Annotated in this window: 92 protein-coding genes, 4 tRNA genes and 1 pseudogene (2 of these 97 only partly in view); 51 read left to right on the top strand and 46 right to left on the bottom strand. The window is 69.7% G+C overall.

Annotation, left to right across the window (positions count from 1 at the left end):
- The 5 genes from ACQPYK_RS46560 to ACQPYK_RS46540 form a co-directional block, all read left to right on the top strand.
- Positions 1-1,870: the 3' portion of an FtsX-like permease family protein gene (locus ACQPYK_RS46560; protein ID WP_433247174.1), read on the top strand. Its footprint begins 1,424 nt before the window's first position; the window shows 1,870 of its 3,294 coding nt (coding positions 1,425-3,294); its start codon lies off the left edge, out of view; its stop codon occupies positions 1,868-1,870.
- Positions 1,867-4,503, top strand: a complete 2,637-nt coding sequence (locus ACQPYK_RS46555; RefSeq protein WP_433247171.1) for an FtsX-like permease family protein — start codon at positions 1,867-1,869, stop codon at positions 4,501-4,503. The genes ACQPYK_RS46560 and ACQPYK_RS46555 overlap by 4 nt, the downstream gene beginning before the upstream one ends.
- 1 nt (position 4,504) lies before the next feature.
- Entirely contained in the window at positions 4,505-5,449 is a 945-nt protein-coding gene (locus ACQPYK_RS46550) for an ABC transporter ATP-binding protein (RefSeq protein WP_433247168.1), read from the top strand.
- Positions 5,442-6,140 (top strand): ABC transporter ATP-binding protein, encoded by a 699-nt coding sequence (locus ACQPYK_RS46545; protein WP_433247165.1) that lies wholly within the window; start codon positions 5,442-5,444, stop codon positions 6,138-6,140. The genes ACQPYK_RS46550 and ACQPYK_RS46545 overlap by 8 nt, the downstream gene beginning before the upstream one ends.
- Positions 6,141-6,383: 243 nt before the next feature.
- Entirely contained in the window at positions 6,384-7,181 is a 798-nt protein-coding gene (locus ACQPYK_RS46540) for a carboxymuconolactone decarboxylase family protein (RefSeq protein WP_433247162.1), read from the top strand.
- A 257-nt stretch (positions 7,182-7,438) separates the two neighbouring features.
- On the opposite strand, the gene ACQPYK_RS46535 is transcribed toward ACQPYK_RS46540, so the two are convergent.
- Positions 7,439-7,834, bottom strand: coding sequence for a nuclear transport factor 2 family protein (locus ACQPYK_RS46535; RefSeq protein ID WP_433247159.1), 396 nt, complete (start codon positions 7,832-7,834; stop codon positions 7,439-7,441).
- Positions 7,835-8,113: 279 nt separating this feature from the next.
- Between ACQPYK_RS46535 and ACQPYK_RS46530 the strand changes: the two genes are divergently transcribed.
- The 3 genes from ACQPYK_RS46530 to ACQPYK_RS46520 all read left to right on the top strand — a co-directional run bounded on the left by ACQPYK_RS46530 (position 8,114) and on the right by ACQPYK_RS46520 (position 11,285).
- Positions 8,114-8,674 (top strand): carboxymuconolactone decarboxylase family protein, encoded by a 561-nt coding sequence (locus tag ACQPYK_RS46530; protein ID WP_433247157.1) that lies wholly within the window; start codon positions 8,114-8,116, stop codon positions 8,672-8,674.
- A gap of 289 nt (positions 8,675-8,963) precedes the next feature.
- Positions 8,964-9,536 carry a hypothetical protein gene (locus ACQPYK_RS46525; RefSeq protein WP_433247154.1) on the top strand — a complete coding sequence of 191 codons (573 nt, stop codon included), beginning with the start codon at positions 8,964-8,966 and terminating at the stop codon, positions 9,534-9,536.
- A gap of 147 nt (positions 9,537-9,683) precedes the next feature.
- The gene (locus ACQPYK_RS46520) at positions 9,684-11,285 is read left to right on the top strand and encodes an NAD(P)-binding domain-containing protein (RefSeq protein WP_433247151.1); all 1,602 of its coding nucleotides are present in this window, start codon (positions 9,684-9,686) and stop codon (positions 11,283-11,285) included.
- Positions 11,286-11,288: 3 nt separating this feature from the next.
- On the opposite strand, the gene ACQPYK_RS46515 is transcribed toward ACQPYK_RS46520, so the two are convergent.
- Both ACQPYK_RS46515 and ACQPYK_RS46510 read right to left on the bottom strand, forming a co-directional pair.
- Entirely contained in the window at positions 11,289-11,993 is a 705-nt protein-coding gene (locus tag ACQPYK_RS46515; protein WP_433247148.1) for a response regulator, read from the bottom strand.
- Complete coding sequence (locus ACQPYK_RS46510) at positions 11,990-13,309, bottom strand: sensor histidine kinase (protein WP_433247145.1); 1,320 nt, start codon at positions 13,307-13,309, stop codon at positions 11,990-11,992. The genes ACQPYK_RS46515 and ACQPYK_RS46510 overlap by 4 nt, the downstream gene beginning before the upstream one ends.
- 135 nt (positions 13,310-13,444) lie before the next feature.
- Here ACQPYK_RS46510 and ACQPYK_RS46505 point away from each other — a divergent pair, with 135 nt between their 5' ends.
- Genes ACQPYK_RS46505 through ACQPYK_RS46495 form a run of 3 tightly spaced genes read left to right on the top strand, consistent with a single transcriptional unit; the run spans position 13,445 to position 16,718 of the window.
- Positions 13,445-14,377: an ATP-binding cassette domain-containing protein gene (locus tag ACQPYK_RS46505; protein WP_433247142.1), complete on the top strand. Its 933-nt coding sequence runs from the start codon at positions 13,445-13,447 to the stop codon at positions 14,375-14,377.
- Positions 14,374-15,945, top strand: a complete 1,572-nt coding sequence (locus tag ACQPYK_RS46500) for an ABC transporter permease subunit (protein WP_433247139.1) — start codon at positions 14,374-14,376, stop codon at positions 15,943-15,945. The genes ACQPYK_RS46505 and ACQPYK_RS46500 overlap by 4 nt, the downstream gene beginning before the upstream one ends.
- Complete coding sequence (locus tag ACQPYK_RS46495; protein ID WP_433247136.1) at positions 15,942-16,718, top strand: ABC transporter permease; 777 nt, start codon at positions 15,942-15,944, stop codon at positions 16,716-16,718. Before ACQPYK_RS46500 ends, ACQPYK_RS46495 begins: the two co-directional genes overlap by 4 nt.
- A 123-nt stretch (positions 16,719-16,841) precedes the next feature.
- On the opposite strand, the gene ACQPYK_RS46490 is transcribed toward ACQPYK_RS46495, so the two are convergent.
- From ACQPYK_RS46490 to ACQPYK_RS46480, 3 genes are all read right to left on the bottom strand, one after another.
- Positions 16,842-17,996 carry a carboxylate-amine ligase gene (locus tag ACQPYK_RS46490; RefSeq protein WP_433247133.1) on the bottom strand — a complete coding sequence of 385 codons (1,155 nt, stop codon included), beginning with the start codon at positions 17,994-17,996 and terminating at the stop codon, positions 16,842-16,844.
- Positions 17,997-18,149: 153 nt separating this feature from the next.
- Positions 18,150-19,712 (bottom strand): ABC transporter permease, encoded by a 1,563-nt coding sequence (locus ACQPYK_RS46485; RefSeq protein ID WP_433247130.1) that lies wholly within the window; start codon positions 19,710-19,712, stop codon positions 18,150-18,152.
- Entirely contained in the window at positions 19,712-20,596 is an 885-nt protein-coding gene (locus tag ACQPYK_RS46480; protein WP_433247127.1) for an ABC transporter ATP-binding protein, read from the bottom strand. Before ACQPYK_RS46480 ends, ACQPYK_RS46485 begins: the two co-directional genes overlap by 1 nt.
- Before the next feature lie 171 nt (positions 20,597-20,767).
- On the opposite strand from ACQPYK_RS46480, the gene ACQPYK_RS46475 reads away from it, so the two are divergent.
- Positions 20,768-22,438, top strand: a complete 1,671-nt coding sequence (locus tag ACQPYK_RS46475; RefSeq protein WP_433247124.1) for a histidine kinase — start codon at positions 20,768-20,770, stop codon at positions 22,436-22,438.
- On the opposite strand, the gene ACQPYK_RS46470 is transcribed toward ACQPYK_RS46475, so the two are convergent.
- Positions 22,433-23,044, bottom strand: coding sequence for a response regulator transcription factor (locus ACQPYK_RS46470; RefSeq protein WP_433247121.1), 612 nt, complete (start codon positions 23,042-23,044; stop codon positions 22,433-22,435). The genes ACQPYK_RS46475 and ACQPYK_RS46470 overlap by 6 nt on opposite strands.
- Positions 23,045-23,336: 292 nt before the next feature.
- On the opposite strand from ACQPYK_RS46470, the gene ACQPYK_RS46465 reads away from it, so the two are divergent.
- Positions 23,337-23,915 carry a hemerythrin domain-containing protein gene (locus ACQPYK_RS46465; RefSeq protein WP_433247118.1) on the top strand — a complete coding sequence of 193 codons (579 nt, stop codon included), beginning with the start codon at positions 23,337-23,339 and terminating at the stop codon, positions 23,913-23,915.
- Positions 23,916-23,939: 24 nt separating this feature from the next.
- Here ACQPYK_RS46465 and ACQPYK_RS46460 read toward each other — a convergent pair whose 3' ends face one another.
- Entirely contained in the window at positions 23,940-25,169 is a 1,230-nt protein-coding gene (locus tag ACQPYK_RS46460) for a PP2C family protein-serine/threonine phosphatase (protein WP_433247115.1), read from the bottom strand.
- Between the two features lie 269 nt (positions 25,170-25,438).
- Between ACQPYK_RS46460 and ACQPYK_RS46455 the strand changes: the two genes are divergently transcribed.
- Together ACQPYK_RS46455 and ACQPYK_RS46450 are read left to right on the top strand one after the other, a co-directional pair.
- A complete protein-coding gene (locus tag ACQPYK_RS46455) occupies positions 25,439-25,891 on the top strand; it encodes a DUF4383 domain-containing protein (RefSeq protein WP_433247112.1) in 453 nt (150 codons plus the stop codon).
- A gap of 81 nt (positions 25,892-25,972) precedes the next feature.
- Positions 25,973-26,194: a DUF2795 domain-containing protein gene (locus ACQPYK_RS46450; RefSeq protein ID WP_433247109.1), complete on the top strand. Its 222-nt coding sequence runs from the start codon at positions 25,973-25,975 to the stop codon at positions 26,192-26,194.
- 68 nt (positions 26,195-26,262) lie between these two features.
- On the opposite strand, the gene ACQPYK_RS46445 is transcribed toward ACQPYK_RS46450, so the two are convergent.
- On the bottom strand, positions 26,263-29,784 hold the full coding sequence (locus ACQPYK_RS46445; protein ID WP_433247106.1) for a BTAD domain-containing putative transcriptional regulator: 3,522 nt from the start codon (positions 29,782-29,784) through the stop codon (positions 26,263-26,265).
- A 297-nt stretch (positions 29,785-30,081) separates the two neighbouring features.
- Between ACQPYK_RS46445 and ACQPYK_RS46440 the strand changes: the two genes are divergently transcribed.
- Positions 30,082-30,843, top strand: coding sequence for an SDR family oxidoreductase (locus tag ACQPYK_RS46440; RefSeq protein ID WP_433247103.1), 762 nt, complete (start codon positions 30,082-30,084; stop codon positions 30,841-30,843).
- A gap of 69 nt (positions 30,844-30,912) precedes the next feature.
- Here the strand turns inward: ACQPYK_RS46440 and ACQPYK_RS46435 are convergent, their stop codons facing one another.
- The 5 genes from ACQPYK_RS46435 to ACQPYK_RS46415 all read right to left on the bottom strand — a co-directional run bounded on the left by ACQPYK_RS46435 (position 30,913) and on the right by ACQPYK_RS46415 (position 41,215).
- On the bottom strand, positions 30,913-32,220 hold the full coding sequence (locus ACQPYK_RS46435; RefSeq protein WP_433247100.1) for a proton-conducting transporter transmembrane domain-containing protein: 1,308 nt from the start codon (positions 32,218-32,220) through the stop codon (positions 30,913-30,915).
- Positions 32,217-33,728, bottom strand: a complete 1,512-nt coding sequence (locus ACQPYK_RS46430; RefSeq protein WP_433247097.1) for a proton-conducting transporter transmembrane domain-containing protein — start codon at positions 33,726-33,728, stop codon at positions 32,217-32,219. Before ACQPYK_RS46430 ends, ACQPYK_RS46435 begins: the two co-directional genes overlap by 4 nt.
- Positions 33,725-36,901, bottom strand: coding sequence for a YbcC family protein (locus tag ACQPYK_RS46425; RefSeq protein WP_433247094.1), 3,177 nt, complete (start codon positions 36,899-36,901; stop codon positions 33,725-33,727). Before ACQPYK_RS46425 ends, ACQPYK_RS46430 begins: the two co-directional genes overlap by 4 nt.
- 1,337 nt (positions 36,902-38,238) lie before the next feature.
- Positions 38,239-39,549: an endonuclease Q family protein gene (locus ACQPYK_RS46420; RefSeq protein ID WP_433247091.1), complete on the bottom strand. Its 1,311-nt coding sequence runs from the start codon at positions 39,547-39,549 to the stop codon at positions 38,239-38,241.
- 202 nt (positions 39,550-39,751) lie between these two features.
- Entirely contained in the window at positions 39,752-41,215 is a 1,464-nt protein-coding gene (locus ACQPYK_RS46415; protein WP_433247088.1) for an MFS transporter, read from the bottom strand.
- Between the two features lie 190 nt (positions 41,216-41,405).
- On the opposite strand from ACQPYK_RS46415, the gene ACQPYK_RS46410 reads away from it, so the two are divergent.
- Complete coding sequence (locus tag ACQPYK_RS46410; protein WP_433247085.1) at positions 41,406-44,894, top strand: BTAD domain-containing putative transcriptional regulator; 3,489 nt, start codon at positions 41,406-41,408, stop codon at positions 44,892-44,894.
- A gap of 32 nt (positions 44,895-44,926) precedes the next feature.
- On the opposite strand, the gene ACQPYK_RS46405 is transcribed toward ACQPYK_RS46410, so the two are convergent.
- Positions 44,927-48,016, bottom strand: a complete 3,090-nt coding sequence (locus ACQPYK_RS46405; protein ID WP_433247082.1) for an AfsR/SARP family transcriptional regulator — start codon at positions 48,014-48,016, stop codon at positions 44,927-44,929.
- 553 nt (positions 48,017-48,569) lie between these two features.
- On the opposite strand from ACQPYK_RS46405, the gene ACQPYK_RS46400 reads away from it, so the two are divergent.
- Together ACQPYK_RS46400 and ACQPYK_RS46395 are read left to right on the top strand one after the other, a co-directional pair.
- A complete protein-coding gene (locus ACQPYK_RS46400; protein WP_433247079.1) occupies positions 48,570-51,638 on the top strand; it encodes a DNRLRE domain-containing protein in 3,069 nt (1,022 codons plus the stop codon).
- 38 nt (positions 51,639-51,676) lie between these two features.
- On the top strand, positions 51,677-57,829 hold the full coding sequence (locus tag ACQPYK_RS46395; protein ID WP_433247076.1) for an RHS repeat domain-containing protein: 6,153 nt from the start codon (positions 51,677-51,679) through the stop codon (positions 57,827-57,829).
- A gap of 307 nt (positions 57,830-58,136) precedes the next feature.
- Here the strand turns inward: ACQPYK_RS46395 and ACQPYK_RS46390 are convergent, their stop codons facing one another.
- The 4 genes from ACQPYK_RS46390 to ACQPYK_RS46375 form a co-directional block, all read right to left on the bottom strand.
- The gene (locus tag ACQPYK_RS46390; protein ID WP_433247073.1) at positions 58,137-58,724 is read right to left on the bottom strand and encodes an EF-hand domain-containing protein; all 588 of its coding nucleotides are present in this window, start codon (positions 58,722-58,724) and stop codon (positions 58,137-58,139) included.
- Between the two features lie 304 nt (positions 58,725-59,028).
- On the bottom strand, positions 59,029-61,191 hold the full coding sequence (gene recD2 / locus ACQPYK_RS46385; RefSeq protein ID WP_433247070.1) for an SF1B family DNA helicase RecD2: 2,163 nt from the start codon (positions 61,189-61,191) through the stop codon (positions 59,029-59,031).
- A gap of 129 nt (positions 61,192-61,320) precedes the next feature.
- Positions 61,321-61,857, bottom strand: a complete 537-nt coding sequence (locus tag ACQPYK_RS46380) for an NUDIX hydrolase family protein (protein ID WP_433247067.1) — start codon at positions 61,855-61,857, stop codon at positions 61,321-61,323.
- Between the two features lie 227 nt (positions 61,858-62,084).
- Positions 62,085-62,879, bottom strand: a complete 795-nt coding sequence (locus ACQPYK_RS46375) for an alpha/beta fold hydrolase (RefSeq protein WP_433247064.1) — start codon at positions 62,877-62,879, stop codon at positions 62,085-62,087.
- 282 nt (positions 62,880-63,161) lie between these two features.
- Here ACQPYK_RS46375 and ACQPYK_RS46370 point away from each other — a divergent pair, with 282 nt between their 5' ends.
- Positions 63,162-63,866 carry a class I SAM-dependent methyltransferase gene (locus ACQPYK_RS46370; RefSeq protein WP_433247061.1) on the top strand — a complete coding sequence of 235 codons (705 nt, stop codon included), beginning with the start codon at positions 63,162-63,164 and terminating at the stop codon, positions 63,864-63,866.
- Positions 63,867-63,921: 55 nt separating this feature from the next.
- Here the strand turns inward: ACQPYK_RS46370 and ACQPYK_RS46365 are convergent, their stop codons facing one another.
- Positions 63,922-64,470 carry a Pycsar system effector family protein gene (locus ACQPYK_RS46365; protein ID WP_433247058.1) on the bottom strand — a complete coding sequence of 183 codons (549 nt, stop codon included), beginning with the start codon at positions 64,468-64,470 and terminating at the stop codon, positions 63,922-63,924.
- A 379-nt stretch (positions 64,471-64,849) separates the two neighbouring features.
- Between ACQPYK_RS46365 and ACQPYK_RS46360 the strand changes: the two genes are divergently transcribed.
- Positions 64,850-65,014: a sigma factor gene (locus ACQPYK_RS46360; RefSeq protein ID WP_433247055.1), complete on the top strand. Its 165-nt coding sequence runs from the start codon at positions 64,850-64,852 to the stop codon at positions 65,012-65,014.
- Positions 64,993-65,826, top strand: coding sequence for an endolytic transglycosylase MltG (gene mltG, locus ACQPYK_RS46355; RefSeq protein ID WP_433247052.1), 834 nt, complete (start codon positions 64,993-64,995; stop codon positions 65,824-65,826). The genes ACQPYK_RS46360 and mltG overlap by 22 nt, the downstream gene beginning before the upstream one ends.
- Before the next feature lie 315 nt (positions 65,827-66,141).
- Here mltG and ACQPYK_RS46350 read toward each other — a convergent pair whose 3' ends face one another.
- Positions 66,142-67,071 (bottom strand): LysR family transcriptional regulator, encoded by a 930-nt coding sequence (locus ACQPYK_RS46350; protein WP_433247049.1) that lies wholly within the window; start codon positions 67,069-67,071, stop codon positions 66,142-66,144.
- A gap of 106 nt (positions 67,072-67,177) precedes the next feature.
- On the opposite strand from ACQPYK_RS46350, the gene ACQPYK_RS46345 reads away from it, so the two are divergent.
- Complete coding sequence (locus ACQPYK_RS46345) at positions 67,178-68,044, top strand: oxidoreductase (RefSeq protein WP_433247046.1); 867 nt, start codon at positions 67,178-67,180, stop codon at positions 68,042-68,044.
- A 281-nt stretch (positions 68,045-68,325) separates the two neighbouring features.
- Here ACQPYK_RS46345 and ACQPYK_RS46340 read toward each other — a convergent pair whose 3' ends face one another.
- Positions 68,326-69,540 (bottom strand): cytochrome P450, encoded by a 1,215-nt coding sequence (locus tag ACQPYK_RS46340; protein ID WP_433247043.1) that lies wholly within the window; start codon positions 69,538-69,540, stop codon positions 68,326-68,328.
- Between the two features lie 332 nt (positions 69,541-69,872).
- Here ACQPYK_RS46340 and ACQPYK_RS46335 point away from each other — a divergent pair, with 332 nt between their 5' ends.
- From ACQPYK_RS46335 to ACQPYK_RS46325, 3 genes are all read left to right on the top strand, one after another.
- Entirely contained in the window at positions 69,873-70,193 is a 321-nt protein-coding gene (locus ACQPYK_RS46335) for a hypothetical protein (protein ID WP_433247040.1), read from the top strand.
- 769 nt (positions 70,194-70,962) lie between these two features.
- Complete coding sequence (locus ACQPYK_RS46330; RefSeq protein ID WP_433247037.1) at positions 70,963-71,496, top strand: RICIN domain-containing protein; 534 nt, start codon at positions 70,963-70,965, stop codon at positions 71,494-71,496.
- Between the two features lie 476 nt (positions 71,497-71,972).
- Positions 71,973-72,794 (top strand): isocitrate lyase/PEP mutase family protein, encoded by an 822-nt coding sequence (locus tag ACQPYK_RS46325; RefSeq protein ID WP_433247034.1) that lies wholly within the window; start codon positions 71,973-71,975, stop codon positions 72,792-72,794.
- A gap of 313 nt (positions 72,795-73,107) precedes the next feature.
- On the opposite strand, the gene ACQPYK_RS46320 is transcribed toward ACQPYK_RS46325, so the two are convergent.
- On the bottom strand, positions 73,108-73,851 hold the full coding sequence (locus ACQPYK_RS46320; RefSeq protein WP_433247031.1) for a hypothetical protein: 744 nt from the start codon (positions 73,849-73,851) through the stop codon (positions 73,108-73,110).
- Between the two features lie 399 nt (positions 73,852-74,250).
- Here ACQPYK_RS46320 and ACQPYK_RS46315 point away from each other — a divergent pair.
- Positions 74,251-74,613 (top strand): annotated as a pseudogene (locus tag ACQPYK_RS46315) (helix-turn-helix domain-containing protein); the annotation flags it as partial.
- 422 nt (positions 74,614-75,035) lie between these two features.
- On the opposite strand, the gene ACQPYK_RS46310 reads toward ACQPYK_RS46315, so the two are convergent.
- Complete coding sequence (locus ACQPYK_RS46310; RefSeq protein WP_433247028.1) at positions 75,036-75,701, bottom strand: Crp/Fnr family transcriptional regulator; 666 nt, start codon at positions 75,699-75,701, stop codon at positions 75,036-75,038.
- Between the two features lie 59 nt (positions 75,702-75,760).
- Between ACQPYK_RS46310 and ACQPYK_RS46305 the strand changes: the two genes are divergently transcribed.
- From ACQPYK_RS46305 to ACQPYK_RS46295, 3 genes are all read left to right on the top strand, one after another.
- A complete protein-coding gene (locus tag ACQPYK_RS46305) occupies positions 75,761-76,030 on the top strand; it encodes a YciI family protein (protein WP_433247025.1) in 270 nt (89 codons plus the stop codon).
- Between the two features lie 38 nt (positions 76,031-76,068).
- A complete protein-coding gene (locus ACQPYK_RS46300; protein ID WP_433247022.1) occupies positions 76,069-76,776 on the top strand; it encodes a sulfite exporter TauE/SafE family protein in 708 nt (235 codons plus the stop codon).
- 132 nt (positions 76,777-76,908) lie between these two features.
- Positions 76,909-77,751 (top strand): NAD(P)H-binding protein, encoded by an 843-nt coding sequence (locus ACQPYK_RS46295; RefSeq protein ID WP_433247019.1) that lies wholly within the window; start codon positions 76,909-76,911, stop codon positions 77,749-77,751.
- A gap of 430 nt (positions 77,752-78,181) precedes the next feature.
- Here the strand turns inward: ACQPYK_RS46295 and ACQPYK_RS46290 are convergent, their stop codons facing one another.
- The 3 genes from ACQPYK_RS46290 to ACQPYK_RS46280 form a co-directional block, all read right to left on the bottom strand.
- Positions 78,182-80,791 (bottom strand): CHAP domain-containing protein, encoded by a 2,610-nt coding sequence (locus tag ACQPYK_RS46290; protein WP_433247016.1) that lies wholly within the window; start codon positions 80,789-80,791, stop codon positions 78,182-78,184.
- A gap of 223 nt (positions 80,792-81,014) precedes the next feature.
- Complete coding sequence (locus ACQPYK_RS46285) at positions 81,015-82,040, bottom strand: helix-turn-helix domain-containing protein (protein WP_433247013.1); 1,026 nt, start codon at positions 82,038-82,040, stop codon at positions 81,015-81,017.
- A 718-nt stretch (positions 82,041-82,758) separates the two neighbouring features.
- Positions 82,759-82,834: transfer RNA gene (locus ACQPYK_RS46280), tRNA-Lys, on the bottom strand.
- Between the two features lie 157 nt (positions 82,835-82,991).
- Between ACQPYK_RS46280 and ACQPYK_RS46275 the strand changes: the two genes are divergently transcribed.
- The gene (locus ACQPYK_RS46275) at positions 82,992-83,576 is read left to right on the top strand and encodes a 3'-5' exonuclease (RefSeq protein WP_433247010.1); all 585 of its coding nucleotides are present in this window, start codon (positions 82,992-82,994) and stop codon (positions 83,574-83,576) included.
- Positions 83,577-83,672: 96 nt separating this feature from the next.
- Here the strand turns inward: ACQPYK_RS46275 and ACQPYK_RS46270 are convergent, their stop codons facing one another.
- A complete protein-coding gene (locus ACQPYK_RS46270; protein WP_433247007.1) occupies positions 83,673-84,830 on the bottom strand; it encodes an acyl-CoA dehydrogenase family protein in 1,158 nt (385 codons plus the stop codon).
- A gap of 121 nt (positions 84,831-84,951) precedes the next feature.
- Here ACQPYK_RS46270 and ACQPYK_RS46265 point away from each other — a divergent pair, with 121 nt between their 5' ends.
- A complete protein-coding gene (locus tag ACQPYK_RS46265) occupies positions 84,952-85,467 on the top strand; it encodes a PspC domain-containing protein (protein ID WP_433247004.1) in 516 nt (171 codons plus the stop codon).
- Position 85,468: 1 nt separating this feature from the next.
- Here ACQPYK_RS46265 and ACQPYK_RS46260 read toward each other — a convergent pair whose 3' ends face one another.
- Together ACQPYK_RS46260 and ACQPYK_RS46255 are read right to left on the bottom strand one after the other, a co-directional pair.
- Positions 85,469-86,764 carry an MFS transporter gene (locus tag ACQPYK_RS46260; RefSeq protein WP_433247001.1) on the bottom strand — a complete coding sequence of 432 codons (1,296 nt, stop codon included), beginning with the start codon at positions 86,762-86,764 and terminating at the stop codon, positions 85,469-85,471.
- Positions 86,765-86,933: 169 nt separating this feature from the next.
- A complete protein-coding gene (locus ACQPYK_RS46255; RefSeq protein WP_433246998.1) occupies positions 86,934-87,284 on the bottom strand; it encodes a metallopeptidase family protein in 351 nt (116 codons plus the stop codon).
- Between the two features lie 33 nt (positions 87,285-87,317).
- Here ACQPYK_RS46255 and ACQPYK_RS46250 point away from each other — a divergent pair, with 33 nt between their 5' ends.
- The 5 genes from ACQPYK_RS46250 to ACQPYK_RS46230 all read left to right on the top strand — a co-directional run bounded on the left by ACQPYK_RS46250 (position 87,318) and on the right by ACQPYK_RS46230 (position 90,022).
- Positions 87,318-88,817, top strand: a complete 1,500-nt coding sequence (locus tag ACQPYK_RS46250; protein WP_433246995.1) for a metallophosphoesterase family protein — start codon at positions 87,318-87,320, stop codon at positions 88,815-88,817.
- A gap of 93 nt (positions 88,818-88,910) precedes the next feature.
- Positions 88,911-88,983 (top strand) — tRNA-Glu (locus ACQPYK_RS46245).
- 106 nt (positions 88,984-89,089) lie between these two features.
- Positions 89,090-89,164, top strand: a tRNA-Asp gene (locus ACQPYK_RS46240).
- A gap of 28 nt (positions 89,165-89,192) precedes the next feature.
- Positions 89,193-89,266: transfer RNA gene (locus ACQPYK_RS46235), tRNA-Phe, on the top strand.
- Between the two features lie 537 nt (positions 89,267-89,803).
- Positions 89,804-90,022, top strand: a complete 219-nt coding sequence (locus tag ACQPYK_RS46230) for a hypothetical protein (protein ID WP_433246992.1) — start codon at positions 89,804-89,806, stop codon at positions 90,020-90,022.
- 21 nt (positions 90,023-90,043) lie between these two features.
- Here ACQPYK_RS46230 and ACQPYK_RS46225 read toward each other — a convergent pair whose 3' ends face one another.
- Positions 90,044-91,216: a hypothetical protein gene (locus tag ACQPYK_RS46225; RefSeq protein ID WP_433246989.1), complete on the bottom strand. Its 1,173-nt coding sequence runs from the start codon at positions 91,214-91,216 to the stop codon at positions 90,044-90,046.
- Between ACQPYK_RS46225 and ACQPYK_RS46220 the strand changes: the two genes are divergently transcribed.
- On the top strand, positions 91,215-91,772 hold the full coding sequence (locus ACQPYK_RS46220) for a TetR/AcrR family transcriptional regulator (protein WP_433246986.1): 558 nt from the start codon (positions 91,215-91,217) through the stop codon (positions 91,770-91,772). The genes ACQPYK_RS46225 and ACQPYK_RS46220 overlap by 2 nt on opposite strands.
- Here the strand turns inward: ACQPYK_RS46220 and ACQPYK_RS46215 are convergent, their stop codons facing one another.
- The gene (locus ACQPYK_RS46215; RefSeq protein ID WP_433246983.1) at positions 91,773-92,156 is read right to left on the bottom strand and encodes a VOC family protein; all 384 of its coding nucleotides are present in this window, start codon (positions 92,154-92,156) and stop codon (positions 91,773-91,775) included.
- Positions 92,157-92,270: 114 nt separating this feature from the next.
- On the opposite strand from ACQPYK_RS46215, the gene ACQPYK_RS46210 reads away from it, so the two are divergent.
- Both ACQPYK_RS46210 and ACQPYK_RS46205 read left to right on the top strand, forming a co-directional pair.
- On the top strand, positions 92,271-92,606 hold the full coding sequence (locus ACQPYK_RS46210; protein ID WP_433246981.1) for a helix-turn-helix domain-containing protein: 336 nt from the start codon (positions 92,271-92,273) through the stop codon (positions 92,604-92,606).
- A gap of 32 nt (positions 92,607-92,638) precedes the next feature.
- Entirely contained in the window at positions 92,639-93,499 is an 861-nt protein-coding gene (locus tag ACQPYK_RS46205) for a TIGR03619 family F420-dependent LLM class oxidoreductase (protein WP_433246978.1), read from the top strand.
- Positions 93,500-93,599: 100 nt separating this feature from the next.
- Here the strand turns inward: ACQPYK_RS46205 and ACQPYK_RS46200 are convergent, their stop codons facing one another.
- Positions 93,600-94,163, bottom strand: coding sequence for a dihydrofolate reductase family protein (locus ACQPYK_RS46200; RefSeq protein ID WP_433246975.1), 564 nt, complete (start codon positions 94,161-94,163; stop codon positions 93,600-93,602).
- A 263-nt stretch (positions 94,164-94,426) separates the two neighbouring features.
- Between ACQPYK_RS46200 and ACQPYK_RS46195 the strand changes: the two genes are divergently transcribed.
- The gene (locus ACQPYK_RS46195) at positions 94,427-95,110 is read left to right on the top strand and encodes a TetR/AcrR family transcriptional regulator (protein ID WP_433246972.1); all 684 of its coding nucleotides are present in this window, start codon (positions 94,427-94,429) and stop codon (positions 95,108-95,110) included.
- 40 nt (positions 95,111-95,150) lie between these two features.
- On the opposite strand, the gene ACQPYK_RS46190 is transcribed toward ACQPYK_RS46195, so the two are convergent.
- Complete coding sequence (locus tag ACQPYK_RS46190) at positions 95,151-95,618, bottom strand: pyridoxamine 5'-phosphate oxidase family protein (RefSeq protein ID WP_433246969.1); 468 nt, start codon at positions 95,616-95,618, stop codon at positions 95,151-95,153.
- A gap of 238 nt (positions 95,619-95,856) precedes the next feature.
- Positions 95,857-96,246 (bottom strand): VOC family protein, encoded by a 390-nt coding sequence (locus ACQPYK_RS46185; protein WP_433246966.1) that lies wholly within the window; start codon positions 96,244-96,246, stop codon positions 95,857-95,859.
- A gap of 114 nt (positions 96,247-96,360) precedes the next feature.
- On the opposite strand from ACQPYK_RS46185, the gene ACQPYK_RS46180 reads away from it, so the two are divergent.
- On the top strand, positions 96,361-97,215 hold the full coding sequence (locus ACQPYK_RS46180) for a TetR/AcrR family transcriptional regulator (RefSeq protein ID WP_433246964.1): 855 nt from the start codon (positions 96,361-96,363) through the stop codon (positions 97,213-97,215).
- A gap of 70 nt (positions 97,216-97,285) precedes the next feature.
- Here ACQPYK_RS46180 and ACQPYK_RS46175 read toward each other — a convergent pair whose 3' ends face one another.
- Both ACQPYK_RS46175 and ACQPYK_RS46170 read right to left on the bottom strand, forming a co-directional pair.
- Positions 97,286-97,930 carry a flavin reductase family protein gene (locus ACQPYK_RS46175; protein ID WP_433246961.1) on the bottom strand — a complete coding sequence of 215 codons (645 nt, stop codon included), beginning with the start codon at positions 97,928-97,930 and terminating at the stop codon, positions 97,286-97,288.
- Between the two features lie 280 nt (positions 97,931-98,210).
- Positions 98,211-99,188: an NADP-dependent oxidoreductase gene (locus ACQPYK_RS46170; protein ID WP_433246958.1), complete on the bottom strand. Its 978-nt coding sequence runs from the start codon at positions 99,186-99,188 to the stop codon at positions 98,211-98,213.
- A 362-nt stretch (positions 99,189-99,550) separates the two neighbouring features.
- On the opposite strand from ACQPYK_RS46170, the gene ACQPYK_RS46165 reads away from it, so the two are divergent.
- Positions 99,551-99,904: a hypothetical protein gene (locus ACQPYK_RS46165; RefSeq protein WP_433259113.1), complete on the top strand. Its 354-nt coding sequence runs from the start codon at positions 99,551-99,553 to the stop codon at positions 99,902-99,904.
- A 14-nt stretch (positions 99,905-99,918) separates the two neighbouring features.
- Positions 99,919-100,377, top strand: a complete 459-nt coding sequence (locus ACQPYK_RS46160) for a hypothetical protein (protein WP_433246955.1) — start codon at positions 99,919-99,921, stop codon at positions 100,375-100,377.
- Between the two features lie 79 nt (positions 100,378-100,456).
- Here ACQPYK_RS46160 and ACQPYK_RS46155 read toward each other — a convergent pair whose 3' ends face one another.
- Positions 100,457-101,245, bottom strand: a complete 789-nt coding sequence (locus tag ACQPYK_RS46155) for a maleylpyruvate isomerase family mycothiol-dependent enzyme (RefSeq protein ID WP_433246952.1) — start codon at positions 101,243-101,245, stop codon at positions 100,457-100,459.
- Positions 101,246-101,388: 143 nt separating this feature from the next.
- Complete coding sequence (locus ACQPYK_RS46150) at positions 101,389-102,039, bottom strand: VC0807 family protein (protein WP_433246949.1); 651 nt, start codon at positions 102,037-102,039, stop codon at positions 101,389-101,391.
- Between the two features lie 225 nt (positions 102,040-102,264).
- On the opposite strand from ACQPYK_RS46150, the gene ACQPYK_RS46145 reads away from it, so the two are divergent.
- Entirely contained in the window at positions 102,265-102,849 is a 585-nt protein-coding gene (locus tag ACQPYK_RS46145; protein WP_433246946.1) for a TetR-like C-terminal domain-containing protein, read from the top strand.
- A gap of 130 nt (positions 102,850-102,979) precedes the next feature.
- Here the strand turns inward: ACQPYK_RS46145 and ACQPYK_RS46140 are convergent, their stop codons facing one another.
- A complete protein-coding gene (locus ACQPYK_RS46140; protein WP_433246943.1) occupies positions 102,980-103,627 on the bottom strand; it encodes an O-methyltransferase in 648 nt (215 codons plus the stop codon).
- 549 nt (positions 103,628-104,176) lie between these two features.
- Here ACQPYK_RS46140 and ACQPYK_RS46135 point away from each other — a divergent pair.
- From ACQPYK_RS46135 to ACQPYK_RS46120, 4 genes are all read left to right on the top strand, one after another.
- The gene (locus ACQPYK_RS46135; RefSeq protein ID WP_433246941.1) at positions 104,177-106,252 is read left to right on the top strand and encodes a hypothetical protein; all 2,076 of its coding nucleotides are present in this window, start codon (positions 104,177-104,179) and stop codon (positions 106,250-106,252) included.
- On the top strand, positions 106,249-107,817 hold the full coding sequence (locus ACQPYK_RS46130) for an extracellular solute-binding protein (protein ID WP_433246938.1): 1,569 nt from the start codon (positions 106,249-106,251) through the stop codon (positions 107,815-107,817). The genes ACQPYK_RS46135 and ACQPYK_RS46130 overlap by 4 nt, the downstream gene beginning before the upstream one ends.
- Positions 107,818-107,928: 111 nt before the next feature.
- Entirely contained in the window at positions 107,929-108,303 is a 375-nt protein-coding gene (locus ACQPYK_RS46125; RefSeq protein ID WP_433246935.1) for a DUF2267 domain-containing protein, read from the top strand.
- 169 nt (positions 108,304-108,472) lie between these two features.
- Positions 108,473-110,377 (top strand): glycoside hydrolase family 15 protein, encoded by a 1,905-nt coding sequence (locus tag ACQPYK_RS46120; protein WP_433246932.1) that lies wholly within the window; start codon positions 108,473-108,475, stop codon positions 110,375-110,377.
- Here the strand turns inward: ACQPYK_RS46120 and ACQPYK_RS46115 are convergent.
- The 3 genes from ACQPYK_RS46115 to ACQPYK_RS46105 all read right to left on the bottom strand — a co-directional run bounded on the left by ACQPYK_RS46115 (position 110,310) and on the right by ACQPYK_RS46105 (position 112,584).
- Positions 110,310-111,179: a universal stress protein gene (locus ACQPYK_RS46115; protein WP_433246929.1), complete on the bottom strand. Its 870-nt coding sequence runs from the start codon at positions 111,177-111,179 to the stop codon at positions 110,310-110,312. The two genes, ACQPYK_RS46120 and ACQPYK_RS46115, sit on opposite strands and share 68 nt — an antisense overlap.
- 161 nt (positions 111,180-111,340) lie before the next feature.
- The gene (gene lepB / locus ACQPYK_RS46110) at positions 111,341-112,153 is read right to left on the bottom strand and encodes a signal peptidase I (RefSeq protein WP_433246926.1); all 813 of its coding nucleotides are present in this window, start codon (positions 112,151-112,153) and stop codon (positions 111,341-111,343) included.
- Positions 112,154-112,362: 209 nt separating this feature from the next.
- On the bottom strand, positions 112,363-112,584 hold the full coding sequence (locus ACQPYK_RS46105; protein ID WP_433246922.1) for a hypothetical protein: 222 nt from the start codon (positions 112,582-112,584) through the stop codon (positions 112,363-112,365).
- 424 nt (positions 112,585-113,008) lie between these two features.
- Between ACQPYK_RS46105 and ACQPYK_RS46100 the strand changes: the two genes are divergently transcribed.
- A complete protein-coding gene (locus tag ACQPYK_RS46100) occupies positions 113,009-113,140 on the top strand; it encodes a hypothetical protein (RefSeq protein WP_433246919.1) in 132 nt (43 codons plus the stop codon).
- On the opposite strand, the gene ACQPYK_RS46095 is transcribed toward ACQPYK_RS46100, so the two are convergent.
- The 3 genes from ACQPYK_RS46095 to ACQPYK_RS46085 form a co-directional block, all read right to left on the bottom strand.
- Positions 113,130-113,834 carry a phosphatase PAP2 family protein gene (locus tag ACQPYK_RS46095; protein WP_433246916.1) on the bottom strand — a complete coding sequence of 235 codons (705 nt, stop codon included), beginning with the start codon at positions 113,832-113,834 and terminating at the stop codon, positions 113,130-113,132. The genes ACQPYK_RS46100 and ACQPYK_RS46095 overlap by 11 nt on opposite strands.
- Positions 113,835-113,844: 10 nt before the next feature.
- Complete coding sequence (locus ACQPYK_RS46090; RefSeq protein WP_433246913.1) at positions 113,845-114,522, bottom strand: phosphatase PAP2 family protein; 678 nt, start codon at positions 114,520-114,522, stop codon at positions 113,845-113,847.
- Between the two features lie 153 nt (positions 114,523-114,675).
- Positions 114,676-115,059: a hypothetical protein gene (locus tag ACQPYK_RS46085; protein ID WP_433246910.1), complete on the bottom strand. Its 384-nt coding sequence runs from the start codon at positions 115,057-115,059 to the stop codon at positions 114,676-114,678.
- Positions 115,060-115,242: 183 nt separating this feature from the next.
- On the opposite strand from ACQPYK_RS46085, the gene ACQPYK_RS46080 reads away from it, so the two are divergent.
- Positions 115,243-115,343, top strand: partial view of a GAF domain-containing protein gene (locus tag ACQPYK_RS46080; protein WP_433246907.1) — the 5' end (the start) only. The gene runs 370 nt beyond the window's last position; only the first 101 of its 471 coding nucleotides appear in the window; the start codon lies at positions 115,243-115,245; the stop codon falls past the right edge of the window.

The raw sequence follows: 115,343 nt of genomic DNA, 5'->3' as shown, positions 1-115,343 counted from the left end.
GGCCGGTCCCGCGGTCGCCCTGCTCTGCGGAGGCCTGCTCGGACTGCGCGTGGTGCCCCTGGTCTCCAGGATCGCCGAGCGGATCACCGCCCGCCGTGCCGACCTGACGCCCGCGCTGGGCGCCTGGCAGGTGAGCCGCCGCCCGGGACGTTACTCGGGACCCGCGCTCCTGCTGACCATGGCGATCGCGATCGGTGTGGTCAGCATGGCGACCACCGCCACCTGGCGGGCCTCCCAGGACGACCAGGCCAGGCACCGGGCCGGGGCCGACTTGCGAGTGGCGTCGCCGCCGGAGAACGGGGAGCTCGGGCCGCTCGGGCGGGCCTCGGCCTACGCGGCGCTGCCCGGCGTGACCTCGCTCAGCCCGGCCTACCGGGCCGGAACCGAGCTGGCGTCCGAGGAGGTCAACCTCCTCGCCGTGGACGGGGCCGAGCTGCCCGGCATGCTGAAGCTCCGCCCCGACCTGTCGGAGGACTCGGCGGGCGTGCTCGCCGGCAGGCTCACCGCCGGGCGGCCGAAGCTGCCGGGTCTGCCGATCCCCGGCAGGCCCGCGCGACTGGCCGTGCGGACGCGGCTGACCGTGGACGACCCGGCCCGGGCCGAGCCGTACGAGCGGATCCCGCTGACGCTGGTGATCGAGGACGGCGAGGGCACGCGCCACCCGGTCACGGTCACCCCGGCTCTCGGCGAGGGCGAGCTGGAGGCCGACCTGACGGCGCTGCGCGGGCGGAGCGGGAAGCTGACCTATCCGCTGACCGTCGCCGCGATCACCGTGGACCTGCCGCTGCCCCCCGAGGGCAGCGGTCTGGAGCTGGCCGTGCTGCGAATCCGGACGGACGGGGGCGCCCAGGTGAAGCCGGCCCCGGGGACGCGACTGGCCCACGGGTCGGCGGCGGGTCACGCCGCCGAACGGCGCTACGACACCGGGCATGGGCTGTTCGCGATCGCGTTCGGGGCTCCACCGCCCCGCGACCCGTTCGACGCGCTCGCACCGCAACGGATCACGCTCGTGCCGGTCGCCGGCAAGGTGCCCGACCGGAGCGTCTTCGTCCCCGAGGGCGCGCCGCAGGGCACCTTCCTCGGCCCGCTGCCGGTGGTGGTCACCGCCGACCTGGCCGCCGGGCGCAAGCTCGCCGCCGGCGCCGAGGCCAAGATCAGCCTGGACCGCAGGGCCACCCTCATCCGGGTCGCCGGGATCGTGGACAAGCTTCCCGGGACGCCTCCGGACAAGCCCGCCGTGCTGCTCGACTGGCAGACCATGCAGGCGTGGGACCTGCTCGCCCACCACTCCCCGCGCCCACCCACCGAATGGTGGCTGGGAACGCGCGGGGCGGACACCACGGCCGCCGCCGCCGAGCTGATCCGCCATCCCGAGTGGGACGTGACCGTGGTGGACCTGTCCTCGCTGGCTCGCGGGCTGCGGGACGACCCGCTGGCCGGTGGCCTGCAGGGGGCGCTGGTCCTCGGCTTCCTCGCGGCCCTGGTCTTCGCCACGCTCGGCTTCGTGGTCAACGCCGCGGTGGCGGCCAGGGAGCGGATCGCCGAGTTCGCCGTCCTGCGGGCGCTCGGGGTGGGTTTCCGCCAGGTGTTCGGGCTGCTCGCGGTGGAGCAGGCCTTCCTGATCGGGCTGTCCCTGGCGGCCGGCACGGTGGTGGCCGTGGTGGTGGCCTCCCTGGTGGTCCCGCACCTCGTGCTGACCGGGCAGGCGGCCTCCGTCACCCCGCAGGTGCTGCTGGACATCCCCTGGATCCCCACACTGGCCCTGCTGGCCGCGGTGGCCGCGCTGCTGTTCGCGATCGTCGGGATGCTGGCCCGCACGCTGCGGCGGCAGGGCATGGGCCGGACCCTGCGGATCGGGGAGGACCGATGAACACCTGGCTGCTGGTCCGGGTCCACCGGGGCGCGTCCGCCGCGCTGGGAGCGCTGGTGCTCAGCGCCTGCCTGCTGGTCGCCGCGGTACCCAAGGTCATGCAGTCCTCCTACGACGAGGTCCTGCACGACGCCATCGCCACGAGCGCCGCGGGCCGCAGCGACCTGGTCGTGGTCAGCACCCGCCGGACCGGCCCCGACGGGCCGGTCACCCGCGAGTCCCTGCTGGCGATGGAGCGAGCCTTCCGCGGCGCCCTGCCCGCCGAACTCCTTCCCGTCGTGACCCCGCTCGGCTCCGGGACGAGCCACTACGGCCTGCACAAGCGAGAAAACCCCATCCGCTCCGTGGACGGCGAGCCCCGCGCCTACCGCTATCTCGACCTGAGCTGGCTGTCGGACGCCGGCGAGCGCGTCCGGTACGTCGCCGGCCGGCCGCCGGGGCCGCCCTCGCGCCTGGACGGCGGGCCGCTGCTGGAGGTGGCGCTGGCCCGCGAGGCGGCGGGGGAGATGCGGCTGAAGGTCGGCGCGACCGTGGTGCTCGGCGGGAGCGAGAAGCTGGCGGCTCGCGTCAGCGGCCTGTTCGAGCCGGTGTCCGCCGGGGACCGCTACTGGCAGCACAACGCCGCCGTCCGGCAGGTCATGAAGATCCGCAAGCCGGGAGCGGACACCGACGACTGGTACGCCACCGGGCTGGTGTCCGACGAGAGTCTGCCGGTGCTGGGCCCGCTGTACCGGGACATGACCTACCGGTGGGTGATGGGCGTGGACCGGCCGGCGGTGACGGCGCTCGGGGCGCCGGCGCTGATCGAGGCGGTGCGGGCCCTGCGGGGCGCCGTGCCGATCGTGATCGGCGGTTCCTCGCCGAACGCGCTGGAGACCGCCTTCGACGACCTGCTGGCCGACTACCTGGCCAGGCTGCGCGTCGTCGACTCCCTGCTCCTGCTCGTCCTCGGCGGGCTGCTCGCCGTGGCCGTGGGCGTGATCGCGCTGGCCGTACGGCTGCTGGCCGAGCGCACGCGCCAGGGCCTGGCCCTGATGCGCGCCCGGGGGGCCTCGCTGGCGCGGGTCGCCGGGACGGCCACCGCGGTGACCTCCGCGGTCACGGTGCCGAGCGCCCTGGCCGGGTACGCCCTGTCCTACGCGGTGCCGGGCCCGCTCACCGCGATCGTGCATCTCGGCCCGCTCGCCGTCACGGCCGCCGCGGCACTGCTCGCCGCCGGGCAGGCCGTCGCCGACCACCGATGGCCGTCGGGAGACCGGCGTGACGACGTCGCCGCCGCACGCCCCTCACCCCGGCGGATCACGGCGGAGGCGGTGATCGTCGTGATCGCCCTTCTCGGCGCCTACCTGCTGCGCTCGCGCGGGCTCGCCACCCAGGCGGGAGAGCGGGGCTCCGACCCCCTGCTGCTGCTGGCGCCCGCCGGGCTGACGCTGGCCGTGGCGCTGGTCGTGCTGCGCTGCTACCCCTTCCCCCTCCGCCTGGCCGTGCGGCTGGCGGCCAGGCTGCGGCCCGCCGTCGCCTTCCTCGGCCTCACCCTGGCGGCCAGGGCAAAGCCCGCGTCCGCGCTGCCCGCCCTGATCATGCTTCCCGCCCTCGCGGTCGCGGTGTTCGGCGCGGTGGTCTCCGGCGGCCTGGCCGTCACCCAGGAGGCGTCCGCCTGGCAGCAGGTGGGGGCACCCGTCCGGCTGGACAGCGATCTGCCCGTCACACCGGAGGGGATCGACCGGCTCAGGAGGACCCCGGGGGTGCGGAGAGTCGTCCCCGCGACGCGCACCGCCGCCACCATCACCGATGCCGCCACCGCCACCGATGCCGCCACCGCCGCCACCGCCGCCAGCACCGGCCCGCGGACGGTCACGGTGCTCGCGGTGGACGTCCGCGCCTACCGGGCCATCCTGCGCGACGGCCCGCTCGTCATGCCGGACGCGCCGGTGCTGGTCTCGCCCGACCTGCGGGACCTCGGCGCGGTCGAACTCGCCGGCACGCCCCCGCGCAGGCTGACCCCCGGCGGCGTCGTCACCGGCCTGTCCCGGGCCTACGGCACCGGCCCGCTGATCCTGGTCCCGCCGGACGGCGGGGCGCCCAACACGGTCCTCGTCGAGGGCGACGATCTGGACGGCGGGCGGCTCCTGGCGGCGGTCGGCCTGCCCGGGACCCGGGTGATGACCGTCGAAGGCCTGCTCGCGGAGATCACGCGGGCGCCGCTCACCGCGACGATCCGTCACACCTTCACCGTCGTCACGATCGCCCTGGCCGGCTACGCGCTGACCGCCGTGGTGATCGCCCTGGTGATCGGTGCGGCCGACCGCGACAGGGCGCTGTCCCGCCTGCGCACCCTTGGGCTGTCGCAGGCCCAGGCCCGCCGGCTGACCGTCCTGGAGGTCTCCCCGATGATCCTGCTCACCGCCGCGGCCGGACTGCTGCTCGGCCTCGGACTGCCCGCCGCGCTGGGACCGGGCATCGACCTCAGCGCCTATGCCGGAGACCTCGCCGTGGACGGTTATCCGGCCGATCTGACCATGCCGATCCTGCTGGCCGGGGGGCTGGCCGCGGTGGCCGTGCTCGGAGCCTTCCTGCACGCCTTCCTCGGCCACCGGCGCTCCCTCGGGTCCGCCCTTCGAACGGGGGATTGAGTTGAGCCGAACGAGCGAGCCCGCGCTGCCTGAGCTGCCCGCGCTGTCGGAGCTGGAGGCGCGAGCCGTACGGCACCGGCCGGCCTTCGGGGAGAACGCGCACGTCCTGTGCGACAACCTGGTGCGCATCTACAAGTCCGAGGGCGTCGAGGTGGTCGCCCTGCAGGGACTCGACCTGCTGATCGACGCCGGCGAGCTGGTCGCCATCGTGGGAGCCTCGGGCTCCGGCAAGTCCACCCTGCTCAACGTGCTGTCCGGGCTGGACGTGCCGACCGCCGGGGTCGCCAGGGTGGCGGGCGTGGACCTGCTGTCGATGACGGCGCGCGACCGGCTGAGGTACCGGCGCGAGGTGGTCGGCTTCGTCTGGCAGCAGACCTCGCGCAACCTCCTGCCCTACCTGACCGCGCGGGAGAACGCCGAGCTGCCCATGCGCCTGGCGGGCGGGCGGCGACGGGGCCGAGCCGACGAGCTGCTGGAGCTGATGGGCGTCGGATACTGCGCGGGGCGGCGGCCGGGCGAGATGTCCGGCGGCGAGCAGCAGCGGGTGGCCATCGCGGTCGCCCTCGCCAACTCGCCCAAGGTCGTCCTGGCCGACGAGCCGACGGGCGAGCTCGACAGCGAGACGGCGGAGGAGGTGTTCGCCGCTCTGCGCAGGGCCAACCGCGAGCTGGGCGTCACCGCGGTGATCGTCACCCACGACGCCCTCGTCTCCGGGCAGGTGGACCGTACCGTCGGCATCAGGGACGGGCGGACCAGCAGCGAGACGCTCCACAGGGCCTCCTCCGACGGGCGGATCGTCGCGGAGGAGTACGCGGTGCTCGACCGGGTGGGCCGTCTGCAGTTGCCCCGGGACTTCATGAACGAGCTGAACATGGAGCGCCGGGTCCGCCTGGCACTGGAACGCGACCACATCGGCGTCTGGCCGGAAGGGGCCGAGGATGAGTGAGCCGTTGGTCGCCGTCGAGGGCCTGCGCAGGGTCTACCGCAGTGGGCCCAAGGAGGTCGTCGCCCTGCGCGAGGTCTCCTTCCAGGCCGGTCGGGGAGAGCTGGTCGCGATCCGCGGCCGGTCGGGCTCCGGTAAGACCACCCTGCTCAACCTGGTCGGCGGCCTGGACCGGCCGGACGCGGGACGGGTGACGGTCACCGGACGGGAGGTCACCTCGCTGGCCGAGGACGGGCTGCTGTCCCTGCGCCGGGACGTGATCGGCTTCGTCTTCCAGTCGTTCGGGCTGATCCCGGTCCTGTCCGCGGCCGAGAACGTCGGCGTGCCGATGCGGCTCGCCCGGACCCCGGTGGCCGAGCGCGAGGAGCGCGTCCGTATGCTGCTCGCCCTCGTCGGCCTGGCCGACCACGCCAACCAGCGTCCCTACGAACTGTCCGGCGGCCAGCGGCAGCGGGTGGCCATCGCCCGCTCGCTGGCCAACCGTCCGCGACTGTTGATCGCCGACGAGCCGACCGGTCAGCTCGACTCGCAGACCGGCCGCCAGATCATGCAGCTGATCCGGGCCCTGGTCCGCAGCGAGGGGGTGACCGCGCTGGTCGCCACCCACGACCCCGGTCTGATCACGCTGGCCGACCGTGTCCTGGAGCTTCGCGACGGCGTGCTGCGCCCGGCCGACGCCCCGGCGCCGGCCTGACCATCCCACCTGGTCGTCTTTTGCCAGGCCGTCCTTACCGGGTCACCGGGCCGGGCCGTCCTTACGGGGTCACCGGGCCGGGTCGCCTACCGGGTCGCCTGGCCGGGTCACCGGGCCGGATCGGTGGGCCGGATGGACCCGGTGAATTCCAGGACACCGGTCATCGCCGTTCCGATGTGAGCCGGTTCCCTCCCGGCCATACTCCCGCCTCTCCGATTCCTTATTGGCAGGAAACGGCTATCGGTGGACAACTTGTTGACTTCGATCTGTCTGGTTGACGCGTCGCGGCGCGCGCAGAGTTGGTTGTGCGAGGACAAACGAACAACTCGGCGAAGGAGCCAGGAAATGACGAATACGATCGACTTCCCGGTCCACACGGATGTCGCCGAAAAACTGACGGACATCCTTTCTCCCGGTGTCGTTCCGTGCGATGCGGAATGCGCGGACCGCGCTGGATCGGACCAGTTAAACCACGAGGGATCGACCACTCCGTACATCGCTTTGAACTCCGACGAGCCTGGCATCCGTGGTCTGTTCAAATATCGTCCCGAGACGGCTTTCCCGTTGAACGGGCTGGTGGAGGTGCTGCTGTTCAGGGAGAATTCCCTGACGCGCGGGGAGCGGGAGTTGATCGCGACGTATGTGTCCGCGCTGAACGAGTGCCGGTTCTGTTTCTTCACACACGCGGCCATCGCCGCCGCGCACCTGCCGGAGGGGATGACGCTGGTGGAGCAGGTCCGCGCCGACCTGGAGGCGGCGCCGGTCTCGGACAAGCTCAGGGCGTTGCTGGCCATCGCGGCCGCGGTGCAGCAGAGCGGGAGAAGAGTCTCCAGACAGGACATCGCCGCTGCGCGGGCGGCGGGCGCGACGGACCTGGAGATCCACGACACGGTGCTGATCGCGGCGGCCTTCTGCATGTACAACCGCTACGTCGACGGTTTGGGCACGCTCGCCGCCAACGACCCCGAGCACTACGCCGCGCGCGCCGAGCGCACCGACGGATACCTCGCGGTGCTGGCCGACTCCCTGAGCCAGGGCTGACGGCGGTGCCGGCGGATGCGCCCGCACGCCCGGGGGAGAGCGGAGGAGGGCGGGGGAGGGTTCTGGGAGAGGGGGAGAGCCCTGGGACGGAACGCACGACGGACGTCGACCTGCGGCAGACCCGACCGCCGGGAGGTTTCCCTGCATGCCGCAAGGCGCGGGGAGAACAGCCGACTGGCGGTGGGGCCTGCTGTGACCGACCGATGACCGGTCAGCGCCGGAGAATCATCGAGGCAGGATGCGAACGGCCCGTTCGGTCAGGCGAAGAACTCGTCGGTGGTGTAAAGGTCTTCCGGGTAACTCCAGCGCTCGCTGATCTTCCCGTCGGTGATGCGGAACACGTGGACACCACGGTCGTCCAGGGTACGGCCGCCGCGCTCTCCTCGGACGCGGACCGTCACGACGGCCCGGTCCTCTCCGGGAAGGATGGAGTCCGGCTCGAACCGGACCGAGCCTTCGGTCAGTTCGGTGAACTGGCCGAGATAGCCCACAACCTGGTCCTTACCGCGATATTCGCCGGCCAGGGGACCACGGCCGGGAACGTGGAAAACCACCTCGTCGGCGAGCAGATTATCGCGAATGTGGGCCAGGTCTCCCTTGGCGAGAGCGTCGTAACTGTCCCGGGCAAGGGCACTGTTGGGGTGTTCGGACATTAATGACCTCCTTGCGGTATCTGATGGTGATTTGTGCGGCGTTGGCGACGCTACGCCTGATTAAGGGGTCGGACAAGGGAGTGAGGAGAGACTTACCGTGTGGCCATACGCCTATGACTGGACGCAATAATGGCCAGGATGAAACTTGAATGTTTCGGTCGCCTTAAAGGGGCCATTGACAGTTCTGGGGAAATGTGGTGATCATGAGCGTCTGTCGGATGAATTCATGCGCTGAGACGGCGTGAGAGACTCCTTGATCTCGCCGGTAAGGGAACATCTATGCCCCACATCACGCTCAACTCGAACGCGCCCGGAATCCGCGGCCTGTTCCAGTTCCGCCCGGAGACCGCCCGTCCGCTGAATGAGCTGGTGGAAGTGCTGCTGCGCGCGGAGAGCACGCTGTCGCGCGGCGAGCGGGAGTTGATCGCGGCCTACGTGTCGGCCCTGAACGAATGCCGCTACTGTTTCTCCTCCCACGCGGCCTACGCCGCCGCGCAGCTGCCGGAGGGGATGGCACTGGTGGAGCAGGTCCGCGCCGACCTGGGGGCGGCGCCGGTCTCGGACAAGCTCCGGGCGTTGCTGGCCATCGCGGCCGCGGTGCAGCAGAGCGGGCAGAAGGTCTCCGAGCAGGGGGTCGCCGCTGCTCGGGCGGCGGGCGCGACGGACTTGGAGATCCACGACACGGTGCTGATCGCGGCGGCCTTCTGCATGTACAACCGCTACGTCGACGGCCTGGCGACGATCGCCCCCGACGACCCGGCCTCCTACGCCGAACGGGCGCAGCGGATCGCCTCCGACGGTTACCTGGCGCTGCTGGCCGAATCACAACGCCAGGCCTGACCTCGGGCGACGGCGAACGCGCATCCGCGTTCCCCGACGAACGCCGAGAAACGCCCGCGCGAGGAGAGCCGAAGCTCCTGAAGAGGCACTGAAGTCCAGGGGTGCCGAAATTCAGGAATCACCGAAGTTCGGAGAGCACCGAAGTCCAGGGGTGCCGAAATTCAGGAATCACCGAAGCTCGGGAATCACCGAAGTTCAGGAACCGCCGAAGTTCAGAGAGCACCGAAGCTCGGGGGCACCGAGAAGAGAACACGCCGATCCGGCGGACCCGACCACCGTGGAGGACCTCATGGCGAGTCATTCAAGCGCGTTACCGGCCGGGCCGGGTCTCATCACCTCGCTGAACACCGACCACCACCGGATGGGGCTCAACCTCTTCCTGGTGATCGTGCTGGCGCACTGGGCCGAGCACGTGGCGCAGGCCGTACAGATCTACGTTCTCGGCTGGCCGCTCCCGGAGGCGCGCGGGGTGCTCGGGCGGCCGTTCCCGTGGCTGGTGACATCCGAGTGGATGCACTACGGCTACGCGCTGGTCATGCTCGTCGGTCTGATCCTGCTCCGGCGGGGCTTCACCGGCCGCGGCCGCACCTGGTGGAACATCTCCCTGGGCATCCAGGTCTGGCACCACCTGGAGCATCTGCTGCTGCTCGGCCAGGCGCTGACCGGACTCCACCTGCTGGGCAGGCCGGTGCCGACCAGCGTGATCCAGCTCCTGGTGCCCCGCGTCGAGCTGCACCTGTTCTACAACGCGATCGTGTTCGCGCCCATGGTGGTGGCCATGTGGCTGCACCGCAGGCCCAACCGGGCCGAGCGGACAGCCATGACCTGCCGTTGTGCCACAGCCACGGCAGGCGCGGTGTGATCTCCTGAGCGCCGACGTCCCCAACCGCACGAGGAGTGCCATGCCGTACCTCACCCCGCCCTTCGACGGTCCGGCCGCCCGCGTGGCCGGCCGGACCGTCACCACCGATCACGTGGACGCGCCGTCCGGAGCGGAGGGGTGGGACTGATGGCGACGACGGGATCCGGGCGGGTCCACCGATACCTGATCATCGGTGCCGGGCCCGGCGGGTTGCAGCTCAGCTATTTCCTGCAGCGCGCCGGCGCCGACTACCTCACCTTGGAGCGCGAGGACTCCCCGGGAGGGTTCTTCCGCCACTATCCGCGCCATCGCAGGCTGATCTCGCTGAACAAGGTCCACACCGGCGAGAAGGACCCGGAGATCAATCTGCGCTGGGACTGGAACTCCCTGCTCAACGACGCGCCCGGCCTGCTGTTCCCCCGCTACTCGCAGGAATACTTCCCGCGTGCGGACGACATGGTGCGCTACCTCGCCGACTTCCAGCGGGAGCACGCGCTCAACGTGCGCTTCTCCACCGCCGTCGACCGGGTCGAGAAGGTGGACGGGCTCTTCGTCGTGCACGCCGCGGACCAGGTCTTCCGCGCCGAGTGCCTGATCATGGCGGCCGGCTGGGGCGGGCCGCACATCCCCGACATCCCGGGGATCGAGCTGGCGGTGGGCTATGAGGACATGCCGATCGCCCCGGAGGACTTCACCGGCCGGCGGGTGCTGATCATCGGCAAGGGCAACTCGGCGTTCGAGACCGCCCAGGCCATCCTCGGCCACGCCGCCGTCGTCCACCTGGCCAGCCGGCATCCGGTCCGGTTCGCGTGGACGAGCAAGCACCCCGGTGACGTACGGGGCCAGTACGGCGCGCTGCTGGACAGCTACTGGTTCAAGACCCTGCACGGCGTGCTGGAGTGCGAGATCGACCGGATCTGGCGTGAGGGCGACCGGTTCAAAGCGGAGATCACCTACACCCTCGCCGACGGCGAGAAGGCGCTGCTGGAATACGACACGGTGCTGCGCTGCACCGGCTTCACCATGGACACCGCCCTCTTCGACGCCTCCTGCCGCCCCGAGCTCGCCCCCAACGGGCGGATGCCGGCGATCGGCCCCGACTTCCGGTCGGCCAACGTCGAGGGCCTGTACTTCGCCGGCACCCTCATGCAGGGCCGCGACTTCAAGGGCGCCTCTTCGGCCTTCATCGACGGGTTCCGCTACAACCTGCGCACCCTGGCCCGCCTGCTCGCAGAACGCTACGACCGGGTTCCGCTCGGCCACCGCCCGCTGCCGGCCGACCCCGACCAGCTGACCGCCGCCATGCTGGAGCGGGTGAACTACAGCTCGGCGCTGTGGACTCAGTTCGAATACCTGTGCGACGTGTACGTGGTCGACGAGACCACCGGGCAGGTCCGCCACTACGAGGACCTGCCGGAGGACTACGCGGTCGACCGGTTCGCCGAGCACGCCCTGTACTTCACCGTCACCCTGCGGTGGGGGCCCCGCGACCACGGCGACGTGTTCGCCATCCAGCGAAACCCGACCCCCGACCGGGCACACGAGAGCGCCTTCCTCCACCCCGTCGTCCGGGCCTGGCGTCATCGTGACATGCTCGGCGAGCAGCACCTGCTGGAAGACCTTCTGGCCGTGTGGCGAGACCCGATCCGGCACGTGCAGCCGCTGCGCGCGTTCCTGGCCTCGACCCTCGAAGAGCGAGGGCACGGCCTCGAAGAGCAGGGGCACGGCAACGACGCCGAAGGCGTGTGAGGGTCACCGCGGTTCGCGGGAGCGTGGCACGACCAGACCGGTTTCGTAGGCGGCGACGACCGCCTGCGTCCTGTCGCGCAGTCCCAGCTTGTTCAGCACCCGGCTGACGTGCGTCTTGACGGTCTCCTCGGTGACGGTCAACCGGCCCGCTATCTCCGGGTTGGACAGGCCCTCGGCGACCAGCCGCAGGACCTGCGTCTCACGAGGGGTGAGCGCGGCGAGCGCGGAGGCGGCGGAGGCGTCGGGGGCGGGGCTCAGGAGGGCGAACTCGCTGATGAGGCGGCGGGTGACCGCCGGGGCCAGGAGCGCCTCGCCGGCGGCGATGACGCGCACCGCGTCGAAGAGCCGCTCGGCGGTGACGTCCTTGAGCAGGAATCCGCTGGCTCCGGCGCGGAGCGCGTCGTAGACGTACTCGTCCAGGTCGAAGGTCGTCAGGATGAGGACGTGCGGTCCGGCGGCGGCGGAGCCGGCGAGTCGCCTGGTGGCCTCGATGCCGTCCATGCCCGGCATACGGACATCCATGAGGACGACGTCGGGGGACAGCTCCTGGCAGAGCCGCACCGCCTGCGCCCCGTCGCAGGCGGTCGCGACGACGTCGAAGTCCGGCTGGGTGCCGAGCAGTTCGGCGAACCCGGTGCGAACCACCGGGTGATCGTCGGCGACGACGATCCGGACCGCCGTCCGTGCCTCCGCAGACCACGCGCTCATCCGGCCGCCCCGCCCCTGCCCGGCAGGCGGGCCTCGACGAGGAATCCGCCGCCGGCGGCGGGGCCGGTGCGCAGCTCGCCCCCGACGGCCGCGGCGCGCTCCCGCATGCCGGACAGCCCGTGGCCGCCGGCGGGTGCCGCGGCGGAGGGGCCCGGACCGTTGTCGCGGACGAGCAGTCGCAGGGTGTCGCCGGTGTAGTGCAGCTCCACGTCGACGGCGGCGCCCGGCGCGTGCCGCCGGGCGTTGGTGAGGGCTTCCTGGATGATGCGGTGGGCCGCGAGCTCCACGCCCGGGTCGAGCGTGACCGGCGCGCCGCGCAGGATGAGGCGGGTGCCCGTTCCCGAGGCGTCCCGCGCCTCGTCGAGCAGGTCGTTGAGCTCCGGCAGGCGCAGGCCCGGCTGGGGCCGGCGGTCCCCCGTGTCCGGGCCCGCGTCCTCGCGCAGCACGCCGAGCAACCGCCTCATCTCGGTCAGCGCCGCCCGGGCGGTGTCGCCGATGGCCGACAGCCGCTCCGCGCCGGCGGCAGGCATCCCCGGGACGGTCAGCCGGGTCGTCTCCGCCTGCACGGCGACGATGGAGATGTGGTGGGCGACGACGTCGTGCAGCTCGCGCGCGATGCGTGCGCGTTCGCCACGCGCGGTGTGCTCCAGCAGGGTGTCGGCGATGACCTGCCGGGCGGCGCTGTCCCCCAGGGCCGCGCGGTGCGCCTGCCGCGCGATCCCGGCCAGGGCCGCCGCCGGGGCCAGGGAGGCCAGCAGCAGGGTGAGCACCCCTGTCTCGCCGCCTGCCGTACCGGCCAGCGCCGGCACCACGAACGGCGTCGCCAGGAGTACGGCCGGCAGCCACGAGCCGCTGCGGCCGAACCGGTAACCGGAGATCAGCTGTGCGGCCACCCCCGCCACGGTCAGCGTCTGGAAGGCCGTGAGCGACAGCATGACCGACGCGGAGACGATCACGGCGACCACGGCCGGCTGTCCCCACAGCAGCGCGAGCGGCAGCGTGGTGGCCAGGCCGAGCAGGCCGGCCACCACGAGGTACAGGGCGGTGCCGGCGCCTGCGACCGGAGGCGCGCTCCCGGCGTGCGCGACCATCTCGCTCACCGGCCCGCTCACGGTCTGCCCGAGCGAATACGCCGCCGGCATACCGCTGGTGTGCGCGAACGAATACGCCGCCGGCATACCGCGGGCGTGCGCGATCGACTCGGCCAGCGCGAGCAGCGCCAGCAACGTGCCGGCCACGGCGGGCGCATGGGGAGCCGAGGCGGCATGCCGCCACCTGGCGGCCCACCCGCCGCGCCGGTCGTACGCTCGGTCCACGACGACCATTGTCGCGGCCGGCCGGCGTGGCGGCATCCCTCACGTGAGGGATGGGGCGTCCCTCACGCCAGCGACGGCGAAGATGGCTCGATGGCGGGACGACCGGGCCCCCGCCCGCTGCCTAACCTGCCTGACATGCGAGCAACCATCGAAGTCGCCGGGCTGCGCAAGCGCTTCGGCCAGACCACGGCCCTGGACGGGATGTCCTTCACCGTGACGCCGGGGCAGGTCACCGGCTTCGTCGGCCCCAACGGCGCGGGAAAGTCCACCACGATGCGGGTGATCCTCGGCCTGGACGCGGCCGACGAGGGCAGCGCGCTGGTCGGCGGGCGGCCGTACCGGAGCCTGCGCGATCCCCTCAGCCATGTCGGGGCGCTGCTGGACGCCGCCGCGCTGCAGCCGAGCCGTACCGGCCGTAACCATCTGCTGTGGCTGGCCCACTCCCAGGGCCTGGGCGCCAGACGGGTCGATGAGGTGATCGAGCAGGTCGGCCTGGGGTCGGCGGCCCGGCGCAGGGCGGGTGGCTACTCCCTGGGCATGCGGCAGCGGCTCGGGATCGCCGCGGCGCTGCTCGGCGACCCGCCGGTGCTCATGCTCGACGAGCCGTCCAACGGCCTGGACCCCGAGGGCATCGTGTGGATGCGCGGCTTCCTGCGGGCGCTGGCCGCCGAGGGCCGGGCCGTCCTGGTGTCCAGCCACCTGATGAGTGAGCTCGAGGACACCGCCGGCCACCTCGTGGTGGTCGGCCGCGGCCGGGTTGTCGCGGACACCGGAGTGGCCGACCTGATCGCGGCCGCGTCCCGGGATCGGGTCACGGTGCGCACCTCGGCGCGGTCGGAGGCGATGACGGCGCTGGCGCACACCGGTGCGACCGTGTCCGTCACCGACCGAGACACGCTCACCGTCTCCGGACTGGCGGCCGAGCGCATCGTGGCGGTCCTCGGCCGGAACGCGGTGCCGTTCTCCGAGGTGGCGGCGCACCGCGCGACGCTGGAGGAGGCCTACATGGACCTCACCCGGGACGCGGTGGAGTTTCGCGCCGCCGCGAGCCGGGAGGCGGCACGATGACCACCGGCACCGCCACCCCGTACCGCTCGGGCCTGCGGGGCGGACGCGACGGCTTCGCGTGCCTGCTGCACGCGGAGTGGACCAAGTTCCGCACGGTCCGCGGCTGGATGATCGGCATGGTGGTCGCGGCGCTGGTCACCGTGCTGCTCGGGCTGCTCTCCGCGTCAGGAAGCCACTCCTCCTGCGGCGGTCCGAACGATGTCTGCCCCGCCGTTCCGGTGGGACCGGGCGGTGAGGCGGTGGACGACAAGTTCTACTTCGTACACCGGTCGCTGACCGGAGACGGCAGCATCACGGCTCGCGTGAACTCCATGACCGGCCGGATCCGCAAGCCCGACGTCACCCCGGGGGTCCGCGACGTCGTCAACGGAGTCGTGCCGTGGGCGAAGGCGGGGGTCATGGTCAAGGACGGCACCCGGCAGGGATCGGCCTACTCGGCGACGATGGTCACCGGCGGCCACGGGGTGCGGATGCAGTACAACTTCACCGGGGACGTGGCCGGCCGGCCGGGCGGCGTCTCGAAAGAGTCCCCGCGCTGGCTGCGGCTGACCCGCTCCGGTGAGGAGCTCACCGGCTACGAGTCGGCCGACGGCACGCACTGGACCAGGGTCGGCGTCGCCCGGCCGGCCGGGCTGCCGGTCACGGTGCAGGTCGGGCTCTTCGTCGCCTCTCCGGGCGATCTGACGGTGCGGCGGGCTGATTTCGGCGGGAGCATCGAGCAGAATCGCTTCGCCGAGGCCACCGCCGTCTTCGACCAGGTCAGCCTGCAGGGCAAGGTGTCCAGCGGCACGTGGAGCCGCGACGACATAGGGGTCACCGAATCGCCCGACGGGTCGCTTCACCATCCGGGAGGGTTCGAGGAGTCCGGCGGTAGGTACACCGTGACCGGGGTCGGTGACATCGCGCCGCTCGCGGACGGCCAGCGGATCGAGAACACCCTCTCCGGCGCGCTGACCGGGCTGATCGTGGTGATCGTGGTGGCGGTGATGTTCATCACCGCCGAATACGGGCGGGGCATGATCCGCACCAGCCTGCTCGCCAGCCCGCGGCGCGGCCGGGTGCCGGCGGCGAAGGCCGTCGTGGTCGGCGCGGTGACCTTCGTCGCGGGGCTGGCCGCCGCCGGCGTCGTGGTGCCGGTCGGCAAGCGGATCCTGCGCGCCAACGGCAACTACGTCCTTCCGGTGTCCCCGCTCACCGAGGTGCGCGTCGTGGTCGGCTTCGCGGCGCTGCTCGCCGTCGCCGCCGTCTTCGCCCTCGCCCTTGGCGCCCTGTTCCGGCACAGCGTCGCGGCGGTCACCGCCGCCATCGTGGTGATCGTCGTCCCCCACATCCTCGCCACCGCCTCAGTCCTGCCCGTGGGCGTGGCGCAGTGGCTGCTACGGCTCACGCCGGCCGCCGGATTCGCGATCCAGCAGAGCCTTCCGGAGTATCCGCAGGTGCTCGGCAACTACGCGCCGTCGGCCGGCTACTACCCGCTGGCGCCGTGGGCCGGACTCGCCGTGTTCTGCGGCTACGCCGCCCTCGCCCTCGGCCTGGCCGTCCTCCGGATCCGCCGGAGGGACGCGTGAGGCACCACCTGCACGCGGAGTGGACGAAACTGCGCACCGTGACGGGCACCGGCCGGCTGCTGTTCGCCGTCGTCGCGCTGACCGTCGCCATGAGCGCCGCGGCGGCCGCGACCGTGTTCTGCCCGTCGGCGGGATGTGGATACGACGTCCCCAAGCTCAGCCTCATCGGGGTCCAGGTGGGCCAGGCGGCCGTCGCCATCCTGGCCGTGCTGGCGATCAGCGGCGAGTACGGCACCGGCATGATCCGCACCACCCTGGCGGCGATGCCGCGCAGGGCCGCCGTCCTGGCCGCCAAGGCGGCCGTCCTCGCCGGCCTGACGCTGGCCGCGGGGACCGTCGCCGTGCTCGGGTCCGTGCTGACCGGGCGGCTCATCCTGCCCGGCAAGGGCTTCACCCCCGCGCACGGCCACCCGCTGCTGTCCCTGGCCGACGGACCGACACTCCGCGCGGCCGTCGGCTCGGTGCTCTACCTCGCGCTGATCGCCCTGCTCAGCCTCGGCGTCGCCACCGCCGTGCGGGACTCGGCGACGGCCATCGGGGTCGTGCTCGGCCTGCTCTACGTCCTCTCGATCCTCCCCTTGATGATCGCCGACCCGGGCTGGCAGCTGTTCCTCTGGCGGATCTCGCCGATGAACGCGGGGCTCGCCGTCCAGGCCACCACCCGTCTGTCCAGCCTGCCCCTCAGCCCATGGGCGGGCCTCGGCGTGCTCGCCGCCTGGGCCGCCGCGGCGCTCCTGGGCGGCGGATCGCTGCTGCGGCTGCGCGACACGTAAGTGACAGCGGCGGATCGCTGCGGCTGCGCGCCATGCGAGTGACACACGCCTGTTGCGGCTGCGCGACACGTGAGTGACACATGAGCGGCACCCCCGGCAGTGTCCGGCGGGTGTCGCTCACTCTCACACTTCCGGTTCGTCCCGCTCCATCAGCCGCTCCACCAGGTGGTCGACCACGTCGGCGAGCCGTCCTCGCCGATCGTGGGCGGCTCGCTGGCGCGCGGCCCCGGTGCCGGTGACGCGCAGCCGTTCCAGTCGCGCGGTCACCGTCTCCAGGTCGCCGGTCTGCTCCAGAGCGGGGCCGATGTGCCGCAGCAGCGCCGTACCCAGGTCGGCGGCGGGCGTCCGGCGGCCGGTGACCGGGTCGATGGCGTACCCGTCCAGGCCGTCGCGGGCCGCCTGCCAGTAGGCCGCCCGCAGCAGTTCGGCCGACAGGCGCGGTCCCGGGTCGCCGCCTTCCACCCGCTCCAGCGACACCAGCACCAGCGCCCGCACCACGGCGGCGAGCAGCGCGGACTCTCCTGCGGTGGCGGGCACGTCGGTCACCCGGACCTCCAGCGTGGGCAGCCGGGCCGACGGCCGGACGTCCCAGAAGATCGTTCCCGGATCCACCAGCACCCCGGCCTCGGTCAGGGTGCCGATCAGCTCGTCGAACTCGGCGAGCGAGGCGAAGTAGGGGGGCGGTCCGGCCACCGGCCATTTCGCCCAGCTCAGCGTCCGCCAGCTGGCGTATCCGGTGTCGCGGCCCGCCCAGAACGGGGAGTTGGCCGTCAACGCGATCAGCGCCGGCAGCCACGGTCGCAGGTGGTTGCTCACCAGCACCGCCCGCTCCCGGTCGGGCAGGTGCACGTGGACGTGGCCCGCGCAGATGCTCTGCTCGTCGTGCAGCGCCCGGTAGGTGTCGATCCCCACCCCGTATCGCGGGTGGTCGGTGATCGGTGGCGGGACGATCTCACCCAGCACAGGAGTTCCCGAGGCGACCACGGCCAGCCCCTCCTCCCGGGCGGCGCGGGCCATCGCCGCCCGCATCCGCAGCAGCTGCTCCTCCAGCTCGGAGACGCGGACGCACGGTGATGTCTTGGCCTCCACCTGGAACTTGGTGATCTCGGTGCTCACCTGCTCGCCCAGCTCGGCGGCGGCGCGCTCCAGCACCTCGGCCGCCCGCGGCGCCACCGCCCGGGTCGCCGGATCGACGACCAGATACTCCTCCTCCACCCCCACCAGCGGGCAGACCGCGTCGAACGGCACTGGATGTGATGAGTCCACGGTCGCCGTCATCCCTACTCCCGTCTCGGGGCGGAACGCCCATGAGTGGCCGCGTGCCTACGGGCGCCACGCTATCTATCCGATCATGGTTGTGCGGGTGCAAACCGGCATCTTCCCCGAAGAGGACCGGGACGCGAGCTGTCGGCCGAAGTCACACCTTGTGTTTCAGACGAGGGCCCTGCGTTTGAGGCCGGTCAGGCCTGCCACGGTGAGCACCGCCGTCACGGCGACCATGATCAACAGCGGGGTTGCGCTGAACGCCTCGCCCGAGGTGACCATGGGCAGGTTGGGGAAGGGCACGAAGTACTTGGCGATCCAGTAGTCGATACCGATGATCGGGCCGAGCACCTCGCCGAAGAGGTTGACGAACAGGAAGGCCGCCCAGCTGATCGCGGCAGCCGCCTTGGGCAGCAGACCGAAGGCGAGGATGCCGACTCCGGCCAGCACCCAGGTGGCGGGGATCTGTATCAGCGCACCGGCCAGCACCTTGCCGGGTTCGCCTGACACCAGGCCCATGGTGAGCCCGGCGGCGGCCAGGAAGAGCGCGCTGCCGGCCATGGCGAAGATCAGGTGGGAGGCGGCCCAGCGCAGGCGGCTGACAGGGGTGGTGAGCAGCAGTTCAGCGCGGCCGGAGAGCTCTTCGCCGCGTAGCCGTAGCAGGGCGAGCAGCGGATAGAGGGCCGAGACGTAGCCGAGGCTGAGCACGATCAGCCACAGGTAGGCGTCGGTCATGGTGGCGTCGGGACTACCGGTGTAGCGGCGGAAGAACTCCTCCACCGCGGCGCCTTGCCTGGCCACTTCCGGAATGGACAGGGCCAAGCCGCCGAAAACCAGTCCGGCTACCGCGTAGCCGATGGTCCAGCCGGTCAGCAGGCCCTTCTGCAGCCGCCAGGCCAGGGCGAGCGGGTTGCGCAGCCGTACGGAACCTGCGGGTCCCTGACGCTCGGCGATCAGCCCGAGACCGAGGTCGCGGCGGGCGTTGAGCCGATAGGCGATCGCCACGGTGACCGAGAAGAAGGCCAGGCTCAGCAGCAGCACGGCCACGTTGTTGTCGCCATACGGCTTGACCAGGTGCGACCAGCCCTGGGGAGACAGCCACTTCAAGAACGTCAGGCCGCTGCCGTCGGCGATGAAGCGCAGGCCGTAGCTGATGCCCAGGCCGATGGCGGCGACGCCGACGGCGGTACGGGCGGCCTGGGTGAGCTGGGCGGCCACCGCGCCGATGCCGATGAACACCAGCCCGGCCGCGGCGATCGCGGCGCCGAAGGCCAGCGAACCCGTCGCGTCAGCACCCACCTTGATCATGGCGATCGCGGTGAGCAGCCCGGCGAGCACGGCCGACACAGACGTCACGACCAGGGCGGCGGTCAGCGGTGCGAGGCGGCCGATGACCCCGGAACCGACCAGCTCCGCGCGGCCGGACTCCTCCTCGCCGCGAGTGTGCCGGATGATCGCGAGGATGGCGATCAGGCCGAGGATGGTGTAGATCGCGTCGGCGTTCTTCCACACGGCCATCCCGGCGACGGTCGGGCTGTAGACCTCGCCGGCGAACGCGGTCAGCGCCTTGTTGCCCATCATCTCGCGGGCGAACTCGGCGATGTCGGGGATGCTGGTGGCGTAGCGGTTGACCTGCCCGGCTGCCAGCGCGGCCAGCAGCAGCATCCACAGCGGGGTGATCCACCGTTCACGGCGAACGGCCAGTTTGGTGAGGATCCAGGTGCCGGTCATCAGGCTGCCTTCCCCGACTCGTAGTGACGCATGAACAGGTCTTCCAGGGAGGGCGGTTGGCTGGTCAGGCTGAGGATCCCGGCCTGGGCCAGCAGGAGCATCACCTTGTCGAGATGCTGGTTCTCGACCTGGAAGGAGACGTGGTTGCCGTCCACGGCGAGGTTTCCGACGCCGGGCAGGTCCGGGACGGGCCCGGCGACCTCGGCGGTGATCCGCGTCATGGTGAGGTGGCGCAGCTCGGCCAGCGTGCCGGACTCGACATTGCGGCCGGACCGGATGATGCTCACCCGGTCGCACAGCGCCTCGACCTCGCTCAGGATGTGGCTGGACAGCAGCACCGTGCGACCGCGCCGCTTCTCCTCGGCCACGCACTGCTGGAAGACCGCCTCCATCAGCGGGTCCAGACCCGAGGTCGGCTCGTCCAGGATCAGGAGTTCGGCGTTGGAGGCGAACGCCGCGACCAGGGCGACCTTCTGCCTGTTGCCCTTGGAGTAGGTCTTGGCCTTCTTGCGCGGGTCCAGCTCGAAGCGCTCCAACAACTCTTTGCGGCGTGCCGCGTCGAGACCGCCGCGCAACCTGCCGAGCAGGTCGATCACCTCGCCGCCGGTCAGCGACGGCCACAGGTTCACATCACCTGGCACGTAGACCAGCCGCCTGTGCAGTTCGGTGGCGTCCTTCCACGGGTCACCGCCCAGCAGCACGGCAGAGCCGGAGTCGGCCCGCATGAGGCCGAGCAGGATCCGGATCGTGGTGGACTTGCCCGCACCGTTCGGGCCCAGGAACCCGTGGACCTCGCCGGTGCGGACGGTCAGGTCCAGACCGTCCAGGGCATGAGCTCGTCCGAAGCTCTTGTGGAGCCCTTTGACGGTGATGGCGGTGTTCATGTCGCTCCTAGTGAGGATGTTCCTGTGGGTCAGAACGCTAGAAGTCGCCACCTTCCGGCGGTATCGGGCGTTCGCCCTATTTCATCGCCAGACGACCAGCGCAGGTCAGTACCTGTCTCACCGCAATCAGGTGTATTCCTCACTAAACAGATAAACTGGCACACTCACCCCATGCAGAGAGTGGCTGGGTGGCTCGTCAGGGCCATGGTGGGAGTGGTCTTCGCCGGGGCTGTGGCCCGGACCTTCCTCTTCGGCGCGGGGGAGACGTCGGCTGTCCACCTCATCGCCATGATCCCGCTGCTGGTCCTGCAGTTGGTCGTTCTCGAACGGAGGGGCAGGAGCCGGTGGACGCTGGTCGCCCTGATCATCTGCACTATGGCGCCGATTCTCGTCTTCGGGAGTTCGTGGGACGGGATCCCCGGCTTCCTGACCGCTGCCTTCCTGCTGATCGTGCCTGGACCGGACTCGTGGGTGCTGGCGGTGGGATTCGCGCTCGGTCAGGGGGCATTGGTGCGCGCGTACGGCTACAGCACGCAGGACGCCGTGTTGTGGTCCTTGACCGCCGCCAGAGAGGGGCTGATCCTGTTCGGCCTGGCCACGTTGAAGGATCTGGTGGAGGCCGTGCACCGGACACGCGCCGAGCTGGCCCGGGTAGCCCTGGCCAAGGACAGGCTCCGTGCCATGGAGACCATCCAGACCAGGCTCGTCGAACGGCTCTCGGCATTCCTCCTCAAGGGCGAGCTGGTGCGGGTGCTGATCCCTTGCGATGCCGGGCGGGCAGCAGGGGAGGCGGGAAAGCTGTCGGCCATGGCCAGGACGTCCAGCCGCGAGATACGGACACTCGTCCGCAGCTACCGCTCGCTACCTGCGGATGTGCCCTCCCCCGGCGACTCCTTGCAAGGACTGATCAAGATCGGCCCGCGCCTGGCCTTCGGGCTGGTCATGGTGAGCGCCGGATCACTGGTGGCCGAGTACGTGACCATGCTGACGATCTGGGACACCCCGCCGTTGGGCACCACCGTCCTCATGCTCGGCGCGGTCATCGTCTGCTTGATCCCGCTCAAGTGGCGCGCCGGCCTGCTCACTCTCGGCCTGATGGCGTGGCTGGTGTACCTGCTCCTCACCCTCGCCCCGACTGCCTCGGACAACCTCGCGCTGCTCATCGGAGCGATGTGGGTGGGTATCGGAAACTACGGTCTGGTCTGGCTCGCCGTGCTGGCCAGGCAGCTGTACGGCTCCCGCGAGGAGCTCGCCCGGTCCGTGGTCGCCCTGGAGCACCAGCGGGTCGCCCAGGACCTCCACGACCTACTCGGTATCACCCTCTCGGCCATCTCGCTGAAGACGGCCCTCGTCCAGCGACTGGTCGCCGATCGACCCGATGAGGCCCGAGCGCACCTGCGCTACGCGATCGAGGCCACCAGAAAAGCACTACGCGAGGCCACCGTGGTGACAGGCACCTTCCCCGACCTCTCGCTCGAACTCGAGACCCGAGAGGCGCTCGACATCCTCAACGCCGCGGGCATCAAGACCCAAGCGCGGGTCTCGTCCGGTCCGTTCGCTCCGGCGACGGAGACCGCCCTCTCCACCGTGCTCCGGGAAGGCGTCACCAACGTGCTGCGGCACAGCACCGCCCGCTGGTGCGACATCACCTCCACGCTCGAAGGTGGGCTGGTGCGCCTGCACATGATCAACGACGGCGCGCATCCGGCCGCGGCCCCCGGCGACGGGGAGGGCGGAATCGGCAACCTCACCGACCGGCTCGCCGCGCTCGGCGGGAGTCTCAAGACAGAGATCGACCACGGCGACCGCTTTCACCTGATCGCCGAGGTGCCATCCTCATAGCCAGCCCGCATCCCGGGCAATGCGGATCGCGTCGATCCGGTTGCGGGCGTCCAGCTTGACGACGATCGCGCTGAGGTAGTTGCGAACCGTGCCTCCCGACAGGAAGAGCCGCTCGGCGATCTCCGGCACGTCCGCGCCCTCGGCGGCCACGTGCAACACCTCCAGCTCGCGCTGCGCCAGCGGATTCTCCCGTTCCCGCAGCGCCGCGATCGCCAGCCCCTGGTCGATTACCCGCTCTCCCCTCGCGACCCGGCGGATCGCGTCCAGGAGTTCCTCGAGCGAGGCGTCCTTGAGGATGAACCCCGCCACGTGGGCCGCCAAGGCCCGCCGAAGATGGCCGGGCCGATCCAGGCTGGTCAGGATCAGGACCTGACACGTGGGCAGCCGCTCGTGAAGCCGGGCCGCGGCGGTAAGACCGTCCAGCCCAGGCAGATCGATGTCGATCACTGCCACATCCGGTGCACTGGCGAGAGCTGTATCGACGATGACGTCTCCCGACGAGACATCGGCAACGACATCAATATCCTTTTCCAACTCGAGAAGCGCGACCAATGCACCCCGCACGACCCGAACGTCCTCGGCCAGCAGCAACCTGATCCCATCCATGACCCGCAACCTAGCCGACCTGCCGATTACGAGCTGAAGCGGTACCCATGCAGGTCGTGCCTACCGCAGGAACGCCGCCTGAGCTTCACGGACCCCCCGGCTCGCTGGGGCGGGAGGCCATCGCCGGCTCGCCACCGGCGTGTCGGAGAACCCGCTGAACAGGTTCGTATGAGTCGTCAAACATCCCGCGTCAGGGCGTGGTGCTGCTCGCGCTCGACGTGGCCGGTGCCCCGGTTTCCGCCATCAGGCGGGGGTAGGCAGGCCGTACAGCCGTATGTGAGGGGAGAGCGCCATGGGTGACCGTCAGACCGTTCCCGAACTGATGGGCGACAACGACGTCATCGACCTGCTAATGCGCCAGCACGCCATGATCAGAGACCTGTTCGACGAGGCGGAGCGGGCTTCGGCGGGCGACAGGTCTGAGGCGTTCCAGCGCCTGGTGCGACTGCTGGCCGTGCACGAGACGGCCGAGGAGGAGATCGTCCACCCCTACGCCCGCCACAAGATCAACGATGGTGACGCCGTGGTGGAAGACCGGCTGGCCGAAGAGAACGAGGCCAAGCAACTGCTCCTGCAGATGGACAAGGCGGGCGCCGAGGACCCGCAGTTTCTCACCAACCTGGCGATGCTGCGGGCGGTGGTGCTCGCTCACGCCCGCAGCGAGGAGCGCTACGAGTTCGCCCAGCTGCGCGCCCAGACCAGTAAGGCCGAGCGGCGAGCGATGGCGGCCGGAGTAAAGGTGGCCGAAGCGCTGGCCCCGACCCATCCGCATCCGGGGATGGAATCGGCGATCAAGAACCTTCTGGTGGGAACGCCGGTCGCGATGATGGACCGGGCGCGCGACGTCATCCGCCAGACCATCGGCAGGTGACGCGTCGCGCCAGACGTAGCCTTCTTAGAGATGCAGTCTGCGCTGGGCGGTGCCGTGCCATTCGGCCAGCAGGACGGTGCCGTCGTCCTGCAGCCGTCCCTGGTGGTAGTCCAGCACGCTGTGGATCAGGCGGCGCAGGGTCTCGGGGACCGGCAGGCCGTCGGCGTTGCGGCGGATGACGAAGTCGGTGAAACGCTCCAGGCCGAACTCCTGGCCGGCGGCGTTGCGAGCCTCGGTGATGCCGTCGGTGTAGAGCAGCAGCCGGTCGCCGGGCTCCAACTGCTCCTGACACAGCGTGGCGGGGATGCCGAGGTCGAGACCGAGGGGATGGGCGGGCGGGCATTGCAGCGTCGAGGTCCAGCGGCCGTCCCGGATCAGCACCGGAGGGTGGTGGCCACGGTTGACCCAGCTCAGCACGCCGGTGCGAATGTTCAGTTCGGCCAGGATCGCGGTGGCGAACCGGGTGGCCCGGCCGAACTGCTGGAGCAGGACGGTTTCGATCGCCTCCCCGGCGGCGACCAGATCGGCCCCCTGACGGCGGTTGTTACGGCAGGCGGCCACGGCCAGGTTCGCGGTCAGCCCGGCGGAGGTGTCGTGCCCCATGGCGTCGAACATCGCCAGGTGCGCGGTGTCGCCGGCGACGGCGTAGTCGAAGGCGTCGCCGCCGATCGCGTAGGCCGGCTCCAGGACCGCGCTGATCACCACCTCACGGTTGGCGAAGGTCAGCGGCGGCATCAGGTTCCACTGCATCTCCGCCGACACGTTCATCGGCCGGGTCCGCACCAGGCGGGCGTAGGAATCGCTGTGGGAGCGCTTGCTCACCACCACCAGCGCCACCAGCGACGCCAGAGCCCGCATGCCGTCCTGGACCGCCTGGCCGTCCTCCTGAGAACTGATTCGCAGTACTCCAAGGCGTTCGGTGCCGTCCAGCAGCGGCACCCACCACCAGTCCACCCCACCGTCGACGCCGGCTCTGGGCAGGACTCGCGACTCCTGGAAGGATCTCCCGGCCAGGGTTCCGTCGACCCGCAGTTCGGCGATCTCCTCGGGCGCCTCCTCGCCGCCGGTCTTGCCCTGGCCGGTCAGCAGCCGCAGCACGTTCTGCTGCAGGTCGACCAGGTAGATCAGCACCTCGTCCAGACCGGCCTGCGCGGCGTGTTCGGCGATGAGGGACGGCACCTGCTCCAGCGCGGCCAGATGGCTGCCTTCGAGCAGCCCCGTCAGCATCCGCGTGATGCCGTGCCGGGTGCTCATCGTGCCGTTCCTGTCCACATGCGACCAGCCTTATCCGTTGACGGGTCTTTCATACAGGACATGATTGTTCACCCCATTGCGGAGCCAAAGCGGGAAGGCCAAGCAATTGGAACTTCTCCTTTACCGAGTCGTGAACCTTTGCTGCCGCGGCCGGCCGTTCCCAGGATGAGCTCACCTTCTATTGAACATTCACCACATGAATTTGCATAAATCGCCTTATGGCGGGTAAGAGCGGCCGATCTCAGCGTTCACTCGATGTGGAGGCCCCAATGAGCGCACCGCACATCCGGGCGACCCGCTCGCCCGTGCAACTGGCCGCACTCGTCGTCGGCGTCGTGTTCCTTCTGGTCGGCGTGCTGGGATTCATCCCCGGCATCACGACGAACTACGGCAGCCTGCAGTTCGCCGGACACCACTCCGACGCGCTGCTGCTGGGAGTGTTCCAGGTCTCGATCCTGCACAACATCGTCCACCTGCTGTTCGGCGTCGCCGGCGTCCTGCTGTCCCGGACCCGCCCCGGAGCCCGTAACTTCCTGGTCGGCGGCGGTGTCATCTACCTGCTGCTGTGGGTGTACGGCCTGCTGGTCGGCCACGACAGCCCGGCCAACTTCGTCCCGCTCAACAACGCCGACAACTGGCTGCACCTGATCCTCGGCATCGGCATGATCGCACTCGGACTCCTGCTGGCCCGCGACCGCACCCCGGTCACCCGGCAGCCGTGACCGGCCCCGGCGCGAGCGGCCGGCCCCGGCGCCCTCAGCGGGCTCCGGGAACCGGACGAGTGGGTTCGGCGAGGCGGGTGGATGAGGCTCGGGGGAGGAAACACCACGACTGATACGCCGAACCCGAGCCGGCTGCAGAAACACCTGTCGGGTGTCGACTATCCGGCAGAACATGACGATCTCGTCAACGCCGCTCGCGGACAGGGCGCCGACGAAGAGATAATCAAAGCGCTGCAGGGGATTCCGGACAAGGAGCACGACGGGCCCAACGCCGTCAGTGAGGCCGTTTCCGGAAAGAGCTGAAGGCCTTTCTCCGAAAATGGTCGAGAGGACACGGCGCGATTCACCGCGAGAGATCGGGACTTCGCCGTCTACGAGGCCTCGGCGACCGAACGCGCCTCCTCGGGCTTCAACCCGCCGCCGAACCCGAACTCGGCGGCGAAGGACTCCCCGCCCAGCGCCTTCCGCGCCGCCGCGGCGATCCGGTCGACGTCGCCCCGCTCGACGGGCGGGAGCGGCGCTCCCGCTCCTTGCCTGGCCGCGGCCGCCGCCCCGAGAAGCCGGGCGGCATGGCGATGGCGACCGGCGAGGGCCTGCGCGCCGGCCAGCCCCTCCAACGCCAGGGCCATGGCGCGCGGGTCGCCGATGTCCCGTGCGGCGGCGAAGCCGTCCAGATGGAGGGCACGCGCCGCCACCGCGTCGCCGCGCTGCTCGGCGACGAAGCCGAGTTCGGCCAGCACCAGCGCGTTGTCCGATTCGGAGGTCTCCCGGCGATACCACTCCAGCACGGTGCACAGGTGCGTCTCGGCGTCGTCGAGCCTGCCCTCCCGGCGGGCGCCGAGCCCGAGTCCGATCTCGGCGTATATCTCGCCGAACTTGAAGCCCTGCTCGGCGGCCAGCCGCAGAGCCCGCTCGTGGAGCTCCCGCGCCCGCGTGCGATCACCGGTCAGCAGGGTGATCCTGCCGAGCCCGGACAGCAGGAAGGAGACCTCCGGCCACAGCCCCAGCTCTTCGGCCATCCGTAGCCCGTCGCGACACAGCCGGGCGGCCCGCTCGTGGTCACCGGAGATCTCGGCCAGCGACGCGAGCGGATGGACGGTCTGCAGCTGTCCCCAGCGGTCTCCGAGCTCACGGAACAGCGCCGCGCTCCGCTCACCGTCACGTCCGAGCGCCACCAGGTCGCCCCGCAGCATCGCCTGCCGCGCCTTGAGGCTCAACGCCGCGGCCACGCCCCAGCGGTCCTCCAGGTCACCGAAGCCGGCGAGCGCGTCGTTCGCCAGGTCCTCGCTGGCAGTCAGATCACCGGTGTTGAACAGGGCGAAGCCGAGCGACCACCGTGCTCCGGCCCGCACCCCGGGGTCGCCGGCGTCGTCGCACAGTGCCAGGGCGGTACGGCTGCGCGCCGCGCGATCGGTGTCTTCGCCCGCCAGGAGTGAGAAACCGACCTCCCAGGCCACGGCCCTGGCACGGGCGGCGGCGGGTGCCTCGCCCCCGACGGCCAGCGCCGCGCCCAGTGATCTACGGCCCTCGCCGAACCGGCCGCGCAGGAGCCAGTGGTGGGCCATCGCGTTGACCAGACGCAGCGCCGGACGCGGGTCGCCGTGCCGTACGGAACTGTCGAGCGCGACGCGCAGGTTGGCGGCCTCAGCGTCCAGGAGTTCGAGCCATCGCCGCTGGTCGTGGCCGTAGAGATGCGGCTCGGCGCGTTCGGCAAGCGTGGTGTAGTGGTGGACGTGCCGCCGCTTCACACCTTCGAAGTCGTCCATCTCGTGGAGGCGCTCGACGCAGTAGGCCGCGATCGACTCCAGCAACCGGTAGCGGGGGCCGCGGGCGCCGTCGGCCACGACGACCAGGGAACGATCCACCAGGCGGGCCAGCAGGTCGGCGACCTCCGCCGCCCGCACGCCGTCGCCGGCGCAGACCTCCTCGGCGGCCTGGAGGGTGCAGCCGTCGGCGTGTACGGCCAGGCGGCGCAGCACGATGCGCTCGGGCGCGGTCAGCAGCTCCCAGCTCCAGTCGATCATCGCCCGCAGCGTCCGTTGCCGGGCAGGGGCGCCCCGGTGCCCGGTGGCCAGCAGCCGGAACCGGTCGTCCAGCCGATCGGCCAGCTCGTGCACCCCGAGCGCCCGCACCCGGGTGGCGGCCAGTTCCAGCGCCAGCGGGATCCCGTCCAGCCGGCGGCAGATCACCGCGACGGCTCGGGCGTTGCCCGCGTCGAGGGTGAAGCCCGGCATCGCGGCGGCCGCTCGCGCCACGAACAGCCGGGCGGCGCCGGAGCGCCGTACGGACGCGGGATCGGCGTCGGCCGCAGGGTCGGGCGGTTCCAGCGGCGCGACCGGCCAGAGCAGCTCACCGGCGAGCCCGAGCGGCTCCCGGCTGGTCGCCAGGACGCGCAGATCCGGCGCGGCCCGCAACAGCAGCCGCGCCAGCTCGGAGACCGGCTCGATGACGTGTTCGCAGTTGTCCAGGACCAGCAGCAGCCGCCTGGCGCGCAGCGCCTCGGCGAGCCGGTCGACGAGCGGGGCGGGCCTTCCCGCGAGGAACGGGCCCGGCCCGGTGTCGTCGCGGATGTCCAGTGCGACCGCCACCGCCTCGGCCACCCTGGTCACCTCCGCCACCTCCGCCGCCTCCGCAGCCTTGGTCACCTTGGTCACCTCGGCCGGCTCGGCCGGCTCGGCCACCCAGGTCATCTCGGTCACCTCGGCCGGCTCGGCCGGCTCGGCCACCCAGGTCATCTCGGTCACCTCGGCCGGCTCGGATGATCCGGAGGGCCGGGACGGTCCAGGTAGCCCGGTGGGCTCGGGCGGTCCGGGCGGTCCGGGCGGTCCGGGCGGCTCGGGCGGCTCGGCCGGCCGGACCGGCGGGTGCGTCGTGTCCGGGGCGCCGGACCGGCTCAGGCCGGCGAGCTCGACGATCCGCACGCCGTCGGGGAAGACGCCGCCGGTCCGCGACAGCAGCTGTGCCACCTCGATCGCCAGCCGCGTCTTGCCCACCCCGCCCGGACCGGTGAGCGTTACCAGGCGGCCGCTCTCCAGCAGCGACCGCACCTCGGCCACCGCGTCGTCCCTGCCGACCAGACCGGTGAGCGGGACGGGCAGGTTCGTGCGCGGCCGTACGGCGGGGGCGGCGAGACCGGGGACCGGGTCCAGCGCCGGATCCTGCCGCAGGATCGCCCGGTGCAGGGCGACGAGCTCGGGGCCGGGGTCCAGGCCGAGCTCGCCGGCCAGCCGGTCGCGTAGCTCGCCGTAGCTCTCCAGCGCCTCGCTCTGCCGCCCGGCGCGGTAGAGCGCGCGCAGCTGCGCGGCACGCAGCCGCTCCCGGAGCGGGTGCCGGGCCACCAGATCACCGAGTTCGCCGACCAGCAGGCTGTGCTCGCCCAGCGCGAGCCGTGCTTCGGCCTGGTCCTCCAGCGCCGTGAGCCGCTGCTCCTCCAGCTGTCGGATCGCCGGCCGGGTGAACTCCTCGTCGCCGAAGTCGGCGAACGCCGGGCCCCGCCACAGCGCCAGCGCATCCGACAGCAGCGCCGCCCTGGCCCGGGGCTCGTCCGTCTCGCGTGCCCGGCCCGCCAGGTCCCGGAAGCGTTGCGCGTCCACCGCACCGGCGTCGATCCGCAGCAGGTATCCCGGGGGCTGGTGCACCACCAGCCCCCGGCCGCCCGGCTGCGACCCCTCCAGCGCCCGGCGCAGATGGGAGACCTTGGTCTGCAGCGTGTTGGCGGGTTTGCGGGGCGGCCGACGGCCCCACAGGTCGTCGACCAGCCGATCCGCCGACACCGGCCGTCCTTCGTGCGCCAGCAGGTCGGCCAGCAGGGCACGGACCTTCACCTCGGGAATCTTGACGGGTCTCCCGTCATCGGTCCAGACCGTGAGAGGACCGAGCACCCCGAAACGCATGGCGTCACGATAACGCAGCGAATCCACGGAGGGACGCCGTGACCACCCCTGCCGGAATCCACGGAGGGACGCCGTGACCACCCCTGCCGGCGGCCGGTCGCATGCGGTCCGCCAGCGAACCGGCAGCGAACCGGCAGCCGATCGTCGGCGTCCGTCGGCACAGTGAATCCCGACGGGCCGGAGGACCGAGCCGGACGCGTCGCCGGCAGCCGGACGGACCCGATCGGGGTCTTCGGGGAAGGCGCCGCGCCCGGCCCGTGGACCGGTGACCCGCGCTGGACTTCCAAGGAGACGAACATGGGCAAGTACGCAGGAAAGAAGGCCGTCATCATCGGCGGGACGATCGGCATGGGTCTCGCGATCGCCAAAAGGCTCGTCGAAGGGGGAGCCGAGGTCCTGCTCACCGGGCGTAACGAGAAGAACCTCGACGCGGCGCGGCACGAGCTCGGGTCCCGGGCCCACGTGGTGCGATCCGACACGGCGGAGTCGGCCGACATCGCGGAGCTCGGCCGGACCGTGGCGGAGAGGCTCGGCCGGATCGACCACCTGTTCGTCAACGCCGGAATCGCGGAGCTCGGGCCCTTCGAGGTGGTCACCGAGGACGCCTACGACCGGCAGTTCGACGTCAACACCAAGGGCGCGTTCTTCACGGTGCAGCGCCTGGCCCCCCTCATCGAGGAAGGCGGCTCGATCGTCTTCACCACCTCGGTCGCCGACTCCGGAGGCACTCCCGGCATGGGCGTCTACTCCGCGTCGAAGGCCGCTGTCTGGTCGTTCGCCCAGACGTTCGCCGCCGAACTCCTGCCCAGGGGGATCCGGGTGAACGCGGTGAGCCCCGGCTTCATCGACACCCCGACCGCGGGCGCCGCCGGCCTCACGGCGCAGGAGCGGGAGAACTTCCACCGGCTGGGAGACACGGTCACCCCCATGAGGCGCCACGGCTCGTCCGACGAGGTCGCCCGGGCGGCCCTGTTCCTCGCCGTCGACGCGACCTTCACCACCGCCGTCAAACTGCCCGTCGACGGCGGCCTCGGACAGCGGATCACCACGCCGCGGTAGGACTCCGTCCGCGGGCCGACCGCGGGCCGACCGCGGGCCGCGCCCGGTCCGCGGTCGGCCCGCGACCGATCACGGGATCATCGGAAAGACGCCGCCGATCAGCAACGTGGCGACGACGACCGTCAGGGCGTACGTTTCGAGCGGAGCGAGGTCGCGCTCGCCGCAGTGCGCGCGGCTGCCCGCGAACAGGGCGAGGAAGCATCGCATCACGGTCATCCCGTTGACGCCGACGGCTCCGATCAACAGGGGCCAGGCCTGCGGGAAGCCGGTCAGCGAGCCGTGCAGCAGCAGATGGTCGCCGGTGAACCCGATGGACAGTGGAAAGCCCGCGGTGGCGAGCCCGCACAGCAGGAACGCGACGGCCAGCCGCGGAGTCCTGGCGAAGCTCCCGCCGGGCGCCGCCAGCGACAGCGCGCCTCGCCGCGCCTCCAGCGCGGCGAGGGCCATGGCGAACCCCGACAGGGCGAGAGCCGACACCTGCCAGGTCAGCACGGCCCCGGACACCGCAACCGGTGAGCCGCCGCCGAGCCCGAACGCGATCAGCCCGGACTGGCTCATCATCAGGAAGGCCAGCGCTCGCCTGGCGCTCTTCTGCACCACCGCGAACACCGCGGCCACGATGGCGGTCAGGCCGCCGATCAGGGCGACCTCCCACGCGAGCGCGGCCGGCACCCCGGTGGACAGCAGTTCGAGCCGGGTGAGCACGCCCATCGGAGCGGTGCCGAACGCGACCACCACCCCCATCGGGGTCCGCTCCACGAACCTGGGATACCAGCCGTGCGCGGGGATGGCCGCGAACCGGATCATCACCCCGACCGTGACGAGGACCGTTCCCGTCGCCGGGGAACCGCCCGCCATCAGGGCGGTGCCTCCGCCGAAGAGCAGGACACTGGGCACGTGATACACGGCGAACAGGCGATCGAGCCCGTCGCCCGCGCCGCGCCGCCGTAACTCGGCCCACACCAGCCACGCCGAGAGCGCCCACAGCACGGCGGCCGGCCCCCCGTGCGGGACGCCGGCCAGACCGGACGAGATCGCCAGCAACTGCAGCACCCGGGCCAGCGTCGCCGGAGGATGGGAGGCGAGCGGGCTCATCGCGACCACCAGCAGGCCGGCCACGCAGGTCACGATGACGGCCAGGCGCGCCGTGCCGTCCGGCACGGCCATCACACCCGGACCGGGGGACCGCCCCCCGGCGAACGGGACGAACCGGTCCACCAGGGGAAGCGAGATCGACAGCGCCACGGCCGCCGTGACGCAGCACACCGCGACACGCCGCGCGGCCCGCCGATCGGCGATCCGGGCGACGACGGCGGACGAGCACAGCAACACGGCCGCCACCGACAACGGGATCGACAACGGGATCGACACTGTCACGATCGCCGCCCTCCCCGGCCCGCGGTCGGCGACTCGCCCCGGCCGACGGTCACCGATGCCCGCCATCTCGCGAGCCCCGCACGGGTCATCGATGCCCGCCGCCTCGCGAGCCCCGCACGGCTCAACGGTCCCCGTCGTCTCGCGAGTCCCGCACGGGTCACCGGGGATCGCCCGCTCAGCCGCTGCGCCCAGCGGTCGTCCAGCGAGTCCGCTCGCCGGACCAGGCGCACGAACCCGCCGACCACGTGATCGGCCAGCCAGGCGTCGAAGTAACCCCGCTCCAACGCGTACCGGTACAGCCACGCCTGCACGGTCCGGGGAAAGACCCGCTCCAGATGTCGTCCGGTGGACGGCAACGGCCGGCTCATCGCCCGCTCCAGATGGTGGTGGTCGTGGATCAGGCTCGGCGACCGCAGGATCTGGGCGCTGCGCAACGCGGCGTGGGCGATCAGGTGTGCCAGGGCGAGCTGCCGCAGGCCGGCTCCGACCTCGACTATGATCATTCCGGCCTGGGTCATCGAGGCGTAGGCCAGCGCGCTCTTGATATCGGTCTGGGCACGTCCGACCAGGGTGGCGTGGGCGGCGGTCAGCGCGCCGACGGCGACGATCGCGATCCGCGCCGCCGGTCCTCCCGCCCAGACGGACTCGGTGCGCAGCAGCAGATACGGGCCCAGGCTGACGGAGATCGCGCCGTAGAAGATGGCGCTCGACGGCGTCGGCCCCTCCATGGCGCGGGGCAGCCATCCGCCGAGGGGCACCTGCGCGGCCTTTCCCATCGCCGCCCACAGCAGCGCGATCCCGATCAGGATGGCGTCGCGTGTGGTGGCGGGTGCCTGAAAGCCCGCCCATCCACCGCCACCCGGACCGCCGGTGACGATGGACGCCCCGGTGACGATGGACGCCCCGGTGGCGTGGTGCAGCCACACGACGGCGGCGGGCAGACCCACATCGCAGGCCCGGTAGGTCAGGAAGGCGCGCAGCCCGTGCTCCACGGGCTTCTTCCGCTCGTGGAAGAACGCGATCAGCAACGCCGAGCTCAACCCGGCGAGCTCCCAGCCCGCGAAGACGAGTTCGAGGGCGCCCGCCAGGGCGACGAGCTCGACGCCGGCGCCGAACAGGGCGAGCAGCAGGTAGAAGCGGAGATACCCCGGCTCCCTGTGCAGGTATCGCCGGGAGAAGACGCCGATGAGGCATCCCAGGAGCGCGGTGAGGGCGGCGAAGGGCAGCGACAACCCGTCGGCCACGAGCAGCAGGCGGAACTCGAAGTCTCCCGCGCCGAACCAGGTGCCCAGCGACACCGTCAGGACCGGCTCACCGTTGTAGGCCATGATGCCGCCGAGTGCGAGCACGGACGTCGTGGCGAGTCCGAAAGCCGCCGCGACGACCGTCGAGACGCTCCGCTCGGCCCATCTCCAGCCCGACCACGCGGGGATCGCGAGAATCAGGAACGCGCCGGAGGGAAGCCCGACGGCCGCGATCAGCAGGCACCGGTGCAGCGCGTCGCTCACGACGTCTCCCCGGCGGGCGCCGCCTCGAACACGGCCGTCGCGTGCGCGAACCCCAGGTGGCCGCGCCTGCCGGCGTAGAACTCCGACGAGCGGTTCACGACCGGGAACTCGGCGGTCTCCGGAGTGTGCGGCCGGAACGCGCCTTGGTGGAAGACGTGCATCGCGCCGGAGTCCGGGCTCCACGCCACGAGCTGGATCCAGCCGTTCGCCACGAGCCGGTTCAGGCCGGAATGGGCGCCCAGGATCGCGGTCAGGCGCTCCGGCTCCGCCTCGACGACCAACAGCAGCCGGACCGGCTCGTGGATCTCGACCATCTGCCAGGGGAGCCCGGTCCGCAGGTCGGAGGCGTGCCCGTCCATCACGCCGAGCAGCCCCACGATGTTGTGGGGGAGCTTCGTCCCGCATCCGTAGCCGGCCGGGTCCACGTGGCTGAAGTAGTACTCCAGGTTGATGCCGGCGCAGACCGGCCCGGCGGCGAGCAGCAGGCTCGTCAGGAGGTCACCGCAGGGGTCACCGTCCGGGTCGTAGGAGACGAGGAAGGCCCGCCGGTCGAGGAAGAGGCCGCGGGTCCGCGAGCGCCGTCCCACGACGCACGCCGCGTTCGTGGCGTGCCCGTACTCGGGCCGGGGCTGCCCGAGGTCCACGGTGCGGGTCTCCACGTGGGCGAGCGCGCCGCCGAGCGGAAGGTCCGGGGGCGCCGACTCGAACCGGCGACACCGTTCGTGTGCCGCCATGGCGCACGCGGCGGCCATGGCCTCCCTCGCCCGGTCCATCGCCGGACGGCATCGCCGCGGCATCAAGTCCTCGTCGTAGTAGACCATCGAGTCGTCGCAGGTGTTGTGGTAGGCGCCCACGAACCACGTGCTCTCCGGGACGTCCACCCCCCGGGTGCGAAGACCCGCGCGCACTCCCGCGTGGTTGGCCATGGCGGCGAACGCCCGCGCGTTCGGGCCGCCGCGCCCTCCGCCGGTGGCGCCGCAGTCGTGCGCGGACTCGTGTGGATTGTTGAGGCTTGACGAACCGTGCCCGACGATCAGCACCAGCGGGCACAGGTTCCGGGCGAGTCCCGTCGTCCGCAGGACGGCAGAGACCAGCTCCACCATCTCCGGCACCGAGTAGCCCCGCAGCAGGCCGTCGCCGTACTCCTCGGCAGAGGCTTGCTCGGCGACCCGCTCGGCGGTCCGCTCGATGGTCAGGCGGGTAACGGGCTCGGCGACCCGCTCGAAGGCCAGGCGGGTGACGGGCTCGGTGCCGGTACGGTGGCCGAGACGCTCGGACCAGCGGTGGAACAGGCGAGGCAGGAAGCAGCGGCCGACCAGCGGGAAGACGTGCGCGAACCCGACGCCGAGGGTGATCACGCTCCCGCGCGCCAGGGTCCTGCTGCCCACCGCCACCAGCCGGTTCCACGAGCCCCGCCGGCGGCGCGCGGCCATGCGCCGGCCGGGCCGCGCCGCGCCCACCGGCTCCTCCAGGACCAGATGACGGGGCGTGACGGTGACCGGGCACAGCGGGCGCGCGCGCACCTCGCCGAGCCCGCGATAGGTCATGGCGACCCCGAAGAAACCGGCGTAGCCGAAGGTCTCCGCCTGGGGAAAGTGCTCCTCCAGATGCCGGCGCAGGGATTCCTCCCGCTCGTCGATGCAGAACACGGCCTGCAGCCGGGGACACGGCGTCGGCCGGTCCATGGCTCGCCGGTCCGTGGCTCGCCGGTCCGTGACTTGCCTGTCCGTGACTTGCCGGTCCGTGGCTCGCCGGTCCGTGGCTCGCCTGTCCGTGACTTGCCGGCGCGCGACTCGCTGGTGCGCGGTGAGCGCGTCGAGCGTCCCGACCCGGTGGCGCCGCTCGTAGGCGAGGTGCAGCAGGCGGCGCCGTTCGACGGTGTCGCACGCCCCGACCGCCGCCAACCAGGCCGCCGCGTGCCCGGCGTCCGCGAACACGGCCGTGTCGACCGGCATCACCTGAGCGAGGACGAACGCCTCGTAGACCAGTTCGAGGTCGAGCCGGGCCGGGGCGGACGCCTTGTCGTCGGAGCCAGGGAGACGGTCGAGGTCCGCGATCGTGGCGTGGTCACCGAGGTGTTCGGCCACCGCGTACCGCGCGGCGTGCGTGTCGAGGACGAGCTGCACGGCCAGGTAGTCGATCAGCCGTGCGGCGGGCGCCTCGACCGGCGCACGGTCGGGCCGGCACTCCAGCTGGTGGACCATGCCCGCCCATCCGCGCAGCGACAGCAAGGTCGCCTGGATCGCGGCCGCCCAATCGCGTTCGGGTACGGCCAGCTCGGTGAGGGCCCACACGATGGTCCGCTCCGCCGTCCAGGACTCCGCCTCCTGCCGTCTCAACTCGGCGGCCAAACCGCGGAGGAACCGGTCGGGCGGGCCACCGCGCCGGCCGTAGAGCCGGCGGAAGGCGTCGAGGAAACCCCTCGCGCGTTCCGGCATCGGCCAGTAGGCGACCCCCTGGTCCAGGAACGCGGCCGAAAGCCGGATCAGCAGCGGATGGACGAGCTCGTCGGGATCCGCACCGGTGACGGCGAGGATCTGGTCGCGTCGGCGCGGCGACGGCCGGTCGGCCCGCCGGGCGTGCGGCGCCACCCTTTCGAGCCGGTTCCAGAGCCGCTCCAGCAGCTGCTCCTGTAGTGCCCGAGTGTCCGGTCCGGGCGCGGCGGGCCCGGACCAGTCGCGTCCGGCCTGTCGCAGCAGCTCGGCGCGTCGCCGGGTGTCGAGGAGAGGGGTGAACCGGACGCGTTGGTCTGTTTCGAGGAGCAGCCAGCTCAGCGCGGAGCCTCGCGGGATCTCGAACAGGTGCCGCAGCCGGATGGTGGTGAACCAGTGACGCGTGGGGCCGTCCGGCACGATCGGGACGTCGTCGTCCGCGCCCGTCGCCGCGACGACCGCGTCGAGATCTCCCGGTTGGATCCGTCCGGAGTCGAGGAAACCCCGGAAGGCGTCCTCACTCTGGAACGGCTCGGTGCCGAACAGCCGCGCCGCGTGGACGACGGCCTCGTCGAAGGGCAGGTGCTCGAACGCGTGCAGGGTGTTGTGGTGGACGAACGTCTGCAGGGGCGCCTGCTCGGGCAGCAGCCTCGCCGCCCGCGCCACCAGATCCGCCACGTCCACCGGGTCCGTCCGCCGGTCTCGTCTCGACGGACGCGCGGTCACGTCCAGGTGACTCATGTCCGTCTCCTGCGCCGGGCGGCCTGCGGGTGGGGTGAGCCGGGTGGTCTGCGGCCGGGGTGAGACGGGGATGAGGAAGACCGGGAGGCCGGACTTCAGGTCGGCCTTCGGGAACGCGCGCCGGCGCGTGCTCGGTGAGCGGGCCGGTGCGCCGGTCGATGAGGGGATCGACGGGTCGTCAGGTATTCGGGGGTGTTGCCGTTCGAACATCGCTACGGTCCTCACAAGGGCAGGGGCGGTCCACTCCGGCCGTGTCCGGCCGGATTCGGTGCGGGCGGGGAACGCCTGGAAGCAGGCGTCCGGCGCGCGCCGGTGGCGCGCGGGCCGCGCCTGTCCTCGGACTCGTCTCGGACATCCCTGCGTGATGGACCATGACGACGGCTCCCCACGCCGAGGGGCCGAACTCGCCCGCTCGGACGTTGGAGACGTCGTCTTCGACCTTTGAGGAGTCGTCCGCGTGCAGCTCCCCGCCGGGGACCGCGGTGAGCTGCCGGCCGGCCGCCGGGGCCCCACCACCGTTCCTGTCGCCGACCGGGTCGCCGACCGGGTCGCCGGCCGGGTCGCTGGTCGGGCTGGGTGCTCGGGACGTTGCCCGGGACGGCTCGGAGGCGGACGCGTCGGTGCGAGCCGCCGGGCCGGGCGGGAGCGCGTGAGGAGCGGCCGCCTTGGCCGGCGGTGCCATCGCCATCAGGACCGCCAGCGCCACTCCCAGCACGCGACGCGACAGGGCGCGCCCTCGCGGGAAGAGTGCTCCGGCGATTCGGGAATACCGGTTTTCAGGGGGTAACGGCGTCACTCTGACTCCAGGCCATGAATCCTGGTGAGTAAGGGGTGAGATGAAGCCTCGTGATTTATCCGGAAAGCAATAAGGGTGACCAGGCTTCACGAAGCGTGATCAGCCGGTCTCCGAATGCGCTTCGACGTTCCTGGTGATGGCCCTCTGGCTGCGACGATTCATTTGAATCTAATTTGTTGCAGTCAATGTCAATGTAACTGTCCGTGAACGCCGCAAGCCGCGATCGAAGAAGCGTTATCAATGTGTTATTTAACGCAGGGGATCGACTATCGCCTTCCATCATGAATGCAAGAATTAACCGTCTTGTTTCTCTTATCCCCATAATGGGGATACATGACGTGAGAAGTCCGATGGATGACGCGCCGGCCACCCGTACGGCTCAGCCCGGGAAGCCGACCGCCGAACCGATCAGAGCCGGTCTCGGCGTCGATCAGGTGATGACCTCTCCGTCCCGCTTTCCCACTCGCCTCTGGCAGGGCCGCCACCCGCCCGCCCGCCTCGGGCAGGGACACCCGCCCGGCCGCGTGCCAGGCCCACCGGCCTAGAAAAGCGTCGGGGTGGTGACCGTGTCCGCCCGGGGCGGCCCGTCCGGCCCGAAGAGCCGGATCGTTCCGTACTCGCCGTCATACCCGGAATCCCGGATCACCTCGCCACGGCGCAGCCGATCGACGGCCTCGGCCAGCGGCGGGGAGCCGGCCGCGATGTCGCTGATCGGCAGATCCTCCAGGATCGCCAGCTCCGACCCCAGAACGGCGGTGAGCCTGTCGACCTCCGCCAGCGCCTTCTTGCTCTTCGGCCCCACACCGAGAATCTCGCCCACGATCTCCGGGAGCGGGACGAGGCTGCGGAAACCCGCGGCGCCGTCCGGCCGTACGGCCTCCTTCCGGTCGGCCAGCTCCTCGACCCGGCTCAGCACACCGACCGTGAGCGGCCTGCCGCACACCGGGCAGATCCCGCCGTGCTCACGCGTCTCCTCCGGGGTCATCCGTACGTCGCACTTGCGGTGGCCGTCCAGGTGGTACCGGCCCTCCTCCGGGAAGAACTCGACCGTCCCCTCGTGCCCGGCGCCCGTCCGCAGCGCGCGCAGCACCGCGAAGTAGTCGAGCTCGACGTCGAACACCGTGGTCTCGCGGCCGATCCTGGGCGGCGAGTGCGCGTCGGAGTAGCTGACCATCCGATAGCCGTCCAGGGCGGAGACCCGCCAGTTCATCGCGGGATCGCTGGACAGGCCGGTCTCCAGCGCGAAGATGTGGCCGGTCAGGTCGCCGTAGCACTCCTCGATCGTGTCGAACCCGGACTTGGAGCCGAACACGCCGAACCAGGGGGTCCAGACGTGCGCCGGCACCAGGTAGGCGCCGTCTCCGCAGGACAGGGTGAGCTCCAGCAGATCGCGCGAGTCCATGCCCAGGACGGGCCGGCCGTCCGAGCTCAGGTCGCCGGCTCCCGCCAGCCCGCGGTTGAACGCCTCCGCCGCGTCGAATCCGGGAAGGTACACCAGGTGGTGGATCTTGCGGGTGCGCCCGTCGCGCCGGTAGACCGTGGAGACCTCCACCGACAGCATGAACCGCACCGGGTCGGAGGCCACGTTGGGCGGCAGCATGCGGGAGATGTCCGCATCCAGTTCGTTCCGCAGCCGAAACAGCCCGGGCTCCGCCGGTACGAGGCCCTCACGGAGCCGGTCGAACCAGGCCGGGTGGGTGAAGTCACCGGTTCCCATCACGGTGACGCCCTTGCGCCGGGCCCACAGGGTCAGATGCTCCAGGTCGCTGTCCTTGCTGCAGGCCCTGGAGAACGCGGAGTGGATGTGCAGATCGGCGTGGAACCGCGTTCGTGTGGTCGTGTCATGGGCCATGAAGACACCTATTTCCTCGGCCGCCGCGGTCACACGCGTCCGGCCGTAAAGTGTCCGGCCGTGAATCGTCCGGCCGTGAAGCATCTGGCCGTGAAGCGGCTGATCGTGAAGCGTCCGGCCGTGAAGCGTCCTGCCGTGACACGCCTGATCGCGCCGGTCGCGGAGGATCTCCTCCGCGACCGGCGCCCGGTGGGCGAGAACGTCAGGCCAGGGCGGCGCGCTCACCGGTGGTCGTGACCGGCTCGGCGTCCGCGACGGCCGGCGTCCTGTCGGAGACGCGTTCGAAGTTCAGCGCCACGAGGATCGTGACGGCGATGCCGGCCGCGGCGATGAACACGGCGGTGCGCAGGCCGTCGGTAGTCGCGGCGCGCAGGGCCTGGCCGGTGAGGCCGTGCGTGCCGGAGTTGGCGACGGCGACGAGGACGGCCAGGCCCACGGCGCCGCCCACCTGCTGGGTGGTGGAGGCGACGCCCGAGGCGATGCCCTGCTCCCGAGGATCGACCCCGATCGCCGCCGCACCGAACATGAGGGTGTATCCGGCGCCCTGACCCAGGCCCAGCACGACGAGCCCGGGGATCAGGATGGCGTAGGAACCGTTCGGTGACATGGTCAAGCCGAGGATCGACGCACCCGCGACGCCCACGACCAGGCTGGCGATCATGATCGCCCGGATGCCGAAGCGTGTCGCCAGCCGTCCGGCCAGCTGGGCGCCGGCGGAGATGGCGACCATCGGGACCAGGTAGGCGAGGCCGGTCTCCAGCGCGGTGTAACCGTGCACACCCTGGAAGTAGACGGTGAGGAAGTACAGCAGCGTGCCGAACGTCCCCATGTAGAGGAAGGTGACGGCCACGCCCGTGCTCAGGTTGCGGTTCCCGAACAGCCGCAGCGGCATCAGCGGGTCGCGGCTGCGCCTCTCGATCACGAAGAAGGCCAGGAGCAGGGCCGCGCCGACGGCCGCGCCGATGACGACGGCGGGCGAGCCCCATCCGGAGTCGGGGCCCTGGACGAGGGCGAAGACGAGCAGGGTGATGCCGGCGGTGGAGGTCAGCGCGCCGGCCAGGTCGAACGTGCGGCCCCTCTCATGCGCGGGGTCCGGGACGATCAGCGGGAAGGCGAGCAGGATCGCGAGGCCGGCCAGCGGGACGTTGACGTAGAACACCGCCTGCCAGCCGAACGCCTCGGTGAGGACGCCGCCGAGCAGCGAGCCGAGGATCATGCCGCTGCCGCCCGCGGTGCCCCAGACGGCGAACGCGCGGTTGCGCTCGCGGCCCTCGGCGAAGCTGGTGCCGACCAGCGTCAGGGTGGCGGGGAAGAGGAACGCGCCACCCATGCCCTGCACCGCACGAGCCGCGATCAGCAGTCCGGGGTCGGTGGCGAGCCCGCCCACCAGTGAGGACAGGGCGTACAGGGCGAGCCCGAGGACGAACATCCGACGGGGTCCGAACAGGTCGCACGCCCGCCCGCCGAGCAGCAGGAACCCACCGAACGCCACCGCGTATCCGCTGATCACCCACTGCAGGGTCTGCGCCGAGAACCCGAGTCCGTCGCCGATCTCCGGAAGCGCGACGTACACGATGTTGTAGTCGATCGAGATGATGATCTGGGCGAATGCCAGCAGGGCCAGGGTCAGGCCCGGACGGCGGCGCCGCGGTGGTGCAGAAGACATGGTCGTCCTTTTCGGTGGCGGGATCAGATCCTGGAAAGCCGGTGGCGGGAGGCTGGAGGGCCGCTGGCGGGGATGCCCGCCTCTCTTTCGCTGTTCCCACTGTGGAACACCCGGTTTGGGACCGAGCTGGGGTCGAGTTGAGGTACGCCATAAGCTGGCGTGAAACATCTGGAGCGACGAAAGAGGGTGTATGTCGGCGGGCCTGAGCTTTCGGCTGTTCGGCTCGTTGGAGGTCGCCGACGCCGCCGGTCGCCTGCTCGATCCGGGCACCCGCAAGCAGCGTGCGGTGCTGACGATGCTGGCCCTGGAGCCGGGGCGGGTCGTCTCCCTGGACCGGTTGATCGACGAGTTGTGGGCCGGGGAGCCGCCCTCCGGTGCGACGAGAACGCTTCAGGCCTATATCTCCCACCTGCGCAGGGTGTTGGAGCCCGAGCGCCGGCCGCGCACCCCGCCGCAGATCCTGCTCACCCGCGAGCCCGGCTATCTGCTCGCCGTTGCTCCCGGCCAGATCGATCTGGCCCGGTTCACCGCGGGCGTCGAGGAGGGCCGCCGGGCGCTGGCGCGGGGCGAGCACGATCGGACGCGCCGGGCGTTGGAGCGGGCGCTGGAGCTGTGGCGGGGCGAACCGCTGGGGGAGTTCGCCGACCAGGAGTTCGCCCAACCCGTCGTGGCCCGCCTGCGCGAGCTGCGGGACGCGGCCGTGGAGGACCGGCTGCAGGCGCGGCTGGCGCTGGGGGAGGCGGGCGCGTGCGTGCCCGACCTCGAGTCGCTGACCGAGGCCCACCCCTACCGGGAACGTGCGTGGGGACTGTTGGTGCTCGCACTGTATCGGGCCGGCCGGCAGGCCGAAGCGCTCGCCGCGCTGCGCCGCATCCGTGCCCGGCTGGCCGATGACCTGGGCATCGAGCCGGGACCCGAGCTCAGGCGGCTGGAGCAGGCGGTGTTCGAGCAGGCGCCGGAGCTGGAGGTCCCGGCCGCACCCCCGTACGGCGGAGGAGGGGCCGCCGAGCCCGGGACCGTGGCATCCGATGGGCTTCGGCAGCTCGCGCCCGCGCCCGTGTCCGGGCCCGCGGCGCCCGGATCCGCCGAGGTCGAGCCGGGCGGGGCCGGCCCTGCCGGGATCGGCCCTGCGGGGCTCGGAGCGGCCGGGGCCGCTTCCCCGGCATCCGCCGGGATCGGACCGGCCGGAGCCGGAGGCGCGGCGCAGGTGGCCGGTCAGCGGCTGATCGCACGGGAGGCGCAGCTGCGCCTGGTGGGCGAGCGGCTGGCCGAGGCGCGGCGCGGACGCGGTGGCGTGCTGCTGGTCACGGGAGAGGCGGGGATCGGCAAGAGCCGGCTGGCCCAGGCCGCCGCCGACGAGGCCCTGTCCCGAGGTTTCCAGGTCGCCTGGGGGCGCTGCCTGGACGGCATGGCCACGGCCTTCTGGCCATGGCGCCAGGTGCTGCGCGAGCGCGGCGGCAGCGCCGCGGACCTGCTGACGGAGGTACGGCCCGCGCCGGTCCAGGACCCGGACGCCGCGTTGCTGGAGCTGTACGAGCGGGTGGTGGCGGCGCTCACCGGCGGCGGGCCGCTGCTGGTGGTGGTGGAGGATCTGCACTGGGCCGACGCCTCGTCGCTGCGGCTGCTGGCTTTCGCCGCGGGCGAGCTGGCCCGTCATCCGGTGGTGGTGATGGCCACCTTGCGTCCGGAGCCGGGCGCGCATCCGCGGCAACTTCGTGACACCCTCGGCGCGCTGGCCGGGCAGCCGACGACAGAACGGGTGCGACTGGACCCGTTCGGCCCCGCAGAGGTGGCCTCTTACCTACGGCTGCGGCATGTTCCCGAGGAGCCAGGTCTGGTCGGCGCGCTGCTGGAGCGCACCGGCGGCAATCCCTTCTACCTGGGCGAGGTGCTGCGCCTGCGTGACAGCGAGGGCGGCCGGCCGGTCCATGACGGTCGGGGCGGGCTGCCGGCCGAGGTGCCGGCGGGGGCGCGTGACGTCATCGAGCGTCGCGCCGCCCGGCTCCCGGAGGAGACCCTGCAGTTGTTGCGGGTCGCGGCGGTCATCGGGCGGGATGTGGAGATCGACCTGCTGGAGACCGTCATCGGGGTCGCGGCCGAGCAGGTGATGTCGTTGCTGGAGCCGGCGGTGGCGACGGGGCTGCTGACCGAGACGCCCGGGGGGTTCGACTACCGCTTCTCCCATGCCCTGGTGCGGGACGCGTTGCTCGGCGGGCTGGGCCGTCTGGAGCGGGCGCGGCTGCATCTGCGGGCCGGGCAGGCGCTGGAGGGGATGCCGGGGGCCGAGCCGGTACGGCTGGCCCGGCATTTCGCCGCGGCCGCGAAGGTGGGCGGCGCGGCCGACGCGGTGCGTCATGCCTGCCAGGCGGCGCGGCTGGCCGGCGCGCAGCTGGCCTATGCCGAGGCGGTGGAGCTGTGGGAGCTGGCGCTGGGCTGCTTGCCACCGGGGGAGAAGGCCGACCGGTGCGCGGTGCTGACCGAGCTCGGGCAGGCCCGCCGTACCGTGGGAGACGCCGCGGGAGCCCACAGGGACATGGACGAGGCGATCGAGCTGGCCGTGCGGGCCGGGGACCGGCAGGCGCTGATCGCCGCGGTCACGGTGTTCGGCGGCCTGGCCGTATGGCACTGGCGTTCCTACGGCGTGGTGGACCACGAGATGGTCGCCGTTCTGGAGGACCTGCTGGCCGGCCCGCTGGACGACGCCCAGCGGGCGGTACTGCTGGGCACGCTCGGGTTGGAGCTGTATTACGGGCCGCGCCGCGCCGAGGGGGAACGACACGCGATCGAGGCGGTGGAGATCGCCCGTCGGTTGGGCGACCACGAGCTGCTCACCCGTGCCCTGAACAACTACCTGCTCGTGTCCTGGGTCGCCGGTCGCAACGCCGAGCGGCTACGGGCCGCCGAGGAGATGCTGGCCATCCCGGAGCTGCCCCGGGCCGCCGAGCTGGTGGCACGGGTGTTCCGGATGGCGTGCCTGTTGCGTTCGGGTGATCTGGCGGAGTGGGACCGCGATCTGGCCCGGTGCCAGCGGCTGCTGGACGAGGTGCGCCGCCCGGAGCTGGAGCCGATGGTGCGCATCGCCGAAACCTCGCGCCGCACGCTCGAGGGCCGATGGGCGGAGGTGGAGTCGCTCATCACGCGCTTCGGCGAGATGAAGTTCGGCTCGACCGTCTGGGGTCCCGAGTTCCGCCACCTGGTGATGGCGTTCACCTGCAAACGCGGACAGGGCCGGGTGCCGGAGATCCTCGACGAGCTGGTCGCCGCGGCGGAGGATCGGTCCCTGGTCCCGCTTCGGCCGGTCGCCGTTCTGGCCGCGCTGGAGGGGGGACGCCCCGACCTCGCCCGTGAGCTGGTCGCGCGGTGGGGCACCGAGATCAGGGAAGACTGGGTCGCCGACTTCCTCACCCCCGTCTGGGGGCTGGTCGCCGCCCGGCTCGGCGTTCCCGACCCCGAGGAGCTGTACGGCAGGCTCCTGCCGTACGCGGACCAGCTCATCGTCTGCGGGACGGGCACCGCCGGCTGGGGCTCCACCCACATGGTGCTCGCCGAGCTGGCCGCGCGGCTGGGCCGTACCTCTCAGGCACGCGAGCACGCCCGCGCGGCCGTCGAGACCCACCGACGGCTCGGCTTCACGTATTTGGCGGAGCAGAGCCTCGAACTGCTGTCGCAGCTGGAGTGACGTGGAGCGACGCGGCGGGCGAGTCTCGGGGCCTACGGGTTGCAGTCCAGTTTCCGGGTGCTGCTCGGTTTCTCGGCGTGAGGTCGTGCGGCGTGATGCCCGAAGTCGTCGCTCTCCTGGTGCCGGACCGTGTCGGACCTCGTGGGACGGGTTCGTGGCGTGCGAACGGCCGGTGAGCAGGCATGGGTTTCCTGATCGTTGACCGTCGTCGAGGCCCGGAACATCCACACCCCCGGGGCGGAACGATTGAGTTTGACCCGGACCTTCTCGGTGTCGGGATGGCCGAGTTCTTTGAGAATGTCCAGAGCTTGCTTCCAGGTACGGCGAGCGGCGTCGAAGGCGCCCGAGGCGTAAAGGGTGTCACCGAGGTGGGTGAGCGTCCCGGCCTGGTTCAGGCGATCGCCGCTCTCCTCGATCAGGCTGAGGGCCTGCTCGTAACAGGCGGCGGCCTGCCGGTAGTCACCCAGGCGGTGATGGGCGTAGCCGAGGCTGTCCCACGTGACGGCCTGCCCGTGCTGGTCTTCGGACTCCTGGTGCAGGACGAGAGCCTGCTGGCAGCGGATGAGCGCTTTGTGGTGGTCGCCCAGCAGGGCGTGGAGCCAGCCGACCGCGTTGAGAGCCCTGGCCCTTCCCGGCCGGTGGTCGGCGAGCCGGTAGAGCGCAAGGGCCCGCTGGGCATGGTCGAGCGCGTCTTCGTAACGTCCCTGCCGTTCGAACACCCCGGACAGGTTGCCATGGGTATGGGCCTTCCCGGTGTGGTCGCCGAGCTCGTCGTAAAGATCGAGGGCGTGCCGGAAGTGGGTGTGGGCGTCGTCATGGTGGTCCAGCCGGGTGTGCGCCCAGCCGAGATTGCGGTGGGCATGGGCCTGTCCCGACCGGCTGCCTTCCCGGCGCGCGGCCGCCAGAGCGGTTTCCTGGGTGGCTATCTGGTCGTGCCAGCGTCCCTGTCGGTCGAGGAAGTCGGTGAGTGTCCAGGCCAGTTGCCAGGCGTAGGTGTCGAATCCGGTGCCGGCGGCTCGGTCGACGGCCGCGAGCAGGGCGCTGTGCTCGGTGGCGAACCAGGCCAGCGCCTGCTGGTGATCGGTGAGGGACACGCAGGTGACCCCGGGCTGAGGCGCGGCCGGGGTTATCGGGTCCCGGTGCGGGCCGAGCAGCCGGGTGGCCGCGTGAGCCGTGTGCAGGTAGTGGTCGAACATGCGGCGGAGCGCGGTGCGGTGTTCGGCTTCGCGGTTGTGGACGTGGACGAGTTCGGCGGCGTAGGCGCGCAGCAGGTCGTGGAAGGTGTACCGGCCGGGGACATGCTCGATGATCAACTGGGCGCGGATCAGCTCGGTCAGCAGCGGGCGCGCCTGGGTCACCGGGACGCCGGCCAGGCTCGCCACGGCGGAGATGGTGAGGTCGGGGCCGGGATGCAGGCCCAGCAGCCGGAACAGCCACGCCGCGGCGGACCCGAGCGTGTGATACGACCAGGAGAACACCCCCCGCACCTGCGTCGCCGAGTCGTCGCTGTCGAACGCGTCCAGCCCGCCGCGGGCTTCGTGCAGTTCGTCGGCGAGAACGGCGAGCGGGAAGCGGGGGTGGGTGGCGGCGCGAGCGGCCGCGACCGCCAGAGCCAGGGGGAGCCGAGCGCACCCAGCGATGATCTTTTCCACCGCCTCCGGTTCGGTCTCGACGCGCTGCCGGCCGAGACGGCGGGCCAGCAGTTCACGCGCCTCGCTGACCGGCAGCAGATCCAGGGACAGCGGGTGGGCGCCCTCGGCGGCGACGAGCCCGGACAGCCGGTTGCGGCTGGTCACCACCACCAGGCAGCCGGGCGCACCGGGCAGCAGCGGGCGAACCTGCTCGGCGTCGCGGGCGTTGTCCAGCACGACGAGCATCCGGCGGCCGGAGAGCAGGCTGCGATACAGGCCGACCTGATCGTTCACTGCCACGGGGACGCGTTCGGCGGGTACGCCGAGCGCATTCAAGAAGCCACGTATCGCCTCGGAAGGTCGCATCTTCGACCCGCTCGGGTCGAATCCGCGCAGGTTCACATACAACTGTCCGTCGGGGAAACGGTCGCGGATCCGGTGAGCCCAGTGCACCGCCAGCGCGGTCTTGCCCACCCCGGCGGTGCCCGAAAGCGCGGAGATGATCACGGCGGTGGGCTGCTCGCCGGCCGAGGCCAGGATGGCGTCGAGACGGGCCAGCTCGCGGTTGCGGCCGGTGAATCCGTACACGTCAAGCGGCAGGAGCGCCGCGACACGCGCGGCCACTGGAGCGGGCGCCGGAACGGGTCCGGGTAGGGCTTGATCAGGGTTGTCATGCTCTGACGTGCGGCTCTGGGGCACGGCGCCCACCGGTGAGTGCGACGGCGCCGACCGGAGAGGCGCCGGCTCGTCGGCGTCGGCGTTGAGGATCTTCGAGTGAATCTGGCGCAGGTACGGGCCCGGTTCGATCCCCAACTCCTCGACCAGCAGTTTGCGGACGTCCTGGTATTCCTGCAGGGCCTGGGCCCGCTGCCCGCACGCGTCCAGGGCGACCATCAGCTGCCCGCGGAATCGTTCCCGGAAGGGGTGACCGGCCGCCAGAGATCGCAGCTCACCCAGGATGTCCGCGTGTCGTCCCAGTGATAGGTCGGCGTCGACACGCGTCTCCATGGTCTGGATCCAGATGTCCTCCCACGCCCTGACATGACGCGAACGCAGCATCGCGGAGTCGACGTCGGCCAGCAACGGTCCCCGCCACCGGGCGAGGGCGTCCTTCAGCAGGGCCGCGGCACCGGCCACGTCCCCCCTGCCGGCGGCCCGGCCGGCCTGGGCGCGCAGCGCCTGCACCTGATGCACGTCGACGTACTCCGGCTCGATGTCCAGGACATAGCCGGGCGCGTGGGTCACCAGCGGCACCCGCCCCGCCCTCGACAACGCCTTGCGCAGCCGCATGACGTGGCTGTGCAGGGTCTCACGTGCGGTCACGGGGGGTTTCTCGTCCCACAGACAGTCCACCAGGTCATCGACCGACACCACCTGCCGGACCTGCAGAGCCAGTGCGGCGAGCACGACGCGCTGTTTCGCGGAGGTCACCGTGATCGGCGTGCCCTGTTGGTCACGAGCCTCCAGCGGGCCCAACAGACGGATGTCCACCCTGCCGCTCCTTCTACACGCGCACATGCCCGCGATCGGAGGCTTCCAGCAGGTTGCCATCGATTTGCCAGGCGCTGTCGGCAGGCTACAGGTCTCCTCAAGATTCACGCGCGGAGCAGGCGGTGGTATCTGCCAAACAGTGATATGGCAGGCCATTTCGTGAGTTTCCGCCAGTAGAAGGAAGCCGAATAGTGATCAAAAAGGGTGCGGCCTCCATGCTCATGGCCGCGTCTGTACCCGTCGCCGGGATCGGTCCCGTCCTGGCGAGCACCTCCCCCGAACCATCCGCCAGACCTGCCCGTGGCAATGAGACCGGAGTCTTGTGATGAGTGCCATGCATCGAGGCGGAGCGGTCGTCCTGGCCGTGGCGTCACTCATGTCGATGGGAAGCACGCCGGCACTCGCGGACCCGACACCCGCGCCGAGTCCCACCGTCGTACGGAGTCCCGGTACCGAACAGAGTCCGGGTACTGAACAGGGTCCCGGCGCCTCGCCTACCGCTTCACCCACCACCTCCGCGAGCGCGTCACCGGGGGCATCCGCCTCTCCCGCGGTGCCCGCGGGTGAGGCGGCGGCGCTGGCCGAGGCCAAGAAGTCCGGCAAGCAGGTGGAGATCACCCAGTCACGGACCGAGACCGGTGAGGTGCTCGCCGATCCGTCGGGCACCTTGACGCTGCGGGAACACCTGCGGCCGGTACGGGCCAAAGTCGACGGTAAGTGGCGAGCGGTGGACGACACGCTGCACGCCAACCCCGACGGCACCTTCTCCCCGGTGGCGGCCACCTTCCCGATGACGTTCTCCGGCGGCGGCACCGGCGCGCTGGCCACCCTGGTCAAGGACGGCAAGACGCTGGCGTTGAGCTGGCCGGGCCGGCTGCCGGCGCCCAGCGTGCAGGCCAACAGTGCGACCTATGCCGAGGTGCTGCCCGGCGTGGACTTGAAGATCATCGCTGAGAGCGACAGCTTCGTGCATCACCTGATCGTCAAGAACCGTGCCGCGGCGGCCGATCCGCGGCTGCGCACGCTGCGGCTGGGGTTGCGCGGCGACGGGGTGAAGGTCACCGCCACCGCCGAGGGCGCCCTGCGCGCCGTCGACGGCGCCGGCACGGCGGTCTTCGCCGCGCCGGTGCCGCGGATGTGGGACTCCTCCCACAGCGCCGCCGCCGCCAAGGGGCTCAGCGCCGGCGCCGGGGATGCGGCGGCGCAGGCGGCGGGGGTGCATGAGGACGGTCCGGTGCGCACCGCGCCGATGCGGGCCACCGTGGGCGACGGCACCTTGCAGATCGTGCCGGACGCGCGTTTGCTGGACGACCCGGCCACGGTGTATCCGGTGGTCATCGATCCGATCTTCAGTGGCGGCTACAAAAACCACTGGGCCAACGCGGTGAAGAAGGCGAGCAACTCCAGTGTGGCCGGCACCGTCTACTACGACGGCGGCAACAAGGTGGGCAGCGAGAGTCCGCCGGTGGCCCGGGTGGGGCATGAAAACGATACCGGGCTGACCGCGCGCGCCTATTTCGAGATGAACATCAACGGCCTGCAGGGGGCGCGGATCATCTCGGCGACCTTCAACGTGTTCAACGTCTCCTCGTGGAGTTGTTCGGCGCGTGCGGTGGAGCTGGGCTGGACCGGGGGGATCGGCAACTGGGTCAGCTGGAACAACCAGCCGGGCTGGATTCGTACGTTGCAGACCAAGTCGTTCGCCCATGGCTGGGGGTCGTGTGGGCCGGCGGGTGAGGACTTCGCCGACGGCGCGGTGGCCGGCGCGGTGCAGGAGGCGGCCAACAACGGCCAGAGCAACATCACGTTCGGGCTGAAGGCCGGCGACGAGAACGACACCTACGCCTGGAAGAAGTTCCGGGTGGACGGCACCAACCCGGTGCTGCAGGTCACCTACAACCGCGCCCCTTGGGTGACGGGCAAGACCGGTTATCAGGGGCCGTGGAACAACAACGCCTCCGACCAGCCGATCCGTTGTGACGACAACTCCGCGACCTGGCCGGTGGTCGGCAACACCGACATCACCTTGACGGCGGCGGCCTATGACCCCGACGGCAGTAACCTGCTGATGCATTTCGGCCTGTGGCGGCCGGGCGCCGGCATCTCCGAGGGCGATTACTGGGTCGGCAACGGCGGCACCGCCACCCACCGCGTCCCGGCCGGGGCGCTGACCGACGGGGTGGGCTATCAGTGGTCGGCCACCGCTAGCGATGGCACCGACACCACCGCCGCGCATGCCCCCTACTGCGGGTTCACCGTGGACAAGGTCGCGCCGGCCAAGCCGACCGTCGCCTCCGCCGACGGCCACCGTATCGATGTGGCCGAGGTGCCGGCCCGCTGGACCCGCAAGGTCAAACTGACCTCGGCCGACGCGCACCTGGACGGATTCTGCTACCGGCTCAACGCGCCGATCTCGGTGGGCGGCGGCAAATGCGCCACCGGCACCTGGGTCAAGGCCGGCGCCGACGGCTCGGCGACCATCGAGATCTACCCGCACCGCTGGCCCAACAACCGGCTGCACGTGGCGGCGATCGACGTCGCCGGCAACGTCTCGCCCTACGACGGCTCGCCGGCGCAGGCCGAGACCAACTCCACGCTGATCGTCACCGCGCCGCCGGCGTTCGTGGCCGAGGCCGACGGCACGGTGGCCGGGGACCGCGACGGCGACCTGACCGGCGACGGCAAGCCCGACATCTTGGCCACCAACACCAGCGGCACGCTGCGGCTGTACGCCGGGCGGGGCGACGGCACCACCGACGGCGGCACCGATGTGGCCGCCTCCGGCTTCGGCAACGCGCTGCTGGCCCACCGCGGTGACTTCGTCGGCCCGGAGATCGGGATGGGCAAGGACGGCTACGAGGACATCTTCCTGCGCTCGGCGTCGGGCAAGCTGTCGCTGTATCCCAACCTGGGCACCGGCTGGCCGGCCTTCGACGGCCGCCGGGAGTTGAAGCATCCGGGCGGCGGGGACTGGTCGGCGGCCACCCAGTTGATCGCGCCGGGCAACATCGACGGCAACCCGGGCGCCGATCTGATCGTCGTCGAGGGCGGCCGGCTCGATCTCTACACCGGTACGGTGGCCGGGCCGCTGGCCACCGCCGACAACGGGGAGCTGGCCGCGCCGCGGGTGCTGCAGGTGCCGGCGGCGGGCGGCTCCAATGGTTCGACCTCGATGAGTGTGGTCGGCTATGACGTGTTCGTGCCGGGCGGCGATGTGATCGTCGATGCCGACGGTGACGGCGCGGCCGATCCGCGGAGCGCGGCCGATGTGGTGGTGCGCCAGCGGGCCACCGGTGTGGTGAGTGTGTATCCGGGTCTGTTCACCGAGGCCGATGAGTATGTGCTGGGCGCGGGCCGTGGTTACGGCGCCGAGCTGTGGCCGGCGGCGAGTTATCCGTGGATCAGTGCGCCGGGTGATCTGCAGGGCACGATCGTCGATGTCGACGGGGTCAAGACCTTCCAGCCGGTGGCCGGCAAGGAGGGCCCGGACTTCTGGGTCGCGGCGCAGAGCGCGACGCTTTCCGATGGGTTGTATCTGTATCCGGGCACGGCTACCGGCAGGGAGTCGGCCATCAATGTCGGCGGTCCTGGTTGGACCGGTTGGATCACCGGAATCTCCTGAACGGGACCTCCACGATGATGCGAAAAACAGTCATAGCTGTGGCCGCGTCGCTGGTCGCGGGGGTCCTCTCCCCGCTGCCCGCAACCGCCGCACCCATCCAATTCAAGATCCGCCCGGTGCAGAAGGAGCATTCGGTGTCCGGCGGCAAGGTCGCCAAGGACACTCCGGCGCCTCCGGCCGACTCCCAGCTCAAGGCATGGAAGGCCGTGCCCGCCGTGACCTGGCCGAAGGCCGGGAAGGCAGAGGTGGACCTGACGGCGGAGCCGCAGGAACGGGGGCTGCGGTCGGGTGACCGCCACGTCCGGGCCGGTGACCTGCCGATCCGCCTGGCACCCCTGATCGCCGGTAGCTCCCAAACCGGGACCTCTCACACCAAAACCCATCAAACCCACTCTCAAACCGAAGCTCCCCGGGCCGAGACGTCTTCGCAGGCCGGGGACGGCGGCCCGTCCCGGGTCTCGGTCGAGCTGGCCGCGCGGGACGTCGCGGCCAAGGCGGGCGTGGACGGCCTGCTGCTGGCCGTACGGCCCGACACACCCGGCACGCTGTCGCTCCAGGTCGACTACGCGGCCGTCAAGGGCGCCCTCGGCGCGGACTGGTCCTCACGGCTGACCCTGGCCGGCCTGCCCCCGTGCGCGCTGACCACCCCCGACCTGGCGCAGTGCCGGACCCAGGCCCCGATCGCCACGGTCAACGACACCAAGGCCGCCACGCTCACCGCCGAGGTGTCCGCCTCCGGCGTGGCGGTGCTGGCGGCGGTCGCCGCGCCCAAGGGCGCGAGCGGCACCTACGCCGCCACCTCGCTGGCGCCCTCCGGCGCCTGGTCGGGCGGCGGTAACTCCGGCGGATTCGGCTACACCTACGGCATCCAGGTGCCGCAGGTCCCCGGCGGCCTCATCCCGCCCATCACCTTCAGCTACTCCTCCTCCAGCGTGGACGGCCGGGTCGCCTCGACCAACAACCAGCCGTCCTGGCTGGGCGAGGGCTGGGACTACGACCCCGGCTTCATCGAACGCAGCTACCAAGGCTGTGTCGATGACCAGGCAGGCGGCAACAACACCACCAAGACCGGCGATCTGTGCTGGAAGTCCGACAACGCCACCCTGTCGCTGAACGGCACCTCCACCGCGCTGGTCCGCGACGACGCCGGCGGCATCTGGCGGCTGGCCGACGACGACGGCTCCCGCGTCGAGCACCTCAACGGCACCGCGGCCGACACCGGCAACGGCGACAACGACAACGAGTACTGGCGCATCACCAAACCCGACGGCACCCAGTACTGGTTCGGCCGAAACCGGCTGCCCGGCTGGAGCGCCGGCAAGCCGGAGACCGGCTCGGCCTACACCGCGCCGATCTACGGCAACCACCCCGGCGAGCCCTGCCACGCCACCGCCTTCACCGACTCCTCCTGCGCGCAGGGCTGGCGCTGGCAGCTGGACTACGTGGTCGACCCGCACGGCAACGCGATGGCCTACTACTACGACAAGGAGACCAACGCCTACGCCAAGACCATGGAAAGCATCGCCTCCATGAGCTACGTGCGCGGCGGCGTCCTCAACCGGATCGAATACGGGCTGCGCGCCGCCGACCCCTTCGCCGCACCCGCGGCGAAGGTGAGCTTCGGGGTGGCCGAGCGCTGCCTGTCCGGCTGTGAGGCCTTCGACGTGGCGCACGCGGCCAACTGGCCGGATGTGCCGGTGGATCAAAGTTGCGCGCCGGGCGGCACGTGCGCCACGGGCGGGCCGACGTTTTGGACCCGTAAGCGGCTGACCTCGATCACCACCCAGGCCGGCGGCAAGGACGTGGACCGCTGGGCGCTGAGCCAGGACTTCCCGGGCACCGGCGACAACACCGCGGCCGGGTTGTGGCTGGCGCAGATCGTCCGCACCGGTCTGGCGACCGGCACCGCGATCACCCTGCCGGCCACCACCTTCTTCGGCACGCTGATGGAAAACCGGGTGGACGCCGATGAGGGCCGTGCGCCGCTGTACAAGTACCGCATCACCCGGATCGGCACCGACACCGGCGCCGACACCCTGATCACCTACTCGGACAAGGACTGCGTCTTCGGCGCCACCCCGGACCCGGCGGCCAACACCAAGCGGTGCTACCCCTCCTGGTGGACGCCGGAGGGCTATGTCGAGCCGCTGCAGGACTGGTTCCACAAGTACGTGGTGACCCAGATCGTCGAGGATGACAAGGTCGCCGGTTCCGGTTCCGAATCCAAGGTCACCGCGTATGAGTATCTGGGCGGCGCGGCCTGGGTGAAGGACGACAGCGAGTTCACCTTGGACAAGCACCGCACCTACAGCCAGTTTCGCGGGTATGCGGCGGTGCGCACCAAGGTCGGCGCCACGGCGCGCAGCCAGAGCGACACCGTCTATCTGCGTGGTCTGGGCGGCACGGTGGCCGATTCCGAGGGCAACCAGGTCAGCGACGACCCGGCGCTGGCCGGGACCACGCTGGAGACGCTGACCTACACCGGTGAGGGCGGCGCGCTCGCCTCGGCCGCGGTCTCCGAGCCATGGCTGTCGCCGATCGGCTCCACCCGGACCCCGAAGAGCGGGGGCACGTTGACCAGCAGGATCACCGGCACATCGGTGAACCGCAACCGCACCCTGATCACCACCGCGACCGGCACCGCCTGGCGGCGCACCCGCTCCGACATCACCCGTGACAATCTCGGCCAGATCACCTCGGAAAGCGACCAGGGCGACACCGCGGTCACCGGCGACGAGGAGTGCACCACCACCACCTACACCGCCAAAGACACCACGAACTGGCTCATCTCCTACCCGGCGGCGGTCAAGACCACGGCCGGCACCTGCGCCGCGCCGGGCGCGGTGACCTCCGAGACCCGCACCTTCTACGACGGCCAGCCGCTGGGCACCACGCCCAAGGCGGGCCAGAGCCATGCCACCCGGACCGAGACGCTGGATCACCTCGACGGCTCCACCCCCGTCTACGTGGCCACCACCGCGGCCTTCGACGGCTACGGCCGGCCCACCGGTAAGACCGACGAGCTGGGCCGCACCACCACCACCGCCTACAGCCCGGCCACCGGCATCCCGACCGGCACCACCGTCACCGACCCCAAGGGCCTGACCACCACCACCACGCTGGACGGGGTGCGCGGGCTGACCCTGTCGTCGGCCGACGCCAACGGCCGCACCGCCTACACCGACTACGACGCGCTCGGCCGGCTGGCCACGGTGTGGCTGCCCGGCCATGCCAAGGGCACACCCGCCGACATCGTCTTCTCCTACGCCGTCTCGGCCAGTGCCCCGACCGCGGTGACGCGCAAGGACCGGCTGGAGGACGGCTCCTACAAGACCGCGACCACCCTGTACGACGGCCTGCTGCGCGAGCGGCAGACCCAGCAGGACGCGCACGGTGGCGGCCGTCTGGTCGCCGACACCTTCCTCGACTCCCACGGCCGCGCCTGGAAGACCAACGACGGTTATTGGAACTCCTCTGCGCCGGACACCGCGCTGTTCGGCGTCGCCGACAATCTGGTCCCCGGGCAGACCGTCACCGAATACGACGGCCAGGACCGCAAGACCGCGGAGATCTTCAAGTCGCTGAACGTGGAGAAGTGGCGCCAGAGCACTTCTTACGGTGGCAACTACACCGCGGTCGTGCCGCCGCAGGGCGAGACGGCCACCCTGACCGTGACCGACGCCCGGGGCAGAACCACCGAGCTGCGGCAATACCCCGACCGCAACCCGGCCTTCGTCACCCTCCAGGCCGACGTCACCACCTACTCCTACGACCGGGCCGGACAGCTGGCCAAGGTCGTCGACCCGGCCGGCAACACCTGGACCTACACCTACGACCTGCGCGGACACAAGATCCAGGCGACCGACCCCGACGCCGGCACCAGCCGCTACGCCTACGACGCGGCCGGCCGGCCCACCGCCGTCACCGACGCCCGTAACATCACCCTCACCACCGGCTACGACGAACTCGGCCGCAAGAGCACCCTCAGCCAGGACGGCACCAAACTCGCCGAATGGGCCTACGACACCGCACCCGGCGGCAAGGGCCTGCTCGCCGCCGCCACCCGCTACGACAACGGCAACGCCTACACCAGCGCGATCAAGGGCTACGACGCGGCCGGTCACCCGACCGGCACCACCGTGACGATCCCGCAGGCCGAGGGGCTGCTGGCCGGCACCTACACCACCGGCCTGACCTACAAACCCCTCACCGGGCTGGTGGCCTCCACCTCCTACCCGGCCGTCGGCGGGCTGCCCGCCGAGACCGTGAAACTCGGCTACACCCGGCTGGGCCAGCCCGCCTCCCTCGACAACGGCACCCGGCTGTATGTCAGCGGCACCCAGTACTCGCCCTACGGCGAGGTGCTGCAGAGCGTGCTCGGTGACGTCGGCGCCCGGGTGGTGCACACCCTGGACTACCAAAACGCCACCCGCCGGCTGGCCCAGGTGGTCAACGACCGGGAAAAGAGCGGCCCGCAGACCATCGACAACACCGTGTTGACCTACAACCCGGCCGGTGACATCACCAGCGTCCGCGACGAGCGCGACGACAAGACCGCCACCGACACCCAGTGCTACAGCTACGACCACCGGCGCCGGCTGACCCAGGCGTGGACGGCCACCGACGACTGCGCGGGCGCGCCGTCGGCGGCGACCGTCGGCGGGCCGGCCCCCTACTGGCAGGCCTTCACCTTCGACGCGGTGGGCAACCGCACCACCGAGGTCCAGCACGCCGTCGCCGGCGGCGCCGGTGCCGGCGGGGATGTCAGCCACGCCTACACCTACCCGGCGGCCGGCCAGGCGCAGCCGCACACCCTGCGCACGGTGCAGAGCACCGGGCCGGGGGCGCGCACCGACAGCTTCGACTACGACGCCGCCGGCAACACCAAGCGGCGCCTCACCGGCCAGGGCGACCAGGCGTTGACCTGGAACGCCGAGGGCCGGCTGGCCGCCTCCACCGTCGCGGGCAAGACGAGCAGCTTCGTCTACGACGCCGACGGTGAGCGGCTGCTGCGCCGCGATGCCGGCGCGGTCACGCTGTATCTGGACGGTCAAGAGCTGACTTTGGCCGCGGGCAGGGTGAGCGGCACCCGCTACTACCAGGGGCCGCAGGTCAGCGTGGTGCGTACCGGCGACGGGAAGGTCAACTACCTGCTCGGTGATCACCATGGCACCGACGAGTTGGTGGTCAACGCCACCACGCTGGCCTACAGCCGCCGCTCCACCACCCCTTATGGCGGTTTCCGGGGTGCGGCGCCGGCGTCCTGGCCGGGGCAGAAGGGCTTCGTCGGTGGCACCATCGATGATTCGACGGGGCTGACCCATATCGGGGCGCGGGAGTACGACGTGGCCACCGGCCGGTTCGTCTCGGCCGACCCGATCATGGATCTGGCCGATCCGCAGCAGATCAACGGCTACGCCTATGCCAGCAACAATCCCATCACCTGGTCCGATCCGACCGGTCTGCGGGTGTGTGACGGTCAGGAGTGCAAGGACTACGGGATCCGTCCCGACGGCAAGCCCCTGCCGCCACCCCCTCCGCCGCCCACGGGCAACGGCGGCAGCGGCAACGGCGGCAGCGGTAGCAGCGGGAACGGCAACGGCAAGGGCACCGGCCAGAGCAGCGGCGGCACCCCCAACACCAGCCACTGCGCGACCTACACCTGCTACAAGTCGCTGACCGACTCCGACTACGCCGAGCAGCAGGCCAGGCTCGTGGACGCGCTCAACCGGGCCGCGGAGGCCGAGGCCAAACTCAGGGCGGCCGAACAGGCCGAACGGGAGAAGGAGCAGAAGAAGGCCAAGAAGAAGTGCAGTTGGTACTCGCCCTCCTGCCATTGGCGGGGCGCCCTGCAGGTCATCGTGACCGTGGGTGCGGTCGTGGCGGGCGGCGCGTGTCTTGCCGCCACGGCCGGAATCTGCGGCGGCCTGATAGCGGGCTATCTCATCGCCGGAGGAATCGGGGCCGCCGCCGGAGCGGCGAGCTACGCGACCACCGGCGGCATCGAGCACACCCAGCAGGGCTATGCGAAGGCGGCAGGAGTGGGAGCGATCAGGAACATAGGGCCGACCTACGGCGGCGCCGTGTTGATGCGCGCGACCGGCGCCGCCCACGCGATAGACAAGGGGACGGTCCCCGCCAGCAGGATCGTGCAACAGATGTTCCAGAAGATGAAGTACTGGCGCCCCTAGCCGGAGACCGGGACGACCGGCGAGATCCTCGAAGACCTCGCCGTCTCCCGCCGGAGAACTGACGGCTCCGGGCACCGGAAAGCCGCAGGCGTCGCGAGGCAGGTCCCTCCTCCCGGAGGGACCTGTCCAGCACCCCTCCCGGAGAGACCTGTCCGGCGCCGCGAAACGATCGGCGACCGATCGACGAGGCGCCGCCGTCCAGCCGGCCGATGACATGCCCGCTGAAGGCCACGTCGGTGGCCGGCTCTCCGCCGGAGTTCGGGGCCGTGCCGCCGCCCTGAGCCGATGATCGGCGTCGAATCGGGATTCAGCGGCGGTGCGGCACGGGTGGCTCGAAGCGGCCGAACACCCAGGTGCCGGGCGCCTGAGGGTCGTCACCCGCCCAGAACTGCGTCCAGAGCCGGACGAACTCCTTCTCGCAGAGATAGCCGTCACCATCGAGGTCGAGCAGCGGGAAGGTCTCGTCGGTGTCGGTGGCGCAGCCGTTCCACGCCTCGATGAGCCGGCGGTATTCGGCCGGGGAGATCCGCCCGTCGCCGTCCTCGTCGACGGCCTCGAACATCGCCTGGGCGGTCTCGGCGACCGCGTCGGGCATGAGTCCCAGTCGGTCGACGACCAGCAGGACCTCCTCCAGCGTGACCTCGCCGTCGCCGTCGCCGCCGCCGTCGCCGTCGCCGTCGCCGTCGCCGTTGGAGGCGGCCAGCAGGGTGGTCCACCAGCCCATCATGATCGAGGTCAGCCGGGTGTGACCCGCCGAGCCGGGCGCTGCGCCCCGGATCGCGGCCCATCGCGCGGCCAGCGCCGTGAAGTCCTGCTCCCGCAGGAAACCGTCACCGTCGGCGTCCATCGCGTCGAACACCCCGCCGATCTTGCTTCGCTGGAACTCGCTCGCCACGGGTTCGTCCTTCCGGCCGGTATGCGCGAACAGGGATGCGCGCTCTCCCGAGAGAGCGCGGTCCACGGGAGCGCGAAAGAGAACGCGGTCCCCGGGAGCGCGACTCCATGGAGGAAACGCGGCTCCATGGTGGCCGGACGACACTCCAGGCGACAATCGCCACTACGGTCAACTGACGTCTCGGCAGAGTGACGCTCTGGTCACCTTCGGTGGCCGTCCGGGCTCGCCGCCCCCGCCGGTTTCCCGGCTCAGACTTCCCGGCTCAGGTTTCTCAGCTCGGGTTTCTCAGCTCGGACTTCCCGGCTCAGGTTTCCAGGCCCAGGGTCAGCCGGAGGGCCAGACCGGTGTTCCTGCGGTAGCCGAGCCGGTGGACGGCGAGCTCCAGTGCCTCGCGCCGGCCGACCAGGACCACCCAGGACTTCGCCCGGGTGACCAGCGTGTACAGCAGCCTGCGTTGCAGCATCACACCTCCCGCCTCGGCCGTGATGGGCGCCACCACGAACGGGTATTCGCTGCCCTGGGAGCGGTGCACGCTGATCGCGTAGGAGTGGGTCAGCTCGTCCAGCTCGCCGAAGGCGTAGGACACCTCGACCCCGTCGTCGGTGCGGATCTCGACCAGCCGCTCCTGCGGGTTGACCGCCGTGACCGTGGCGGTCTCCCCGTTGAACACGCCCTTGTCGTAGTTGTTGCGGATCGGCATGACACGGTCGCCCACCCGGAAGACCGACGAGCCCGACCAGTGCTCGGCCGTGCCCTCGCGCGCCGGGTTGAGCCGCTCCTGCAGCCTGCGACCGAGCTCCGCCGTGCCCGTCGGACCCTTGCGCATCGGGCACAGCACCTGGATCCGGTCCCTGCCGATGTTCTGCTTGCGGGGGATCGCCTCCGTCGCCAGATGGACCACCCGATCGGCCACCTGGTCCGGATCGTCGAGCTCCTCGAACCAGAAGCCGCCCCCGCCGGGCAGCGCGGGCAGCTCACCCGTCCGAATCCGGTGGGCGGCCCGGACGATCGCGCTGTCCTGCGCCTGCCGGAAGACGTGGGTCAGCCGGACACGCGGGATCTCCTCCACCCTCAGCAGGTCGGCCAGCACGCTGCCGGGCCCGATGCTGGGGAGCTGGTCACTGTCGCCGACCAGCAGCAGGTGACCGCCCGTCGGGATCGCGGCCGTCAGCCGGGTGGCCAGCTGCAGGTCCAGCATCGACGCCTCGTCCACCACGACCAGGTCCGCCTCCGCGGGAGACTGCTGGAACAGCATGCCCTCCTCCGGCTCCGACTGCTGGGCGAGCATCCGGTGCACGGTCATCGCGGGCAGGCCGGTGAGTTCCGACAGGCGTTTGGCGGCCTTGCCCGTCGGCGCGGTCAGCGTCACGGCGCCGCCCATCGCCCGCACGGTCGCCGCGATCACCTTCACCGTGTGGCTCTTGCCGCAGCCGGGACCACCGGTCAGGACGGACACGGTGCTGGTCAGCACGAGGTTCACGGCCGTCCGCTGGTCCTCGTGCAGTCCCTCGTCGTCGGCGAACGCGCGCAGCGGCAGCGTCGAGCGGGCCCGCAGCAGCCTGGCCAGGTGCGCCGCCAGCGCGACCTCGCGGCCGTGCTGCTCCTTGGCGTACACCACCTGGCCGGGGCCGGACGGCGAGGTCTCGACGACCACGCGGCGGTCGGCGACCAGCGCGTCGAGTGCCCGGCGGATCAGGTCTTCTTCCTGTTCGACCAGGTTCGCCGCCGCGGCCAGGAGTGCGGGCAGCGGCAGGAAGCAGTGCCCGTCGCGGGCGGCCGCCGCCTCCAGCCTGTCGAGGATCGCCGCCCTGATCCGCTGCGGGCTGTGTTCCGGTACTCCCGATCGCAGCGCGATCCGGTCGGCGGTGTGAAAGGCGATCCCCCTGACCTGGCCGATCAGCCGGTACGGGTCCCGGGTGAGGATGTCGTGGGAGTCGTTGCCGTACACCTGGTAGATCTTGGCCGCGAGCAGCGGGCTGATCCCGAACCCCTGCAAGGCGACCATCAGCGTGGCGATCGCCTTCTGCTCCGCCCAGGCCTGGACGATCTGCGCCTGCCGCGTGGCGCCGATGTTGACGACTTCGGTGAGGCGCTCAGGCTCGATGTCGATGACCGTGAGCGTCTCCTCGCCGAAGTGGCTGACGATGGCGTGGGCGAGTCGTGGCCCGATCCCGCGGATCAGGCCCGAGCCGAGGTACAGCGTGATGGCGCGCACCGTGGAGGGGACCACCCGCTCGCACTGCCCGACCATCAGGCGGTTGCCGTAGCGTGGGTGCTCGTCCCACTCCCCGGCCAGCCGCAGCGTCTCCCCGGGCTGCGCCCCGGCCAGCGCGCGGCCCGACGCGACGAACCCGGCCAGCCCGTCGGCGCTCATCCGCGCGACCGTGTACTCGTCGTCGCGGACGTACACCAACTGCTCGACGGAGGCTTCCAGATCCGTCGGGTACGGCTTCGCGAGCACGGTCACCGTACGCTCCCCGGGGTCATGTGCGGCACCTCAACGGACATTAGCCGGTGGCTGCGACAGTTCGGGGTGCGCGCCGGACGCTCCGGCGGCCGTTCTCCCGGTGCTTCCAGGAAAGGCGGCCGACGTGTTTCAGAAAAGGCAGCCGACGTGCGCGAGGGCCTGCTTCAGGAGAACGCCGTGCCCGCCGGACATCTCCTGCTGCACCATCGGCGACGCGGCCTCCTGCGGGGTGAACCAGACGAGGTCCAGGGCGTCCTGCCGGGGCCGGCAGTCACCCGCGACCGGGACGACGTAGGCGAGGGACACCGCGTGCTGCCGGGGATCGTGATACGGGGTGACGCCCTGCGTCGGAAAGTACTCCGCGATGGTGAACGGCTGCGGAGAGGCCGGGACGCGAGGCAGCGCCACCGGGCCGAGGTCCTTCTCCAGATGGCGCATGAGCGCGTCGCGAACACGCTCGTGGTGAAGCACTCGACCGGAGACGAGGGCGCGGCTGACCGTCCCGTCCGATCCGATGCGCAGCAGCAGGCCGACGTGCGTGACCGCCCCCTTGTCGTCGACCCGCACCGGCACGGCGTCGACGTAGAGGATCGGCATCCGTGCGCGCGTCGACTCCAGCTCTTCGGGAGAAAGCCAGCCGGGCATGGCTTCGGTCATTTCGGTCATTGATCGATCGTACTTCGCGACCGGCTCGAAGACGCGACCACTCTCCGGAGTCACGGCCACTCTCTGGATTCGCGGCCACCGTCCGAAGTCACGGCGAAGGGCCGCAGGAAGGGGATGAGGGGCCCGGCCGGCCACTGGCACGTGAGGGACGGCACAGGTGCGCATGAGCTCGTCTTCCGGCCGTGGTGAACGGTCGTCACCGCATGCCCCCTGACGGAAAGCGGCGATCACGGCAGGGCTGAGGCCTCGAGGAAAGGGGTGACCACGGCGAGGAGGACGGGGGAGAAGATCACATCGTAGTGCGTGGTGCCGGGGATGACGGCCAGACGGCTGGCGGGCCGGGCCGAGCCGTCCACTCCCGCGTCCCGGTGGCCGCCGCCGAGCAGCCCGTAGAACTCCACGATGTGGTCGGGACGGATCGAGTCGGCATCGGCGAAGACCAGCAGGGTGGGGATCTCAAGCTTGGCGACCTCGGCCGACCAGTCATAGTCCGTCTTCAGCCGCTCGCCCGTCTTTTCGATCATCACCGGCCAGTCCTCGGGCCGGGGAGCGACCCGGGTGTAGCTCTCGTAGAAGGGCGCCTGCTTGAAAGGCTCGGCGAGGTGCGGACCGAACTCGTCCATTCTCATGAGGACCTCGGGGTGGCTGCCGTCCCGTTTGAAAGGGGTGGAGATGACGACCAGCCGTCGCATGATGTCCGGGTGCTGGATCGCGGTCCGCAGCGCGACCTCGCCCCCGAACGAATACCCCAGGACGTCGACCCGCTCCACCCCGAGGTGCGCGGCCAGACCCGCGATGTCGTCGGCCATCGACGCCGTGCTGAACGGCCGGCCGATGTCCGCCGTACGCCCGTGCCCCTGCAGGTCGACCGTGACGACCCGCCGGTGCTCGGCCAACGACGGCACGATCGCGCCGAACGTCTCACCCGACCCGAGTCCACCGTGCAGCAGGATCAGCGGAACATCCCCGTCCCCGTGCTCCTCGAAATACAGCGCGAGCCCGTTCACGTCCGCATAGCTCATCACGTCCGCCTTTCCTTCTCCGTACGGTTTTCCTTCTCCGTATGGTCGAGTCGCTGCCGGCCTGGAGGTCTCCGGCGATCCCGGTTGCCCGCCTGGGGAAACACCGCTCTGCCGGAAGGAGGCGGGATGCCCCCGATTCCCTGTGGGTCCCCTTGGTCGTGGGTCCCCCTGGTCACCTGCCGGCGGGTACGCAGCGGGGGTACGTTCCTCTGCCTGACCCGGACCGCGCCTCGCCCGTTTCGCCCCGCTCGGCGCGCCACGCCTGGAGTAGCGTTGCCCGCCATGACCGAATTCATCTCCCTCCCTTTCTATGACCTGCTCCACGAAAACGGGCACGTACCGGAGATCCGTAAGAAACTGCCTCCGCTTCTCGCCGGGGTACGGCGGAGCATCCTGGAGATCGGTGCGGGAAGTGGTCTGATCACCACGTCGCTGGCCGACTGGACACCGGCCGAGATCTTCGCGCTGGAGCCCTCGGCCGGTATGCGCGGGTTGTTGCTGTCCCGGCTGAACGCGCGTCCGGAGCTGCTCAAGCGCGTGACCGTGTTCCCCTGCGACGCGCTGAGCATGGATCTGGACGAGCCGGTCGAGGCCATGGTGATGATCAACGTGATGTACGCCCTGGAACCGGACTACCGCAAGCGGCTCTGGCCGGTGCTGGCGGCCCGGCTGGAACCCGGCGGCCTACTGGTTTTCACCTGGCGCGACGGCGGTCCCCCGGCGCCACGCCCTCTCCAGGAGTTGGACTCGCGTCAGGTGGGCCGACACACCTACACGGTCCTGTCGGAGATTCTCGAGTCGAACGAGGAGGCATGCGAGGCCCGCTACCTCTATCGGATCACCGAGGGCGACAAGGTGGTCAACGAGGAGCAGATCGTCGGCCACGCCTACCGCCCCGTGTGGAAGACGATCGAGGGGGAGCTGACCGGGGCGGGTTTCGTCCGGACCGACGCGCCCGAGGGACTCCTCTCCTGGCGGCTCGCCTGAGGGAGGCGCCTGGCGGCGCATCCGGGCCGCGGCGCGGTCACCTGCGTCCTCACCGTCAGATCAGGCGCTCCAGGAAGACGGTGACCGTCATGATCGTGATGCCGATGACGATCAGGTCGACGGACCAGCGCAGGTTGCGGTGCTTGGCGCGCGCGATCTTGGCGATCCGGAGGGCGTCGCTGGCCAGGAACAGCTCGTAGTCCTTGATCTCCGCGTTCATCTGCTCGATCAGGGCCTGGGGCGTGGGCGCCTGGGCGTAGGCGAGGATTCTCAGCCCGCCGTGTTTGGGGGACAGCGGGCGGACGGTGAGCAGAATCAGCATGACCGCCGCGGACAGCAGGATCAGCGCCACGATGACGCCGAAGCGCGCGATTCCCGGGAACCGGGCCGGGCCGGTGAGGATGAGGGTGACGACCACACCGTAGGCGACGCCTGACCAGGACAGCAGAAGGCCGGCTCTTTTCTCGCTGGCGCTGATCAGCTCGTCGCGGGCCGCGGTGGTGACGTTATCGAGCCGGTTCCTGAGGATCGGGGACATGGACACGTGCTGCGTGTCGCCGCCGTCTTCTGCGTGGGGACCGGGTTCGGCTGGGTGGTGGTTCATGGTGGGCAGGTCCTTTCCACCGGAATCGTGGACCGGTGTGACCGGTGGCGCGCGAGGTGCTCGGCGCTTCGGTACGGGCGACACGAGTCGGCGCTTCGGTACGGGCGACACGAATCGGAGCTTCGATATGGGTGGCACGAATCGGATCGTCTCCGACCCGGGCGGCAGGAGCCCGCAGGCGGAACGCCTACGTTTCGTACGAAGACCCATACCCTCAGCGTCTCCCGCCCTTCATGTCGATTCGGTCATGCCGGCATAGATCGAAGCCCTGTCCACGTCCTTGCTTGGTGACATCGCGAGGAGGACGGGTGGATCCAGGATTTGAGGCGGACTTCCGGGAGTTCGTCATCGATCGGGGGCGCTGTTCCGTACCGCGTACTTGCTGACCGGTGACCGGCACGCCGCCGAGGACTTGGTGCAGTCGGCATTGGCGAAGACAGCGGTGAAGTGGCGTGGCCTGCGTGACCCGGCGGCCATCGAGGGTTACGTCCGCCGTGTCGTGTACCACGAGCAGGTGAGCTGGTGGCGGCGGCCGTCGCCGTGATGGCGGTCGGATCCACGCTCGTGGTCCAAGGGCTGTCGTCCCAGGCGGCGGCCCCCAAGGACTTCACCGGGCAGGGCTCCGGCCAGACGCCGGTGAAGACCGAACAGGGGAAGACCACCCTGACCGTGAAAGAAGGACTGCGGCTCTCGGACATCTTGAAGCAGTTGTCGACCGCCACCCGAAAACCGGTAGAGGAGTTCAGACGGGCCGCCAAGGACGGCAGGGCGCTCGGCCTTCCCGCCTACGCCAAGGGCAGGCTGGAAGGATTCGCCTTCCCCTCGACCTACGAGGTCTCGCCCACGTCGAGCCCCGACGAGATCCTCGCCGCGATGGTGACGCGCTTCAACCGCGCCGCCGAGGACCACGACCTGGTGGACGGCGCCAAGCGGGCCGGTCGTACGCCACTGGAGATCCTGACCGTCGCCGGCATCGTCCAGAGTGAAGCGCTCAACAAGCGCGACATGCCCAAGATCGCGCGGGTCATCTACAACCGGCTGAACCACACGCCCGAGATGAAGCTGGAGCTGGACAGCACGGTCCTGTACGGCATGGGCAAGTACGGCATCCGGGCCTCGAACGAGGATCTCAAGAGCCGGTCGCGGTACAACACCTACGCGCGTCCCGGCCTGCCGCCCGGTCCCATCTGCAACCCGGGGGGCGACGCCATCGAGGCCGCCCTGAAGCCGGCCGCCGGCCCCTGGCCGTTCTTCGTGAGGACCGACCCGAAGAGGGGCATCACGAAGTTCGCCGACTCCGAATCCGAGTTCGCCAAGCTGGTCGAGGAGTTCAACGAGAACCGCAGGACCGGGTGATGGAGCGGCGCGCCGCAGTCCTCGGTCCACCGATCAGGCGCACTCTCTCCCCGTGCCTCCGTCTCTCCGTACCTCTGCCTCCCCGTACCTCTGCCGACCCCCGTACCTCCGTCTCCTCCCCGTGCCTCTGTCGGGCCGCAACGACGCTCTCGGCCTGCGCGGCCGCGGTCGCTCCGTCGCGTCGCCGATGTCGTTCAGGGCGATGTCGTTCAGGGCGCCGTCGTTCAGGGCGCCGCGCCGCCGCCCTGACGTGGCCAAGCCCGGCGCAACGATACGTGCTGGTCCGTGGAGCAACCCGTCATGCGGATGGCGGTCTCATGGTGTTCGATGAGAGACCTCGGCGGCCGGGATCGAGGGGGCGGTTTTACCGGCCGCGAGTTCGCGCACGACGTGAACGAATCCTTGCACGAGGGGATTGTTCGTGTCGTCGACCCAGGCGAGGGCGACCTGGAGTGGCTCAACGTCGGTCAGGGGGACCCAGGACAGATCGGGGCGGGAGTAATACTGGGCCATACTGGCGGGCGCGAAGCAGATCGCGGTGCCTTCGGCCACATGTTCGAGCATCTCTTCGACGTTGTCGTTGGTCGGTCCCCACCGGGGGCTTGACCCGTCCGGTCTGGGGTTGACCGCCCACCAGTCCACCCAGATTCTTGGCGCCTGCTCGGTCCACATCAAGGGCTCGTCGTTGACTTCGAGTACGGAGATGCCGTCGCGACCGGCGAGCGGGTGGCCGGACGGCAGGCCGACGATCCGGGGTTCGGTGTGCACGATCTCAGCGTGCAGGTCCGTGACATCGGTGGGCAGCCAGACGAAGGCGACGTCCACCCTGCCGTCGCGCAACGCGCTCACCTCCTGCCCCCAGTCGAACCGCTTCGGTTCGACCCGTACACCGGGATGGCGGCGGACGAACTCGGCCCGCGCCCGGGTAGTGAGCTCGCCGGCACCACTGGCCTCGAAGCCCACGCGCAGCACCCCGGTCTCGCCGCGCCGGTGTCGTGCCGCGGCGGCCGTCACCCTGTCGGCCTGGCTCAGCGTGCGACGGGCTTCGGCCACGACATCGCGTCCGGCCGCGGTCTCGGTGACGCCCCCGGAGTGCCGGTCGAACAGCCGCACGCCCAGCTCGGACTCCAGGTTCTTGAGGGCGTACGAGAGAGCGGGCTGGCTCACGTACAGCAGTTCCGCGGCCCGTCCGAGGTTTCCCGCGTCGGCGATCGCGACGAGATAGCGCAGCTGGCGCAGCTCCATCCAGGGATCATAAGTCCTCTTTATGGAGTGGACGAACTTTTGTCTTGGACGGTACGGATCAGCCGCTGGCATAACTGAAGACGACACCATTACAGGGAGATTGAAAATGAGCACTGAGCACACCCCCACCCACGAAACGATCGGCAGGGTCTGGCTGATCACCGGTGCGTCCTCGGGCTTCGGCCGGTCGATCGCCGAGGCGGCCCTGGCCGCCGGCGACACCGTGGTGGCCACCGCGCGCAAGCCTGAGGTCCTCGACGATCTGGTCGCGGCACACCCCGACCGGGCGGTCGCGGTGCGGCTGGACGTGACCGACAGCGCGCGGATCGCCGAGGTCGTCGCCGAGGTGATTCTCTGGCACGGGCGGATCGACGTCCTGGTCAACAACGCCGGTCTCGGTCTGATCGGGGCGGTCGAGGAGACCACCGATCGCGAACTACGCGATCTGATGGAGTTGCACTTCTTCGGCCCCGCCGCGCTGACTCGCGCGGTGCTGCCGCACATGCGACGTCAGGGTTCCGGCGCGATCGTGCAGATGAGCAGCATGGGCGGCCGGCTCTCCTTCGCGGGTGTCGGCGCCTACTCGGCGACCAAGTTCGCGTTGGAAGGTCTGTCCGAGGCACTCGCGGCCGAGGTCGCCCCGTTCGGCATCAAGGTGTTGATCGTCGAACCCGGCGCGTTCCGGACCGGCTTCACCGGCAGCGGCGCCCTGCAGCAGACCGCGGCCATTTCCGCGTACGAGGAGACGGTCGGCCCCGTTCGCGCCATGCTCCCGAGCTCCCACGGCAAGGAGCCCGGCGACCCCGCCAAGGCCGCCGCGGCCATCCTCGCCGCGCTGGAGGCCGAGAAAACCCCCCTGCGGCTGCCCCTGGGCAACGATGCCACCGACGCGATCTCCGCTCACCTCGACGCCTCCCGCGCTGAGACGCTGGCCTGGGAGCCCGTCAGCCGCAGCACCGATTTCGACGACTGACCCACCTCGGCTGCGATGTGCCGCGACAGCCCGGGACCCTGCTCAGGGTGCCGGGTCGTCCGTCATGCCGTCGTCGCCTTGGGTCTCTCATGAGCCGCCCTCGTCAATGACGACCCGGGTCGCCTCGTGGCCATGTGCCGAATCGGAGAGCGGGCGGGTGCATGAATCCTCTGAACCGCTCTGCCTTGTTCACGCAGTCAGAGCAGATGGGTTCCTTGACCGATCTGGCCACGGCCTCCGCCGTCGGCTCGCGGTGGGTGCCCAACACGGTCACCCGTACCTCAGCCTCCCTTGACCGGGAGCCGGAGGGGGCGATAGATCAGTCCGTCGTCGGTCCACCGTAGGGTCGACAAGTCCTCTTGGGCGCGGAGGGTGGGCAGCCGCGTCACCAAGGCGCGGAAGGCTTCTTGCAGTTCCATCCTGGCCAGATTCGCCCCCAGGCAGTAATGGGGACCGTGGCCGAACGCCAGGTGCGGGTTGGGCGCCGTCCCGGCGAACCTCTGGATGTCGAACCGCAGCGAGTCATCGAAGGCCGACGGATCGTGGTTCGCGCCCGTGGGATTGGGCAGCACGACGGAGCCCTTCGGGATCACACCGCTGGACAGCTCGACGTCCTCGGTGATCATCCGGAGCAAGCCGTTCCCCCCGGGACCTTCGCAACGCAGGATCTCCTCCACCGCCGATTCCAGGAGCTCGTGTCGGGCCGTCAGACGCGCGTACTGCTCGGGATGGCACAGAAGGCGGAACGCGCCCCGGATGATGATCGATGCGGTGGTCTCGTGACCGGCCATGATCAACGTGAAGACCATGTGGGTCAGCTCCGCCTCACTCAGCCTGTCCTCCTCGTCGCGCGCCTCGATGAGCAGGTCGATGAGATCGTCGCCTGGCCTGGCCCGGTGCTCCGCGATCAGCTCGCCGGCGTACGCCATGAACGCGGCGAATCCCTCTCCTCTGGCCTCAGCGCTCGCCTCGGAGGTGGACAGAAACACCTCCGTCCAACCGCGGAACTGCTCGAACCGATCCATCGGGACGCCGAGCATCTCGCAGATCACCCGTGCGGGCAGTGGCAGGGCGAAATCGGCGACCAGGTCGAACTCCCGGCCGGCCGCGTCGATCAGCTCGTTGGCGATCGCCGCTGCGCGAGGCCGCCAGCGCTCGATATGCCTGGGAGTGAAGGTGCCCTGCATGATGCGGCGGTAGCGCGTGTGCTCCGGCGGGTCCTGGTTGATCAGCGCCGAGGAGTCGTCCTCAAGGGCGGTGCCGCTGACCATTCTGGGAAGGCCGGGTGCCCGCAGGTTGCGGCTGCTGGCCGGCGAGGCGAGAACGGCACGGACGTCTTCGTATCTGACGATCATGGGCACCCGGTCTCCGCTCGGCATGGTGGCGAGCTCCATCGGAGCCTGGGCGAGCCTGCGGACCAGGTCGGGAGAAGGGGTGCCGAGCGGACCGGAAGGAAGGTCCGGCCAGGGCGATGCGGTGCTGGACCGTACTGTCATGATCGCCTCCTGGCGATGCCGGCCAACGAGCCCCCTGAACGTACGGAACAGCCCGTAGCCGGTCAATGTCTCAGTGGCCACATCTCCCTTGAACGCCCGCGCGGAAGCCGAGCGACAGAAGAGAGCCAAGGGCTACCGGCACGAACGCCCTGTACCGGTATCGGTTGCGGCGCGTTCCACCTTTGAAAGCCGTGCGATGAGGGTGGCCCGCTTGGCGCCAGGTGGCGCCGCTACTTCGATGCGGCGAACTTGTCCTCGCCCGGGGGAGCCGATCCACGCATAATGCGAATCTTGATGGCGCTTCCGAGGAAGGCACGGGGAGACTGCGCGACATGAGCAAGATCGAGCGGCCGCTCGTACGTGAGTTGTTCCCCGATCTCGTCGCCGATCTCATCGCGTGTCTGAGGGAAGAAGGGGAGGAAGATCTTGCCGTCTCCGCCTGGGACATCCGGTTATACGAGGAGTGCGGATGCGGTGATGACTTCTGCCAGAGCTTCTACACGGCCGAGCGGCCGGACGGAGCGTACGGTCCCGGGCACAGATGCGTGCCCATGCTTCCACAGAGAGGTGATCTGATCCTCGACGTCGTCGATGGGCGGATCATGTACGTGGAGGTCCTGCACTACCCGAAGCTGCCACGTCCGGCGAGCTGAAGCCGTCAGCTTGGGAAGTGCAGCGAGTACGGCAGGGACGAAGCGGTTGAGCCGGGCCTCGGGCCGGTCGTGAGTGACTGCGGCCGCCCCCTCGCCACCCTGTCCAACGGCCCGTCAGTGGCCCGGCCGTCGTGTCCTCGTTGCCCTGGGGCGCTGGATGAGGGTCCGCCGGTATGTCTACTTTGCTCTTCGAAACGAGCACATGTCCGCGGCGGAGATGACAGCACTGCTCGTCACGGCCGATGACGATCTCCGCATGATCCATATGGTCATCCTCTGCGCGGGAACACGCATCCGGTCCACGGTCACCAGTTCGGAAGGCTTCGGTACGCGACCCGCTGACCTGCTGCGGTCCAGGCCGGAGGCGGTGTTGCCCTCCCCGCGAGTCCCCGTGATCCCCTCTTGTCTCCCGGCTGTACTGGTCTCCCGGCTGTACTGGTCTCCCGGCTGTACTGGTCTCCCGGCTGTACTGGCACGCGAGTGGCACGACGTCAGCACGTCTACCCCAACAGAATCGGCAGCTCGGATCTTGCCTGTCCCGATCGGCCCGACCTGGGCCAACGGGTGCGACCGATCCACTTGGAACAGCATGGGACGGTCCGGGATCACCCTGAGCCGCAACCCCGGACGCCTGACGACCGTCACAGCTTCGTCTCTCTGGCCGGCACTACATTCCGACGCGCGGAGGGCTTGTGCGTAGAGTAATTGATCAATGACTGTCAGTCATGGCATGGTGCTTGAGTCTTGATCAACTCTCTTGGGAGGCACCATGCTTGCTCGCCGTCTGCTAGCCGTCGCCGTCATCTCCGCAGCCGTGGGCGCGCTCACCAGCCTGCCCGCCGTGGCCTCTGCTCACCGGTCCGCCGACCGTACCGCCCTGGTCGGGTCCCCGATGTGCGTCGACGTCAGCAACAATCGCGGCAACGGCACCCTGATGTACCAGTGGCAGTGCGACAGCAACAACACCAACCAGAAGTTCGTCGTCGACGGCGGCCTCATCAAGGTGGAAGACACCATCGGCAAGAGTCAGGTGATGTGTCTGGACTCCTCCAACGGCCGAACCAACGGCACCCGGGTCTACCAGTGGCAGTGCCTGGGTAACCCCAACCAGATCTGGGTCGTCCAGAGAGGCCTGATCATCCTCAAGTCCACCCTCAACTCAGGCAACCGCCTATGCCTGGACGCCACCAACGGCCGCGGCAACGGCACCCAGGTGTACCTGTGGCAGTGCGACCCCAACAACACCAACCAGAAGTTCGTGATCGAAGATGGCCAGATCGTGATCAAGGACACCTTGTCCTGATCTCTGGTCAGGCCTGGCACCTTCCCGATATACCGCAAGGCATCAGCGGCAGGCGGGACGGCAGCCCGGTTCTCCGGTGGGCCGGGCCTGAGGAACGAAGTCCTGGGCCTTCGACCGCCCCCAACCCCGTGTGATGGCCGGCCACGGCATGACGATCGTCGTGCCGTATCCGTGCGGTGGAGGCGCGTCCCTGGTCGGCGGGTGAGGTCGCGTGCGGCGGGCCGTGCTGCGGCGCGCCGCACCGCCGCCCCTTGACCTGCGCAAGAACAATAAAGGTCGGCCGCGCCTTCACGCCGCATCCGCTGCTTCCACGATTCGATCTGAGCTTAATCAATGGACGCTCGCTCCTCTGTCCAGCAGCATTTCCGGAGCAGGTGCCCGCGATACAGGGTGCCGAGAAGCAGAACGACGCGAAGGCGGTCATGCACATGTCTGTTGACATCTCTCCCTCCACTGGTTCTTCCTCCGCTGATGCCGTGACCGTGAGGAAGGCCCGGCTGTTCCGCACCCTGAGCACCGAGTCCGTGCTGGTGCTGCCCAACGCCTGGGACGCCGCCAGTGCGGCTGTGATCGCTGCGGCCGGTGCCACGGCGATCGCCACGACCAGCGGTGGCGTGTCGTGGTCACTGGGCCACGGGGACGGACAACGGCTCAGCCGGGGCGAGATGATGGAGGCCGCGCGGCGCATCGTGGGCTCCGTCGACTTGCCGGTGACGATCGACGTTGAGGGAGGGTACGGACCGGCCCCGGCGGATGTCGCCGCGACCGTGCGGGCGGTGGTCGAGGCCGGTGCGGTGGGCGTCAATCTGGAGGACTCCACGGCCGTCGGCGGTCCTCTGTTCGACGTCGCCGAGCAGAGCGCCAGGCTGCGCGCCGCCAAGGACGCCGCAGCCGCGGCGGGTCTGCCGGAACTGTTCATCAACGCGCGCACCGACGTCTTCCTGTTCGGGATCGGTGCACCCGATGATCGACTGGGCGAGGTGCTGGCGCGCGCGGCGGCATACGCCAAGGCGGGAGCCGACGGCATCTTCGTTCCCGGCCTGCTCGATCTGGACGTGCTGAACACTCTCTGTGTCGAGTCGCCGCTGCCGGTCAATGCGATGGCCGTCGGCGGTGGACCGAGCGTCACCGAGCTCGCGCAGGCCGGGGTGCGCAGGATCAGTCTGGGCACCGGGCTGGCCCAGGCCGCCTACACCGCGGCCCGCAGAGCAGCCGCGGAGCTGCTCGGCACGGGAGGCCTCACGGCACTGGACGGCTCACTGGACTTCAGCGAACTCGACGTCCTGTTCCGTCGTTGATTGAATCGCCCCGAATTTGATGGAGACCTCAACCCGGCCGAAGGGGTGGGGTCACCGCTCAGGCGCGGCGTACCGGCCAACCTTGTCCTCGCGGGACCGCTCCAGCTCGTCCGCGTGGTCAAACGTGGCCTGAAGAAGATGCGGTACCGGCCACACCTGATCGACGGATGCCTCACCGAGACCGGTCTGACCTTGCCCCTTCCACCGGCACAGCCAGTCGACATCACGAATTAAAGATCAGCAGTGGCATCTTGCCGAGCCCCACGCTGCCGCCCCATTCGAGACGAATGGACTGCGGAGGCGCGGTAGTCGGTCACATCAGTGGGCAGCCATATCCGAAACCATCGCTATCGGCGCGGTGCAGCCCGATGACGTACTGGTCGTGCCCGCTCACCAGCGCCGCGCCCGAATCGCCTTTCTTGAGCTCGCCTAGAGGATTCTTATATCGGATTCCTCTCTCCCACCAGCTGTAAATGGTGTTCCCGCTGCTATCGAAGCCTATTGAACGGTAACGCGTCTGGAAGCTCTCGACCTCGAACGTATGGAGGCCGGTGGCGGCACCGACGAACGATATGTCGGCGTCGGTGGCGGGGTCGAAAGCCCGCACGCCGCCCGGGACGCCGATCAAGATGATCTCCGGGTCGCCGAGGGCTGGTGTGATGACGGCGGTGGCGACATCCATGACATTAAATACCGGATCAGGCTGCTCCGGGTTCGGGTAGTAGGTGACATCCTGCTGCCAGGTGATCGGCACCAACTCGTTCTCGCGCTCCATATTGGGCGGATTGTAGATCATCGCTCCGATCCGGCCGGGGTCGTACTGTGTCAGCACGTGTGCGTTGCCCAGCAGTTGGTAGGCCCCCCGGTAGTCGATGTTGACGCCCAGCGTGCCCCGGCCGAACGGCGTGGTGCGGATCATGTTGCCGCCCGACACCGGCCGCACCGCCTGCGGAGCATCGGGGAGCGGCTGTGCCGCCGCCTGCTCGACGATGTTGCCCTCCACGACGATCTTCGTGGCCAGCTCGACCGGCGTAGGGCGGCCCTCGTCGTCCGTCACGGTCGCCCTGAGGGATGGCGGCACCGGAGCGGCGGGCAGCTCGTGCGCCGTCCCTACGACCAGAACAAGGTCGGGTTCGGTGCGACTGTCAGACTCACGATCCCCGGCTGGGAAAGCAGCCCCTGATATTGGTCAAGAATTTGATCCACGTGGAATGCGGTGGGAAAGCCAGCGGTCATATGTGGCCTCCGATCGGTCGGATTCGACGATCCCAGCCTGCCCCCCGAGAATGCAACGAATCCGCAATGCGGAACCCTGATACTCGGCTTGCGAACTCTATGCTCAACCAACTGAGCCGGAACAAAGGGCGCCCGTAGACATTTCCACAGAAAAAACAGTCGACCAGTACTTCGGTCGCACTTACTGATCTTTAATTCGTGGTGTTCAGCGATCATGTGAATGTGTCGGATTGCTGCGGTATGCCCAGGTCATGTGACATGGCAAGGCGGCGGGCTGACCGCCGCCCAACGAGCCAAGCGCGAGCAGATACGGCTGCGCGTGGCCGGACTGTTCGTCCACGGGTGCACCGACGAGCAGGTGGCCGGGCGGCTACGGGTCAGTCGGATGTCGGCCAACCGGTGGCGCCGGGCCTGGGCCCACGGTGGCGGCGCGGCCCTGGCCTCCAAGGGGCCGGCATCGCTGCCACGGCTGAGTGATGCGCAGTCCGCCCGGCTGGAGACCGCGCTGTTGCGGGGCCCGGCCGCGCACGGCTGGGACGATCGGTGCTGGACGCTGTCGCGCATCCGGCGGGTGACCGGCCGGACGGGACCGGGGTCTGGCGTGGTGCACGCCGGAGGGAAACCCGATCGACGCCGGGGACGACTGGGACTCGAACTCAGAACCTACGGATTAAAAGCCGAAACGAGTGAATCCGGGATGAGCCCGGCCACCGCACCCGCAGTTCGACGACCACGTCACGGCCGCTGGCCGGCCAGGCGTCGCTGGTGGTTGTCGTGCGAGCTGGATGACCTGCGTGGATGGCATTATCGGCAGGCGCGATGGCCCGCCGCCTCACCCGAGGCGGACCCGTCCGACGACAGCCCCGCTACATCTGCGACTGATGCTGATCATCCATCTCGAACACACCGCCGGTGTGGTGGTCGGGCCCCCATGGAGGGCTCGGAGGTGACGGAACCGCGATAGCTGGGGCTGCTGTGCGACACCAGATTTCTGCGACGGGAGGTTCAGTTTCCACGGGACATGGCGGTGAGTCGTCTGGGATCGAGCACCACGATGATGCCGGGCTCGATGCGGACGGCGCCTGCCTCGGCGAGGACTCGCAGAGCGCGGTTGACCGTGACCCGCGACAGACCGATTTCCTCGCCGAGTCCTTGTTGCGCCCCTGGCAGCGTGATCCGGCTCCCTTGTTCGCGCATGGACTCGGCGACCCAGTCTGCGATCTGGACGACCGGCCGCGGCGCGGCGCGGCGGACATGGGCCCGCCGGTCACGGTTCACCTGCCCTGACAGGTGGCGCAGTACGTGGTCGCGTAGCATCGGCACTTCGTCGATGAGGCCTCGAAGGAGGCTTACCGGCAGGAAGCGAACCCGGCAGGCGGCCGAGGCGGTCCAGGTGGCCGTGTGCGCTTCGCCGTCCAGCACCGCGGCTTTGTCGATCACGCAGGGCCCCGTCACCGTCGCGAATCGAACCCTTGAGCCGTCACCGGTGTCGTAAGTGGCGGACAGGGTCCCCCGCTCAAGAATGACCAGATGCTGAGCCGGGTCACCGAAATGCGCGACAGTGGAGCCCGCAGGGACTTTCCGTGGCGGGCACTGCTCGGCGAGCCAGTCGAGGCGCGCATCTTCGAGCATTGAGAACAGAGGTACCGCCGCCAGGTTCCCCTTGTCCACCTCTGGGAGAGTATCTCGCGATACAGAGGCGCGGGCGAGGAGTCCGTACCGTTCCCTCCGTGATCTGCGTAGAACTGTCCCTTAGCAACGACCACGCGCGTCTGGCGGCGCGGCCCGCTCACCGGGAACGGCTGCGCGCGCTGTATGAGCAGGGCGCTCTGCTTCTGGCTGGTCCTTGGGAGGACGACTCGGGAGCGTTGCTGGTCTTCACCGTCGACCGTGCGCGGGTGGATCGGATCATGGCCGAGGATCCGTACTACACCACGGCGGGTGTCGACGTCGTCTCGCTGCGCGTGTGGTGTCCCATTTTGAAGCCTGAACATGGTTGAAAAGAACTGATCTGGTGATATCCGCAGGTCTTCTGGCGATGCCGGTGATCGTCGCGGTGGCGGCTTTCACTCAGGGGATCACAGGGTTTGGGTTCGCGCTGGTCGCTGCGCCCTTGCTCGCGGTGGTCGCGGGCCCCAAGGCGTCGGTGGTGGCTCTGTGCCTGATCGCCCTGCCGATAAACGCCTGGTCGTCGCTACGTCACCGCCGGATGGCCTGCCGCGGTGTCGCGGTCCGGATGGTGGCGGCTGCCGCGGCAGCCGCGCCAGTCGGTGTGTGGTTGCTATCGGTGCTGAGTGACCGGGTCCTGCAGGGGGCGGTTGGGGTTGTGGTCCTCTGCCTGACGGTGACGCTGATCAAGGGCGTCAGGGTCAGCGGTCGTGGAGGTCTCCTCGATCTGCTCGGCGGTGCCTGTGCGGGAATCCTGTCGACGAGCATAGGAACGAACGGGCCTCCGCTGGTGATCGCGATGGAGATACAAGGCATTTCCGGGCCTCGACTGCGAGCGACTCTCGCGTGGGTGTTCTTCGTCAGCGGGCTCGTCAGCCTGGCCCTGCTCAACGCTGCCGGGTCCGTGAACACGGAGTCCCTGATCAGTGCCGGCATCGGCTGGCCGTTCGCCTTCGTCGGCCGTCGGATCGGCGAGCGAGTGGCTGGACTGCTGGCCCCTCGTTGGGGCGAAGGTCTCGTGGCCATCCTGCTGTTCGCGAGTGCTGCCACCGCGATCGTCACTGCGATGAAGAGCTGAAGGGGTAGCTCTTCCGCAGCGAGTTGGAAGGTCGCGCGGTGAGGCAGTACCGGTCCCGATAAAGGCACATGTTGACATGAAATTATATGCGTGCAAACATGCATATGTAGAACCTATCGAACGGAGTTCCTTGTGACCATCCTCATCACCGGCGCCCGCGGCAAGGTCGGCCAAGCGATCATCAACCGCCTCCACTCCGCCGGCCACAGCGTCCGCGCCGCCAGCGCCAACCCCGCCGAGCTGACCGTCCCGGCCGGCGTCGAGGTCGCCGAGCTCAGACTCGACCGGCCCGACACCTTCGAAACCGCGCTCCACGGCATCGGCCAGGTGTTCCTCTACCCCGAACCCGCCGGCATCGACGCCTTCATCAAGACCGCCCAGGCCGCCGGCGTCGCACACCTCGTCCTGCTGTCCTCCTCCTCGGTCCTGAGCCCCGACGCCGAGAGCGACCCGCTGGCCGGCCACAGCCTCAAGGTCGAGCAGGCCCTGGCCGCCTCCGGCCTCACCTGCACCTTCCTGCGGCCGGACGCCTTCGCCAGCAACGCCCTCGGCTGGGCCTACTTCATCGGCCAGAACCTGCCGATCCAGCTGGCCTACCCCGACGCCGACATCGCGCCCATCCACCCCGACGACATCGCCGACATCGCCGTCGAGGCCCTGACCGGCACCGCCCTCACCGGCCGCGCGATCACCCTCACCGGCGCCCACGCGCTCACCTTCCGCGAGCAGCTCGCCGTCCTGTCCGACGTCCTCGACCGCGACATCCCGGTCGAGCAGATCACCCACGCCGAGGCCGAGCAGCAGATGGGCCGGTACATGCCCGCCCCGATGGTCGGCTCCCTGCTCGCCCTATGGCGGGCCGCCTCCGCCGGCCCGGCCACCATCGCCGACACCACCGAGACCCTCCTCGGCACACCCGCCCGCACCTTCACCCAGTGGGCCCGCGAAAACGCGGCCGCCTTCACCCCACGCTGACCTCGGCAGGGCCTCCCGCTTAGGGCAGGTCCTCCCTCCCTCCTTCAGAGGCATCCCCATGTCGAACGCCCTGGCCCCAGCGCCGCCACTATCCACCGGTCACCAACCTGACCGCCGACGCTGGGCCGTCCTGGCCGTCGTCCTGTTCGCCGTGAGTACCTGATCCACTACAACGGGCGCCGGCCGCGCCAGCCGGATCAACGCCGCCGTCGGCGCGGTGCTGGGTGTTCTCGGCTCGGTCTCCGTGGCGGTCCAGGCGGCGATCGACCTGTAGGCGGCCGCGGTCTCCGGCACGCAGACGGAGATGGTGCCTGGCACGTCTCGGTGGCGAAGTACGGTCTTTCACCTCCACTCGAACCACGGCGCCTCACGGCGCAGCCCGTTGTCCTTACAGCCCCGGCCAACGTGGGAATAACAGCTCAGTGGCCGGTTACGGGTTGGGCTTAGGGGTGATCAGGTGGAGTAGCCCCGGTGTCATGGCGTTGCGCATGGCGTAGACCATCTGGTCGATCGTCATGTAGTGGTGCTCGGCCTCCTGAGGGTCCCACACGCGGAACCTGTAGGTCCCGATCCCGTCGCTCGTGGGCACGGTGGAGAAGCCGTGGATGACCACATAGTGCCGCAGCACGCCATTGTCGACGTTGACCCAGGGCAGGTAGTCGGATTTGGCGAGCAGGATGGAGGGCTGACCCTTGGTCGTCAGCGCCCACCACACCGCGCTGAAGGTGTTGGCGATGGCCACCGGCTTGTCGTCGGAGGTGTTGCGCAGGTGGTTCTGGTTGTAGTCGTAGCCGACGATCTGGTTGGCGTAGTTGGCCATGTCGGTGGGCAGGGTGAAGCCGTACCGGTCGGTCTTGACCAGGTCGGCGACCTCTCGCTGGCTGGGCACGGGATCGGCGCCGGTGGTGGCCAGGACCGCCCGCATGGCCGCCGGGCCGCAGTAGGTGTTGTTCTCCTGGGCGGTGCCGCGGAAGCGCAGGTCACCGACGCTGCGGTGCTGGGTGTTGCCGTCGAAGGAGTAGGCGACCTCCAGCACCGTCGGCCCGATGTATTGGCGGCGCCAGGCGGTGGCGCAGGACCGGATCGAGTCGAGCAGGGCCGATTCGCAGCGGACCTCCAGGTTGGTACCCGAGTCCGGCAGGTCGGATAACCGCAGATTCAGATGCGCGCGGGTCACGGTCGGCCTAGCCGGGAAGACGTAGGCGACGCCGCGCACCTCCTCCCAGCCGCCCTGCTTGCGGAACTCCAGGCAGGTCACGTTCCAGCCGCCTCCAGGGACGGTGGCGAGCTTCGTGGTGCAGTTCTCTGTATCCGGCTTGTCGCCGCCGGGGTCGGCGGACCGCTCCCAGGCGGCCGAGGAGTCGGCCAGCGGAGAGACCACCGCGTAGATCGGCGAGCCGTGCCCACCGGGATGGGCGCCGTAGGGCGAGAAGGAGGTGACCTTCGTGACCGCATTGCCGTAGTTGCCCTCGATGGTGGTGATCAACCCGGCGCCGTCGACCTCCACCACCACGCCGACGTGGGTGCTGTTGCCCGAGCTCGTGCCGTACAGCACCAGGTCGCCGGGGCGGATGTCGTTGAGCGCGCGCAGCGTGCCGCGGCTCTTGCCCCACCAGTAGAAGTCGCCGCTGTAGGGCAGGAACACGTCGATGCCGGCGTGCCGCCAGGCCCAGCTCGCGAACATGCTGCACCAGGCCCAGCCGCACTTGACCGAGCCGCCGGAGCCATAGGGGTTGCAGTTGTCGCCCCACTCGGCCACGCCGAGCTGGCTGTAGGCGGCCCGCACGATCTGGTCGCGGATGTTGCTGCGGTCGACGCTGCCGCTGCCCGGGGGCATCGGAGTGCCTGGGTTGCCCGTGCCACCGCCGCCGCCTGAAGGCTTGGGGTCGTTGTCGCAGCGAGGCAGGATGATGTCGGAGGAGCCGGTCTTGACGTAGTAGTCGGCCACCCACAGGTCGTCGGAGGTCTTGTCCCAGACGGCGGAGCCTCCGTAGTTGAACGCACCGTAGGCCTGGCAGACGATGGTGATGTAGCTGTCCTTGGAGTATCTGTCGTTCTCGTAGGCCGACGTCAGGCTCTTGCCGTGGTAGCCGTTGAGCGTGGTGCGCACCAGGTAGCGGTTCCCGGCGCCGCCCGAAGGGCCGTCGTCATCGCAACGGTTCATGACGATCCCGGTGGAGCCGGTCCGCACGTAGTAGTCGGCCACCCATAGGCCGTCGGAGGTCTTGTCCCAGATCGACGACCCGCCGTAGTTAGCCTCACCGTAGGCCTGGCAGACGATGGTGATGTAGCTGTCCTCGGAGTATCTGTCGTTCTCGTATGCCGACGTCAGGCTCTTGCCGTGGTAGCCGTTGAGCGTGGTGCGGATCGGAAACTGGCGGCCGCCGCCCGGCTGGGTGCCTCCGCCGCCCGGAATGCCGAGCGAGGAGCAGGAAGGCATGCCCGGGATCCAGCCGGTGGTGCCGGTGCTGATGTGGACGTCGGGCACCCACAGGCCGTCGGAGGTGTAGTCCCACAGCGTGCTTCCGCCGACGGCGCCACCGTAGTCCTGACACTTGACGAGGATCTGGCTGTCGGCCATGTAGGCGTCGACGCGCACCCGGTCGTCCGGGTTGGTGCTGCCCCGGCCGTCCAGGTCGACCTTGACCCGATACGGGCCGTGCAGCGTGCCCTTGTTCGCGTGGCCGTCGATGCCGATGGACAGGCACCGGGGCACGTCGGGCAGGAAGCCGTCGATCCCGGTCCGCACGTAGGTGTCGGGCACCCACAGGCGGTCGGTGGTGTAGTCCCAGATGGCGCTCCCGCCGACCGCGGGACCACTGTCCTGGCAGATGATGGTGATGTCGGTCTCGGCGAGATAGGCGTCGGTCCGGACACGGTCGGCGGGGTCCATGCTGCCCCGGCCGTCGATGTCGACCTTCGCCTTGAACGGCCCGGCGTCGGCCACGGCCGTGGCCGCGCTGACCAGCGACAACGGCCAGATGACAGCCAAGGCCAGCACGATCGTCAGGATGCCGCGCAGAGAGGTTCGCAGACGCACGGGTCTCTTTGAGGGGTGACGCACGGGTCTCTTTGAGGGGTAAGGAAGACGCACGGGTCTCCTTGAGGGGTAAGGAGGGGTAAGGAGGGGTAAGGAACGGCGCAGGGTCACGGGGCATACTGATCACCGTTGCCATCGTGGCGGCCGGCCGCGCTCATCACCCACGCCCCCGACAGCTTGCTATGGCGGCGTCCCGCAGTCGTTAGCATTGGGCGCACACTTTCTACGCACCAGGCGCAGCACCCTGTCCCCGCGGCCCCATGACGCTGTGGCGGTAGTCCCTGGGCGGCATCCCGTACACCGCGCGGAAGGACCGGCTGAAGTCCGCGGCACGAGGGAACCCCCACCGGGTCGCGATGGCGCGGATCGACAGCGTCCGCAGCCGCGGGTCGGCGAGATCGGTGCGGCAGTGCTCCAGGCGCCGCCGCCTGATCCACTCGGTCAGGGTGGTGCCCTGGCGCTGGAAGAGCACCTGCAGGTGGCGCACGGAGATGTGGTGGCGGGCCGCGACGGCGCCGGGGCTCAGCTGGGCGTCGGCGAGATTGTGCTCGACGAACGTGCGGATCTGCGCCATGAGGGTCTGGTCCCGGGTCTCGGGCGGCAGGTAGCGCTGGGCGTCCAGGCTTTGGGCCAGGAAGGCCATGGCCAGGTCCAGGGTGGAGGCACCCAGTCGTCTCGCGTCCTGTGGGGCCATGGCGGGCGCTTCGCGGACCAGGGTCTTGAGGTAGGTGGCGAGGATCGCGCCCAGCCCGCCGGTGGCGGGCATCCTGCGCGAGAGGAGGCCGTCGACCTTCCCCGCGGGCAGGGGCAGGTCCGCGCGGGGCAGGTGCACGATGATGGCCTGCGCCTGGCGAGGCCCGTCGAACGCACCGCCGTCGTAGGGGCGGGAGGTCTGCCACATCACCAGGTCACCGACGCCCATCTGGGTGTCGTCCCCGTTCTGGGAGATCCACATCTCTCCTCCCACGATTAGGGTGAGCTCGTACGCCTCGGGGTCGGAGCGGCGGATCAGCGCCGGGGTGCGCACCGACTTGAGCGCGGGGAACGACATGGTGGTGAGCTGCACGGCGCTCAGATCGATGGCTCCGGCGGTGGCCCTGAAGTCGGCGACGTGGTCGCTCGTGATGCGGGTGGGCGCCACATCACGGCTGATCAGATCGCACCACCAGTCGAATCGCTCCTCAGCCGGCAGGTCCGTGCTCTTCAGGGTGACGAAGCTCATCAGCGCCTTCCACGACTGGATGATCACGCTCTACTGTGCCCAATGATCGACCAGCGGACGGGACCGGCCGCGACCGGGGTGGCCGGCCGCGCCCCCGCCCAGCTTGGCGGGATTCATCAGCCACAGCACCTGGCCGATGCCCCCGGACCGAGGCGTCGACCGTGAGCACCGCGAACACCGCACGGCCACGAAGCCGGCCGGCAGCCTGTGCCGCGCGGCCTCGCCGACCGGGGTCCGGCACTCAGGGACCGGGACAGGAAGTTCCCGGCCCCCATGGAGGAGATCCTCGCCGACGCCGGCATCCAGACCGCGCTCACCGATATCGGATGCCGCAGATGAACTCGGTCATGGAGAAGTAGATGCGGTCGTGCCGCCGCGAGCCCCTGGACCGCTGCTCGCGCTGGAACGAACGCCACCTTCGGCACGCCCCGCGCGAGTATGAGGTGTTCTACAACCAGCACCGAGCCCATCAAGCCCTGGACCAGGCGGCTCCACTACGCGCCGTCCCGGACCCAACCACCGATCCGGCCACAGCCGTCGACCTGAACGTACGCCGACGAGACCGGCTCGGCGGGGTCCTCCACGAATACTCACATGCCGCTTGAACTGCGTGGACGGCGTTTTCGGCAGGCGCCGTACAGGCCATGGGCGCAGGTCGGGCCCTCAAGGCCTCCCACTCGCACCCGTGTTAGCAAAGCCGTTGGCAAACACCCCCGGAACATGATCGTTCCGGGGGTGTTTTTGCTGGTAGGGCGCCTGGGACTCGAACCCAGAACCTACGGATTAAAAGTCCGCAGCTCTAACCATTGAGCTAACGCCCCGCTGGAGACAGCGTACCGAGGATAGTGTCCACTAACGCCCGTCGCCAGGCCTGTGGGCGATCACCTGTTTACCCAATAGCTGGCAGAACGGGGAGCAGGCTCTCATAAAGTGGCAGCTATGACGAGCTCAGGGCTTGAGCCCGCCCACGGTTCCCGCATGTCCGCAAGGCAAGGGTATGTCGTGGTTGACGTGGAGACCACGGGTTTCTCTCCGGCGAAGGGGGACCGGATCTGCGAGATCGCGCTCGTCTCCCTGGACGCCGACGGCACGACCGTCGACGAGTGGCACTCGCTGATCGATCCTCGGCGCGGCACCGGGGCCGTGCACGTCCATGGCATCACCGAAGCGATGGTCGACGGCGCGCCGGTGATCGAGGAGGTGCTGGACGAGGTGTGGCAGCGGATCGCCGGGCGGGTTCTGGTGGCCCACAACATCTCTTTCGACCTGCGCTTCCTCAAAGTCCTGCCGGGCAGCCACTGGCTGACCGAGACCCTGTGCACCCAGCGGCTCGCCCCGGACTTCGTCCCAGACGGGAAGTGGACCCTCGGCGCCTGCTGCGAGCGCGTGGGCATCCCGTTCGCGAACGCCCACGCGGCGCTGCCCGACGCCCATGCCACCGCGGAGTTGCTCCGCTTCTACCTGCGCCAGGGTCTCTCCTGGCGACGCGAGCTGGATCGGGCGGCTCAAGCGCCGCAGTGGCGCCCCTGCGGCCTGCCGCAGCGGCAGGCCCGGCGGCGCTAGCCGGGACCCCGCCCGCCGTACCGGCAGACCCCCGTCGGGGAGGCCACGGCGCGTACGGCGGGGCCCGGTCCGGCCCGCGCCTCACCGGCCCGCGCCTCAGTGGAAGGCGTCCAGCCCGGTGAGGGCCCTGCCCAGGGTGAGGAGGTGGACCTCCTCGGTGCCCTCGTATGTCAGGACGCTCTCCAGGTTGGTCATGTGCCGGATCACCGGGTATTCCAGCGTGACGCCGTTGGCGCCGAGGATCGAGCGCGACTGGCGGGCGATGTCCAGGGCGGCGCGGACGTTGGCGAGCTTGCCGAAGCTGACCTGCTGCGGGGTGAGGGCGCCGGCGTCCTTCAGACGGCCCAGATGGAGGGCGGTGAGCTGGGTCTGGCTCATGCCCACGTACATCCAGGCGAGTTTCTCCTGGGTCAACTGGAAGCCGCCGATGGGCTTGCCGAACTGGACGCGGGTCCTGGAGTAGTCGACGGCCGACTCCAGGCAGGCGCGAGCCGCGCCCACGACGCCCCACAGGATGCCGAAGCGGGCCTCAGAGAGGCACGACAGCGGTCCTTTCAGGCCACGGACCCCGGGCAGTACGGCTGACGCGGGAAGGCGGACGTCGTCGAAGTACAGGGACGAGGTCACCGAGGCCCGTAGGGACAGCTTCTTGTGGATCTCCGGGGCGGAGAAGCCGGGCGTGTCGGTGGGGACCGCGAAGCCGCGGATGCCGTCCTCGGTCTGGGCCCAGACCACGGCGACGTCGGCGATGGAGCCGTTGGTGATCCACATCTTGGCGCCGTTGAGGATCCAGTCGCCGGAGGAGTCCTGCTTGGCGTGGGTGCGCATGTTCGCCGGATCGGAGCCGTGGTCGGGTTCGGTGAGGCCGAAGCAGCCGATCGCCTCGCCCGCGGCCATCCGGGGCAGCCATTCCTCTTTCTGCTCCGCGGAGCCGTACTTCCAGATCGGGAACATGGCCAGCGATCCCTGCACGGAGACGAACGAGCGCAGCCCCGAGTCCCCGGCCTCCAGCTCCCGGCAGGCGACGCCGTACGAGACGGCGTCCAGGCCCGCGCAGCCGTACCCCTCCAGGTGCATGCCGAGCACACCGAGCGAGCCGAGGACCGGGCCGAGCTCGCGGGCAGGGAAGACGGCGTCCTCGAACCAGTCGCCCACGTGGGGGAGAACCCTGTCCGCGACGAACTCCTTGACGGTGTCGCGGATGAGACGCTGCTCTTCGGAGAGTCCGTCGTCGATGCGCAGGAGGTCGTCCATGGGGTGTTCCTCTCTCGTCGGCCCCTGTCAGGGTATTGCCGGTGTCCCGGGGTGGCATGTCAGGGTCCCGCCAGGGGGAATCCCTATGTGAGCGGCGCTGTTTGTCGGGCAGTCTGAAGACATGAACGAAAACGACTTCTCGGGCGCCAGGAAGCTCCGCAGGACCAGGGACGGGCGCATCATCGCGGGTGTGGCCTCCGGTCTGGGACGCTACATCGGAATCGATCCCAACATCATCCGTGTGGCCCTCGCCGTCGCCACCATCTTCGGCGGCCTCGGAGTGGGGCTCTACGCGATCGGCTGGCTGCTCCTGCCCGACGAGGGCAAGGACAGGTCGATCGTCCACGATCTGGTCGACCAGAACAAGGACAACCCGGTCTGGCAGGACGTCAGGTCCAAGGTCGAGCAGAACTGGGCCAAGGCCACCCAGAACCGGGCGTCGCACTACCCGAGCCACCCGGGCGCGGCCCCGGAGTATCCGGCCCCCCACGACACGCCGGCTCCGCACTACCCGACCCACCAGGACCCGGCTCCGCAGTATCCCGCCCCCGCGGCCCCGCAGAACAACGTCCCGCAGGACACGGCACCCCGGAACACGGTGCCCCGGCACGATGACGAGTCCAAGCCCCAGGCATGACTCAGACGGTCGCCTCGGCGCGAACCTTCTCGATGATCTCCTTACGGGATCCGGACCAGAGCATGGCCAGCGCGGCCGCGACGAGCAGACCGGCCGCGCCCGCCAGCGCTACCACGGGAGCGGGACCGAGCTCGGCGGCGACGACGCCGCCGAGGAGGATGCCGACGCCCTGAGAGGCCAGCAGACCTGATTGCACGAGCCCGAAGGCCAGGCCCCGCCGTTCGGGCGGCACGCACTGCACGAACGCGGCGTTGGCCGCGAGCTGGTAGGCGCCGCCGACGCCTGAGACGAACCACAGCGCCAGCACCACGGCGAGGGGCGGCTCCATCACGCACAGGATCAATGGCGCACAGGTCAGCATCGCCATCCAGCCCATCGCGCGAAGCCGCGCCGACGGGTTGACGTATCGGCTGAACAGGAACGCCCCGATGACCGTCCCGGTCGGCATCGCGCCCATCAGCAGGCCGGAGACCAGCGAGATCTGTCGAGGATCGTCGGTCAGGGTGGCGGCGTAGGGGGTCGCGATCCCCTCGGGAAGCACGTAGAAGCCGCACAGCCAGGCGAAGAGCACCAGCGTTCGCAGCCGGGGGTCGCCGAAGACGAGCCTGGATCCGGCACGGGTCATGGTCCACATGGAGGGCCGGTCGGCATCGGCCTCGATGGGGGCGGGGCGTCGCCGTACTCCCGAGACCAGGATGAGTGCCGAGGCGAGAAACGTGGAAGCGTCCAGGGCCAGTGCACGGTACGGGCCCATCGCCATGATCAGGGCACCGCCGAGGGCGAAACCCAGCATCTGGGCGCCCTGGTTGGTCATGTTCTGCAGCGCCGAACCCGCGACATAGCGGTCCCCTTCGAGAAGCTCGGGCAGCAGCGCCGCCCTGGCCGCCGAGAACGGGGCGCTGAGCAGCACCACGCAGAAGACCAGCGAGCACAGGACGGCGAACGAGGTCGTGGGAACGGCCATGAGAGCGACCAGTCCGGCGCGGAGCAGATCGCAGATGATCATGATGTGCCGCCGGGCGTAGCGATCGGCGAGGCTCGCGAGCAGCGGGCCACCGATGATCGGCGGGAGATAGGTCAGCGCGTAGACCGACGCGGTGGCCAGAGGTGATTCCGTCCGTTCGAATACGAGAACGGACAGCGCGACTCGCGAAAGCTGGTCGCCGAGGAGGGAGAGCGCCTGGCCGATCCAGAGCGCGCGAAACTCCCTGATGGCGATGACCTCGCCGTAGGTCGCTTGGCGCTCGACCGGGCGGCGGTGCCGCCCAGGTATCCGGCCGGGCCTGGTGGCCGCCATAGGACTCCGCTGGGCTTACAGGCGTATTGACTGTGGGTGTTCGTTGCGTAACCTACGGTGCCCGTTGAAGTGTCGGCGCGCAACTGAAAGCAATCAACCTCATGCAAGCTGTAATCGTAAATTGGGAAATCTCGGTCATGTGGAAGATCGATGTGCAGCGCGGCTTTGGCTACCAGCCGAGGGTGTGCAGCTTGTCATCGTCGATGCCGAAATGGTGAGCGATCTCGTGGATCACGGTGATTCGCACCTCCCGCACCACATCGTCCTCGGTCTCGCAGATGGAGCGGATCGGGTTGCGGTAGATCTCGATCCGGTCGGGTAACACTCCTGCGTACCACTCGCCACGCTCGGTGAGAGGTATGCCCGTGTACAGGCCCAGAAGATCCGGCTCAGGCGGATCGTCCACGACCACCACGACCACATTGTCCATGACTCTCGTCAGCTCGGGAGGGATCGTGTCCAGTGCGCCGGCCACGAGCTCTTCGAACTTCTCTCTCGAGACCTCGATCACACCCGCCATTGTGCCCCGTGTTTTCGGGTAAGGGGGAGCCGCATGGATGTCACGGACTGGACCCAGCGCCTCCGTCGCCTCGCGACGGGGCGAATCGCGCGCGCGGTGGCGGTGATGCTCGTCGCCGTGAGCGGAGCATGGCTGGGCATCGCGCTCGGCGGCGCGGTACACACCAACGTCGGCCCCGTGGAGATCGGAATGTCGGCGGAGCCCTCGTGGTCGGGAGAGACCGTCGTGGACGCCCACCCGCTGGGCACGCTCCTGTTCGACACTCACAACGCCCCGGTCGGCCTGCGCATCACCCTGGAGAACATCAATCCCACCCGGGCCGGCGCGCTGCTGGAGGACCCGCGCCTCTCCGACCGGCTTCCGGCCCTGCTGGAGAAGGAGCTGCGCGAGGGAGTCAAGACGCTGATCCTGCGCGCCGCCCTCTGCGGCCTGGTGGGCGCCCTCGTCGTCTCGCTGATCGTCTTTCGCCGCCCCGGACCGGCCCTGGCTGGCCTGCTGAGCGCCGTCGTCCTGATCGCCGGTACGGGCGCGGCCGTCGTCTTGACGTTTCGCCCCAAGTCGGTGGTCGAACCGAAATACACCGGCCTGCTGGCCGGGGCGCCGACCCTGGTGGGCGACGCCGAGTCGATCGTGACCAAATTCGAGTCCTACCGGGTCCAGCTCGCCAAGCTCGTCAACAACGTCTCCCAGCTTTACGACACGGTCTCGGCCCTGCCGGTCTACGACTCCGATCCCGCGTCGATCCGGGTGCTGCACGTCTCCGACATTCACCTCAGTCCCATCGCCTGGAATCTCATGCACTCGATCACCGACCAGTTCAAGATCGATGCGATCGTGGACACCGGTGATCTGACCGACCACGGGACCGGCCCCGAGGACAAGTTCGTCGAGGAGATCGGCAGCTTCGGCGTGCCGTACGTCTTCGTCAGGGGCAACCACGATTCCAAGGCCACCCAGCGGGCCGTCGGCAGGCAGAAGAACGCGGTCGTCCTCGACGACTCCGCCAAGACCGTGGCGGGACTGCGCATCTACGGCCTCGGTGACCCACGGTTCACGCCCGACAAGTCCGTGGCCGTCGACTCCGACCCCGAGTCCCTCACCGAGGTGGGGCGGACCCACGCCGCCCGGCTCGGACAGGCTCCCGGGCCGGCGGACCTCGTGGCGGTGCACGACCCGACGATCGCCAGGGCGTTCTCCGGTGCGGCTCCGATGATTCTCGCCGGTCATTCTCACGAACGATCGACCGAGATGCTTCCCTCCGGAAGCCGCCTTCTCGTCCAGGGTTCCACCGGCGGAGCCGGTCTACGCGCCCTGGAACACGACGAACCCACCCCCGTCGCAGCCTCGGTTCTGTACTTCGATCGCAAGTCGCATCGCCTGCGGGCCTGGGACGACATCACGTTGGGAGGCCTCGGCGAGCAATCTGTTCAGATCGAACGTCACGTTGAGACCGACCCTGGCCGTACAATTTCTCCTGTGCCCACGACCGCCCCGTCTCCAACGGGATCGGCCAGCGGCACCGTGGCGCCGTAAGCCGGGAAGCCGCTTTGGCATCGGGGGCAAAAGTCCCCTATGCTTCAGAGGTCTCCAGCGGAAGACGGCAACGGAACGGAATGAGAATTCCGAGCCCCCATCGTCTAGTGGCCTAGGACACCGCCCTTTCAAGGCGGCGACACGGGTTCGAATCCCGTTGGGGGCACGGCCGAGCGAAAGCTCGCCAGGGAAACGGCAGGTCGAAGACCTCCGAAGAACTGGTAAGCTAAGCAAGGCAAGAAAGACGGAAGCGAAAACTTCCAGTCAAGCAAGGTCCTGTAGAGCAGTTTGGAGTGCTCGCCACCCTGTCAAGGTGGAGGTCGCGGGTTCAAGTCCCGTCAGGACCGCTCTGGTAGGTGCTCAACCCACCACCAAGGTCAGGTAGCTCAGTCGGTACGAGCGTCCGCCTGAAAAGCGGAAGGTCGGCGGTTCGACCCCGCCCCTGACCACACCATCTGAGCAGCAGAGACGCCTCGAACGATCATCGTTCGGGGCTTTTTTGATCTCCAGTGACAGCAACGACCTCAAGCATGCGCTGTGATGCTGACGGCTTAGAACTCGTCGCGGTATCAGGTCAGACTGGGTGACGCAGCGCGGGTAAGCGTCAACGCTTACAACGGACGACCCGGCTCGACCGCCGGCGGCTGGAGGCGAAGGTGTACTGCCTCAGGCGGTGAGCGCCGATGCTTCTGAGGTTGAAGGGCTGAAGTTACGTCGCTGAGAGCGTGACGATCGCCCATAGCAGTCATACCGGAAGCATGAGGAAATGGTACGCAGTAGTGCACGATGTCGCATGGGAGAGAAGTGGCCTGGCCAGTGACTCATCTTGGCGGCGGTTTTCTCTACGCCCGCACGGTCACCGCTACCCGGGACGCCTGAAATGCCAAACGCAGCGTGAAGGTATCCAGCGTGAACAGGTCGGTGCCGTCCCAGTCGAAGAGCGCGATCTACCCAGATGGGGCATTCAGGTGAGCAGTCACGCAGTCATGGCCTTCCTGGTCCTCGCGCCACTCGACAAGACGGACATCCTCAAGCCGGAAGACCACAACAGGCGTTCTGGAAAGCTCGGGCGGGGCCCACTGCGGATCGTAGACGAACTCCAGTTTCAACACCGGCGGCTTGCCGGGCTCGTAGGTCAGGCGTCTGAAGTCGGTGTCGTGGTGGTAGACATGGGCGTCTTTCGTGGCCTGCCGGGCGCTTTGTGATATTGCCCGACTGTCACGGTCCTAGAAGTCGCGCCACTCGTCGAACCAGTCGGCCGTCTCGGAGTCCGGGACACCGGCACGCCGTGCCAGCTCGAAGAACACATCTGCGGCCTGCTCCCGCCTGAGCGTGTCGATGATCTCGTAGCGTTCGTCGATCGCGTTGAGTTTCTTGATCAGGTTCTGGAGGATCGGCCGAGCGTCGGCCGCTTTGGCGGAATCGCAGGCAGGCAGGTGTTCGATGGCGCGAAGTGCGGACGCGTAGGCCTTGCATGCGGCATTACCTGCCCGTTCGTCGTCATCGACCCAGTCGCGCAGTGAGTTGTCGACATTGGCCGCCAGCCAGATGTCGGACTTGGCGCCCTGAAGGGTCACGTGCACGGGTGCACCCTTGTAGCGGGCCTTGATCGGTTTGACCTGGCTGCGCCGGACCCCCGCGACGCTCAGGCGGCGTAGGGATGTGGCGGGGTGCGGCAGGGAGGACGCGTCAACGCCGTACGCGTCGGTGAGCTGCAGCGTGTGCAACCGCTGCCATCGGCTCAGGTCGGCGGTGTCCAGCAGTCGGCCATAAGGTCGCCTCCACCGGATGCGCAACGACTCCAGGCCGATCAGGGCACCTAGCGCGGCCAGAGACAGATCATCCGTCACCCGCAGGTCGAGATGACGAATCCCGCGCAGACCACTCGGAATGGGAGCGGGCGAGGCCATGGTCAGCTGGATCCACCGGCCCTCCTCGGCCGCTTCGACGATCTGGGGTGGCTCGGCCGTCAGCCGGAGATCCATCAATCCGGGCGGGAGGCGGAGGTGCCGCGGCCCGGTGCCGCAGATTGCGAGCTCGGTCAGGTGCGTCGCGCTCAGATCCACGACGGCCGGTGGGTCGTCCCAGATCAGATGCTGGATCATAGGCCGGCTGGCAACGGCCTCGGTGAAACCGCGATCGGATCCTGACCATCTCAGCGTGGTCAGGTGTGGCAGGACGTCCAGGCCCGACCAGCGGACCTCTGCGAGGTGAGCCGGAAGGTCGAGCTTCGACGTCGTGGCGTTCATGGTCTGTGGCGCATCACCGAGATCGACCACGACCGCACCGTTGGTGGGGTTCTTGTAGGCCGCCTTGGCCTCCGCGGGCACATGCAGATCCCATCGCCTTTGGTAGGCGATCTGTAGCGGCAGGCTTTCCCAGCCACCGATGGGCGGCATGGCTGATCACTCACGCAGAAGGGAACGCTCCCGTACGGCGATCCTGCGCGCCGCCTGGGATCTGTGCGTCGAGCAGCCGTACGCCAAGGTCACCATCGAGGGCATCGCGAGCAGAGCGGGGGTCGGCAAGCCGACGATCTACCGCTGGTGGCCCTCCAAGGGCGCCGTCATCCTGGACGCGATGATGGAGGAGGTCTCCCCGGCCATCGGCTTCACCGCGACCGGAGACGATCTGGAAGACCTGCGAACCTGGCTGCGCAGTGTCGCGGTCATGCTGGCCGATCCGAACACGGGCCCGGTCATCAGCGGCCTGGTCGGCGCGGCGCAGCACGACGCCGACCTCGCGCGGATGTGGCACGAGCGTGTCTATCTCCCGACGCGTACGGTGACCGTGGAGCGTATCCGGCGAGTCCAAGCCGGCGGCCGCCTGACCGACACCGATCCGCAGATCCTGGCGGACCTGCTGGCCGCGCCCATCTGGTTCCGCTTCCTGCTGGCCGGCGGCGATCCCACCCCGGAGCACGCGGACGCCGTGTTCCAGGCGGTGCTCAGGTGACTAGTCCCAGCGCTGGGCGTTGGTGTCGTCGAGCATGCCGGGCGGGTCCTGGATCACGCAGAACGGCAGGCCCGCAGGGTCGCGCATGATCCACCAGCGGTCCGTCCGCTCCACCCGGACGGCGCCGAGCTTCTCCAGCCGCGACGCCTCCGCCTCCAGGTCGGAGGTGTGAAAGTCGAGGTGCACCCGGGGCGCGCCCTCGCCGAGATGCTGCACCAGCAGGGCGAAATGACCGTGCGGCGCCCGCGATCCGTGGAACTCGGGCACCTGCTCGAACTGCGGCAGTTCCCAGCCGGTCGCCCCGCGCCAGAACGCCAGCTCGGCGGGGTGGTCGGCGTCGGGAACATCGATGACGGCTGTATAAACGCGGCTGTAGTGGGCCATAACCCGTCAGCCTAGTGTCCCGGTCTTGAGGTGAACGTTCGCCTCATGAGGTGCCCTCAGCCTCTTCTGTGAGGAACTGGTGCGTTATCCGGCCGGGAGCGGTGTGCTGGGCTGATGGGTGACAGCAGACTGGAACCACTGGAATTAACCGTAGAAGAGCGACGGGTCCTTCAAGAACGGGCCAAGCGTCGTTCGACCGCTCAGGGCCTGTCCCTGCGTGCACGGATCGTGTTGGCGCGCGCCGAGGGCAGGAGTAACACCGCCGTGGCGGCCCGGCTTCGGGTCAGCCGGGGCACGGTGACCAGATGGCGGGCCCGGTTCTTGGTCCGCCGTCTGGACGGCCTGGCCGATGAGCCGCGTCCCGGAGTGCCGCGGACCATCACCGATGCCCAGGTCGATCAGATCAAGATCGATTCCGTGCTTGCCTTGACGCCGGTGACAGGGTTCTAGGGTGATCGCGAACACCAATCCGGGGAGTGACGATGAAATTCGCGATCAGCTACTCCACGGCCGGCGGCGTCGACCCCGACAAGCTCGTGGACTATGCCCGGCATGCCGAGGACTGTGGCTTCGAAGGGCTGTACCTACCGGAGCACATCGTGCTGTATCCCGGCGCCGCGATCGGCCCCTTCGAGTTCCCGCCGTCGCTGCCCTACCCCGATCCACTCGACTGCCTGGGCTTCGTCGCGGCGGCCACCCGGCGCATCCTGCTCGGCACAGCCGTGCTGCTGCTGCCGTACCACCACCCGGTGGTCCTGGCCAAGCGGCTGGCGACCATCGACGTGCTGTCCAAGGGGCGGATGCGGTTGCTGACCGTGGGGCTGGGCACCCTGCCCGGCGAGGCCAGGGCGGTGGGAGCCGACTTCAGCACGCGCGGACGCCGTACCGACGAGGCCATCGACGTGCTGCGGCTGCTGTGGGAGGGCGGTGAGGAGGGCGTCAGCTTCGACGGCGAGTTCTTCGGCTTCGACCAGGTGTGCAGTTACCCGAAGCCCCATGGGGTCACGCACCTGCCGATCCACGTCGGCGGGTCGAGCCGGGCGGCCGCGCGCCGAGCCGGGCGGCGCGGCGACGGCTACTTCCCCGGAGGCGCGATCACTCCCGAGGAGCGCGCTATCCAGCTGGAGCTGGCCCGGGCCACCGCCTACGAGGCCGGCCGCGACCCCGACGCGCTGGAGTACACGCGATGGGGGTCGATCGACATGTCCGCTGAACGGGTCGAGACGTTCGCCGCGCAGGGGGTGACCCGCCTCGTGGTCAGCCCCGCCGCGGCGGAACCGGAGCGGCAGCGGGATGAGATGTCCGCGTTCGCCCAGCGGTTCGCCCTTCTCGGTACCGGCTGACGCTCTCGAAAGCTCGGTACCGGCTGACGCTCTCGAAAGGCGTTCGCGGGCGGGTGCGGGTCAACCTCGCTCTCCCGCGGAAGGAGCGGGGCGGCCGTGCTCAGGAGCGCTTCGGCTCGAAGCGCAGCGCGGTGATCCCGCAGTCGAACGGTTGAGCAGTGACGAGGCTGAGCCGCTGGTAGGCGCCGATGTTGGCGAACACGGGCATTCCGGTGCCGATCGCGGTCGGGTTGACGAACAGGTGGAGTTCGTCGAGCAGGCCCTTGGCGATCAGGCTCGACACGAGCGTGCCGCCTCCGTAGGTGATCATGTCCCCGCCGGGCTGGGCCTTGAGCCGGTTCACGGTCTCGGCGAGATCGCCGCCGGCGACGGTGGCGTTCTCCCAGGGCGACTCGGTGAGGGAGTCGGAGATCACGACCTTGGGCGTGTTGTTCATCCAGTCGATGGCCTCCTTGTCCTCACCCTCGGGCTGGGAGGCCCAAGTCGGGATGAACCCCTCGGCGAGCTTGCGGCCCAACACGATGCAGTCGACCGATTCGGTGAGCGCCGCGATGTAGGCGTTGATGTCGTCGGTCCAGGGGAACGTCATCCAATCCATCTCCCCGTTCGGGCCGGCCATGTAGCCGTCGACGCTGACCTGAACCTGGAGCTTGAACTTGCGCATGAGGTGTTTCCTTTCGGGGTGGTGCCGCGAGGGCCGCGGGTCTGTCCGGCCCGCTGTTTTCATCTGCCTTCAGCTTGGCGGAGCCCGCTTACGGATTGTTTAAGGTTTCCTTCCGGGACGGACCGCGGCCGGGCGGGTGCGACGGTTTCGCTCCGCAACGACTTGCACCCTGTTCAAGTGGAATCCAGAACAGAACTTGAACAAAGTGCAAATACTTCCTTGAACATTGTGCAAGTCGGAGTCGCGTGCCCTATCGTGAACCCATGCCGCGCGACACGCTGACCCGGGAACAGATCGTCCGGACCGCCGTCGAGCTGCTGGACGCCGACGGCCTTGAGGGCTTGAACATGCGCAGCCTGGGCAAACGGCTCGACTCCGCCGCGACGGCGGTCTACTGGCACGTCAAGAGCAAGGACAACCTCGTCAGGCTCGCCGGCGACCAGGTGTGGCACGAGATCGAGATGCCCGACCTCGACACGGTCGATTGGCGCACGGCGGCCACCTGCCTGGCCACCGACCTCTACGCCATGCTCACCAGGCACCCCTGGCTCGTGCAGGCGTTCGCCTCCTACATCTTCTACGGCACGGGCAAGGCGCGCTACGACGACCGCAGCCTCGCCGTTTACGAAACGGCCGGATTCGTCGACGCGGAGGCGGACCGGGCCGCAGCCGCCGTCTTCACCTTCGTGCTCGGCAACGCCCTCGGCGTGTCCGCCACGGCCTCACTGAACAGGCGGCTGGGCCGTGACGGGGGTGACGCGGAGGAGGTGCTCCGCGACACCATGAAGCAGGCCGGCGAAGTCGCGATGCAGTTCCCGCGGTTGCGCAGTCGCGTCGGAGTGGCGGACGCCGCCGACTACGCCGCGGCGCCCGACAAGAGCTTCGAGTTCGGCCTCCAGGCCATCTTCAACGGTCTCGAAGACCAACTCGCCGCCCGCCGCGGATGACGGCGCCCGGGTGAACCGTTCCTCCGGGTGAGTGTCCCGCTCAGTCAGGGATGAGCCAGTGTCCGTCGCGCATGAGCTCGCGGCCGGTGAGTTCGTTCTCCTCGCGCCAGGCTTGGAGCCGTTGGGGGTGAATGCGGAAGTAGAGATAGACGCTGGTGAGCCGGCGCGGGTCGAAGCCGGTCTTGGCGGCGAAGGCGTCGCCGATCTCGTCCGGGATCTCGGTGCTCTCCGTCGCCGTCTGCACGGTCCCCTCGATGAGGACCAGATCGCGGGTCGGGCCGATGCCGAGGCGGACCTTGCCGGTGGCCTGCAGATTGCGGCCGGTCGGACTGGAGGCCGGGGTGGCCATCAGCAAGGTGGCGCCGTCCCAGAGGAAGGACAGCGGCACCATATGGGGAACCCCTGTTTCTCTCTCGGCCGTGGCCACCCATGCGTCGACGTCGTGCTCCAGCCGGTGGAGCGTGTCCTGCTTGCGCTGTTTCGCGGTACGGGGCGGCGGCGGGGTCATCTGATGAGCCTCCTGATCGCGGATGGAGATCGGCGCCGACATTATTGAACGGCCACGCCCTGAATCCGTACACCGGCCTCGGCGCACCCGAAGCCGAAGAGGCTCGTGCCTTCCTGGCCGACCTTGGACGGGCCCGGCGACCGTGGACAGGCCCGGCGAACTTTGACGACATGGGCGAGAGGGCCGAGACCCGGATCCGCCCGGCGGGCCACCGGCACGCCGGGCGGTCGCGGGATCGTCACTGCTCGCTGGGAGTGGCCCACTCGACCAGCTCGACGGGGACACCGTTGGGGTCGGTCACCATGAACAGGCGCTCGCCCCACGGCTCCTCGCGGATCGGCAGGGTGATGGTCACGCCCTCGCCGCGGAGGCGAGCCTCTTCGGCGGCGAGGTCGGCGACGGTGAAGGCCACGATCACCCCGGCCGTGCGCTGGTCGCGGAGGTCTTCGGGAAGCACCTCGATGCCTCGCTGCAGGAAGACGATGTTCATGGCCGCGTCACCGTGGCTCAGCGAGGCGAAGCCCTCGGCGGACATCTGCTCGCTGAAGCCGAAGTGGGTGACGAAGAAGTCGCTGGAGGCGCGGACGTCATCGACGGTCAGCGACACGGTGGAGGCGGTGATCTGCACGAAGGCTCCTGTGGTGGCGAGGGGAACGGAGTTACTCTATACGATGTACGACGTACTGTGTACAGAGTATTAGTCCGAGATCCCCGGCTTCTGGCCGCATGCGAGGATGTCCCCATGTCCAAGGACCGCAGCGGTGCGGGCGACCCCGCACGCACCCTGGAACTGCTGTGGCGCGAGCCCGGCTACGGAGCCTCGGGGCGCGGGCCCAAACAGGGCCTCACCATCGATGACGTGGTCACGACCGCGATCGGCATCGCCGACACCGACGGCGCGGGTGCGGTGACGATGCGCCGGCTCGCCCAGGCCCTCGGGGTCTCCGCCATGTCGCTCTACACCTATGTCCCCGGCAAGGCCGAGCTGCTCGACCTCATGCTCGACACCGTCTACCGCCGGATGCCGCGCACCGAGCCGGCGCAGGGCCACTGGCGCGCCCGGCTGGAAGCCGTCGCCCGCGACAATCGCGCCCTGTACGAACGGCACCCCTGGGTGACGGCCGCCTGCAGCAGCCGCCCGCCTCTGGGCCCGGGCCTGATGGCCAAGTACGACTACGAACTGCGGGCACTCGACGGGCTGGGTCTGGACGACGTCGAGATGGACTCCGCCCTCACCTTCCTGCTCGGCTTCGTCGAGATCTGCGCGAGAGCCGCCGCCGACGCCCGCGCCGCCCAGCATGAGAGCGCGATGAGCGACGATCAGTGGTGGGCCGCCAACGCTCCCTTGCTGGCCCGGGTCTTCGACGGCACCGAACACCCCACGGCCGCCCGCGTCGGCAGCGCGGCCGGAGTCGCCTACGGCGCCTACGGCCCGGACCACGCCTTCGAGTTCGGTCTCCAGCGCGTCCTCGACGGTCTCGGCGTCCTCATCGCCCCAGCGGGCGGTTCCTTCGGATCCGGGACGAAGGGCTCCTCCGAGGAGGACGCGGACGAGGATCCCGGTGCGCCTCCTGCCGTACGGCCGGCACGCCGGTAAGCCGGTACGGGCCGGTCGGCGCAGCGAGGCGGATGCTGCCCGCGATCGCCGATCCGGCGGGTTCGCCGGTTCACGATCGGGGGGTCTGAGAACGGAAACTGTGCCCGAGCTCGGGGCCGAGTCCGTGGTAGTGCCGGAAGTTGTAGATCAGCGGGCTCCAGGCGGCGGGATCGATGTGCTGGGTTCCGGGAACGACGATGCGGGGATCGGCGTGGACCCGTAAGACCTGGGTTTCGATGATGAGAAAGTCGTCGGTGGCATCCGGCCGGATCCGGGTGACCCGGGCTTCCAACTGGATCGGGCAGCCGGCCACACGTGGCGGGCGGACGAGGTGCGAGGGCTCGGGACGCAGGCCGGCGGCGCCGAACTTGTCCGGCTCGTAGCGGAACGCGCCCTGCTTGTGATCGGGGATCGGGTCTCGTCCGGTCAGCGGTGCCAGGCGTTCCACGGGCTGCCACTGCTGCGGCGACGGAAGGCTGACCGTGAGGTCGGGCCGGGTCGCGAGGTTGTGCGCGGTCTGGCCCTCGGCCCCCAGGCCCAGCACGAGCACCTGGCCGAGCGCCCACGCCGAGGACATCGGAGCCAGGTTGAAGGTGGCGTCGTCGTTCTCGGTGGCCAGCAGCGCGACCGGCGTCCCGAAGTACAGGATGCTCGGGGCGATCGTCACATGGTCGATCGTCGTGTCGGTGGAAGCGTCACCGGGAGTGGTGGTCATGGGCTCGACCGTAGAGGGAGGATGTTGCGGCGCACGCCGAAGCGTCACCGGGAGATGATGGGCCGCGCTGTGCCCTGCGAGACGCACGCGACCGTGCCCCGAGCGGTCGTGGGAGGCCGTCCCCGCCCTGAGCGGTCGTGGGAGCCGCCTTCGCCCCGAGCGGTCGCGGGGACGTCGCCCTCGCCCCGATTTCGTGGCGCAACCGCTGGGGGCCTCACTCGAACGCCTCCAGGGGCTCGTCGAGCATCCCTGAGGAGCGCGGACGGGAAATGATCGGGAATCAGCCCTCGGTGACGCTCAGAATGATCTTTCCTTGGATGTGCCCCTGCTCGGCGCGCTCGTGGGCCTTGGAAGCGTCTGCGAGGGGGAAGACGCTGTCGACGCCGACGCGAAGGCGGCCGGCGTCGATCAAGCGTGCCAGTTCGGCCATCTGTGCTCCGTCGGAGTGGACCTGCCCCGATACGAAGGTGATGCCCAGCTCGGCCGCGTGCTCGCGGTGGTAGTCGCCGTGGAAGACGGGGCTGATCGTGCCACCGGGCTTGAGCGCCGGGAGGAAACGGTGTCCGTGGGGGCCGCCGACGGTGTCCACGAGGTAGTCGACGTCGCGCACCACCACCTCCTCGACGGCGGTGGTGGTGTAGTCGATGAACCGGTCGACACCCAGGTCGCGGAGGAACTCCTCGTGGCGTCCCGAGGCGACGGCGATGACATGCGCCCCTGCGGTCTTGGCGAGTTGCGTGACGAAGTGGCCGACTCCACCGGCCGCACCGTTGACGAGCACGGTCTTGTCTGGTTCAAGCTGTATGTGGTCGAAGAGGTACTGGTAGGCGGTGAGCCCCGCCATCGGCACGCCGGCGGCCTGCACATGGTCGATGCCGGTCGGCTTGCGCGCGAGGTGCGACACGGGCGAGGTCGTGTACTCCGCGTATCCCTTGCCGCCGTTGTCGAGCCCGGGGAATCGCACCAGCCCGAACACCGCGTCCCCCTCGGCCAGCTCGGTGACCTCGGGGCCGACGGCCGCGACGATGCCCGAGATGTCCGAGCCCGGGGTGAACGGCAGGGTGAGCCGCGGTCGCACGCTCTCCGGGATGTTCGCGAAACCGGTGCGCGCGTACCAGTCGGGCGGGTTGAGCCCGGCCGCGTGGACGCGGATCAGGACCTCGCCCGGCCCCGGTTCGGGACGCGGGACCTCCTCGTGCACCAGGACTTCGGGTCCGCCGAAGGCGTGCAGCCGCACGGCCCTCATGGTTTCGGGCATCGTCTCTCCTCGATCGTCGGCTATGGGCAGGCTGCCGGAGCACACCCGAAGGCAATCCGGAGCGGTGCTCCAAATAATAATCGGAGCGGTGCTCCATCTGTCAAAGTGAAGGTTCGACGCCGAGACGCCCGTCCTCGATCGTCCGCTCAGCGGCGCGCGATCCGAGGAGCGAGGCACCGTGTGCCGGTCACGCGGGGGCATTGCCCGGCCGTTCCGAGTAGCGCCGGTGCATCCGGTGGACCAGGAGTGCGCCATTTTCAGCTGATTTTCATGCTTCACAGAGCCTCGTTTGAGAAGACGCGGCGAATCTGGAGGTGACCGGCAAGGACTCCACGGGACGGACCACGATGAAGTCAGTGAATATGAAGGTGGCTCTGGCGATGCTCGCCGCCTGTGTCTCACTCACCGCCTGCGGCGGATCGGCGCCGAACGACACGGCCACCCAGACGTCCGCTCAGACGTCGGCTCCCGCCTCGGGCACCGGCGGGTCGACCCAGACCGGAAAGGTCTCGGCGAACACCGCCAGTGAGGCCGAGATCGCCGCGGCGCTCAAGGCCGCCGGCGTGCCCAATCCCGAACGGTGGGCGGAGGAGGTCGTCGAGTACCGGCCCTATGCCGCCGACGACAAGGACCTCACCTCGCTGCGCCAGAACCTCGCCAAGTACAACCCGGGCCAGGAGACGGTGGACAAGATCGTCTCGGCGCTGACGCCTTGAACGACAGCCACGCGATGGTGCGTCTCGGTCTCATCGGCCTGACCGTGCTGAGCATTCTCGGCACGGCTTTCGAACTCGCCACCGAACGGCACTGGCACAGCTGGGAGCAGCTCATCCCCTGGGGGGCGCTGGTCGTCCTCGCGGTCGCGGTGGCGCTCGCCGTCCTGCAGGACTCCCCGGAAGCGGTCCTCCTGGTCCGGGCGCTCTCCTCGGTGGTGCTGCTGGTGGCGCTGTTCGGCGTTTACGCGCACGTGGCCGCCAACTATGACACGGGCTTCCTCGACCATCGATACGCCGCCACGTGGGAGACCCTTCCCGCGCTTTCCCGCTGGTGGTACGCCCTCACCAAGTCGGTGGGCCCCGCGCCACCCCTCGCGCCCGGCATGCTCGCCCAGACCGCGTTGCTCCTGCTGCTGGTCACCATCACCCGGCAGCCGAGCGAACCGAGGACTCTGTCGGATGCTTCGCGGTGATGCGTGAGTCCGGTCGGTGCCGGACGAGCCCGAGCTCCTCGGTCTGCCCGCGCTCATGCTGCCGCGCGACGTCCGGGGCTCACCCCAGGGAGGCGTGATCCAGCCAGAGGTCCAGCAGAGCGCTCTCGCCCAGCACCTCCACCCGCCCGCTGCCGGCCGGCAGCCGCCGGTAGAAGACCAGCAGGACGTCGGTGAGCGGGCCGCGCAGCGCGACGGTGGCCTTTTCATGGCCATGACGCCAGGTGAAACCGTCCGGCCCCAACTCGATGAGCCATTCGGCCGCCGGTTCGGCGCCGGCGTCGGTCGCGTGGAGATGGATGCTCCTGACGGGGCCGCGCAATTCGGCGAGTTGTGGCGAACCGCCCGCCTGTTGGCCGCTGAACAGCTCCAGCAACTCGTCGACGGCATCGGCCGCCAGGTCCGGGACGACGGCGTAGTCGGCGCCCACCGCGATGGCCGCATCGGCGCGGTGGATCACCAGGTCATGCAGCGCGCGGCGGACCCAGAAGGACGCGCTCCCGTGAAACGTCCAGATCCGTGCCTCGGTGTCGGGACCCGCCTTGCGCAGCGTCTCGGCGTATCTCGCCGCGCCCGCGGCGAGCCAGGCGTCGAGCTCGGCGGGATCGTCACCGTCGGGCCCCGCCACGTCGGAGACCTGCGTGCCCGGGTCGTCGATGGTCTGCCCGGTCCGCACCGCCGTCTCGCCCGTGCGGAGGTTGCCGCCGATGTGCCGGACGAGCCCGGCGAGCGTCCAGCCGGGACAGGTCGGCACGCCCGCCGACAGGTCGGCCCCTTTCAGGAGCTCTCTGAGCAGGTCGGTCTGCGTGGTGATCTCGTCGCAGTAGCGGTCGTATCCCAGAAGTGTCATGCGCCCACCGGTTTCTCGACGATGCTTGCCGTCCCGCCATTCTGCGGGCCTTGCACGCCCCTCGTGAAGGGGCGGCCGGGCGGCTAGGGGTGCCGGCCGACCAGGAGCCTCGACCAGGGGCTTCGGCTAGGGGTGCCGGCCGGCTAGGGGGCTTCGGCCGCCTCCACCGGGCGCAGGCCCAGTGTCGCCCGCTCGCCGCGCTTGCCGTACCAGGCGGCCCACAGGCCGAGCAGCCCGATGGTCGCCAGCAGCAGGAGCGACGACAGACCGGCCATGACGTCGGTCGGCAGCAGGTAGATCAGCGGGATGCGGACGGCCGACTCCATGAGGAGGACGATTCCCCACACCAGGGTCATCACCAGGTAGACGCGGCGGAAGGCCGGCTCCGCGGCGTACAGCACCTCCCAGCGGCGGGCGGTCTCCGCGTCCTCGGCGCCGAAGAGCTTGGCCACGGCGAAGCCGGCGGGGCGGCCGGCGGCGCAGGTGCCGAGGAAGATCAGGCCGGCGATCGCGTTGGTGATGGATTTGACGGCCAGCAGGAACTTCTCGTCCCCGGCCAGGAAGGACAGCACGAGCCCCACGCCGAAGACGGTCGCCATGAAGGCGGCGAAGCCGTCGAAGCGGCGCTGCCGGAGGGCGACGTAGGCCACGCGCAGGAACCCGACACTCGCCGCCGCCAGCATGGCGGCATACTCGCTCACGCCCAGGGCGCGGCATCCGTAGTACGTGCCGATCATCGGCACGACGTCCCACAACACCACCGAGACGATTCCTTTTTTACCGGTCTGGCTCATTTCGCGCTCCTGAAAATCTCGTCCGGCCGGTCACCGATGCGGGTCATCGCCGGTGTTTCGCGGGTGAGGTGGCCGAACGCGCGCGGCGTCCCGGACCGGAGGGCGCCGTCTTTCTCGAAGGTCGGTGACCGCATGGCGTCCTCTTAACGCAAGTTTTCCTGCTTCAAGGGAAGCGTAGGACGCTGAGAAAGTTAAAGCAAGTCTTCCTGCGTTAGGCTCTGGGTCATGGCAGCAGAGCAACCCGCCCGCCGTCCCGGGGGCCGTAGCGCCCGTGTCCGCGCGGCGGTGCACCAGGCCGTCATCGACCTGCTCGGCGAGGAGGAGTGGGACGGCCTGAGCATCGCACTGGTGGCCGGGCGATCCGGCGTCCACGAGACGACGATCTACCGGCGGTGGGGCACCCTGGCGGCATTGATCGGCGATGTGGTCACCGAGCGGCTGACGCGTTCGTCGCCCGTCCCGGACACCGGGACGCTGCGCGGAGACCTGGAGAGTTACGCGCTCCAGGTGGCGGAGGACATGGCCGGACCGCTGGGCCCCGTCTTCATCCGCGCCGCGATGGTCGGCACGCGTGGCCAGGGCGAACAGGAGTCGCCCCGGCAGTTCTACCTGATGGAGCGAGCCGTGCAGCTGCAGGCCATGCTCGATCGCGCAGGAGACCGCGGGGAGAACCCGCCCACGCTCCTGGAGCTGCTGGAGGTCGTGCTGGCGCCCCTCTATTTCCACGTGATCTTCTTCGACGCCCCGGTGGGAGCCGATCACGCGCGGGGCCTGGTGGACAGGCTGCTCACCCTCACCGGGAGAACCTGAGCCGCACCGCCTGGGGCGCCGGTCGCCCGGGTGGCGTCATGGGTACGGCCGGGCGTCCCGGTGAGACGATCGGGACGCCCGGCCGTACCCGGGTCCGTGTGGTCGTTCCGCGGTCGCCCGCGGGAGGCGGTCAGCGCTTACGGGCAAGCGTGACGCCGTCGCGCACGGGCAGCATCACGGAGTCGACGCGATCGTCGGCGATGACGATCTCGTTCATCCGGCGCATGGCCACGTCGGCCTCCTCCTGGAAGGACGGGTCGAGCACGCGGCCGCTGCGCAGCACGTTGTCGAGGACGATCAGGCCGCCGGGGCGCAGCCGTACGACCAGCTCCTCGTAGTAGAGCGGGTAGCCGACCTTGTCCGCGTCGATGAAGGCGAAGTCGATGACCGGTTCGGACGGGAGCGCCCGCAGGGTCTCGATCGCCGGGGCGATCCGCAGCTCGATCCGGTCGGCCACGCCGGCTCGTTCCCAGTAGCGCTGGGCGATCGAGGTCCACTCGTCGCTGATGTCACACGCGAGAAGGTGTCCGTCCTCGGGCATGCCCCGGGCGATGCAGATCGATGAGTATCCGGTGAAAACCCCCACCTCGACGACCCGTCGCGCGCCCACCAGCCGGGCCAGCATGGTGAGGAACTCGCCCTCGTCGTGGGAGATCTGCATGCCCGCCGAATCGGGGAAGACCTCCCGCGTCTCGGCGGCCAGCTCGCGCAGCAGGTCGTCGGCGGGGGTGCACTGGGAGAGCAGGTAGTCGCTCACCTCGGGGTTGATGATGTCCATCTCGTCTCCTTCAACGGCGTTCTTCAGGGAGGAGGGGCTCGCCCGGGCCGGCGGTATGCTCTTCGCGGGCCGGGAGAGGGCGGCGACGAGCGACGACGCCCCGCGTTCCGGCCGTCCCCTCCGTGCCCCCGCCAAGCGTCTACTAATTTAGACGCTTTAGCAAGCCTGGCCGGCGTCTCCACGGCACCTCGGGTCCGCTTGCCACCTCGGGAGGGTCGCCGGCCTCGTCCCGGGACGGCGCCATATCCCGGGATATGGCGCCGTAACCCGAGAAGGCGCCGCATCCCGGGAAGGCGTCGTGAACGGTGACGTTCCAGCACCATGGAGTTTTATGCCGCCATATTTAAGTATATGGACGAACATAAACTCATCTATGCCGCTATTCGCGCGGGGTGCTCTGAAAAGAGCAAATGAAATCAAGACATCCGCCGCACTAATTGAATGAGGCGATTAGGATTTAACGCGATTCAAGAGGTGGGGAAAGACCTCTCCCGTCCCTGATCACTCTGAACTCCCGTCGCCAAGATCGTCGAATGGGCGGTGGTCTCCATGGCCGGTTCTCCTCCCTCCGCGCCCGGCTCTCCCTCCTCGCCCGACGACGGCTCGCAGGGGCCCGACAAGGACACTCCCGGCATCACGCCGGCGAAACTCCGGGAGGTCGCCGTCACCGCGCTGGTCGGCGGCGGCGTCACCGCCCTGTTCACGGCGCTGACGGACGGATTGCGGGCCCTGGGCACAGGTCTCACCCTGCTGGCCTGCGCGGTGATCGGCCTGGCCGTGGCCGTCGTGCTGACCGTGGGCGATTTCGCCAGGCTCCTTCGCCGGTGGCTGGCACCGGTACGGCGGGTCGTCGCGCACCGCCGTGCCGCCGGGGCGTCCCGGTCCGCCGGCCTGGCTCCGCCGCCGAGCCGGGGGCGGCGGAGGCTGGAAGGGCTCGTGCTGAAACTGTCGGCCGGCTATGTCGGCGTCCTGCTCGGCGCCGCCGTCGTCCTGGTCCCGTGGGGAGCCGTCCAGGGCGGGACGTGGCTGAGCCACCGGGTCTGGCCCCCCGACTGTGCCCGGCCGCTGGAACTGCGTGTCGTCACCGCGCCGGAGAACGTCGTGGCCCTGCGCGAGAGCGTCGCCCTGTTCATCCGCAGCAGGCTGGTGGACGGCTGCGCGCCGTACGCGATCTCGGTGGGCGTCGCGCCTTCGATCGGCGAGCTGGCCTACGCGTTCGGCGACAACTGGTATCGCGACGACGTGCGGCAGGAGGGGGGAGAGCCGTTCCGCCGCCTGTACGGCCCGCGAGCCGATGCCTGGATCGCCACGAGCACCGGCGAGGCCGACCTGGTCTCCGACGATGTGCAGGCGGGCGGCGCCAGGCTGCGCATCGGTCCGTCGGTCGCCTCCGATCGCCTCGTGATCGGCATGATCAGCGGACGTGCCGAGACCCTCAGGGAGAGGCTTCCCGCGGCCCGGCCCGGCAGCCACGGCCTCCGGGATCTGTGGAAGGTCATCCGGTCGGACTTCGGCATGTCGGTGAGCTATCCGCAGCCGGAGCTCTCCACCGCCGGGCTCGTCGCGGTCGCCGACCTCCTGCGCCCGGACTCCGGCTCCCCGCCCCTCGACGGCGTGGTGGACCAGGAGCAGCGCGGAGTCGTGGCCGAGAGCGTCAGTTCCCTGCTGTGCCAGTTCAAGACCGCGAGCCAGGCGAAGGGGGGTGAGAGCCTCATCCGGAGCCTCGCCCTGGTGGTCCCGTTCCACAGCCTGGACGACTACAACAACGGGCGCTTCAACGACGCCCGCTGTCCGGAGGGGGCGTTGAGCGGGAGAAACAAGCTTCGCGAGTTCTCCTCTCCCGGCCTTTCCCGGCTGGACTACCCGTTCGTCACGATCAGCTGGCCGAACGAGCACAGCGAGGAGCGCACGGCCGGGCTCGACCTGCTGCGCGCCTGGCTGGTCGACAACCCGCTCTTCGGCACGGGCTCCGCAGGCCGGGCCGGCTCCGGAGACGGCTCGGAGGCCGGGTCGGCCGTGCGTGCTCTGAAGGATCTGCGAGACGCCCAGAACCGGTTCTTCGCCCTCCTGCCCCGCATCGACGCCGAGATCGCCCTCGACGTGTCCGGGTCGATGGCCGCCCCGCCCCGCTCCCTGCTCGTACGGCTGCGCGAGACCTTTCCCGATGTCAAGCCGGTGATCACTCCGCGCGACGACCTCACGCTGAGCACCTTCTCCAAGGTCGGCGGGAAGACCCGGGTCGAGGAGCTCCGGTCGTCGGTGAGCCGCCAGGAGTTCGACGACCTCACCAGGAGCGTCATCGGCACGACGGGGCGCGGTTCGGACGCCCCCATATCAGAAATGATCAATAACTTGAACGGGCGGGCCGGGTCCCCCGGGCGCGACCTCCTCGTCGTGACCGACGGGGGCGTCTTCGACAACGAGCGGACGAAGGAGGGCATCGCCAGGACGCTCGCCCGCGCGCCCGGTGTCACCGCCCTGTACGTCCTGGCCCTCGGCGACGACGGCTGCGACCGCTCCCCGCCGCGGAGCGGAAAATACCGCGACTGCGTCGAGGCGGGACCGGACATGCGGCAGGCGTTGAGGCATCTGATCTCCAGCATGCGAGGGAAGGGCCGACCATGAGCGCGACACGACGCCCGCGCGACCTGCTGCGCCGGTTGAATCCGGGCCAGCGCCGCTGGGGCGGCGCCGGGCTGGTGGCGGGAGTGGCGCTGGCATCGGTGCTGGTCTCCCTCGCCGGGAAGGCCGCCTCGCCGTCCGCCTCCTCCGCCACCGACTGCGGCGGGCCGAACCGGCTCACCGTGGCGACCGGCGCCGACATCACCGCCGGCAGCTTCCGCCGCGATCTCATCGAGGAGTGGAACCGCACGCACACCACCCAGGTCACGCTGGTGGAGGTGGCCGACCGCACCGACGAGGAGCGGGCCGAGATGGCGGGTCGGGCCCGGCTGGGAAGCTGCGCCTACGACGTGTTCTCCGTGGACGTGGCCTGGATGGCCGAGTTCGCCCGCAGCGGCTACATCCGGGAGTATCCCCTCGGTCCGAAGGACGCGGCCTCCTTCGTTGGCAACGTCCTGCGCGCCGGCCAGGTGGGCGGCGTGCAGTACGCGGTGCCCTTCGTCACCGACGTGCCCCTGCTCTTCTACCGCAGCGACGTGCGCCTGCCCACCACGACGGAGCAGCTGTGGGAGTACGCCGGTAAGTACGGCGGGTATGCCGTACAGCTCGGCGACTACGAGGGTGGGACGGTCAACCTGCTGGAGGCGATCCGGTCGATGAAGGGGAAGGTCACCGACGGCGAGCGGATCGTGCTCGACGAGGGCGAGAACGGCGAGCGGGTGCGTGAAGCGCTCTCCCGGTGGCACGCCATGCTGGTGAGGGGCACCCTGGCGCACGGGGCGGAGGATTTCTCCAAGGAAGACACCTTCACCACCTTCCGGAACGGATTCCTGGCGCGGGAGTCGAAGAGCTCCGTGGAGGAGAGCAGTCTTCAGGCGTTCCGCGACGACGATGTGGCCTACATGCGCAACTGGCCCTTCGCCTTCCATCGGCTGGCCACGGATCGCTCGATGTACGACGATCGTCGGCGTCCGCGTTTCAAAATAGCCGCGCTGCCCGGTGCCACGGCCGCGCAGCCCGGCGTCGGAATTCTCGGCGGGTTCAACCTGGCGATCTCCACGCATTCCGACAATCCAGGTAAAGCCCGGATGCTCATCGACTTCCTGACCGGACACGACGCGCAGATGAAGCTGTTCGCCTGCAGCGGGTATCCACCCGTGCTCGAATCCGTTTACCGGGAGTACCGCGACAATCCGCGCACCTGCGCCCAGCTGCTCGCCTCCCGCGGCACGGGGGACGGCGCCACGACCGGGGCCGGTGGCACCGGCTCAGGGACCTCCGGTGAGGACATCGAGATCACCGCCGGCATGCTCCAGGATCTGGCCGACAAGATCTACCAGGGAATACGAAAAGCAGAGATGCGCCCTGAATACCCCTACTACTCGGTTTTCAGTGAGGTGTTCCGCGCGTGCGCCCGCGCGGTGGTCACCGGCGACCTGCTCGCCGAAGAGCTGGACCTGGCTCGGCTCGCCGACGCCCTGCGTGACGCGCGGCAGGGCAGGGCGCCCGAGGACACGGTCGCGTCGCTGGCCCACTGCGGCAAACCCGAAGGACGACAAGGGCAGTAGGAACCGGTCGGCCCGATGGTGTCCGCCTCGCTGACCAGCGCTGATTCCGTCCCGAACGTTCGTTTCCGTGCCGTGCGGGAAGGCTAGCCGGTCAAGGGGGAGGCGATCGATGTGGAATACAAGGAGTTCGTTCAGACGGTGGCGGAGCGTGCCGGTCTGTCGCGTGAGGAGGCGGCGGATCTCACTCGCGCGACACTTGAGACGCTGGGGGAGCGGCTGAGTTCGGGAGAGGCTCGTCACCTCGCGAAGCACCTGCCCGACCCGCTGCCGGAGTCGTTGTCCGCGGAGGGCAGGAGCGAGCAGTTCGGGCTCCACGATTTCGTCGTGCGGGTGAGCAGGCGGACCGGGCTGACCGAGCGGGAAACGACCGGGGGCGTCCGGGCCGTCCTCACCACGCTGCGCGAGACGATCCCCGACGACACCTTCGGCCACGCCATGTTGCAGCTTCCCGGCGAGTTCCTGGAAATGGTCGAGTCCGCGACGTGACCGGGGCGGTCGCCCGTGCCGGGATCACGGCCGTTCGAGCGCGTCTCCGGGAAGGGAGCTTGGTCACGCGCGTGGCGGACCTCGATAAAGGCCGACTCTCGTCGTAAGGGAATGCCTTCCGAACTGCGGACTTAGATGCCTACAGTCGAGTATGACGGTGGATTCACCGATGGGCGGCGAATTCTGCGAATCCTCCCCCTACCCACCCATCGCGGACTACGGGTTCCTGTCCGACTGCGAGACGACCGCGCTGGTCGCGCCGAGCGGAAACGTCGAGTGGCTGTGCCTGCCCCGGATGGACTCTCCCAGCGTGTTCGCCGCCATCCTCGACCGGGACGCCGGCGGGTTCCGGCTCGGCCCCGCCGACCTCACGGTGCCGGCCGCGCGCCGCTATCTGCCGGGCACCATGGTGCTGGAGACGAGCTGGGGCACGCGCACCGGCTGGATCATCGTCCGCGACCTGCTGCTCATCGGGCCCTGGCATCACGACGTCGAGCTGTCCAACACCCACCGCAGGGCGCCGACCGACTACGACGCCAGCCATGTGCTGCTGCGCACGGTGCGCTGCGTCAGCGGGGAGGTGCAGGTCACCCTCGACTGCGAGCCGGTGTTCGACTACGGACGCAGGCCGGCCCACTGGGCCTACACCGGCCACGGCTATCACCAGGGCGTCGCCCGCGGCGACGGGGTGAACCTGGAGCTCAAGCTCACCACCGACATGCGACTGGGATTCGAGGCGTCGCGGGCGACGGCGCGCACCCTGCTGAGAGAGGGCGACACGCGCTTCTGCGCGCTGTCCTGGACCGTCCACGAGCCGCCCTACACCTTCGCGGACGCCTACGACAGGCTCGTGTGGACCGCTCACCACTGGCAGCACTGGCTGGCCAGGGGCGACTTCCCCGACCACGCCTGGCGCCGCTTCCTGGAACGCAGCGCCCTCACGCTCAAGGGCCTGACCTTCGCCCCGACCGGAGCGCTGGTCGCGGCGGCGACCACCTCCCTGCCCGAGACGCCGGGCGGGGATCGGAACTGGGACTACCGCTACAGCTGGATTCGCGACTCGACCTTCGCGCTCTGGGGCCTGTACACGCTCGGGTTCGACTGGGAGGCCGACGACTTCTTCTGGTTCATCGCCGACGTCGCGGAACGGGACGAGGAGCTCCAGGTCATGTACGGCGTCGACGGCGAGCGCGATCTGCAGGAGCACATTCTCGACTACCTGGACGGCTACGAAGGGGCCAAACCCGTCCGGGTCGGCAACGCCGCCCACAAACACCACCAGCATGACGTCTGGGGGGCGGTCCTCGACTCCTTCTACATCCACACCCGGTCCCGGGACCGCCTGGACGAGCGGATCTGGCCCGTTCTCAGGCGTCAGGTCGAGGACGCCCTCCGACACTGGAGGGAGCCCGACCGGGGCATCTGGGAGGTGCGCGGCCAGCCCAAGCACTTCACCTCGTCGAAGGTCATGTGCTGGGTGGCGGCCGACCGGGGTGCGCGGCTCGCCCGGCTGCGCCGGGACTTCGACCTGGCCGCCCGCTGGCAGGCGGCCGCCGACGAGATCCACGCCGACGTCTGCGCCCACGGGGTCACCGAGCGCGGGATCTTCAGGCAGCACTACGACACCGACGCCCTCGACGGCTCGCTCCTGCTCATCCCGCTGGTGCACTTCCTGCCCCCCGACGACCCGAGGGTCCGCAACACCGTCCTGGCCATCGCCGACGAGCTGACCGTCGACGACCTGGTCATGCGCTACCTGCCGAAGGAGACCGACGACGGCCAGTCCGGCGAGGAGAGCACCTTCACGATCTGCTCGTTCTGGCTCGTCTCGGCACTGACGGAGATCGGGGAGGAGCTTCGCGCCCGCAGGCTCTGCGAGAAGGTCCTGTCCTTCGCCAGTCCCCTCGGCCTCTACGCCGAGGAGATCGACCCCGTCACCGGGCGCCACCTGGGCAACTTCCCCCAGGCTTTCACCCATCTGGCCCTCATCAACGCGGTCATCCACATCATCCGGGCGGAACGCGGCTCGCTGAATGAGAAGCCATGGCGGACATCCGCGCCGGGATCACTATGACCGGGCACGACGCTCCGCGCAGCAGCGACTGGGCGACCACGCCGAGCGGCAATTCGACGGGATCGTCCTGCTCGCGGTCGTTGATCACCAGCAGGTCCGCGTGGTCGGCCGCGCTGTGCAGAACCGTCGTGTGAGGCCCTGCCGGGACCACGGTCTCCACGGTCACCTGGGGATACTTCTCCTCCCACACCGCGATGGTGCTGTGGAAGCGAGCGGCCAACTGCCGGGTGTCGTCCATGCCCTCGGGGCACAGGCAGACGGCCAGCAGCGTCGCCTGCCGTAGCTTCGCCGTCTCGAACGCCACCCCGAGTCCCGAGCGCTCCGGGTGCGCGCCCTCCACTCCGACCACCACGCGACCCACGGCCGGCCGGGCGGATTCGGCGACGACGGACACCGGGCAGTAGGAGTGCGCGGCGAGCTGGACCGCGGTCGAGCCGATCTGCAGTCCTTCGAAACCGCCCGAACCGCGCCGCCCCACCGTGACCAGCTCGGCGGTGGACGACTCGCCCACCAGGACGACCGACGGCGACCCCTCCACCAGCCTCTCCTGCACCGGCAGCCGGGGCGCCAGGCTGCGCGCCAGGCTCGCCCCCATGTCGAGCACGTGCTGGCCCATCCGCCGTACGGCCTCCAGCGCGTCGGGGGAGGAGGGAGGCATGGGATAGGGCCACTGCCAGGCATGGCAGACGACCAGGGGGACGAATCGCATGCGGGCCTCGTGGACGCCCCACCGGACGGCCTGCCTGCTCGCGTTGGAACCGTCGTATCCGGCGACCACGGGCCGCTCGTCGTGTGCTCGCATAGCGACCTCCTCCCCTGTTTTCCCCTGTGCCCCTCACCTCCATAGTTGCCCTGTTCACCGGCTATGGCGAGCAACACGCCAGGTCACGGGGATTCCTCTGGGGCAGAGCCTCTGGGATAGGGCCGCGGCGGGGTCGGGAGGAAGCCGGTCTCCGACGGCCGTCAGGCTCGCTTCAGGAGCCGGCGTCGCCGCCAGAGCACCAGGGGCACCGCGCCGGCGACGCCGAGAGCGAGTGGGGCCTGGGGGGCGATCGCCGCGGCGACCTTCAGCGCCGGCTGGGTGAAGGTCTCGGGGATCGGGAGCGTGGTGGCGCGGGAGAAGGGCCACACGATCACGAAGGCGCGGCCGATGACCTGCTCGGCCGGGATGGTGCCACCTCCCGGGTCGCCCTGGTGCATGCGGGAGTCGTAGGACACCGAGCGGTGGTCGCCCATCACCCAGAGCCGTCCCTCCGGCACCTTGATCTCGAACGACTGGGCCGACGGCTTGTCGCCGGGGTAGAGGTAGCTCTCCTCCTCCAGCGGGATCCCGTTGACCGTGACGCGGCCCTTGGCGTCGCAGCACTTCACGGTGTCGCCCGGCACGCCGATGACCCGCTTGATGTAGTCCTTCTCGCCGGGCACGACGCCGAAGACGGTGCCGGCCCACTGGAAGAACGCCGCGACCGGGTTGGACGGCTCCTCGATGTCGACCTCGCCCTTCCAGGAGTCGACTCCGGAGAAGACCACCACGTCGCCGCGTTCGATGTCGCGGGTGTAGTAGACGAGCTTGTTGACCAGGACCCGGTCGTTGATCAGGAGCGTGTTCTCCATCGACTCCGACGGGATGTAGAACGCTTGGATGACGAAGCTCTTGATCAGCAACGCGAGCAGAAGAGAGACCACGACCAGGAGGGGGAACTCCAGCCAGAACGAGCGCTTCTTCTTCTTGCTGCTCTTGGCCGACTGCTCGATGTCTTCCGCGACCACGTGCACCTCGTCCTCGGGGGGCGGCGTACGCCGTAGCCCGGTCTTCGCATAGTCAACGCTGTCGAGCCTAAATCATTCCCATCGCCGGCACCCCCCGTTGGGGCGGTCGGATGCCATGACGGCGTCCCCGGCACGTCGACGGCGGCCCGGTGCCGGGGGCCGGGGCGCCGTCGGGGTACCGGGACGGCCGGGACGGCTCGCCCGGTCGTGCTCGTTCAGGCCCGCACCATCGCGGCCGGGATCTGGCCGGAGGGAAGGCGTTCATCCTGCGGCTGCTGCTGCGCGCGCGTGTCGGGCGCGGCGGCCTCGGCGGCGGGCGGGCAGGTGCAGTATCCGTTGGTCACGATCAGGCGGCCTCGCTGCGCCGTGTAGGTGCGGGAGTCGGTCGCGAGGAGAACACCTGAGCAGGTATGGCACACGATGGACTGGGGATCCATGGGACGGCTTCCTTTCCGGGGGATAGCCGTCGAACACCGCTGGGTCCGGCCGGCTGGGCTGCTGCTGCCCTAAAGAGAAGACTGCAATCTCCCTATGGGCCTTCTATCTTACTTTATGGCGCAAAGTAGTCATTGAATTGCAGACGGTGATATGCGAGCAGGCTTGCCTCCCCTGAATGTAGCCCGACATGGGCCGGACATGATCTAAAACCGGATGGGAAATGAAGGAAAGCGCTCTCAGTTTTCCCGGCCGCCCGAATTCGAGTGACGAGAAACACATCAGCGCCTTTTGGTGATCAATTGCGGAATGTACTGCCATCGCCGCCCGCCGCCGTGTCGCCCCCGCTGCGTCGCCTCGATCGCCTGCCGTGTCGCCCCCCGCCGCCTCTGGCGGCGAGGCGGCGAAACGAACTAGAGTTCGGATGTGAAGCCAGTCTTACTTCTCATCGACGTCCAGTGCAACATGCTCCTCCCCCCGGAGCCGGTGCCCGGCGCGCAAGAGGTGTCCGCGGCGGGGACGAAGATCCTCGACCTGGAGGAGGTCGCTATGCCGTGACCTTCTCCGGCAGCACGGACCGCTCTCCGGCCATCGGGCGTCGCCGCAGCAACGCGTTGGCGGCCACCGCGATGCACACCAGACCGAGCAGGAACCCCCAGCTCACATCGCTCAGGTGGTGCATGCCGCGATACATGCGGGAGTAGGCGATTCCCACGGGGACGCCCAGGCCGACGATCCACCACAGCACATTGAGGATCGTGTGGCGGTGGGTGTGCAGGGTCAACACCAGTGCGACGCCGCAGTAGAAGGCGACGGCGGCGCTGGTGTGCCCCGAGGGGAAGCTGGAGGTGGGCGGAGCGGGGTCGAGGTGCTCGACCGTGGGCCGCTTGCGCTCGGCGAAGACGGTGGCCAGCAGGAAGATGGCCGACTGCGAGAAGACCGCCAGAGCCAGGAAGACCGACTCGTTCCAGCGCTTGAACGCCAGGCGGAAGACGACGAAGAGCAGCGCGGTGCCCGCGATGATCACCGGGGTGTCCGACAGGTTGGACACCACGTCCGTGACGGAGCTCCAGAAAGTCGTCCGCCCGTGGGCCATCTGCGCGTTGACCCCCTCGTCGTTCGCCATGAGGGTGGTCGTCTGCAGGACTTTGGTGATGAGCAGCCCGACGCCGATCGTCAGGGCGGCCATGATCACCAGTGGCAGCAGGATGAGGCGGGCCACGCCCTTGAAATCGACCGACATTTTAGACATGGCGCGCGAGCTACCCTGAATTACCCTCTCGGAACGTCTCGGGTTCGACGCCTTCCTTGTACGGCTCGGCCGGCCTGCGGCCCTCGTCCCGGCGCCAGCTCTCGAATCCCGCGGCGGTTCCCGCGACCACCACGACGCCCAGCGCGATCCCCGCCACCACGTCACTGAACCAGTGGACACCCAGCGCGACCCGGGTGTAGGCGACGAAGAGAGCGATGACCGCCGCGACGGACCAGGCGACGATCCGGGCGGGCCACCCCCTCAGGTAGGGCAGCAGCATGAGCACCAGGACGCACGTGCCCGTCGCCGCGGCCATCGCGTGCCCGGAGGGGAAGGAGGCGCCCGGCGCCCACGAGACCGGATCCGGCAGGGCGGGCCGCGCCCGGTGGACGATCTCCTTGACGGCCAGGTTCAGCAGACCGCTGGCCGTGATCGTGAGGACCGCCCAGACCGCCAGGCGCCGCGCTCCCCGCCACCAGAACCAGATCGCCGCCGCCACCACCAGGACGCGCCACGTCGTCGGCCCGAACACCTCCGTCGCCACGGTGAGGAAGTGCGGGTAACCGGGATTGGCCAGCGCGTAGGCATGGAGCCGCCCGGCCACGCCCTCGTCGAAGTCGTTGAGCGGCGCGAAGGAGGACATGACGAACACCAGCAACAGGATGAACGGCACCGAGAACAGTGCCACGGCGATCACCGCGAATGTGAGCCGTACACCCAGCCGGCGGTCCGAGTTCTGATGACCGGGACGATCGAGTAACCTGACCATCGTTTACCGCTACCCGATGACAGGCGGTCACACCTCGCCGGCGGGCTGATCTCCGGGCGGCGTGGCCGCTCTTCAAGCGGCGTGCCGGCTCTCGCGTCGGGTGGTCCAGCGCAACACGTCGCAGTGCCGCCGCTCGGCCTCGGCGAGGGCGGCCTCGTCGGTGTAGGAGTCGAGCACGGCCCGCAGGTAGGGCATCTGCTCTGCGACGTCGGCCCACGCCTGGACGGGGTCGTCGAAGCCCAGCTCGATCAGCGCGTCCAGATGCGCGGCGTAGGCCGTCCACCACTGACGGCTCAGCTCGGCCAGAAAGCCGCCCAGACCCCCGAATTCCCGCTGGATCTCGGACTCCCACCAGAGCGGTACGGTGGTGTCGCCGGTCTCCGCCATATCGCGGAGCACGACATGCACCAGAGTGCGACGCCGACGGACGGTGGCGGAACGTGACAAAATGTTCATGTTCTTACCCTGTCGTTCCCGGCTTGCCGAACGCTTAACGATCTATTGACGGCGATGTACGGCCTCAGCGCGACAAGCGAGATCGAGAACCGCTTGGCCGGAGTCGTCGCACACCACTAGTCTTAAACCGCAGTTCATTCCGCCTTGCGTCCGCGGAGCTACCTCAACGCGGAGGAAGCCCTCATGGCCCAAGGTGTCGAATTCTCACAACTGGTCGACCGCACTCTGGATGCCCTCGCGGACGTTCTCGGCACCGACGGGGCGGCCCTGATGCTGATCGACGA

The sequence above is a fragment of the Streptosporangium sp. CA-135522 genome (assembly GCF_050949235.1).
In the GTDB taxonomy this organism is placed as follows: domain Bacteria; phylum Actinomycetota; class Actinomycetes; order Streptosporangiales; family Streptosporangiaceae; genus Streptosporangium.
The sequence above is the reverse complement of the archived record's forward strand: the minus strand, read 5'-3'. Positions and strand labels throughout refer to the sequence as shown.

Excerpts from the sequence above, each read along its gene's own strand:
- ACQPYK_RS46555 (WP_433247171.1), top strand. The coding sequence starts at position 1,867 with ATGAACACCTGGCTGCTGGTCCGGGTCCACCGGGGCGCGTCCGCCGCG.
- ACQPYK_RS46545 (WP_433247165.1), top strand. The coding sequence starts at position 5,442 with ATGAGTGAGCCGTTGGTCGCCGTCGAGGGCCTGCGCAGGGTCTACCGC.
- ACQPYK_RS46535 (WP_433247159.1), bottom strand. The coding sequence starts at position 7,834 with ATGTCCGAACACCCCAACAGTGCCCTTGCCCGGGACAGTTACGACGCT.
- ACQPYK_RS46530 (WP_433247157.1), top strand. The coding sequence starts at position 8,114 with ATGCCCCACATCACGCTCAACTCGAACGCGCCCGGAATCCGCGGCCTG.
- ACQPYK_RS46525 (WP_433247154.1), top strand. The coding sequence starts at position 8,964 with ATGGCGAGTCATTCAAGCGCGTTACCGGCCGGGCCGGGTCTCATCACC.
- ACQPYK_RS46520 (WP_433247151.1), top strand. The coding sequence starts at position 9,684 with ATGGCGACGACGGGATCCGGGCGGGTCCACCGATACCTGATCATCGGT.
- ACQPYK_RS46515 (WP_433247148.1), bottom strand. The coding sequence starts at position 11,993 with ATGAGCGCGTGGTCTGCGGAGGCACGGACGGCGGTCCGGATCGTCGTC.
- ACQPYK_RS46505 (WP_433247142.1), top strand. The coding sequence starts at position 13,445 with ATGCGAGCAACCATCGAAGTCGCCGGGCTGCGCAAGCGCTTCGGCCAG.
- ACQPYK_RS46500 (WP_433247139.1), top strand. The coding sequence starts at position 14,374 with ATGACCACCGGCACCGCCACCCCGTACCGCTCGGGCCTGCGGGGCGGA.
- ACQPYK_RS46490 (WP_433247133.1), bottom strand. The coding sequence starts at position 17,996 with ATGACGGCGACCGTGGACTCATCACATCCAGTGCCGTTCGACGCGGTC.
- ACQPYK_RS46485 (WP_433247130.1), bottom strand. The coding sequence starts at position 19,712 with ATGACCGGCACCTGGATCCTCACCAAACTGGCCGTTCGCCGTGAACGG.
- ACQPYK_RS46480 (WP_433247127.1), bottom strand. The coding sequence starts at position 20,596 with ATGAACACCGCCATCACCGTCAAAGGGCTCCACAAGAGCTTCGGACGA.
- ACQPYK_RS46475 (WP_433247124.1), top strand. The coding sequence starts at position 20,768 with ATGCAGAGAGTGGCTGGGTGGCTCGTCAGGGCCATGGTGGGAGTGGTC.
- ACQPYK_RS46470 (WP_433247121.1), bottom strand. The coding sequence starts at position 23,044 with ATGGATGGGATCAGGTTGCTGCTGGCCGAGGACGTTCGGGTCGTGCGG.
- ACQPYK_RS46465 (WP_433247118.1), top strand. The coding sequence starts at position 23,337 with ATGGGTGACCGTCAGACCGTTCCCGAACTGATGGGCGACAACGACGTC.
- ACQPYK_RS46460 (WP_433247115.1), bottom strand. The coding sequence starts at position 25,169 with ATGAGCACCCGGCACGGCATCACGCGGATGCTGACGGGGCTGCTCGAA.
- ACQPYK_RS46455 (WP_433247112.1), top strand. The coding sequence starts at position 25,439 with ATGAGCGCACCGCACATCCGGGCGACCCGCTCGCCCGTGCAACTGGCC.
- ACQPYK_RS46450 (WP_433247109.1), top strand. The coding sequence starts at position 25,973 with ATGAGGCTCGGGGGAGGAAACACCACGACTGATACGCCGAACCCGAGC.
- ACQPYK_RS46445 (WP_433247106.1), bottom strand. The coding sequence starts at position 29,784 with ATGCGTTTCGGGGTGCTCGGTCCTCTCACGGTCTGGACCGATGACGGG.
- ACQPYK_RS46440 (WP_433247103.1), top strand. The coding sequence starts at position 30,082 with ATGGGCAAGTACGCAGGAAAGAAGGCCGTCATCATCGGCGGGACGATC.
- ACQPYK_RS46425 (WP_433247094.1), bottom strand. The coding sequence starts at position 36,901 with ATGAGTCACCTGGACGTGACCGCGCGTCCGTCGAGACGAGACCGGCGG.
- ACQPYK_RS46420 (WP_433247091.1), bottom strand. The coding sequence starts at position 39,549 with ATGGCCCATGACACGACCACACGAACGCGGTTCCACGCCGATCTGCAC.
- ACQPYK_RS46415 (WP_433247088.1), bottom strand. The coding sequence starts at position 41,215 with ATGTCTTCTGCACCACCGCGGCGCCGCCGTCCGGGCCTGACCCTGGCC.
- ACQPYK_RS46410 (WP_433247085.1), top strand. The coding sequence starts at position 41,406 with ATGTCGGCGGGCCTGAGCTTTCGGCTGTTCGGCTCGTTGGAGGTCGCC.
- ACQPYK_RS46380 (WP_433247067.1), bottom strand. The coding sequence starts at position 61,857 with ATGACCGAAATGACCGAAGCCATGCCCGGCTGGCTTTCTCCCGAAGAG.
- ACQPYK_RS46375 (WP_433247064.1), bottom strand. The coding sequence starts at position 62,879 with ATGAGCTATGCGGACGTGAACGGGCTCGCGCTGTATTTCGAGGAGCAC.
- ACQPYK_RS46370 (WP_433247061.1), top strand. The coding sequence starts at position 63,162 with ATGACCGAATTCATCTCCCTCCCTTTCTATGACCTGCTCCACGAAAAC.
- ACQPYK_RS46365 (WP_433247058.1), bottom strand. The coding sequence starts at position 64,470 with ATGAACCACCACCCAGCCGAACCCGGTCCCCACGCAGAAGACGGCGGC.
- ACQPYK_RS46350 (WP_433247049.1), bottom strand. The coding sequence starts at position 67,071 with ATGGAGCTGCGCCAGCTGCGCTATCTCGTCGCGATCGCCGACGCGGGA.
- ACQPYK_RS46345 (WP_433247046.1), top strand. The coding sequence starts at position 67,178 with ATGAGCACTGAGCACACCCCCACCCACGAAACGATCGGCAGGGTCTGG.
- ACQPYK_RS46340 (WP_433247043.1), bottom strand. The coding sequence starts at position 69,540 with ATGACAGTACGGTCCAGCACCGCATCGCCCTGGCCGGACCTTCCTTCC.
- ACQPYK_RS46335 (WP_433247040.1), top strand. The coding sequence starts at position 69,873 with ATGAGCAAGATCGAGCGGCCGCTCGTACGTGAGTTGTTCCCCGATCTC.
- ACQPYK_RS46330 (WP_433247037.1), top strand. The coding sequence starts at position 70,963 with ATGCTTGCTCGCCGTCTGCTAGCCGTCGCCGTCATCTCCGCAGCCGTG.
- ACQPYK_RS46300 (WP_433247022.1), top strand. The coding sequence starts at position 76,069 with ATGCCGGTGATCGTCGCGGTGGCGGCTTTCACTCAGGGGATCACAGGG.
- ACQPYK_RS46275 (WP_433247010.1), top strand. The coding sequence starts at position 82,992 with ATGTCCGCAAGGCAAGGGTATGTCGTGGTTGACGTGGAGACCACGGGT.
- ACQPYK_RS46270 (WP_433247007.1), bottom strand. The coding sequence starts at position 84,830 with ATGGACGACCTCCTGCGCATCGACGACGGACTCTCCGAAGAGCAGCGT.
- ACQPYK_RS46265 (WP_433247004.1), top strand. The coding sequence starts at position 84,952 with ATGAACGAAAACGACTTCTCGGGCGCCAGGAAGCTCCGCAGGACCAGG.
- ACQPYK_RS46260 (WP_433247001.1), bottom strand. The coding sequence starts at position 86,764 with ATGGCGGCCACCAGGCCCGGCCGGATACCTGGGCGGCACCGCCGCCCG.
- ACQPYK_RS46255 (WP_433246998.1), bottom strand. The coding sequence starts at position 87,284 with ATGGCGGGTGTGATCGAGGTCTCGAGAGAGAAGTTCGAAGAGCTCGTG.
- ACQPYK_RS46250 (WP_433246995.1), top strand. The coding sequence starts at position 87,318 with ATGGATGTCACGGACTGGACCCAGCGCCTCCGTCGCCTCGCGACGGGG.
- ACQPYK_RS46230 (WP_433246992.1), top strand. The coding sequence starts at position 89,804 with ATGGCCTTCCTGGTCCTCGCGCCACTCGACAAGACGGACATCCTCAAG.
- ACQPYK_RS46220 (WP_433246986.1), top strand. The coding sequence starts at position 91,215 with ATGGCTGATCACTCACGCAGAAGGGAACGCTCCCGTACGGCGATCCTG.
- ACQPYK_RS46225 (WP_433246989.1), bottom strand. The coding sequence starts at position 91,216 with ATGCCGCCCATCGGTGGCTGGGAAAGCCTGCCGCTACAGATCGCCTAC.
- ACQPYK_RS46215 (WP_433246983.1), bottom strand. The coding sequence starts at position 92,156 with ATGGCCCACTACAGCCGCGTTTATACAGCCGTCATCGATGTTCCCGAC.
- ACQPYK_RS46210 (WP_433246981.1), top strand. The coding sequence starts at position 92,271 with ATGGGTGACAGCAGACTGGAACCACTGGAATTAACCGTAGAAGAGCGA.
- ACQPYK_RS46205 (WP_433246978.1), top strand. The coding sequence starts at position 92,639 with ATGAAATTCGCGATCAGCTACTCCACGGCCGGCGGCGTCGACCCCGAC.
- ACQPYK_RS46200 (WP_433246975.1), bottom strand. The coding sequence starts at position 94,163 with ATGCGCAAGTTCAAGCTCCAGGTTCAGGTCAGCGTCGACGGCTACATG.
- ACQPYK_RS46195 (WP_433246972.1), top strand. The coding sequence starts at position 94,427 with ATGCCGCGCGACACGCTGACCCGGGAACAGATCGTCCGGACCGCCGTC.
- ACQPYK_RS46190 (WP_433246969.1), bottom strand. The coding sequence starts at position 95,618 with ATGACCCCGCCGCCGCCCCGTACCGCGAAACAGCGCAAGCAGGACACG.
- ACQPYK_RS46180 (WP_433246964.1), top strand. The coding sequence starts at position 96,361 with ATGTCCAAGGACCGCAGCGGTGCGGGCGACCCCGCACGCACCCTGGAA.
- ACQPYK_RS46175 (WP_433246961.1), bottom strand. The coding sequence starts at position 97,930 with ATGACCACCACTCCCGGTGACGCTTCCACCGACACGACGATCGACCAT.
- ACQPYK_RS46170 (WP_433246958.1), bottom strand. The coding sequence starts at position 99,188 with ATGCCCGAAACCATGAGGGCCGTGCGGCTGCACGCCTTCGGCGGACCC.
- ACQPYK_RS46165 (WP_433259113.1), top strand. The coding sequence starts at position 99,551 with ATGAAGGTGGCTCTGGCGATGCTCGCCGCCTGTGTCTCACTCACCGCC.
- ACQPYK_RS46160 (WP_433246955.1), top strand. The coding sequence starts at position 99,919 with ATGGTGCGTCTCGGTCTCATCGGCCTGACCGTGCTGAGCATTCTCGGC.
- ACQPYK_RS46155 (WP_433246952.1), bottom strand. The coding sequence starts at position 101,245 with ATGACACTTCTGGGATACGACCGCTACTGCGACGAGATCACCACGCAG.
- ACQPYK_RS46150 (WP_433246949.1), bottom strand. The coding sequence starts at position 102,039 with ATGAGCCAGACCGGTAAAAAAGGAATCGTCTCGGTGGTGTTGTGGGAC.
- ACQPYK_RS46145 (WP_433246946.1), top strand. The coding sequence starts at position 102,265 with ATGGCAGCAGAGCAACCCGCCCGCCGTCCCGGGGGCCGTAGCGCCCGT.
- ACQPYK_RS46140 (WP_433246943.1), bottom strand. The coding sequence starts at position 103,627 with ATGGACATCATCAACCCCGAGGTGAGCGACTACCTGCTCTCCCAGTGC.
- ACQPYK_RS46135 (WP_433246941.1), top strand. The coding sequence starts at position 104,177 with ATGGCCGGTTCTCCTCCCTCCGCGCCCGGCTCTCCCTCCTCGCCCGAC.
- ACQPYK_RS46130 (WP_433246938.1), top strand. The coding sequence starts at position 106,249 with ATGAGCGCGACACGACGCCCGCGCGACCTGCTGCGCCGGTTGAATCCG.
- ACQPYK_RS46120 (WP_433246932.1), top strand. The coding sequence starts at position 108,473 with ATGGGCGGCGAATTCTGCGAATCCTCCCCCTACCCACCCATCGCGGAC.
- ACQPYK_RS46115 (WP_433246929.1), bottom strand. The coding sequence starts at position 111,179 with ATGCGAGCACACGACGAGCGGCCCGTGGTCGCCGGATACGACGGTTCC.
- ACQPYK_RS46105 (WP_433246922.1), bottom strand. The coding sequence starts at position 112,584 with ATGGATCCCCAGTCCATCGTGTGCCATACCTGCTCAGGTGTTCTCCTC.
- ACQPYK_RS46095 (WP_433246916.1), bottom strand. The coding sequence starts at position 113,834 with ATGTCTAAAATGTCGGTCGATTTCAAGGGCGTGGCCCGCCTCATCCTG.
- ACQPYK_RS46085 (WP_433246910.1), bottom strand. The coding sequence starts at position 115,059 with ATGAACATTTTGTCACGTTCCGCCACCGTCCGTCGGCGTCGCACTCTG.